Below are 113615 nucleotides of genomic sequence, written 5' to 3'. Positions count from 1 at the left end.
CCTGGTCGGCGCCGATCTGGTGCCAGCGCTGATCAAGCATGGCCGCACCCAGGTACTCGGTGGTGGCGAAGCCCTGGTTGAACTTGGCAGCGGCCAGCACCTTGTCCAGCAGTGCCTGCGGCATCGCCGAACCATTCTGGTAGTGCTTGGCGTAGTTCTTCAGGATGACCGGATTATCCGACCACATTTCGTTGACCTGCGAGGGGAACTCGACGAAGTCACGCGGCACCGAAGTGCCCGAGAAGTACGGGTACTTCACGTTGGAGAACATGCCGTGCAGGGCGTGGCCGAACTCGTGGAAGGTGGTGTTCACCTCGTCCCAGGTCAGCAGGGTCGGCTGGCCGGCCGGCGGCTTCGGGATGTTCAGGTGGTTGGCGACCACCGGCTTGAAGCCGGTCAGCTTGGACTGCGAGACGTAGGAGTTCATCCACGCACCGCCGCGCTTGGAGGCGCGTGCATACGGGTCGAAGATGAAGATCGCCAGCTGGCTGCCGTCAGCGTCGAACACGTCGTAGACGGTGACGTCATCGTGGTAGACCGGCAGGTCGGTGCGCTGCTTGAAGGTCAGGCCGAATTCCTGGCCGGCGGCGTAGAACACGCCGTTCTCCAGCACGTTCTTCATCTCGAAGTACGGCTTCAGCTGCGATTCGTCGAAGTTGTACTTGGCCTGGCGCACCTTCTCGCTGTAGAAGGCCCAGTCCCACGGTTCCAGCTGGAAGGTCGGCTTGCGCGCGGCCTTCTGTTCCTTGTCGATCATCGCCTGCAGGTCGGCGGCTTCGCGTTTGGCGTTGGCCACGGCGGCCGGAGCCAGCTTGCCGAGCATTGCGTTGACCGCTTCCGGGGTCTTGGCGGTCTGGTTGGTCAGGTTGTAGGCGGCGAAGTTCGGGAAGCCCATCAGCTTGGCCTTGTCGGCACGCAGCTGCATGATGCGCGAGACCAGCGCGGTGTTGTCGAACTCACCGCCGCGGCTGCCGCGGGTGGTCGAGGCTTCGTAGATCTTCTGGCGCAGGGCGCGGTTGGCCAGGTTGGTCAGCGGCGGCTGGCCGGTGGTGTTGAGCAGGGTGATCACGTACTTGCCTTCCAGGCCACGAGCCTTGGCGGCTTCGGCGGCGGCGGCGATCTGCTCCTTGGACAGGCCGTCCAGCTCCTTGACGTCGTCGACGGTGATCGCCGAAGCGTTCACTTCCGACTGCACGTTCTGGCTGAACTTGGTGCCCAGGTTGGCCAGCTCGGCGTTCATCGCCTTCAGCGTGGCCTTGTCAGCCTCGGACAGCTTGGCGCCGGCGCGCACGTAGTTGTCGTAGTACTTCTCGACCAGGCGCACGCCTTCGGCGTCCAGGCCCAGCTGGCTGCGGGTGTCGTACAGCGCCTGGATGCGGGCGAACAGCTTGCCGTTCAGCGCGATCGCATCGCTGTGCGCGGCGAACTTCGCCGAGTAGTCGGCCTGCAGCTTCTTGCGGGTGTCGTTGGTATCGGCGCCTACCAGGCTGAAGAACACGGTGGTCGCACGGTCGAGGATGTCACCGCTCTTTTCCAGGGCGATGATGGTGTTGTCGAAGGTCGGCTTGGCCTTGTTGTTGGCGATCGCCTCCACTTCCTTCAGCTGCTGCGCCATGCCGGAGTCGAAGGCCGGGGCGAAGTCGCTGTCCTTGATCTTGTCGAACTGCGGGAAATGCAGCGGCAGCGGGCTTTCGGCGAAGAACGGATTGGCCTGCTGGGCATGGGTGCTGGCAGCCGGGGTGGCGGCGCCGGCCGAGAAGGCGGGCAGGGCAAGGCCGAGGGACATGGCCACGGCAAGGGCAAGGCGAGTGGTCAAGGTAGGAACTCCGGTAAGGCAAACAAGGGCCCGAGGGTAACCCGGCCGGCGGCGCCCGCACTTGTGTCAAAAGGCATGTTGCCGGGGCTGGGCGCGGGTACCATGCATTCACCGCCCACGGCCCGCTGCCATGACCACTGCCTACGACTTCAGCTTCCGCGACCTCGACGGCCAGCCGCAGGCCCTGACCCGGTACCAGGGGCACCCGATGCTGCTGGTCAATGTCGCCAGCCGCTGTGGCTTCACCCCGCAGTACACCGGGCTGGAACAGCTGTGGCAGGAGTATCGCGAGCGTGGCCTGGTGGTGATCGGGTTCCCATGCAACCAGTTCGGTGCACAGGAGCCCGGCGACGCCGCGCAGATCCGCCAGTTCTGTTCGCTGGACTACCCGGTCAGCTTCCCGCTGTCGGAGAAGATCGAGGTCAACGGCGAGGGGGCTGATCCGTTGTGGGCATGGCTGTCACGCGAGAAGCGCGGCCTGCTGGGTAGCGCCCGCATCAAGTGGAATTTCAGCAAGTTCCTGGTCGACCGCCAGGGGCAGGTGGTGTCGCGGCATGCGCCTACCACCAGGCCGGAGCAGCTGCGCGGCGAGATCGAAGCGCTGCTGTGAGATGAACCCCAAAAGGGGACGGAGGGGATTAAGTCGTTTGTGCACAAACGACTTAATCCCCCTCCGTCCCCTTTTTGCTTACTTCTCGACGAACGCGCGCTCGAACACGTAGTGGCCCGGCTGGCCGATACGCGGCGAGACCTGGAAGCCACGGGCATCGAGCACGCTGCGCAGGTCGGCCAGCATCTGCGGGCTGCCGCAGATCATCGCGCGGTCGTTCTCCGGGCTCAGCTCCGGCAGGCCGAGGGTGCGCTGCATCTCGCCGCTTTCCATCAGCTGGGTCAGGCGGCCCTGGTTGGCGAACGGCTCGCGGGTGACGGCCGGGTAGTACAGCAGCTTGTCGCCGATCATCTCGCCGAGGAATTCATGCTCACGCAGTTCCTTCTCGAAGTAATCGCGGTAGGCCAGGTCCTTCTCGTAGCGCACGCCGTGGCAGAGGATCACCTTCTCGAAGCGCTCGTAGGTTTCCGGGTCCTTGATGACCGACAGCCACGGCGCCATGCCGGTGCCGGTGCCCAGCAGGTACAGGTTCTTGCCGGGGTGCAGATCGCTGATCAGCAGGGTGCCGGTGGGCTTCTTGCCGACCAGCACCTTGTCACCCGGCTTGATGTGCTGCAGGCGCGAGGTCAGCGGGCCGTCCTGCACCTTGATGCTGAAGAACTCCAGGTGCTCTTCCCAGTTGGCGCTGGCGATGGAATACGCGCGCAGCAGCGGCCGCGCCTCGGTTTCCAGGCCGATCATCACGAACTGGCCGTTCTCGAAGCGGAAACCGCTGTCGCGGGTGAGGGTGAAGCTGAAGTAGGCATCGGTCCAGTGGCGGACCTCAAGCACCGTTTCGGCGCCAAAAGCGGAGGACATGGGCGTATCTATCGGAAGTCGTCGGGGGTGATTCTATCTCAAATGAGACAGGTTCTCATTAGGCGGAACGAGAGGCGTTCTCAGCGGTAGCCGGCCGCCTGCAGCTCGAACAGCTCGGCGTAGCGGCCGCCCTGTGCCATCAGCTGCTCATGGGTGCCGCTGGCCTCGATCCGGCCATCGGCCAGCACCAGGATGCGATCGGCCATGCGTACCGAGGAGAAACGGTGGGAAATCAGCACTGCGGTGCGATTATCCGCCAGTTCCCTGAACCGCTGGAACACCTCGAACTCACTGCGCGCATCCAGCGCTGCTGTTGGCTCATCCAGGATCATCACCTGCGCATTGCGCATCCATGCGCGGGCGATGGCGATCTTCTGCCATTGGCCGCCGGACAGGTCCACGCCCTGCTTGAAGCGGCGGCCGATCAGCTGGTCGTAGCCGCCGGGCAGGTCGTCGATCACTTCCTCGGCCATGCCGCGCCGCGCGGCGTCGGCGATGCGTGCCTGATCGTCCATCGCCTCGACCTGGCCGACGCCGATGTTCTCGCCGGCGCTGAGGTTGTAGCGCACGAAGTCCTGGAAGATCACCCCGAGGTTGGCGCGCAGGTCGTCCAGGTCGTAGTCGCGCAGGTCGCGGCCATCGAGCAGGATGCGGCCCTCGTCCGGTTCGTACAGCCGCGCCAGCAGCTTCACCAGTGTGGTCTTGCCAGCGCCGTTCTCACCGACCAGCGCCAGTACTTCGCCGGCCTGCAGCTGGAAATCAAGGTGGCGCACCGCCCATTGCTCGGCATCCGGGTAGCGGAAGCCGACGTTCTCGAACACGAAGCCCTGGCGGATCGGCTGCGGCACGCGCACTGCACCTTCGCGCGAGTGGATTTCCGGCTGGATCTGGAAGAACGAGAACAGGTCATCCAGGTACAGCGCCTGGCTGGCCACCTGCGAGAACCCGATCAGCAGGCCTTCCAGCAGCTGGCGCAGGCGCAGGAAGCTGCCGGCGAGGAAGGTCAGGTCGCCGATCGAAAAATCGCCGCGCACCGTGCGCCACGCGATGTAGGCGTAGGCGGTGTAGTAACCCAGCGTGCCCAGTGCGGCCAGCAGCGTGCCCCAGAACGCACGCCGCCGGGCCAGTGCCCGGTTGGCCTGGAAGAGTGCTACAGACAACCTGCGATAGCGCTCCACCAGGAAGCGGTGCAGGTTGTAGATCTTCACTTCCTTGGCCGTTTCCACGCTGGCGCCGAGCTGGCGCAGGTAGTCGAGCTGGCGGCGCTCGGGCGTCCACTGGAAGTTGAGGCTGTAGCCGGCCGCGTTGAAGTGCGATTCGCCGATGAAGGCCGGCACCAGTGCCAGCGCCAGCAGGAGGATCAGCCACGGCGCGTAGACCAGCAGGCCGATGGCGAGGCTGGCCACGGTGATCGCGTCCTGTACCTGGCCGAACAACTGGCTCATCAGGTTCATCCGGCCCATGGTCTGGCGCCGCGCACGGTCCAGCTTGTCCTGCAGGTCCGGGTCCTCGAAGTCCTCCAGATCCAGCGTTGCCGCGTGTTCCATCAGCCGGATGCTGGTGACGTTGGCGAACAGTTCCGAGAGCAGGGCATCGGCGTAGCTGACCAGCCGGCCGAGCAGATCCGAGGCGATGGCCAGGCCGAATTCCAGCGCCAGCAGGCCCAGCAGCGAATTCAGTATGCCGCTGGACAGTGCTTCGCCCAGCGGCGGGAAGCCAGCGTCGTGCTGGCTCAGGTGCAGGGCGCTGTCGATGATCAGCTTGCCGACGTAGAGCATCGCCACCGGCAGCAGCGCACGGATCAGGCGCAGCCCCAGGCTGGCCAGGGTGAGCGCGGGGCTGGTCTGCCAGACCATGCGCAGGAACGGCGGCAGGTTGCGCATCGCCTTGAAGCGCTGGCGCAGGCTGGGTTTCTTCGCGGCGGCAGCGCCAGCGGTGGGGGAAGCAGGCATGTGCGTATTGTGCGCGCCTGATGCGTGCAGATGGGGTCAGGGCAGCCGTGTGGCCGCGCCGGGGTCAGATCCCTTTGCGGCGCAAAGGGCTCTGACCCCACAAGGGAGTGCGGCAATGGGTGGCATTAACGCGGCTGGATCAGACCATCCAGTAGCTCGGGATAGCTCGAAAACCAATAGCGCAAGGCATCGTCATTCAGCCCATCAGCGCCTGTCCAGAACGAAATGGGGTAACCCCAATCCGACGAATGGTGCTTTCGAGGTGCGGTTTCCGCATTGACGAATGCCTGAGCCAGGCCTTGATGTGCCCCGGATTGAAGAATTCCCGCATGACCCAAGGCAGTAAGCAAGCCACGTGCCTCATAGACGCTCATTTGCACCCCAGGAATTCTGCGGATGCTGCGTTGTAGTGTGTTGGGCGTGTCGTCTGCACTAGTGTTTCTGATTTCCTGGAGAATTCTTGACAACTTGGTCAGGCTACTGGGAGTACGCCTTGGTGTCCTGGAGTGTTCAATCAAGAAGTGCGTCAGGTGAGTTGGTGAATTCCCTACCATGCAGCCGGCCTGAAAGCGGATGGCGTTTATGAAGGTTGGGTCGACGGTAACCTCCCTGAACTCTCCGCAGATATTGCAGACGACGCCGTCATCGCTTGCGAAGGTGTGAGCGGGGAAGTTGATCATGAAGGAGTAGGCCGATAGACCTGCTCTGAGCGACGGTGAATTTTCAGCTACGCCCAAGATGAAGTTGTCCACAACATGATCTTTCAGGATCTTGCTGAAGACGTTCATTAAATCCCCTATTGCAGTGTCGTGATCGACCCGGAACTTGGGTGCAAAAAGGTCATGAAGCGACAGCAGGCGGAGCACGTCGTCTGGTTTGGGGTCGTCCGATTGGTAATAGTCACGCAGCGCTTTCAGCACGGGGGTGGGCAGTTTTCCCATAGCGACGTTCTTGTGGGTTCTCGGCTACGACTACCACTGTTCATTGGAATTGAGGCATGGGCAACAGTGTTGCCCATGCCTCATTCGGCTTACGGCAGCGGCGGCAGCAGCCCGGCGCCCAGCCGGTTCCAGGCATTGATCACCGCGATGCCCATGCTCAGGTCGCTGATGCCCTTCTCATCGAAGTGCGGTGCCAGTGCATCGAACGCCGCCTGTGACGGTGCACCGTCGGTCAGCCGGGTCAGTGCCTCGGCCCAGCCCAGCGCCGCACGCTCGCGTGCATCGAAGAAACGGCTTTCGTGCCAGGCCGGCAGGGTATCGAGCTTGCGCGGCTCGATGCCGCCCTTGCGCAGCGTGGTGCCGTGCATGTCCATGCAGTAGCCGCAGCCGTTGAGCTGCGACACGCGCAGGAACACCAGTTCCATCAGGGTCGGATCGATCGAGCTGTCATGCACCGCCTGGCTGGTGGCCAGCAGGCCCTTGAAGGCTTCGGCGGCCAGGCGGGTGTATGGGACGCGGGGAGAGGCGTGGTCGGACATTTTCGGCTCCACGGCGGCCACGATGGCCGCCTTTCATTACAAGGACGCCGTTCCGTCCCTGTTCGTGACATCGAATGGTTGAAAGCGAAATGCCGACGAGCCAAGTACGACTCCAGATGCGCGTGCCGACCTCCTCAAAGACTCCTGTAGTGTCATCGAGCCGTGGTGCATCTCGCTCAGGTGAGAATCTGGAACTCGGCTGCTGACGTGAGAATCAACGCTTTCAATTGGTCAGTATCGGCTTTGATGAGCACGGGTAGAGTGTCCCATTCGCCATATTTTTCAGCAGGAACAAAGTTGCCCTTGACTACCACGAGCCTGACATCCGGACGGATCGTTGATAGTTGCCTTCTTGGCGGTGCCCAAGTTGATTCTTCATTCGGAAAAGGAAAAGAGGCGATTCTGGGCCAATCACCTCCTTCAATTCCGGTGCGAGTAGTCAGTACATCCATGAAGCTCTCCAACGTGGGAAGCTCGTAGTCACGGAGCATTCTGCCCTTTGAAATGAATGGAAGGATCGCTACGTCCGGATCTTGGTAAGTGCGCAAATAGCCAAAAACAAGCTCGAATTCATTGAGCGGTACGGCAAATACATCGCCGACGTTCACCTTGATCTTCTTTCTTGGCTTCTTGGGATTCATTGCCGTCAATTTCCTTTCCATTGCGCTGACAGATTGCCCAAGCCCAAGTCCGTATGTCTAATCGGAGAGTGCGCCTTGAATACTCGGCAGCTTTTCCGGATTCAACACGCTGTACACGTTGGCGATGCGGCCATCGACCACCTCGATGGTGGTGACCGAGTGCAGGCGATCACCGACAAAGCGCAGGATCGCCGGCTCGCCGTTGACGTAGCCCAGCTGCGCCGGGTGCACCGCGCCGCGGCGCGCGATGGCCCAGAACAGGCGGCCGATGCGTTCGGCGCCCAGCAGCGGGCGCACCGCTGCGGTGACCACGCCGCCACCGTCGGAGACCAGCAGCGCGTTGGCGTGCAGCAGGGCCTGGATCGCTTCGCTGTCGCCACGCTGGGAAGCGTCCATGAAGCGCGCCAGCAGTTGCCGGTGCTGGCTGGCGTCGGCGTTGAAGCGCGGCCGCCCGGCCTGCAGGCGCTGCCGGGCACGACGCACCAGCTGCCGGCAGTTGGCCTCGCTGTGGCCGATCAGCTCGGCGATCTCACGGTAATCGTGATCAAAGGCCTCCTTCAACAGGAACGCGGCGCGCTCCTCGGGGCCTAGCTGTTCAAGCAGGGTCAGGAAGGCGACCGAGACGTCGTCGGCCAGCGCGTGCAGCTGCGCCGGGCCGGGCGCCGGGTCGGGCTCCAGGGTGACCGCCAGTGGCTCGGCCAGCCACGGGCCGACGTAGTGCACGCGCTCGCGCTTGGCTGCGCGCAACCGGTCCAGGCCGAGCCGGGTGGTGGTGGTGACCAGCCAGGCTTCGGGGTCGCGGACGGCCGCCGGGTCGGCGCCGGACCAGCGCAACCAGGCATCCTGGACCACGTCTTCGGCGTCGGCGCGACTGCCGAGCAGGCGGTAGGCCAGCGCCATCAGGCGCGGACGGTGGGTCTGGAAAGCGGTTTCAGCGTTCATGTGGGCAAGGACGCCGCAGTGGCGCGTGGCGTGACAGAGGGTGTGCGTGGATAGTGCAGGCCAGCGGCCGGCACTACCACCCTGCGGCCGGGGGAGGGGGTAAAATGGGGGGATTACCCCCGCCAGCCTCCAGCAAGCGAGCAAGTCGTGACATCGATCAAGCAGGAAGACCTCATCCAGTCCATCGCCGACGCGCTGCAGTACATCTCGTACTACCACCCGGTCGACTACATCAAGAACCTTGCCGCCGCCTACGAGCGCGAGGAGTCGCCGGCCGCGAAGGAAGCGATGGCGCAGATCCTGATCAATTCGCGCATGTGCGCCGAAGGCCACCGTCCGATCTGCCAGGACACCGGCATCGTCACCGTGTTCCTGGAAATCGGCATGGACGTGCGTTGGGACGACGCCACCATGGGCGTGGAAGACATGGCCAACGAAGGCGTGCGCCGCGCCTACATGCACCCGGACAACAAGCTGCGCGCCTCGGTGCTGGCCGACCCGGCCGGCAAGCGCACCAACACCAAGGACAACACCCCGGGCGTGGTCAACGTCAAGGTGGTGCCGGGCAACACCGTCGACGTCATCGTCGCCGCCAAGGGTGGTGGTTCGGAAGCCAAGACCAAGTTCGCCATGCTCAACCCGTCCGACTCCATCGTCGACTGGGTGCTGAAGACCGTGCCGACCATGGGCGCCGGCTGGTGCCCGCCGGGCATGCTCGGCATCGGCATCGGCGGCACCGCCGAGAAGGCGATGCTGCTGGCCAAGGAAGCGCTGATGGAGCCGATCGACATCACCGAGCTGCAGGCCCGTGGTGCCTCCAACCGCATCGAAGAGCTGCGCCTGGAGCTGTACGAGAAGGTCAACGCGCTGGGCATCGGTGCGCAGGGCCTGGGCGGCCTGACCACCGTGCTCGACATCAAGATCAACGATTACCCGACTCATGCGGCCAACCTGCCGGTGGCGATGATCCCGAACTGCGCGGCCACCCGCCATGCGCACTTCACCCTGGATGGCAGCGGCCCGGTGATGCTGGACCCGCCGTCGCTGGAGGACTGGCCGAAGCTGACCTACGATTCGTCCAAGGGCACCCGCGTGGACCTGGACACGATCACGCCGGAAGATGTGGCCAGCTGGAAGCCGGGCCAGACCCTGCTGCTGAACGGCAAGCTGCTGACCGGCCGCGACGCCGCGCACAAGCGCATGGTCGACATGCTCAACAAGGGCGAGCAGCTGCCGGTCGATCTGAAGGGCCGCTTCATCTACTACGTCGGCCCGGTCGATCCGGTGCGCGACGAAGTGGTGGGCCCGGCTGGTCCGACCACGGCGACCCGCATGGACAAGTTCACCCGTCAGGTGCTTGAACAGACCGGCCTGCTGGGCATGGTCGGCAAGGCCGAGCGCGGCCCGGCGGCCATCGAGGCGATCCGTGACAACAAGTCGGCCTACCTGATGGCCGTCGGTGGTTCGGCCTACCTGGTGTCCAAGGCGATCAAGGCGGCGAAGGTGGTTGGTTTCGCCGACCTCGGCATGGAAGCGATCTACGAGTTCACCGTGCAGGACATGCCGGTGACCGTGGCGGTCGACTCCACTGGCGAATCGGTGCACAAGACCGGCCCGCGCGAATGGCAGGCCCGCATCGGCAAGATTCCGGTGGTGGTGGAGTAATTCCTCCCGTTCCGGTCCAGACAACGGCGCCCGTGTGGCGCCGTTGTTGCATGCAGCCTGCCCGTGGATGGTGTGCTCTGCTAACGTGCGCTGTCTGACGTATTGGAAGGGAGTCCATCGTGCTGCAGTTGTCGCGTATTTTCGTGTTGCTGGTCGCTGCGCTGGCGTGCAGTGCCTGCGGGCCACGATATTTCGTCGAACCGCCAACCCACGAAGCGGGGAGGATCTGCGCGTCAGTCTGCGAGAGCCAGAAGGCGACGTGCGACTTCCACAACCGCGCCCGCGCGGAATCGGATCAGCGCAGCTGCGAAAGCGAGAAGAGCCGGATCATCAGCCGTTGCAGTGGTATCGCCGACGACAAGCAGCGGCACAACTGTGAAGGGGGCAACGGCGCCGGCACCTACTGCGGTTCCCCGGCGCTTCCTTCATGCAGTGCTCCGTACGCCCAGTGCCTGCTCTCCTGCGGCGGCACCGTGAATGAAGTCCGCACCGACACCGGGATTCCGGTGTACTGATCGGGGGCGCGCGTCGCTGCCTGCACGAGTAACCGTAGTCTGCTAGGGTCGGCACACCCCTGCACTGGATGTGCCCATGCGCCTGCATCGATCCGTCGCGGCTGTGTTCCTGCTGGTCCTGGCCGGCTGCACCACAACCTCATCCTACGAAGGTGCGGATTTTTCCGCCTCCTCGCAGTGCCGCATGCAGTGCCAGGCCGACTATCGCAGCTGCATGGCGCGGGGCAGTATCGGCAGCAACGACTTCAGCTGCGAACAACAGATGGTGCCGGCGCCGGACAAGCGCTGCAAGGACATTGCCAACCCCGAGCTGCGCCGTTCCTGTGAACTGAAGACGCACGACTGCGCGATACGCACGCCGATCATGTCCTGTAGCGAAGGCCGCGATACCTGCATGAGCCGCTGCGGCTGAGCAACGATTGCGCGCGTGGGCGCATAATCGGCTGATCCACCTGCACAGGATCTTCCGCATGAGCACCACGCTGTATGGTTCAACCAGTACCGCCGCGCTGGTGGTGCACTGGCTGCTGATCGAGCTGGGCATCGAGCACGAACTGGTGCTGCTGGATTTCGACGCGCGCGAGCACAAGTCGGCGGAGTACCTGGCGCTGAATCCGGCCGGTGTGGTGCCGACACTGCTGATCGATGGCTTGGTACTGACCGAAGCGGCGGCGATCGCACTGTATCTGGCTGACCGCCATCCGGAGGCCAACCTGCTGCCCGCACTGGGCACGCCGCAGCGCGCCGATGCCTACCGCTGGATGTTCTGGTGTGCCAATACGCTGCAGCCGGCCTATCGTGCCTGGTTCTATCCGCATGAAATGGCGGGCGAGGCAAATATCGAAGCGAGCCGCGAGATGGCCCGTCAGCGCCTTGAAGCGGCCTGGCAGCAGGTCGCCACGCACCTGCAGGCGCACGGACCGTATCTGCTGGGTGCCACGCCCTGCGTGGTCGACTACATGCTGGTGATGCTGATGCGCTGGTCGCGCAACATGCCGAAGCCCAGCGACACCTGGCCGGCGCTCAAGGTGCATGCCACGTCGATGAAGGCGCGCCCGGCGTTCGCCGAGGTATACCGCCGCGAGGGCATCACCGACTGGCGGTAACCAGAAAAGGGGACGGAGGGGATTAAGTCGTTTGTGCACAAACGACTTAATCCCCTCCGTCCCCTTTTCCGTTACAGGATCTCCAGCACCGTTTCCGGCGGGCGGCACAGCCGTGTGCCCTTGGGCGTGCGTACCACGGGGCGGTTGATCAGGCGCGGGTGTGCGGCCATCGCGGCGAGCAGCGTGGCATCGTCGGCCTCTTCCAGTCCCAGTTCGGTGAACTGTGCTTCCTTGCTGCGCACCAGCGCCTGCGCGTCCAGGCCGGATTCGGCCAGCACCTGGCGCAGTGTGGCCACATCGGGTGGATTGCCGAGGTACTCGATCACCTCCGGCTCGAAGCCGGCATCGCGGATCAGCTTCAGTGCGCCGCGCGAATTGCTGCAGGCCGGGTTGTGCCAGATCGTCACGTCCATCAGAACCACTCCAGCAGCGACACGCCCACGCCCACGTAGGTGGCTTTGTGGTTGTAGTCGATCAGGCTTTCGCCGTAGCCGTCGAAGATCTGCACGTGGCCGCGCAGCAGGTTGCTGATCGGGAAGCCGTAATCCAGCTGCAGGGCACCGTGTGAGCGGCTGCCGGTACGCAGCGAATGGCGCGCCATCAGTGAGACTTCGTGGCCGTTGCGGTTCCAGGTCAGGGTCGCATCACCGCGGCCCATGTAGTCCTCGATGTCCGGATTGTTGTCGTCGCTGCGGGTCTCGGGAATGCGGTACCACGGCCGCAGCACCAGCGCCCAGTTCTCGCGGTCCAGGCCGATGTTGAGCATGACCCGGTTCCAGCTGCGTGACAGCGGATCGGCGCGGCCGTTGGACTGGTGGTTCAGCGCGATGCCGGTCATGCGGCCGCGCCAGCCACCGATCGAGTAGCCGTTGCGGAACACCATCATCACTTCCGGCTCGTAATTGGTTTCGCGGAACGGGCGCGAATCCTCGCCGTTGTAGGCCTGCCAGCGCGAGCTCTGGGTATAGCCGGCCCAGATGTCGCCGTTGTCGCCGAACAGGTTCTCGGCGATCTTGGTCTTGAAGCTGATCTGGAACTTCAGTTCGGCGCTGTCCAGCACCTGCGGCGTGGTGACCGTGTTGGCCGGGTTCGGCGAATGCGGCGTGGTGTTGCGGTCGCTGGTCCAGAACGCCGGCAGCAGGTACACCGGCTTGTAGGCACGCAGCTGGAATGGGCCGAGCTTGGAGTCCTCGGCCAGTTCCCAGCGGCTGTCCAATAGCGAACCGCGGCCGGCATTGGCCAGCGCGCTGTCCGGCGCAGCGGGGCGGAACAGGTCGCTGACCCGCTCGCGCAGTTTCTCTTCGCCTTGGCTCACGCGTGCGGTCTGGCGTTCTTCGCGACGGGCCTGCGCGGCCGCCTCGGCAGCGGCATCGGCGGCGGCCGTGGCCTGCGGCGTATGCGCGAACAGGCGGTCATAGCAGGCCAGGCGCGCCGCGTCAGTGGTGATGGCGGCACACGCCGCGGGCGAGGTATCGGTGCTGGGCACGAATTCCTGCGCGGCCAATGGGGCACTGGCCAGGGCCAGCGCCAGCGGCGCAAGGCGGGGAAGCAGCGGGGGGAGGGTCATTCCAGCAGGCCCTTCGGTGAATACGGGAATCGCACAGTGTGGCGGCTGTACCGCATCGCGGCCAGCCCCCACGGTTTATGCACGGCCACCGCGTGCGCGCGGCGTGAAGACGGTGCGGCTTACAGGAACCAGGCGAAGGCGAACAGGCCCAGCATCGCGATCACCACAGCCAGTTTCAGCGCCAGGCCGAGCAGGATGCCGAGCCAGGTGGCCAGACCCACCTTGGTGGAGCGGCCCAGTTCACGGGTGTGCCAGTACTCGCCGGCCAAGGCGCCGATCAGGGGCCCGGCAAAGAGGCCGATCGGCATGAAGAACAGCCCGACGATGCTGCCGATGAACGTGCCCCACAGCGCCTTGCGGCTGGCACCGACCCGCTGCGCACCCACCACTGTGGCCAGTACGTCCACCAGCAGCGAGAGCAGGGTCAGTACGCCCAGCGCAACCAGGGTCGGCCAGCCGACGTGGGCGAAGCCGTCGGCCCACGCCGCCAGCAGCAGTCCGATGAACACCAGCGGGATGCCGGGGAGGGCCGGAAGGATGATTCCGGCGATGCCGACGAGGACAAAAATGACCGCTAGCAGATATAAGATGAATGAGAGTCCCATGCTGTCCCGGATGGTGGTCGTTTTGGGGTTGACAGTGAAAGATTTTGCCAGTTGCTTTTTCGTTTTGGGCGGGTTAAGTTGCAGTCGCTGAGCTTGGCAAGGTCACCGTGGATCGTGGCCTGATGAAGCAAGATCTTCCCGATCCGCTGCATCGATGCACCTCGCTTCCCCCTTGCTTGTCAGCCGCCCACCAGGCGTTTCCTACAACAAGAGAGAGTCACCAGGGAGTTAGTGAGATGTCTGATCGCGAGACCGGTACCGTCAAGTGGTTCAACGATGCAAAGGGCTTCGGCTTCATCAGCCGTGAAAACGGCGAAGACGTGTTCGTGCACTTCCGTGCCATCCAGACCCAGGGCTTCAAGAGCCTGAAGGAAGGCCAGAAGGTCACCTTCACCGTCGTGCAGGGCCAGAAGGGCCTGCAGGCCGACGCCGTTCAGCCGACCTGATCGCGCTGCATACCGTCAAATGAAAAGGCCCGCGCAAGCGGGCCTTTTCTTTGCCATCGGCCCGATGCAGGTCAGCGCAGGATGACCTTGCCGTTGACCACGCGCACGTAGGTGTTCTCGCGGATGCCGCCGAGGTCGCGCTGGTTGACCACGATGGTGCGGCCATCGTCCATGCGCACGCTGATGTCGTAGGTGTCGCTGGTCACGTTCTTCTGGATCTGGTTGCCGGCCAGTGCGCCACCGACCGCGCCCGCAGCGGCGGCGATGTTCTTGTTGCCACGGCTGCCGCCGGTGTGGTCGGAGATCTCGTGGCCGGCGACGGCGCCGACGATGCCGCCCAGGATCGCGCCGGTCGCGCTGGGCGCGGTACGGCCGGACTGCACGGTGTTGATGCGGGTCACGATGCCGCAGTCGGCGCAGCGGCCCTGGTTGTAGCCACCATTGTTGCCGTAGCCGCCATTGTTGTAGCCGTTGTTGTAACCACCACCGCCGTAGCCGGGCGAGGTGGCACAGCCAGCCAGGGCAAGGGTAGCGATGGCGCTGGCGGCGATGAGCTGGATCTTCATGGGGCGTCTCCTGGCCGTGAAGGCGGGTGTCTGGGGTGGTACTGCGTCATGCAGCAGGGTGGACGAATCGTCCCCTTTTGAACGTGAACAAGGCGCCAACCGCGCAGGCCTTGTCCGGCTGCAGGATGAATGCGGCTCAGCGGAAGTCCTGGTGGCAGGCGCGGCAGTCGGCCTGCACCGTTTCCACCACCTGGGCCAGGGCCGTGCAGTCGCTGGGCGGCGCGGCCAGAGCGGCGTTGAGGTTGCCGCGCAGCTGGCTGGCATGCTGCCGGAACTGCGCGCTGTCCTTCAGCCCGGGAAAGGCCAGGTCCAGGTCGTTGGACAGCAGGCGCATCGCCTGCAACCGCGGCACGCTGTCGGCCAGGCTGCAGCGGTTCTGCTGCTGGGCCTGCTGCAGCAGCTGCGATTGCCGTTGCATCACCTGCATCAGGCTGTCCGGGAACGGATCGCGGCGGGCCTGCAGGGCGCGGCCGACCATCACCGTGGCGATCAGGCCGATCAACAGGCCCAGGCCGAGCACGAACAGATAGCGGTAGGCGGTGGACGGGCGGCGGGGCGGGCTGGCGTTCATGGCGGGCTCTCCGGACGTGCAACGGTGGGTTCGATGCCGGCGCGCTGCAGGCGCTGGCGCCTGCACGTTAAAATAGCCGGATGAACGAACAGGTCAAACAACGCTTCGCCGGCATCGAACGGCTGTACGGCGTGGGCGCACTCGAGCGCCTGCAGGGCAGCCGCGTGGCGGTGGTGGGCATGGGTGGCGTTGGCTCGTGGGTGGTGGAGGCATTGGCCCGTTCGGCGGTCGGTCACCTGACCCTGATCGATGCCGATGACATCTGCGTGTCCAACACCAACCGGCAACTGCCGGCGATGGAAGGCAACTACGGCCGCAACAAAGCCGAGGCGATGGCCGAACGCTGCCGCGCGATCAACCCGGACATCGAGGTCGATGCCGTACAGGCGTTCCTGACGGTGTCGAACATGGCAGAACTGCTGGACCGTGGCTTTGATCTGGTGATCGATGCCTGCGACAGCTTCCGGGTCAAGGTCGAGACGATTGCCTGGTGCCGCCGCCGCAAGCTGCCGCTGCTGACCGTGGGTGCCGCCGGTGGCCGTACCGATCCCACCCTTGTGCGCATCCGCGATGTCTCGCGCACCGAGCACGACGCCATGCTGGCGTTGATCCGCAAGAAGCTGCGCAGCGAGTTCAACTTCCCGAAGAATGCCAAGCGCTACTTCGGCGTGCCGGCGGTGTATTCGCTGGAGAATGTGAAGTACCCGCAGGCCGATGGCAGCGTCTGTGGCATCCGCCCGAACCTGGGCGCTGATGCGGCACTGAAGCTGGACTGCGGCGCGGGCCTGGGTGCGGCGACCCACATCACCGGTGCGTTCGCGTTCGCGGCGGTCGGCAAGGCGCTGGAAATGCTGCTGGAGCCGAAGAAGGTGAAGGCCGAAGTGGTCGAGGATCACGCTGACGCGTGATGGTAGTGCCGGCCGCTGGCCGGCAACTCCGGAATGATTGAATCAGCGCAGATGCCGGCCAGCGGCCGGCACCTACCGTTGCATTGCGGGCAGCGCGAACAGCCGCCGCGCGTTCTCCGTCGTGGCCTGGGCCACCGCGTCCAGCTCCATCCCGCGTAGCGCCGCCACGTGGCGGGCGATGATCGCCAGCCGTGCCGGTTCGTTGCGCTGGCCGCGGATGCCGGCGTCAGGCTGGTCCGGAGCGTCGGTCTCCAGCAGCAGCTGTTCCAGCGGCATCTCGCGCACCAGCCGCTGCAGGCGTTGCGCGCGTTCGTAGGTCAACGGGCCGCCGAGCCCGAGCAGGAAGCCCTGCCTGTGCAGTTGCGCTGCCTGTTCTGGACTGCCGGAAAAGCTGTGCACCACGCCGCGCAGGCCGCCGACGCGACGGATCGCGGCGATCACCGCATCCACCGCGCGCCGTGCATGCACGATCACCGGCAGCTCGAACTCACGGGCCAGTTCCAGCTGACCGATGAAATATGCCTGTTGCGCCTCGGCATCCAGGCCTTCAACGAAAAAGTCCAGACCACATTCGCCGATCGCGCAGGGGCGTTCGCGTTCGATCCACTCGCGCAGCAGCGGCAGGTGCCCAGGCTGGTGCTCGGCCAGGAACATCGGATGCAGGCCGTAGGCCGGGTACAGCCCCGGCGCGTGCTGGCAGACCTCGCGCAGCTTCGGCCAGCTGGCTGCGGTCACCGCCGGTACCACCTGCTGGTGCACGCCAGCGGCCTGCGCACGCTCGACCACCGCGGCGCGGTCGCGGTCGAACTCGCTGGCGTCCAGATGGCAGTGGCTGTCGACCAGCAGGCTCAATGCTGCTCCAGCGGCGGAGGCGTGGTGGTGTTGCGGCGCTTCCAATTGGCCAGCAGCAGGGTGCCGAAGCCGAGCACCAGCTCATCGACGAACGGAATCGGGTCCGGGATGAACAGGGTCAGCGCGAACAGGCCCGCGGTGAGCTTGAACAGGGTGGGGTAGCGCAGCCGGCGCGCCCATTGCAGTACCGGCAGCAGCATCGGGTTGGCCATGGCGGGGGTCCTCCTGGGGAATATGCAAACGCTACCACGGGCCCAGCATTTCCCGATGCTGAATGGGTTACGGGAATGAGCAGGAAATGTGGAGATTCCGTTCAGGCAGCGCATGCTGCAATCTGGTTCGAGAACGTTGCGGATGGTCCGCAAGGAGCAGGTCATGAAAAGCACAACTACAACTGTCCTGGTCGCAGCGGGCGCGCTGCTGGTCGGTGGCATCGCCACTGCCGCCTTCATGAAGAGTGGCGACAAATCGCCCGATTCCATCAGCGCCGGAACCCCCAATGGCGAATCGCGCCTGGTCGATGGCAATGCCAGCGACGATGGCGCGCGTGGTGACACTCTCGACCCGACCGCACCGCGTGGGCTGGAATATGCCGATGTGCTGAAGGTCGACCCGATCACCGAGAAGCAGAAGGCCTACGCCACCGTGATCGGCACCGACGCGGTGCGTGAGACCTCCACCACCCAGACCCCGCATGAAGTCTGCCAGGACGTGACGGTGCAGGAGCGCCTGCCGGAACGTGACGGCAACGTCGGCGGTACCGTGGTCGGTGCTGTGGTGGGCGGCCTGCTGGGCAACCAGGTCGGCGGCGGCAATGGCAAGAAGGCCGCCACTGCGGCCGGCGCGGTGGCCGGTGGCTTCATCGGCAACCAGATCGACAAGCGCCATGTGGGTGGCCGCGTGGTCAACCGCACCGAGCGCCAGTGCCACACCGAGACCGCGACCTCCGAGTCGAGCCGCGTCACCGGCTACAACGTGACCTACCGCAACGAGGACGGCACCACCGGCACCATGCGCATGGCCAGCAAGCCGGGCAACCGCATTGCCATGGGTACCAACGACGTGGTGAAGGGGTACAACGTGACCTACCGCTATGACGGCGCCGAGAAGACGGTGCGCATGGACAACAAGCCGGCCAGCGATCGCCTGCCGGTGGTCGACGGCCAGCTGGTCACGCAGACCGCTGCTGCCGGTGCCACGGCGGCCAGCACGCGCCAGTAATCCAGATGCCGCATGCAGTACCTGACGGGCCGGCTTATGCCGGCCCGTTTCGTTGCAGCCGGCGAAATTCATCCGCGCGGGGCGTGAATCCACCATCATGGACGCTTCCTTCGACATGGAGCCGGCATGAGCATCTTCGACCTGCGCATCGAAACCGAACGGCTGATCCTGCGGCCGCTGCTGCGCGAGGACTACGAGCCGTATCTGGCGTTCTGCGCCGACGAGGAAACGATGCGCACCCTTGGTGGCGTGCAGCCGCCTTCGGTGGCCTGGCGTGGCTTCTGCAGCCTGGCTGGCGCCTGGCCGCTGTTTGGCTTCTCGATGTTCAGCGTGATCGAGAAATCCAGCGGTGACTGGATCGGGCGGATGGGGCCCTGGCAACCGCAGGACTGGCCCGGTACCGAGGTCGGCTGGGGCATCCGTCATGCCAGCTGGGGCCGGGGCTATGCGCCGGAAGCGGCGGTCGCAGCAATCGATTGGGCGTTCGACACGCTGGGTTGGGACGAAGTGATCCACACCATTGCCGAGAACAACGACAACTCGCGGGCGGTCGCGCGCAAGCTCGGCAGCACGCTGCTGCGGATGGGGGAACTGCCGCCGCCGTACAACGACAAGCCGATGCAGATCTGGGGCCAGTCGCGCGAGCAGTGGCGGCAGCGCGCGCGCTGAGCCTTGCCCGGTAGTGCCGGCCGCTGGCCGGCAATCGCGCGAATCTGCCGCAACGCGGTTGCCGGCCAGCGGCCGGCACTACCGGGTTGCCATGCTGCACCCGCGCTTGGCATTCATCGGCGCGCTTGCCAGACTGCACGCAGCTGGCCGCCGGCCGGATCCGATGGAGCAGGCGATGGTGGAAGAGCGCGTCCCGTTGACGGTGCATGGCATGTCGGTCTCGGGCAATTGCCACAAGGTGCGCCTGCTGCTGGAGCAGCTCGGCAGCCGCTACCGCTGGGTGGAGGTGGACAGCGCCCATGGCCAGACCCACACCCCCGAATTCCTGGCGTTGAATCCGAATGCCAAGGTGCCGCTGATCGTCCGCGACGATGGCCGCGTGCTGACCGAATCCAACGCGATCCTGTTCTGGCTGGCCGAGGGCACGCCGTACCTGCCCACCGATGGCTGGGAGCGCGCGCAGGCGTTGAGCTGGATGTTCTTCGAGCAGTACACGCACGAGCCGTGCGTGGCGGTGGCGCGCTTCATCCGTGGCTGGACCCCCGCTGATTCACCGCGCCGCGCCGAACTGCCGCGCCTGCACGAGCGCGCCGCCACCGCGCTGGCGGTGATGGAGCAGCACCTGCGCCAGGCGCAATGGTTCACCGGCAACGGATATGGCATCGCCGATATCGCGCTGTTTGCCTATACCCACGTGGCGGGAGAGGGCGGTATCAGCCTGGAGCCATTCCCGGAAGTGCGTGGCTGGCTGCAGCGCGTGCGTGAACAACCGCGTTTCCTGCCGATGCCGGCCGTGACTGCCGAAGTGCGCTCGCGATTCGAGGCCGCGTGACTCTCACCAGGGTGACCCCCACAGGGTAGCGCCTGGCCAACGCCGGGCGGAATGCAACAACGACACGGAGGGTGTTCGATGTTCGCTGTGGTTCCAGATCCGATTCCCGCACGCATGCGCGTGCTCAACCGCGCCGAAGTGTGCGACGTCAACTTCCTCGATGCGGTACGTGGCTGGCGCGGCACCCCGCGTCCGCGCCCGGCGCCGGATGCGCCGATCCTGCCGGGCAGTACGCTCACTGCCGCAGCGTTTGGCGAACTGTTCGATTCGCAGCTGGCCAGCCGCCAGCTGGACCTGATGGCACGCGTGCTGCGCGTGCAGAACAAGGTCTTCTACACCATCGGTTCCTCCGGCCACGAGGGCAACGCGCTGCTGGCGCGGGCCTGCCGGCATACCGATCCAGCCTTCCTGCACTATCGCTCCGGTGCCTTCATGGCCGAGCGTTCGCGCCAGGTGCCGGGCATCGATCCGCTACGCGATGCCGCGCTGTCTTTCGCCGCCAGCGCCGATGACCCGGCCAGCGGGGGCCGCCACAAGGTGTGGGGCAGCAAACCGTTGTGGGTGCTGCCGCAGACCTCGACCATCGCGTCGCACCTGCCGAAAGCGCTGGGCACCGCGCTGGCCATCGAGAGCGGCAAGCGCCTGGGGCAGCCGTTGCCGATCCCGGCCGACAGCATCGTGCTGTGCTCGTTCGGCGACGCCTCGGCCAACCATGCCACCGCGCAGACCGCGTTCAACACCGCGATGTGGTCGGCCTACCAGAAGCTGCCGGCGCCGATCCTGTTCGTCTGCGAGGACAACGGGCTGGGCATTTCAGTGAAGACGCCGGAAGGCTGGATTGCCGAGCGCTTCAGCCGCCAGCCGGGGCTCGACTATTTCTTCGCTGATGGTCTCGACCTGGCCACCGGGCACGCCCAGGTGCAGGCGGCGGTGGAGCACTGCCGGCGCACGCGGCGACCCACCTTCCTGCATCTGCGCACCACCCGCCTGATGGGCCACGCCGGCACCGACTTCGAGGTGGAATGGCGCGCGCTGCCGGAGCTGTGCGCGGCCGAGGCGCAGGATCCGCTGCTGCGCTCGGCGCAGATCGCGATGGAGTCGGGCTGGATGGATGCGGCCGCCATCGAGGTCGCCTACGAAACGATGCGCGCGCGCTGCATGGCCGCGGCGGCGGATGCCGAAGGCCGCCCGACGCTGCAGTCGCTGCAGGAGGTGATGGCGCCGCTGGCACCGTACACGCCGGCGGCGGTGCAGGCCGAAGCGCGGCGCGAGGTGCCCGCCGATGCGCGCGAAGCGCTGTATGGCGGTGCGGAGGCCCTGCCCGAGCGGCAGGCACCTCGGCACCTCGCGATCCAGATCAACCATGGGCTGCAGGAACTGCTGGCGAAGTATCCGCAGAGCCTGCTGTTCGGCGAGGACGTCGCGCAGAAGGGCGGTGTCTATACCGTCACCAAGGATCTGCTGCGCCGCTTCGGCCCACGCCGGGTGTTCAACACCCTGCTGGACGAGACCATGATCCTGGGCATGGCGCAGGGCCTGGCCAACATGGGCATGCTGCCGATCCCGGAGATCCAGTACCTGGCCTACCTGCACAACGCCATCGACCAGGTGCGCGGCGAAGCGTGCTCGCTGCAGTTCTTCTCCAATGACCAGTACCGCAACCCGATGCTGGTTCGGGTGGCCGGGCTGGGCTACCAGAAAGGCTTCGGTGGCCACTTCCACAACGACAATTCGATCACCGCGCTGCGCGACATTCCCGGCCTGGTGGTCGGCTGCCCGTCGCGCGGCGACGATGCGGTGATGATGCTGCGCACGTTGGCCGCGCTGGCGCGGGTGGACGGGAGGGTGGCGGTGTTCCTGGAGCCGATCGCGCTGTACATGAGCAAGGACCTGCATGCGCCGGGCGATGGCCAGTGGCTGTTCGACTACCCGGCCCAGGACCAGGCGCTGGTACCGGGCGAGGGCCGGGTCTATGCGCCGGAGGCGGGCGACCTGGTGGTCTACACCTATGGCAACGGCGTGCCGATGGCGCTGCGCGCGGCGCGGGCAATCGAGCAGCAGCTGGGCTGGCAGGTGCGGGTGGTCGACCTGCGCTGGCTGGTGCCGCTGGATGCCGGTTTCATCGCCGCGCAAGCCGCCAGCGCCCGGCGCGTGCTGGTTCTGGATGAGGGCCGCCACAGTGGCGGGGTGGGCGAGGGCGTGGTCACCGCCCTGGTCGAGGCCGGTTTCGGCCACCTGCCATTGCGCCGGGTCTGCGGTGCCGATACCTATACGCCGCTGGCGGGGGCAGCAATGTTCGGGCTTCCAAGCGACAATGCGGTGATTGGCGCCGCCCTTGAACTGGCGCAGGAACCTTGATGCATGTGTGGATTGGCGGGAATGTTGTTGCCGGCGCCGGTGGCGTCGGCCGAGGTGCTGCAGGCGCAGGTCCTGGCCATGGGCGAGGTGCTGCATCACCGCGGGCCGGATGATGGCGGCAGCTGGGTCGATGCCGGGGCCGGCATCGCGCTGGCGCACCGTCGGCTGAGCATTCTCGACCTGTCGCCGCTGGGCCACCAGCCGATGGCCTCGTCCGATGGTCGCTACGTGATGGCTTACAACGGCGAGGTCTACAACTTCGCCGCCCTGCGTGCCGAACTGGAGCCGCTGGGGCATGTTTTCCGTGGGCACTCCGACACCGAGGTGCTGCTGGCAGCGATCCTGCAGTGGGGCATGGAAGACACCCTGCAGCGCTGCAACGGCATGTTCGCCATTGCGCTGTGGGACCGCCAGGAGCAGTGCCTGTGGCTGGCCCGCGACCGTGTCGGCAAGAAGCCGCTGTACTACGGTTGGGCCGGCGACACGCTGGTGTTCGGTTCGGAACTGAAGGCGCTGTGGCAGCACCCGGCCTTCGACAACGACATCGACCGTGACGCCCTGACCCTGCTGCTGCGGCTGGATTACATTCCGGCGCCGCATAGCATCCACCAGCGCTGCTACAAATTGATGCCCGGGCGCGTGCTGCGCCTGGATGCGGAAGCCGTGGCGACGGGTGCGGCCGCGCACCGGCCGGAACAGGCGCAGCGCCCGTACTGGGATGCGCGTGCGCGCATGCAGGCGGCGCTGGTTGCGCCGTTCCAGGGCCGTATCGAGGAAGCCGAGGAGCAGCTGGACGGGCTGCTGCGTGACGCGGTGGCGCTGCGCATGGTGGCCGACGTGCCGGTGGGCGTGTTCCTGTCCGGCGGCACCGATTCGTCGCTGGTGGCCGCGCTGATGCAGGCACAAAGTGGCCAGCCGGTGCACAGCTTCAGTATCGGGTTCACCGGTTCGGGCCACGACGAGGCGCCGCTGGCCAAGGAACTGGCCGCGCATCTGGGCTGCGACCACACTGAACTCTACGTCAGCGGTGCCGATGCATTGGCGGTGGTGCCGCAGTTGCCGGCGATGTTCGACGAACCCTTCGCCGATGCCTCGCAGGTACCGACCGCGCTGGTCGCCCGCCTGGCGCGGCAGGGCGTGACCGTGGCGCTGTCCGGCGATGGTGGCGACGAGCTGTTCTTCGGCTATACCCGCTATGTACGCGCGCTGCGCAACTGGCAGATGCTGGGCCGTGTGCCGGGGCCGCTGCGGCGCTGGATGGGCGCGCGCTCCCAGCAGCAGGGCGAGGCCTCGCGTACCGGGGGCCTGGCCGCGCTGCTGGCCGAGTCCGGCGCGCGTGGCATCGGTGACGTGTACCGCAACCGCATCTCGCGCTGGCGCGACCCGGCGGCGGCAGTGCCCGGAGCGCAGGCCGCGGGCAGCTTCTACGACCTGGCCGACCCGTTGCACGGTGCCGGCACACCGGCCGATGCGATGATGCTGGCCGATTACGTGACCTACCTGCCGGATGACCTGCTGTGCAAGGTCGACCGCACCTCGATGGCGGTCAGCCTGGAAGCCCGCGCACCGCTGTTGGATTCTCGCGTGGCCGAGTTCGCCTGGTCGCTGCCGCTGGGCTTCAAGCGCAGTGAAACCACCAGCAAGGTGCTGCTCAAGCGCGTGCTGGGCCGCTATGTACCGCAGTCGATGGTGCACCGGCCCAAGCGTGGTTTCGGCGCGCCGGTCAGTGACTGGCTGAAGGGCGACCTGCGGCCGTGGGCCGAAGATTTGCTGCAGCCTGCGCGGCTGGAGCGGGAGGGCGTGCTGTCGGCGGCCGCGGTACAGCCGCTGTGGCAGCAGTTCCTCGGCGGCCAACGCAAGTGGCATACCCATCTGTGGAACGTGCTGATGTTCCAGGCCTGGCAGGCGCATTGGCGGCAGGTGCGCGCGGGCGTGACCGGCGGCTGATCTTCACCGGCATGCAAGGGCCCGGCGACTAGGCTGGGCCTCCCGCACCGTGAGGAGTATGTCCCGATGTCCGTCCCCACCATCGCCGTGTTCGTCGGCAGCCTGCGCAAGGATTCCTGCAACCGCAAACTGGCCCATGCGCTGGAGAAGATTGCCGGCGACCGTGCGCGCTTCCAGTACGTGCAGATCGGTGATCTGCCGCTGTACGACCAGGACTTCGATGGCCACTATCCGGCGCAGGGTACCCGGCTGAAGGACCAGGTCCGTGCCGCCGATGCGGTGCTGTTCGTGACCCCGGAATACAACCGGTCGGTGCCGGGCGTGCTGAAGAACGCCATCGATATCGGCTCGCGCCCCTACGGTGACAGCGCGTTTGCCGGCAAACCGGCGGCGGTGATCGGCGCCTCCATCGGCCAGATCGGCACCGCCGTGGCCCAGCAGCACCTGCGCAACAGCCTGGCCTTCCTGGACATGCACGTGCTCGGCCAGCCCGAGGCGTTCATTCATTTCAAGGACGGCCTGATCGATGCCGATGGCACGGTCCACAATGAAGGCACGCAGAAATTCCTGCAGGGCTACGTGGACCGGTTCCTGGCGCTGATCGCGGTTCACGTCAAGGGCGATTGACGCCAGCGGTTGCCAGCCCCATCTGCGATAATGTCCGCTCGGGTGCCGCAATGGCGCCCGTCGCAGGCAGTGCGACGCCCCCACGCCAGTCTGGCCAGGCACCGGCGGATATCCCCCGTTTCTCCACGGCTTATCCACAGGCTTGTCCATGGCCGCCGGGGTCGGCGCATGCCTACACTCGTCCGGCCCACTTTCGCAGGAAACACCGCAGCATGTCCGCTCGCCCCGGCTTCCGTTCCAACCGCAGAGAGCGCGGTGATGGCTTCGATCGCGATCGCGATCGCGACGAGTCGCGCATCGACCAGTTGCGGGTACCGCCTCATTCGGTGGAAGCCGAGCAGGCGGTGCTGGGTGGCCTGATGCTGGCCCCTGAGGCCTATGACCGGGTCAATGACCAGCTGACCGAAGGCGATTTCTACCGCCGCGACCACCAGATGATCTATCGCGCGATCCGTGAGCTGTCCGAGCGCGAGCGGCCGTTCGATGCGGTGACCCTGGGCGAGTGGTTCGAATCGCAGGGCAAGATGGAACTGGTGGGCGATGGTGCCTATCTGATCGAACTGGCCAGTACCACCCCGTCGGCGGCCAACATCGTGGCCTACGCCGAGATCGTGCGTGACAAGGCGGTGCTGCGGCAGCTGATCCAGGTGGGTACCGACATCGTCAACGACGGTTTCCAGCCCGAGGGACGCGAGAGCAGCGAGCTGCTGGCCTCGGCGGAAAAGAGCGTGTTCGCCATCGCCGAACAGGGCGCACGCGGCCGTACCGATTTCGTGGCGATGCCCGGTGCATTGAAGGATGCCTTCGAAGAGCTGCGCAGCCGCTTCGAGAACGGCGGCAACATCACCGGCTTGCCGACCGGCTACAACGATTTCGATGCGATGACCTCCGGCCTGCAGCCGACCGACCTGATCATCCTTGCCGCGCGCCCGGCCATGGGCAAGACCACCTTCGCACTGAACATCGCCGAGTACGCGGCGATCAAGTCGAAGAAGGGCGTGGCGGTGTTCTCGATGGAAATGTCGGCATCGCAGCTGGCGATGCGCCTGATTTCCTCCAACGGCCGCATCAACGCGCAGCGCCTGCGTACCGGCCAGCTGGAAGACGAGGACTGGAGCCGCGTCACCAGCGCGATCAAGATGCTGAAGGAAACCAAGATCTTCATCGACGACACGCCTGGCGTGTCGCCGGAAGTGCTGCGTTCCAAGTGCCGCCGCCTCAAGCGCGAACATGACCTGGGCCTGGTGGTGATCGACTACCTGCAGCTGATGAGCGTGCCGGGCAACAGCGAAAACCGCGCGACCGAAATCTCGGAGATCTCGCGTTCGCTGAAGGGCCTGGCCAAGGAACTGCACGTGCCGGTGATCGCGTTGTCGCAGCTCAACCGCTCGCTGGAAACGCGTACCGACAAGCGCCCGGTGATGGCCGATCTTCGCGAATCGGGCGCAATCGAGCAGGATGCGGACATGATCGTCTTCATCTACCGCGACGATTACTACAACAAGGAAAATTCGCCGGACAAGGGCCTGGCCGAGATCATCATCGGCAAGCACCGTGGCGGCCCGACCGGGTCGTGCAAGCTGAAGTTCTTCGGCGAGTACACCCGCTTCGACAACCTGGCCCACGACTCGGTCGGTTCATTCGAATAGCCGTAGTGCCGGCCGCTGGCCGGCAACCACCCCACGGCCGGCAAACCATTCGAAACGCCGAACGTCCGTATGTGGCGTGTAAATGACATGTAACGCGACGCTTCTACGATTCCGCCGCTGCTGCCCTTCGACGCCGCCCTTCGGCGTCCAGCGTGCCCAAGGAATCCGCCCCCATGCCGTCCCACGCTCCGCTCCGCCGCAATCTGCTGGCCCTGCTGGTCTGTGCTTCGCTGCCGTCGCTGGCTGCCGCTGAAATCGCCCCCGCAACCGACGCACAGTCGGCCACCACCCTCGATTCGGTCTCGGTGATCGGCCGCGGTGAAGCGCGCCAGGTGCAGCGCGTGACCGCCGAGGACATGAAGGTGCTGCCGCCGGGTGCCAATCCGCTGAAGCTGCTTGCAACCAAGCCGGGCGTGCATTTCGAATCGGCCGATGCCACCGGCGCCTACGAATGGTCCACCACCATCAGCCTGCGTGGCTTCAACCAGAACCGCCTGGGCTACACCCTTGATGGCATCCCGCTGGGCAACATGGCCTATGGCAACAGCAACGGCCTGCACATTAGCCGCGCGGTGATCAGCGAGAACCTGGGCGGTGCGGAGGTCTCCACCGGCATCGGCGCACTGGGTACACCGTCCACCAGCAACCTCGGCGGCGTGTTCCAGTTCTATTCGATCGATCCGTCCACCGAGTATGGGGTCGTGCTGGCACAGAGCTTTGGTAGTGACAGCGCACGCCGCAGCTATGCACGCCTCGATACCGGCGAGCACCAGGGCTTTGCCGCCTACCTGTCCGGCGTGTATTCGGAAGGTGACAAGTGGAAGGGCAAGGGCTCGCAGGAGCTGAAGCAGTTAAACGGCAAGGCCACCTACAACTTCGGAACGGACAGCAGGATCACCGCGCTGTTCAACGCCTCGCGCCGCGTCGAGGCCGATTACCAGGATCTGTCGCTGGAAATGATCGATCGCCTCGGCTGGGACTGGGACAACTACGCGCCGGACTGGGATCGCGCCGTCGCCGCCGCACGCGGCAAGTTCAGCGGCGGCGTCAACAGCCCGTGGGATGCGTACTACTCCGGCCACGGCCTGCGCAACGATGACCTGTCCAGCATTGCCGGCGATTTCGGCCTGAACGAGTCGATGCGCTTGAAGGTCAATGTCTACAACCACAGCAACCGTGGCCAGGGCCACTGGTTCAGCCCGTCCAATCCGTCCAACCCGGGCACCAGCCGCGAGATTCCGATCTCGATCCGCACCACCGAGTACGCGATCGACCGTACCGGCGTGACCTCGGCGTTCACCTGGAACGTCGGTGGCCACGAACTGGAAGCCGGCCTCTGGTACGAGGACAACGGCCACAGCGTGCAGCGCAACTTCTACTACATCGACGGCCCGATCACCGACGACTTCTTCCTGCGCAACCCGGACCAGCGCGTGTGGCACCAGCGCTACACCACCATCACCCGCCAGTTCTACGTGCAGGATCGCTTCCGCCTGTTCGATGACCGCCTGACCATCGACATCGGCGCGAAGTCGCCGCATACCCGCACCAGCGTGCGCACGCCGCTGGGCAGCTATGCCAACAACAGCAGCCTGACCTCGAAGAAGGGCCTGCTGCCGCAGGCCGGCTTCAACTTCAAGCTCAACGAAGGCAACGAGATCTTCGGTTCGTTCGCCAAGAACATCGCCGCCTATGCGCTGGGCGTGGGTAGCCCGTTCAATGTGCCGCAGGCCGCCTTCGATGCCAGCGCGAAGAACCTGAAGCCGGAACAGTCGCGCACCATCGAGCTGGGTTGGCGTGGCTACGGCCGCGGCTATGAAGCCTCGGTGGCGGTGTACGACGTCAAGTTCGACAACCGCCTGCTGGCCATCGCGCAGTGCGTGGGCATCCTCGGTTGCCCGGCACTGTTCTCCAACGTCGGTTCTGTGACCAGCCGCGGCGCCGAGGCGACCCTGCAGCTGAAGCCGATGCAGGACCTGACGTGGTCCAATGCGCTGTCCTGGAATGACAGCACCTACGACAACGACTACGTGAACAACGGCGTGGTGCCGACCCGCGGCAAGACGACCGTCGACACCCCGGAATGGATGTTCGCCAGCACCCTGGCGTGGACCCCGGGCCCCTGGGACCTGCGCCTGGCCGCCAACCATGTCGGCAAGCGCTACGTGACCTATACCAACGATGTGTCGGTGCCGAGCTACTGGCTGGTCAACGCCTCGGCGGCCTATGACTTCGGCAAGCTCGGCCCGGCGCAGAACCTGACCGTAGCGCTGAACCTGACCAACCTGACCGACAAGCGCTACCTGTCCTCGATCAACACCAATGGCACCTACGCCGCTGACCCGACCCGCAGCCTGGCGACCATGCAGGTCGGCGCGCCGCGCCAGGTGATGGCCACCGCTACCGTGCGCTTCTGATGCGCGGGCCTGTCGATCCGGAAAGCCGTCGTCGCCTGCTGCGCATGGCGTGGCAGGGTACGGGGGCGGCGATCGCGCTGGCGGCGATGCCGGGGTTGGCCACGGCCGGCCCACGGCCGCGGCTGGGGCGCGATCCGTTCACCCTCGGTGTCGCCGCCGGTGATCCGGATCCACAGGGGGCCGTATTGTGGACGCGGCTGGCACCGGACCCGCTCAATGGCGGCGGCATGCCGTCGCGGGCGGTGCCGGTGCGCTGGTTCGTGGCCGAGGACCCGGGCATGCGCCGGCTGGTGCAGCGGGGGACTGCGGCCGCGGTGCCCGAGCTGGCGCATTCGGTGCACGTGGAGGTCAACGGCCTGCGCCCAGGCCGCGACTACTACTACCGTTTCGCCTGCGACGGCGATGAGGAAAGCGCGGTCGGCCACTTCCGCACCGCGCCGCCGCTGGACACGCAACTGCAGCAGCTTCGGTTGGCCCTGTGCACCTGCCAGGCCTGGAACAGCGGCTACTACCCGGTCCTGCGCGATATCGCGCAGAGCGATGTCGACCTGGTGCTGCATGCCGGGGACTACCTGTACGAATACAGCCCGCTGCAGAACGCGCGTGGTCGTGCGCTGGATGCGCAACGCTTCAGTGGCGAGACCGTCAGCCTGGAGCGCTACCGTGACCAGTACGCGCTGTACAAGCTCGATCCGGATCTGCAGGCCGCGCATGCCGCACACGCGTTCGCGGTGATCTGGGACGACCATGAAGTACAGAATGATTACTCCGGCATCCACCCGGAAAAACCCGGCGTATCAACGGAGGACTTCATCATCCGCCGCGCCGCCGCCTACCGCGCGTTCTACGAGCATCTGCCGATGCGCAGCACACCTGCGGGCAACGGCGGCCTGCGCGTGCATCGGCGCCTGCGTTACGGCGATCTGGCACAGCTGACCCTGCTCGATTGCCGCCAGTTCCGCCCGGCCAATCCCTGTGGCGTGGGCGAGTCGCCACGCTGCGATGCTGCACTGGACCCGCGCGTGAGCATGCTCGGCACGGGCCAGGAGGCGTGGTTCGCGCAGTCGATGGCGGCCGCGCAGGGCACGCGCTGGAACGTGGTGGTGCAGCAGTTGCTGATGGCGCAGCTGCGGCTGGACGGTGGCACGCCACGCGAGCGCTTCTGGAATGACGCCTGGGATGGCTATCCTGCCGCACGTAACCGGCTGCTGCAGGCAATGCAGGCGGGCGGGCAGGGCAATGCCATCGTGTTGGGTGGCGACTGGCATTCCACCTTCGTCAACGATCTGAAGTTGGATTTTGACGCGGCCAGTGCGCCGGTCGTGGCCACCGAATTCATCGCTCCGGCGATCAGCAGTGGCGGCGACGACACGCCATACGGGCCGTACTACGGGCCGTCGATTCCGCAGAACCCGCATATCCGCTATTTCGACGGTGACCGCCGTGGCTGGTGGAAGCTGCAGCTGAACCGGCAGACCGTGGACGCTGAGCTGCGCTTCGCCGACAGCGTGCTGCGTGCGGACGCTGCGGTGCGCACCGCGGCGCGTTTCCAGGTGATCCACGGCCGCCCGGGCGCGGTCCCGGTGTAAATCCCTGCGGTAGTGCCGGCCGCTGGCCCGCAATCTCCTGAATCTCCGGTTTCCCCACAATCGGTTTCATCGCCCCCAGCCCGGGTTTCGTCGCAAACCGTTTGCGGGCGGCCAGGGCGGGGCGCCAAGGTGTCCGCAGGCGGCAGGGTGCCGCCACAAGGAGACCGTGATGAAGACCTTGTTCGCGCTCGGTGTGTGGTGCCTGCTGTTCGTGCTGTGCTGGCCGCTGGCGATCCTCGCCCTGATCGCTTGGCCGTTCGTGTGGCTGCTGAGCCTGCCGTTCCGCCTGGTCGGCATCACCTTCTCGGCCCTGTTCGCGTTCCTGCGCGCGCTGTTCATGCTGCCGGCGCGCCTGCTCGGTGGCCGAGCGGTGGCTGCATGAGGACGGTGCTGCTGATGGGTCTGGTCCTGCATGCGGGGCCGGTACTGGCCACACCTCCAGCGCCACCCTCGGTGTGGCTGGAACGCCAGCAGACCGCCGCGGCTGATGAGGCGAACGCTGCAGCGGTCTCTGTGCCGAAAGCCAAGGAGCGCTGCAGGGTCACGAAGGAATGGAAGGTCGGCGATACGGTTGTGCAGCACCGGGTCTGTGAGGATCCACCAAAGAAGCCGGCTGGAAAGGTGTAGCGCCGAGCCTGTGCTCGGCCCCACATCACGCGGCCTCTGCGCGTAGCGCCGCCTGCACAGCCGGTCGTGCGTTGATCCTGCGGGCATAGGCAGGCAGCGCCGGCCACGCCGCCAGATCGATGGAGAAGAAGCGGCACCAGCCCAGCACCGTGAAAAGATAGGCATCGGCGACGCTGAAGTCCGGTCCCATGAGGAAGTCCTGCGTTGCCAACGTCTCCTGCAGCAGGTCGAAACGCTTGAACAGCTTCTGCCGGAAGAAGGCCTTGGCCGCTTCCGGCAGATCCGCGTTGAACAGCGGCGCCGAGCCAGCGTGGATCTCGCTGGTCACGAAGTTCAGCCATTCCTGCAGTCGTACCCGCTCCCAGCTGCCGACCGGTGGGGCCAGCGCGCATCCGGGTTTCAGGTCGGCCAGGTACTGGACGATGGCCGGGCCTTCGGTCAGCACCTGCCCGTCATCCAGTTCCAGCGCCGCGACATAGCCTTTGCGGTTGATGGTGCGGAAATCGCGGCCATCGGCGGTCTGTTTGCTGGCGTTGTCGACCTTGACCAGCTCGAAGGGGAGGCCAAGTTCACGTAGCACGATATGGGGCGACAGCGAGCAGGTGTAGGGCGCGTAGTACAGCTTCATGGAGGGTCTCGAGGGAGAAAGGACGGCCGGGTCAGCCGGTGCGAGGCAGTCTGCTGTGCGAGCGGCATCCGGTAAAATCAATCTTCGATTTTTCTCCCATAAGCTGGGCTACTGCCTGTCATGATGAATCTTGCCCACTGGCGCTTGCTGGTTGCGGTGGCCGACGAGGGAACCATCTCGCGCGGCGCTGACCGGGTCGGCATCAGCCAGTCCGGTGCCAGCCAGGCCCTGGCCCAGCTGGAGTCCTCATTGGGGTTTGCGGTGTTCGTGCGCGAGCGGCGCCAGGTCGAGATCACTGCGCTCGGGCAGCGGGTGATCGAACACGCGCGCATCATGCTGGGCGGCCTGCAGGCGATCCGCGCGCTGGCCGATGACAGCCAGGGGTTCAGTGGTGCACGCATCCGCCTGGCGACCTTCCCGTCACTCGTTTCCAGCGTGCTGCCAGCGCTGCTGCGGGATTTCCAGCGCCGCCACCCGGGCATCGAGGTGGTGATCGTGGAGGGTACGGACGAGGAGGTCGAGCGCTGGCTCGAATCGGGCACGGTCGACGCCGGGGTGGTGATGAACCCCGCTGCAGATCGCGCCCCGTTGATGCTGGGCAGCGACGGGTGGATGGCGGTGCTTGCGCAGGCGCATCCGCTGGGGCGTCGCGCCACCGAAAGCGGGGTGGCCTTGAGCGAGCTGGCGGGCGAACCCTTCATCCTCGCAACAGGGGGCTGCGCGGTGAACGGTCAGCGCCTGATGGCGGACGCTGGCCTACAGCTGAGCGACGTACGGGTGACCGTGCGCGACTGGGCCAGCGCGTGCGTGCTGGCGCGCGAGGGACTGGGCGTCTCGCTGGTACCGGAATCGACATTGCCGGACGATCTCCACGGCCTGCGCGTGCTGCCGGTGAAGCCGGCCATCCGTCGATTGTTTGGCCTGGTCTGTTCGCCGGCGGGTTGCGCATCGCGTGCAACGCAGGTCTTCATGCGGGAGCTGGCCACGGCCGTTGCGGGCAGTGCGTCCGGATCAGCGTGAACCGGCTACCGGCGGGGAGCCGGAGCGTGCGGACGTCAATCTGCCCGGCAGGGGTGCGGGCAACAAAAAACCCCGCCGAGGCGGGGTTTTTTGTCTGCAGGCGCGTGCCGACCAACGGTCGGCACCCACCTGGATGCAGATCAGTTCGCCTTGTGGATGGCGCGCTTGCTGACCGCCATTGCTGCGTCGTGGATCACTTCCGACAGCGACGGGTGAGCGTGGCAGATGCGGGCCAGGTCATCGGCCGAGCCGCTGAACTCCATGGTCAGCACGCCTTCGTGCACCAGCTCGGAGACGTTGGCGCCGACCAGGTGCATGCCGAGGATGCGGTCGGTTTCGGCATGGGCCAGGATCTTCACGAAGCCTGCCGGCTCGATCATCGCCACGGCACGGCCGTTGGCGGCGAACGGGAAGCTGCCGGCCTTGTACGGAATGCCTTCGGCCTTCAGCTGGGCTTCGGTCTTGCCGACCCAGGCCAGTTCCGGCTCGGTGTAGATGACCCACGGGATGGTGTCGAAGTTGACGTGGCCCGGCAGGCCGGCGATCAGCTCAGCCACCGCGATGCCTTCCTCGAAGCCCTTGTGTGCCAGCATCGGGCCGCGCACGCAGTCGCCGACCGCCCACACGCCGTTGACGCCGGTGTGGCAGTGCGCGTCGACTTCGATCTGGCCGCGCTCGTTGATCTTGACGCCGGTGCCTTCGGCCAGCAGGCCCTTGGTGGCGGCGCGACGGCCAACGGCCACCAGCAGCTTGTCCACGGTCAGGGTCTTTTCGCCTTCGCTGTCGGTGTAGGTGACAACGACTTCCTTCTTCTTGCCCCTGCCGGTGATCTCGGTCTTGGAGACCTTGGCACCGAGGCGGATATCCAGGCCCTGCTTCTTGAATTCCTTGGCAGCGGTCTTGGCCACTTCGGCGTCGGCCACGGCCAGGAACTCCGGCAGTGCTTCCAGGATGGTGACTTCAGCGCCCAGGCGCTTCCACACGCTGCCCAGTTCCAGGCCGATCACGCCGGCGCCGATCACGGCCAGGCGGTTCGGCACTTCGGTGAAGTCCAGGCCGCCGACGTTGTCGACGATGGTCTCGCCGTCGAACTTGGCGAACGGCAGTTCGATCGAATCCGAACCGGCGGCGATGATGACGTTGGTGCCCTTCAGCTCGACGATGGAACCGTCATGCTGGGTGACCTTGACCACGTTGCCCGGCTGCAGTTCGCCGAAGCCGTAGTAGGCGGCGACCTTGTTGGCCTTGAACAGCATGCCGATGCCGCCGGTGAACTGCTTGACGATCTTGTCCTTGCGGCCAACCATCGCCTCGACGTCGATCTTGGCATCCTTGAAGCTGATGCCGTGGTCGCCAAAGATGTGGCCCATGTTCCAGAACTGGCGCGAGGAATCCAGCAGCGCCTTGGACGGGATGCAGCCCACGCGCAGGCAGGTGCCGCCCAGCGCCGGCTTGCCGTCCTTGCCCAGCGCTGCGTCGATGCAGGCGGTCTTCAGGCCCAGCTGGGCCGCGCGGATGGCAGCGTGGTAACCGGCCGGGCCGGCACCGATGACGACGACGTCGAATTGTTCAGCCATTGAATTATTCCTTGATGCATTACCAGAACCCCTCCGCGCAGGCGCGGAGGGGCGGGAGGTGTCTTACAGGCCGAACAGCATGCGGCCCGGGTTTTCCAGCTGGTTCTTGATGTCCACCAGGAACTGCACCGAGTCCTTGCCGTCGATGATGCGGTGGTCGTACGACAGCGCCAGGTACATCATCGGCGCGATCACGACCTGGCCGTTCTGGGCGATCGGACGCTCCTTGATGGCATGCATGCCCAGGATGGCGCTCTGCGGCGGGTTGATGATCGGGGTCGACAGCAGCGAACCGAAGGTGCCGCCGTTGGTCACGGTGAAGGTGCCGCCCTGCAGTTCTTCCAGGCTCAGCTTGCCGTCACGCGCCTTCTTGGCGTAGTCGGCGATGGTCTTCTCGATGTCGGCGAACGACATGCGCTCGACGTTGCGCAGCACCGGCGTGACCAGGCCCTTCTCGGTCGACACGGCGATCGAGATGTCCGAGTAGCCGTGGTAGATGATGTCGTCGCCGTCGATCGAGGCGTTGACCAGCGGGAAGCGCTGCAGGGCATTGGCAGCGGCCTTCACGAAGAAGCTCATGAAGCCCAGCTTGATGCCGTGTGCCTTGACGAACTCGTCCTGCAGTTCCTTGCGCGCAGCCGAGACCTTGGACAGGTCGACTTCGTTGAAGGTGGTCAGCATGGCGGTGGAGTTCTTCGACTCCATCAGGCGCTCGGCGATGCGCTTGCGGATGCGGGTCATCGGCACGCGCTCTTCCGGACGTGCGCCACCGGCCTTGCCGGCGCCGCCGTTGCGGGCGAAGTTGACGATGTCTTCCTTGGTCACTGCGCCGCGACGGCCGGTGCCGTCGACGTCGGCCGGGTTCACGCCTTCGGTGATGGCGGTGAAGCGGGCGCCCGGCGGCAGGGTGTCGGCGGCCGACTTGGCAGCCGGGGCCGGAGCAGCAGCGGCGGCCGGAGCGGCAGCGGCCGGAGCGGCCTCGGCCTTCTTCTCTTCAGCGGCCGGAGCCGGGGCAGCAGCCACGGCGCCTTCCTCGATGATCGCCACGACCTGGCTGGAGGTCACGGTCGAACCTTCGGCGAACTTGATTTCCTTGAGCACGCCGTCGACCGGCGACGGCACTTCCAGGACGACCTTGTCGGTTTCCAGGTCAAGCAGGTTTTCGTCGCGCTTGACGGCGTCGCCCACCTTCTTGTGCCAGGTGGCGATGGTGCCGTCGGCGACGGATTCGGGCAGTACCGGGGCTTTGACTTCGGTGGCCATTGCGGGAGCTTCCTGGTTTGTCTTCTAAATAGGGGGAGGATTATTCAGCGAACGTGTCGTTGAACGGGTTGACCAGTGCATCGGCGACCAGCTGCTGCTGTTCGCGGACGTGGTCAGCCATGTGACCGGCAGCCGGCGAAGCCGAACGTGCGCGACCGGCGTAGTGCAGGTTCTGGCCATCGGCCAGGCAGAACTGCAGGTGGTGGCGGATCTGGTACCACGCACCCTGGTTCTGCGGTTCTTCCTGCGTCCACACCACGTCGGTGGCCTTGCCGTACTTCTTCAGTTCGGCAGCCAGCAGCGCACGCGGGAACGGGTACAGCTGCTCCACGCGGATGATCGCCACGTCGTCCTGGCCACGCTTGGTCTGGTCTTCCAGCAGGTCGTAGTAGACCTTGCCCGAGCACAGCACCACGCGCTTGACCTTCTTGGCGTCCGCGTTGGCGTCGCCGATCAGGTGCTGGAACTCGCCGTTGGCCAGTTCGTCCAGGGTCGACACGGCCAGCTTGTGGCGCAGCAGCGACTTCGGCGACATCACCACCAGCGGCTTGCGGGTGGTCAGGTGCTGCTGGCGACGCAGCATGTGGAAGGCCTGCGCCGGGGTCGACGGCACCACCACCAGCATGTTCTCCAGTGCGCACAGCTGCAGGAAGCGCTCCAGGCGCGCCGAGCTGTGTTCCGGGCCTTGCCCTTCATAGCCATGCGGCAGCAGCAGGGTCAGGCCGGAGATGCGGCCCCACTTGGCTTCACCGGCGGCGATGAACTGGTCGATGACGACCTGGGCACCGTTGGCGAAGTCGCCGAACTGGCCTTCCCAGATGCACAGCGTGTTCGGATCGGTGGTGGAGAAGCCGTACTCGTAGGCCATCACCGCTTCTTCGCTCAGCAGCGAATCGATGACGGTGGCCTTCTCCGGCGAATCCACCAGCTGCCGCAGCGGCATGTAGTAGTTGTCGGTCTTCTGGTCGTGCAGGATCGCGTGGCGGTGCGTGAACGTACCGCGACCCACGTCCTGGCCGACCAGGCGCAGGGCACTGCCTTCGTCGAGCAGGGTGGCGTAGGCCAGGTTTTCGGCAAAGCCCCAGTCGCCCGGGATCTCGCCAGCGGCCATCTTGCGGCGGTCGTCGTAGACCTTGGCCACGCGCGAGTGCAGCTGCACTTCGTCCGGAATGGTGTTGATCAGCTTGGCCAGTTCGACCAGCTTGTTCTTCTCGACCTTGGTCGAGATCGGGTCGGACAGCTTGCCTTCCAGCAGCTTCGGCCAATCGACGAACAGCGGGCTGGTCGGCGGGGTCTTCTCGACCCTGGCCAGCTCGGTGGTCACTTCACCGGCGTCCAGCTTCTCGCGGTAGGCATCGACCATCGCCTTGCCGGCACCGGCGGCGATCACGCCCGCCTTTTCCAGCTGCTCGGCGTACATCTCGCGGGTGGTGGCGTGCTTGCGGATCACCTGGTACATCAGCGGCTGGGTGATCGCCGGTTCGTCGGCCTCGTTGTGGCCCCAGCGGCGGTAGCACATCAGGTCGATGACCACGTCCTTGGCGAACTTCTGGCGGAACTCGAAGGCCAGCTGCGCGGCGAACACAACGGCTTCCGGATCATCGCCGTTCACGTGCAGCACCGGGGCGGCGATCATCTTCGCCACGTCGGTGGCATAGCGCGTGGAACGCGTATCCAGCGGGTTGGAGGTGGTGAAGCCGACCTGGTTGTTGACCACGATGTGCACGGTGCCGCCGACGGCGAAGCCGCGGGCCTGCGACATCTGGAACAGTTCCATGACCACGCCCTGGCCGGAGAAGGCCGCGTCGCCGTGGATCAGGATGGGCATGACCTGCTTGCGCGCGGTGTCCTTGCGGCGCTCCTGGCGCGAACGCACGGAACCGGCCACGACCGGGTCGGCGATTTCCAGGTGCGACGGGTTGAACGCCAGCGCCAGGTGCACCGGGCCGCCATCGGTGGCGACGTCGGCGGAGAAGCCCATGTGGTACTTCACGTCACCGGCCGAGGCGTGCTCGTCGTGCTCGAACTTGCCTTCGAATTCGTCGAACAGCTTGCGTGGGTTCTTGCCCAGGGTGTTGACCAGCACGTTCAGGCGGCCGCGGTGGGCCATGCCGATCACCACGTCCTTGACGCCATCCTTGCCGGCGCTGCGGATGATGGTGTCCATCATCGGGATCAGCGAGTCGCCGCCTTCCAGCGAGAAGCGCTTCTGGCCGACGTACTTGGTGTGCAGGTAGCGCTCCAGGCCTTCAGCCGCGGTCAGGCGCTCCAGGGTGCGGCGCTGGGTATCAGCGTCCAGCTGGTAGTTGCCACCGGCCAGTTCCAGCTTCTTGTAGATCCACTGGCGCTGCTCGACCTCGGAGATGTGCATGAACTCCGCACCGATCGAGCCGGTGTAGGTCGCCTTCAGGCGTGCCAGCAGGTCGCGCAGCTTCATGCGCGGCTGGCCACCGACGCCGCCGGTGCTGAACTCGCTGTTGAGGTCGCCATCGGACAGGCTGTGGAACGGCAGGCCCAGGTCCGGGGTGTTGACCGGTGCGGCCAGGCCCAGCGGATCGAGGCGGGCGTCCAGGTGGCCGCGCGAACGGTAGGCGGTGATCAGACGACCGACATTGCGCTCGCGCTCGTCGCCTGCACCGTTACCGGTACCGGCCTTCAGCGCATCCTTGGCCGCGTCCGCAATGTGGGAGATGACGGCCGAGTGCGGAATGTCACCTGCTTCACGGCCCTTGAAGCCGTCGAAGTAGGTTTTCCATTTGGGATCGACACTATCCGGGGAGACCAGGTACTGCTCGTACAGGTCCTCGACATAGGAGGCGTTGCCGCCGGCGAGTTGCGAAGATTGCGCAAACTGCTTCAGTTGATTGTCCACGATGGAGGGTGTTGATTCGCTTTGTGGGGTATGGCTTCAGAAGGACCCGGCAGGAAGATGAATAGCCCTGCGCGGGCGCGTTCAAACAGCCAAATTGTACCCCCAACCGGACACGAAGGGGCAGCACCAGAGGTATCGCGCGTCCCCCGGTGCCGGTTCCAGACAGGTTGAGTCAGCCCGCTCCGCTCAGATGCCGAGCGCGCGCAGTTCGCTGCAATCACGCGAACGGTCCCAGACGCGCTGCAATTGCTGCTCGAACGGCTGCGAACGTGCCGGCAGCGCGATGCCGGCTTCGCCGTCGAGGCGATGGCCGATCAGACGAAAGTAGAAGTCGCCCGCATCGTTGAGCAGACAGGCCGAGGCCAGCGCACGGTCGACCGGGTCGGTGACCTCGCGGAACTGGATCACGCTGGGCAGGCGCTGGGCCAGCGCCAGCAGCGGCGCCCCGCTAGAGGCGATCGCGGCGGCGTCGTGCACGATCACCCGCAGCTGCTTGTCGTGGCGGGCGGTGACGAAGCGGCGCAGGGCGGCCTGTACCGGGGGCGCGTCGAGCAGCCCGGGGTCCAGCTGGCGGCTGTGCAGCCACAGCTGGCGACGGGCGCGGTGGATGATGGCCGTGGTGATGGCCACCGCCTCGGAGCGGCTGTCGATGGCGCTGGCCGTGCCCAGCCGGCGGCGCATCTGCTGGTGGCCGATGCCGGCCTCCTCGAACACCTCGCCTTCGGGCAGGAAACCCTGGCGGGCATAGAAGTCACGGGCGGGCAGCTGGGCATGCAGATACAGCTCGGCCAGGCCGAGCCGGCGCCCGGCCTCCACCAGTGCTTCCAGCAGGGCCTCGCCGACCCCGCGGCTGCGATGGCTGGCCAGCACCGCCATGCGGCCGATGCGGCCATCCGGGGCCAGCCGGCCCGTGCCGACCGGCTGGTTGTCACTGTCCAGCGCCAGCACATGGGCACTGACCGGGTCCAGCGCATCGCGTTCCAGCTCGGCGGCGATGCCCTGTTCCTGCACGAACACGCGTTGGCGTACCTCGTGGATGGCTGCGTGGGCATCGGCGTGGCTGACCTGCTGGACCCGGATCATGGCGATGGCTCAGGCCCGGCCGGCGCTGTCGTCTTCCTCGTCGTCCTCGAAGTTGACGATGACCTCGATGCCGTCGTCGTGTACGGTCACGGAGTGGACATCGTCGGACACCGCGTCGGCGTCGATCGCATCCACGCGGTCGCGGCCTTCGACGACCTCGCCGAGCACCACGGCATCCTCGCCGTCGTCCTCGTCTTCGGCCTCGTATACCTCATTCGGGTCGATCAGCTGGAACACCCCGCCGACCAGCAGCTGCTGGACCACGGCACGGCCCTTGTCGGACAGGCCGCGATAAGCGGCGGCGTCCAGCTGTTCGGTGCCAGCCAGGCGCTGCGCGTCCTTCACCGGCAGCGCGAAGTCCTGGCCGCTGACATACAGGCTGGCGCCACGCTTGGCCCGGCGCCAGGCCAGCCGGGCCCACGGGTGGCGCTGCAGCAGCAGGCCCGATGCCAGGGCCTGGACCACTTCTTCCTGTGCCGGTGCGGCCTGGTGGGCCATCACTTCGCCGGCCGCGCGGTAGGTGGTGATGAAGCGGCCGAACCAGTCGCCCAGCTTGTCCGGGTCGTTCATGCGGATGGCGTTGAGCGCGGTGATCACCCGCGCCATCGCCACCGTGTCGATTTCGTTCGGGTCGGCCGGCACCTTCAGGTCGGCATCCTGGTAGCGGATGTTCTCGTCGGCATCGGCGATCAGGGTGTCCAGGTAGTCGCTGATCAGCTCGGCCGAAGACGGCGCGCGCATGCCGAACGAGAATGTCAGGCAGGGATCTTCGGCGACGCCGTGGTGCGGCACGTTCGGCGGCAGGTACAGCATGTCGCCCGGCGCCAGCACCCAGTCGTGGGTCGGCTTGAACACCTTCAGCAGCTTCAGCTCCACGTCGGGGCGGAAGCCCAGCGGCGGCTGCTTGCCCTTGATCGATTCGCTGGCATCGATCTGCCAGCGGCGATGGCCATGGGCCTGCAGCAGGAACACGTCGTACTGGTCGACGTGGGCGCCGACCGAGCCGCCGGTGGCGGCGAAGCTGATCATCACGTCATCCATGCGCCAACGCGGCAGGAAGCTGAAGTGCTCGATCAGGGCGCGTACGTCCGGGTCCCACTTGTCCACGTCCTGTACCAGCAGGGTCCAGTCGTGGTCGGGCAGGGCGGGGAACACGTCTTCCTGGAATGGACCGGTGCGCACGCGCCAGCCGTCCTGGGTCTTGTCGTGCTCGATCAGGCGTGCCAGCACGCCTTCCTCGCAGGCCAGCCCGGCCAGGTCTTCCGGCTGCACCGGGGTCTGGAAGTTGGGGAAGGCGTTGCGGATCAGCAGCGGGCGTTTCTGCCAGAAGTCGCGCAGGAAGGTGGCCGGCGCCATGCCCAGCGGCTGGCCGGGGCGGGCGGTGACTTCGATGAGGGGGGCGGAGGACTTGCGGGCAGCCATGGGGGAATCCTTGCAGCGGAAAGCGGGAGGGGCGGCGCGGCGGGCCGCCTGAGATCTCCATTGTCCGCCGTTCGCCGGGATTGCGCACGTGCGCGGGTTTGTCGCGGGGTGTCCGGCCAACGGCGGAGCCCCTCGTGGCGGGGTGGTTCAGAATCAAAAGCCGCGCTTGGCCGGGCGGGTGGGCCATGCAGGGGACGCTGCAAGTACGTCCTTGTAAGCTCGATGGCGCCATCCATGGCGCCAACGCCCCTGCATGGCCCACCCGCCCGGCCCCTGACAGTTTCCTGCGCGGCCCGCCACGGAATGGAAGAAGAAGATCAAAGGCAAAAGCGGGTCGCGCGCTGCGCTTGCTCATGCCAAAACAACAGAGGGACGCGGCGAAGCCGCGTCCCTCTTTCAAATTCCGTCCCGACAACCCAATGCTCTTCGATCCGTCACCGGGAATCTGTCAGAGGTGGGGCGGGTTGGGTTCGCGGGACCGTTGGCGCCATGGATGGCGCCATCGAGCCCCCAAGGTGAAGTGACCCCCGGGAGTTGGACACCAGATCCAACCCCGAGGGATACATGAACAAATACGACGCGCGTTTCAAACTGCAGGTCGCCAAAGAGGCCTGCAAGACCTCCACATCGGTCAAAGCCATTGCCCGTCGCCACGGCCTGGAGTTCTCCACGGTCAGGCGCTGGGTGGCGACCTATCGGCTGCATGGCTGGCGGGGATTTCATCGCCAGGCCCGGTCCTATGACCTCCCGTTCAAGCTGGCTGTCCTGGAGAAAATGAGCCAGGACGGCATGTCCGGGCGGGAGGCCACCACCTACTTTCAAATTGGCGATGCCGGCGCGGTGGGGCGATGGCGGCGCCTGTATGCTCAAGGCGGTGCCCAAGCGTTGGCACCCCCTCCGCCGCCGCCCCGAAAGCCGATGAAAAAGACCCGTTCGTCCAAGCCACCTGAAGATATGAGCCGCGATGAGCTGCTCAAGGAAGTCGCCTATCTGCGTGCGGAGACCGACTACCTAAAAAAACTCGATGCCTTGATCCGGGAAGAGCAGGCGGCGCAGGACGCAAAGCGCAAGCCGTCCAAGGATTGAGGCAGGTTCATACGCTGTCGCTTCTGCTCGAAGCAGCTGAGCTGTCACGCAGTACGTTCTATTACCAGAACCATGTCCTGGCCCATCCGGATCAGGATGAGGCAGCCCTGTGCGAGCGCATCCGTGCAATCTACGATCAAAGCCAAGGGCGCTATGGCTATCGCACGGTGACGCTGGAATTGGCCAATCAGGGCCATCGGACCAATCACAAGCGGGTTCAGCGCCTGATGGGGGAGATGGGGCTGAAATCGCGGGTGCGTGTGAAGCGCTACCAGGCCTTCAAGGGGGCGGCCAATGTTGTGGTTGGCAATGACCTCAATCGCCAGTTCCATGCCGAGCGCCCCAACCAGAAATGGGTGACTGACGTGACCGAGTTCAAGGTGCAGGGCATGAAGCTGTACCTGTCGCCGATCATGGACCTCTACAACGGTGAAATCGTGGCTTATCAGATCAAGCGTCGGCCCGTATTTGATCTGGTGGGCCAAATGCTGGAGGAGGCCATCAAGAAGCTTTCCCCGGATGAGCGCCCGATGATCCACTCCGACCAGGGCTGGCAGTACCAGCATGAAAACTACCGGCATATGCTGGAAAAGCACTCGTTGAAGCAAAGCATGTCCCGGCGCGGCAACTGCCTGGACAATGCGGCGATGGAGAGCTTCTTTGGAACGCTGAAGTCGGAATTCTTCTACCTGAACAGCTTTGACAGCCTCGAGAGTCTGGAGGCTGGGCTGGTGGAATACATCCAGTACTACAACGAAGAACGCATCAAACTGAAACTGAAAGGTCTGAGCCCGATAAAGTACCGGGAGCAGGCCCAATCGGCCGCCTGACCCCGTCCAAGTCTCGGGGGTCACTTCAAGGACGGGTTCACGGCGTGTCCCGCGAATCCAACCCGTCCCGCCCAGCTAGCAGCAATCCAGAGCCGCTCTTGACGTTGCTGTTGCCGTTGCCGTTGCCGTTGCCGTTGCCGTAGAGCCTGCCGCAGGCAGCGCCCGCGGCCGCCGCCGCAAAGGAAACTCCTTAAATCTTCTTCGCCAGCGACTCGGCCAGGCCGGTGTAGCTACCCGGGGTCATCTCCAGCAGACGCTGTTTCGCATCCGCCGGCAGCTCCAGCCCCTGCACGAACGCGCGCATCGACTCGGCGGTGATGCCCTGGCCGCGGGTCAGCGCCTTCAGCTGCTCGTACGGGTTCGGCAGGCCATGGCGGCGCATCACCGTCTGCACGGCTTCGGCCAGCACTTCCCAGGCCGCGTCCAGATCGGCATCCAGGCGCTGCGGGTTCACTTCCAGCTTGCCCAGGCCCTTGGCCAGCGAATCCAGCGCCACCTGGCTGTGGCCGAACGCGGTGCCCAGCGCACGCAGCACGGTGGAGTCGGTCAGGTCACGCTGCCAGCGGCTGATCGGCAGCTTCGCGCTGAAGTGCTCGAACAGCGCGTTGGCAATGCCGAAGTTGCCTTCCGCATTCTCGAAGTCGATCGGGTTGACCTTGTGCGGCATCGTCGACGAGCCGACTTCGCCTTCCTTCAGGCGCTGCTTGAAGTAGCCCAGCGAAACATAGCCCCAGATGTCACGGGCCAGGTCGATCAGGATGATGTTGGCGCGGCGTGCGGCATCACCGATCTCGGCGATGTTGTCGTGCGGTTCGATCTGCGTGGTGTACGGGTTGAACACCAGGCCCAGGCCGGTCACGAAGCGCTCGGCGAAGGCCGGCCAGTCCACGTCCGGGTAGCTGGCGATGTGGGCGTTGTAGTTGCCCACCGCGCCATTGATCTTGCCGGTCAGTTCGACCGCGGCAATCTGCCTGCGCTGGCGTTCCAAGCGGGCGACCACGTTGGCCAGTTCCTTGCCCAGCGTGGTCGGCGAGGCGGTCTGGCCGTGGGTGCGCGACAGCATCGGCTGGCCGGCCTGGGCGTGGGCCAGGCTGCGCAGGGTGCCGGCGATGCCGTCCAGGGTCGGCAGCAGCACCTCGCGGCGGGCCTGTTCCAGCATCAGGCCGTAGCTGAGGTTGTTGATGTCTTCGCTGGTGCAGGCGAAATGCACGAATTCCAGCGCCGGGGCCAGCTCGGCGTCGTCCTTCAGCTGTTCCTTGATGAAGTACTCCACCGCCTTGACGTCATGGTTGGTGGTGCGTTCGATCTCCTTCACGCGCGCGGCCTGGACCGGGCTGAAGCTGGCGGCCAGGGCGCGCAGGCGAGCGACGGCGGCGTCGGAGAACGGGGCCAGTTCGACGATGCCCGGCTCGGCGGCCAGGGCCAGCAGCCACTCCACTTCGACCGTGATGCGGGCCTTGATCAGGCCGTACTCGGAGAAGATCGGGCGCAGGGCGTCGACCTTGCCGGCATAGCGGCCATCGAGCGGGGACAGGGCGAGCAGGGCGGAATCGGACATGTCGGCAGGGCTGGGGCGAGCGGCGGGGGCCATATTCTACGACGTGCCGGTGAGGTAGTGCCGGCCGCTGGCCGGCAACCACGCCCGGCCCACGATTCCATGGATTGCCGGCCAGCGGACGGCACTACCCCTTGCGCGTGCAGATCGGCCCTGCGGATGAAACGATCTGGCCCGCCCTCGTCATCCCACGCTGCGGGCAAGGGAGTATCGTTGGCGCAGCCGCCAGCCCGGGAAGCGACACCCTGCCAGCCGCCGCTTCCCTTTCCCCAACTGAAGTAGTGCGGAGTTGATGCAATGAGCAAAGCTGCAAGCAAGGGTTTCAGAATCGAACACGACAGCATGGGCGAGCTGCAGGTGCCTGCGGACGCCCTGTGGGGCGCCCAGACCCAGCGTGCCGTGCAGAACTTCCCGGTGTCGGGCCAGCGCATGCCGCGCGGTTTCATCCGTGCCCTGGGCCTGGTCAAGGGCGCCGCCGCGGGCGTCAACGCAGAACTGGGCCACCTGCCGAAGAACGTGGCCAAGGCCATCCAGACCGCTGCCGCCGAAGTGGCCGCCGGCAACTGGGACGCGCAGTTCCCGATCGATGTCTACCAGACGGGTTCTGGCACGTCGTCGAACATGAATGCCAATGAGGTCATCGCCACCCTGGCCAACCGTGCCGGCAAGGCGGGCAAGACCAGTGTGCACCCCAATGACCACGTCAACCAGGGCCAGAGCTCCAACGACGTGATTCCGACCGCGTTGCGGGTGTCGGCGGTGTTGGCGACGCATGAGCAGCTGCTGCCGGCGCTGGTGCACCTGCGCAAGACCCTGGACAAGAAGGGCCGCAGCCTGCGCAAGGTGGTCAAGACCGGCCGCACCCACCTGATGGATGCGATGCCGCTGACCTTCGAGCAGGAATTCGGCGCGTGGGCGGCGCAGCTGGCGTCGGCGCAGGAGCGTATCGAAGACAGTCTCAAGCGCGTGCGCCGGCTGCCGCTGGGTGGCACCGCCATCGGCACCGGCATCAATGCCGATCCGCGCTTCGGTGCACAGGTGGCCAAGGCACTGAAGCAGCAGACCGGTTTCAAGTTCGACAGTGCCGAGAACAAGTTCGAAGGCCTGGCCGCACAGGACGACGCGGTGGAGCTTTCCGGTCAGCTCAATGCGCTGGCGGTGGCGCTGATCAAGATCGCCAACGACCTGCGTTGGATGAACGCCGGTCCGCTGGCCGGGCTGGGCGAGATCGAACTGCCGGCGCTGCAGCCGGGCAGCTCGATCATGCCGGGCAAGGTCAACCCGGTGATTCCGGAAGCGACGGTGATGGCCTGTGCACAGGTGATCGGTCACCACACTGCGATCACCGTGGCCGGGCAGACCGGCAACTTCCAGCTCAACGTCACCCTGCCGCTGATCGCAGTGAACCTGCTCGATGGCATCGGCCTGCTGGCCAACGTGTCCACCCTGCTGGCCGACAGTGCGATTGCCGGGCTGAAGGTGCGCGAGGACCGCGTTGCCGAGGCGCTGGCGCGCAACCCGATCCTGGTTACCGCCCTCAACCCGATCATCGGCTACGAGAAGGCTGCGGCGATTGCCAAGCGTGCATACAAGGAACAGCGCCCGGTGCTGGATGTGGCGCTGGAGGACAGTGGACTGGAGGAGGCCGAGCTGCGTCGCCTGCTGGACCCGACCGCGCTGACCGCCGGTGGCATCCAGGCCGGTGGCGGCGGCGCCGGCGGTTGATCGGCCGGTTGTAGAGTCGAGCCATGCTCGACTGTTGTTCCGGAGTCGAGCATGGCTCGACTCTACAGAAAGCAGAAACGCCGCCCTTTGGGCGGCGTTTTTTTTCAGCGACGGTCGGCGACGATGTTGCCGAAGGTGTCGGTGTAATCCTTGAACTCCGGGATGCGCTGGATCAGGTCCGCCGGAATCACGTCCATGCCCTCCGGCGGTTGGATCTTCACCGGCTGCATGTTGGGATCGGCCGGTGCGGCCACCAGGGTGTTCTGGCGCAGCACCTGCAGTTTGCCGAACATGGTCTGCAGCATCTGTTTCTGCCCGTCGTCCAGCGGAATCTGGATCTCGTCCATCTTCATCGTGCCGTCGGCGAGGATGATGATGTTCGGCGCGGGCGGGCGACGCACGGTGACCATGCCTTCGCTGACGGAAATCTTGGGCTTGCCACGCTCGGCGCGGTGGTTGCGGTACTCCTGGTCACAGCCGGCCAGGCCGAGGCAGAGCAGGGCGGTCAACAGCAGAAACAGCTTCTTCATGACATTCGGTTCGGGGGCGTCCGGGGCCGCCATTGTAAGCCGGGCGGCGCACTACGGCCGGCAGCCAGACGCCGCTGCCGGCCGGGTGCGCTGATCTGTCACAGGCCTAGCGCTGGACCACGGTGTCCTTGCCGCAGTCGTCCACGTCGCCCTGGTCCATGGTCGCGTAGGGCTTGAATGCCGGCAGTTCACGTGCGAGCGCCTGCTGGCTGGCCAGCATCGCCGGAAGGCGGTCGCAGATGCGCTTGGCCTGGGCTTCGATCTTCTCGGCTTCGGCATTGATGCGCTTTTCGACACCTTCGCTGTCGCCACTGAAAATGCCCTTCAGCGCTTCGCCGGCAGCACTGGCACCCAGTTTGGCGCCGGCCAGGCCGACATCCATGCCGTCCATCGCGATGGCGACCACGTGGCCGCGGTAGTCCTGCAGATGACGGCGCTGGATATCGTTGGCGGCGATCTCCTTGCCCGCGATCAGCAGGCGGCCATCCGGCGTGATCTCCGCACGCGGCTGCTTGTCCGCCGAGATCTTGATGTTGCCCTGGGCGATATCCTTGCGGGCATCGTCCATGGCGTTCCTGACGGTCTCGCCGACGCCGCCTGTGGCTTCGGCCACACTCTTGCCAACGGTCTTGTCGGGTGCTGACGACGTGCCGCCGCAGGCGATCAGCGGCAGGGACAGCAGCACAGTGGGCAACAGGCGCAACAGGTTCATGGTGTTCCCCTGGTAGTGTCTGGAAGAGGGTTTACTTGCTGCGCGGCAGAGTGACCCGGCCGCTGACGTTGCGATGATCGACGTCACCGCTGCCGCTGTGGTCGACGGTCAGGGTGCCGCGCACGCCGTCGACGTTGATGTCGCCCGAGCCGTGGCTGCGGACATGCACATTGCCGCCGATGTCGGCCAGATCGACCCCGCCGGAGCCGACCACGCCCACTTCAACGCTGCCCTGCACGCGCTTGAACTCGATATCACCCGAGCCCACGGTATCCAGCCGCGCGTTGCCACGCACATCGCTGATCTTCAGGTCACCGGAGCCGACGGTACCGGTGCTGGCATCGCCGCTGATGTTGCGTACGGTGACGTCGCCGGAACCCAGCGACAGCAGATTCAGGGAGCTGCCGCCATCGATGTTGAGGTCGCCCGAACCCACTGCAGCGTGGATGCTGCCGCGGGTACCGCGGACCACGGCATCACCGGAACCCACGTCCACGCTCAGCGACTGTGCGTTCTCCACGCTGGCATCGCCCGAGCCGATCTTGAACTGCAGCGGCATGTTGTCCGGCACGCTGCCACGGATATCCAGCCAGGCGTAGCTGTTGCCCAGGCTGATGCCGCTTTGGCGGCCGTCGCGGCGCAGGCTCACCACCAGCTTGTCGCCGACCTTGCGCTGCTCCAGCACCAGCTGGTCCAGCCATTCCTGGCTGGACGCGCAGGCGCGGCCGTCCAGCTGGCCGCCGCCAGCGCTGGCGACCACCTTCAGGTCATGCTGATTGACCTCGAACACCACCGTCCTGGCACCAGCCACGTCCAGCTTCAGTGCGCGGGCGGCAGTGAACTTGCAGTTCGGAGCATCGGCGGCCAGCGCCGACAACGGCAACAGCAACAACGCAGAACAGGCGAGCAAAGAACGCATGGGTGGTGCCTCCGGATGGATGGGATCAGATCTCGCCGGCGCGCTTGCGCAGGCGGATGGCAAGGAAGATGAACACTGCACCGACGACGGCGCCGATCCACAGCTCCGGCATCGCCAGCGACTTCAGCTGCGAGGCGGGGGACATCAGGCTGACGACCGAGTCCAGATCGCGGCGCGATGCTTCGTCGGCGCCGAGGCGATACAGCAGGTCCATGCCGGGCACGCCGCCCAGCAGCAGGCGGCCGACGATGTTCTGCCAGAACCAGCCGGTGGTCAGGCCGAACAGCGGCATCATCTTGGTGGAGCTGACAATGATGCCGGCAAACAGCGGCAACATTACCGCCCACAGGAACGGCTTGCTCCTGGCCCATGCCGAGCACAGCAGCAGCCAGCCGGCGGTGGGCAGGGCCCACAGGGCATAGACCGGAATCCAGGCCAGGTGTCCAGCGGCCAGGGTCAGCGGGCTGGCCGGGCCCCAGATCAGGGTCATCGGGCTGCCACCGTGCAGCAGCGCGACGGCACTGATGATCAGCATGAAGCCGAACATGGTGAGGATGCCGGCGATGACCGCGAACAACGGTGCCACGATCAGTGCGCTGATCACCTTGGACAGCACGGTCTGCGTGTCCGACAGCGGCAACGACTTCCAGAACAGGATGCTGCGGTCACGGCGATCGTCGTAGAGGGCGCCCAGGCAGTAGAAGAACACGACGAAGGCCAGCACCACGAACGGCCAGCTTGAACTGAGTACCAGAGTCAGGTCCAGGCCGTTGCCAAGATCAGCAAGGTCCTTGGCACTGATGTTACGGGTGAGCAGGGCCAGGTTCAGGCCGTTGATGTTCACGTTCTCGCCATCGATGTGCAGGCCGCCGTCGCGTGCTGCACGGTTCAGCGCGAACAGGCCGAAGGCAATGCCGGCGATGCTCATCACCAGTGAGATCAGGCCCGCGATCAACGGGGCATACAGGAAGCCGCCGCGGTTCTCCCAGTACTCGCGCTTGAGCAGCCAGCGCAGGGTGCCGATCGGGCTGATGGGGTGGTTGACGGCATTCATGCGTAGGTCCCCTTCATGATGGCGACGAACAGGTCGGCCAGGCCCGGGATGCGGGTCTCGCCGAGAGAGGAAAGCTGGGTGCGCGGCACGCCATCGAACAGCATCACCGTCTTGCCGAACGCCAGGCTGCGCTCGTCGATCGGCTTCAGGGCGCGCGCGGTGTCCAGCTGGTCGGCATTGACCAGCAGCTCGGTATAGCGCTGGCCGACGTCGTCCATTTCCGCGTCGAGCACGATGCGGCCATCGCGGATGAACATCACGTCGCTGAGGATGTGCTCGATCTCCTCCACCTGGTGGGTGGTGACGATGATGGTTTTCTGTTCGTCGAAGTAGTCTTCCAGCAGGCGCTGGTAGAACTCCTTGCGGTACAGGATGTCCAGGCCGAGGGTCGGCTCGTCCAGCACCAGGATGCGGGCATCGATGGCCATCACCAGCGCCAGGTGCAGCTGCACGATCATGCCCTTGGACAGCTCGCGCACGCGCTGCTTCGGCTGCAGCTTGGTGTTGGCCAGGAAGCGCTCGCAGCGGGCGCGGTCGAAGCGCGGGTGGACGCCGGCCACGAAATCGATCGCCTCGCGCACCTTCAGCCAGCGCGGCAGCACGGCGACGTCGGCGATGAAGCAGATGTCGTTCATCAGTTCGTCGCGGTGCAGTCGCGGGTCGCGGCCGAGCACGCTCAGTTCACCCTCCACCGACGTCAGCCCAAGAATGGCCTTCAGCGCGGTGGTCTTGCCGGCGCCATTGGGCCCGATCAGGCCGACGATGCGTCCGCTTGGAATGCTGAAACTGGCGTTGTCGAGGGCGACCGTGGTCTTGTAGGCCTTGCGCAGGCCTCGGGCGGTGATGACCGACTCACTTGCAGTGCTATTCATCAGACTTTCCCCTGGGGCAGCAATTCGTCGAGGCTCAGGCCCAGGCGCTGGATGCGCTCCAGAACCGCCGGCCATTCTTCGTTGAGGAAACGGTCGCGCTCGCTGCTGCGCAGCTGCGTGGCCGCCTGCTCGGTCATGAACATGCCCAGGCCGCGGCGCTTCTCGACCAGGCCTTCGTCGGCCAGCTCCTGGTAAGCGCGCGAAACGGTGATGGGGTTGAGCTGATAGTCGGCGGCCACCTGGCGCACCGAAGGCAGGGCATCGCCCGGCTTGAGGATTCCGTCGAGCATCATGGCGATCACGCGCTCCTTCAACTGACGGTAGATGGGAGCGCCGTCGCTCCACTGGATGTCGCTCATATTCAGCTCCGTGGGGTCAGCGGCTGGGCGAACGAGAAATACGGCATGGACAGCGCGCTGTGCAGCCGACGCGGGGAAGGGGGGAGGAGGATGGGGCGTTCCCTGCGGGGGAGAGAGTCGCGTCCTGCGCACTTTCAGCAGCGGCGGAAACAGGGGCGGTGGGCGTGGCCCACCAGGCCAGCACGAGCAGGGTCGAAATAGCGACGGCCGCGGGTGCGGTGAGGTTGCGACGGATCCGGACGTTCATGGCTTCCCCCTGTCTCAGGTGACTGGTGTTGTATGCAACTATAACACCGGCACGCCTACGTGCAACCCCTTGCCGTCCCCAACTGATGGCAGGGGTGGTCAGATTGCTGAAACATCCCTTTAGTCGATTGATTTAAAAGGGAAATGAATCTTCTGCAGGGGGCTTTTCGGGGCGGCCTTCCATTCAGTGATGTCCATGCTATGTCATCACTGCGCCTTCGATGGCGCCCGGGCAGCACATTCGCCACGCCGCGCAAAGCCCGGGGTGGACCTGTGCCATCAGGGGCTGCAGAGCCCGGTGCTATAGTTCGGCCGATTCCCGGCCAGCACTGGCCGGGCCTTGTGAATGGCTACCGCGGACCGCCTCTGATGCCCCTGCCGACCGTTTCCCCGTGCCGCCTGCGCGGCCTGTCCCTGCTGGCCCTGATGGTGGCCGGCGCCGCCGGTTCCGCCAGTGCGCTGGCGGCCGACCTGCTCGATCTGGAATACCGGCCGTTGGCCAGCAAGCAGCAGGTGAATCTGCAGCAGCGCTATCACGGGCAGGTGCTGCTGGTGGTCAACACCGCCAGCAAGTGTGGCTACACGCCGCAGTACGAAGGGCTGGAGGCGCTGCAGAAGCGCTATGCAGGCCGCGGTTTTGCGGTGCTGGGCTTTCCTTCCAATGACTTCAAGGGCCAGGAACCGGGTGACGAGAAGCAGATCCAGGACTTCTGCACCCTGACCTACGGCGTCAAGTTCCCGATGTTCGAGAAGGTGCATGTGGTCGGCACGCAGGCCACGCCGCTGTACCAGCGGTTGACCGCAGCGACCGGCGTTGCGCCGGCCTGGAACTTCCACAAGTACCTCGTGGGCCGCGATGGCAAGGTCATTGCCCAGTTCGCCAGCAAGGTGACGCCGGACGATCCGCAGCTGACCGCGGCCATCGACAAGGCGCTGGCGGCAGCTGCCACGCATTGATATCCAGCACGCATGCCTCGACATCGACGGCATGCGTGCGACAATGTTTCTTTTCGCGCCGACGTCGGCGCCCAGACACTTCCAGGAATGCAGCGAATGAAGATGGGAATGCGCGGCGCCGCGGCGTCGGTTCTGATTCTGGCGATGGGCACTTCGGGTGTCGCTCTGTCGCAACAACCGGCTGCCCCCGCAGCCGCCAAGGAGACCGCAACCTTGAATTCCCCCAAGCAGAAGCTCGGCTACGCCATCGGCCTTGATGTCGCCAAGTCGTTCACCCCGATCGCCGATGAGATCGATGTGGCCGCCCTGCGCACCGCCGTTGAGCGTTCGTTCGAGGGCCTGCAGCCGCAGATCACCCAGGAACAGGCCAAGGCCACCGATGCCGCCCTGCGCCAGGTCGTGATGGCCCGCAGCGGCCAGCAGGTGCCGGGCGTGGCACCGGGCTCGCAGCCGCCGAAGGTCGACCGCGTCAAGGTGTCGCAGATGATCGGCTCCTACTCGGTGGGTCCGTCGCTGGCGCAGCTGAAGGACGATATCGATGTCGCCTCGTTGTTTGACGCAATCAGCACCGGCCTGACCAAGGGCCAGCCGAAGATGACGGAAGCTGACGCGACCGCCACCATCCAGGCCTTCATGGGTGCCAAGCAGGCTGAAATGCAGGCCAAGGCCGCCCAGGCTGCGCAGACCAACCGCACGGAAGGCAACGCATTCCTGGCCAAGAACAAGACCCAGCCGGGCGTGGTGACCACCTCGTCGGGCCTGCAGTACCAGGTGATCCGCCCGGGTAGCGGCGAGCGCCCGCTGCCGAGCAGCAAGGTGCGCGTGAACTACGAAGGCAAGCTGCTCAACGGCACCGTGTTCGACAGTTCCTACGGCCGCCAGCCGGCCGAGTTCGGTCTGGACCAGGTGATCAAGGGCTGGACCGAAGGCGTCGCGCTGATGCCGGTCGGTTCGAAGTACCGCTTCTGGATCCCGGGCGAACTCGCCTACGGTGAGAACGGCACCCCGGGCGGCCCGATCGGCCCGAACGCGACTCTGACGTTCGACGTCGAGCTGCTGGGCGTTCTGCCGTAAGTCATTCAGGAGCGAATACGGATATGCGCGTTGCGATTTTTGGTACCGGCTACGTTGGACTGGTGACCGGTACCTGCCTGGCCGATGTTGGTCATCAGGTGGTCTGTGTCGATATCGACCAGGCCAAGGTGGATGGCCTCAACCAGGGCATCATCCCGATCTATGAACCCGGCCTGGAGCCGATGGTGAAGGCCAACCATGCCGCAGCGCGGCTGGCGTTCACCACGGATGCCGCGGCCGCCATCGATCACGGCCAGGTGGTGTTCATCGCCGTTGGTACGCCGCCGGACGAGGATGGCAGTGCCGATCTTCAATACGTGCTTGCCGTAGCCCGGACCATTGGTCGGCACATGAGTGTGCCGACCGTGGTGGTGAACAAGTCGACGGTGCCGGTCGGCACCGCCGACAAGGTGCGTGCCGCCATTGCCGAAGAGCTGGCCGCGCGTGGCGCGGACATCGCCTTCGACGTGGTGTCCAACCCGGAATTCCTGAAGGAAGGCGATGCGGTTGCGGACTGCATGCGCCCGGACCGCATCATCATCGGTGCGGCGAACGAAGAGTCGGTGGCGGTGATGCGTCGCCTGTACGCGCCGTTCAACCGCAACCACGACCGCGTGGTGGAAATGGACGTGCGTTCGGCCGAACTGACCAAGTACGCCGCCAATGCGATGCTGGCGACCAAGATTTCGTTCATGAATGAAATCGCCAACATCGCTGAACGCGTCGGTGCCGATGTCGAGCAGGTCCGCCAGGGCATTGGTTCGGATCCACGCATCGGCTGGCACTTCATCTATCCGGGTGCCGGTTACGGCGGCTCGTGCTTCCCCAAAGATGTGCAGGCATTGGCCCGTACCGCCCAGCAGTATGGCCTTGAGCCGAAGCTGCTCAATGCGGTTGAAGCGGTCAACGATGCGCAGAAGGGTCATCTGTTTGCCCTCATCCAGCGTCATTACGACAAGGGCGAGGACGAGGGCGTGCGTGGAAAGACCTTCGCCGTATGGGGTCTGGCCTTCAAGCCGAACACCGACGACATGCGTGAGGCCTCCAGCCGTCGACTGCTGGCGCAGCTGTGGGAAGGCGGTGCGACGGTGCGTGCCTACGATCCGGAGGCGATGCACGAGTCGCAGCGCATCTTCGGCGAACGCGATGACCTGGTGTTCTGCAACAGTGCCGATGAAGCGCTGCAGGGTGCCGACGCGCTGGTGGTGGTCACCGAGTGGAAGCAGTTCCGCAGCCCCGACTTCCAGAAGCTGCGCGAGCAGCTGAAGGATGCGGCGGTGTTCGACGGCCGCAACCTGTATGAGCCGGGCGAAGTGGAAGCCGCAGGTCTTGCGTACTACGGCATTGGCCGGGGGCGCTCGTTGCATGTCTGATTTGCCCACTGAACGCGAGCAGGCGCTGGAAGCGCGCCTGGTCGAGCTGGAAATGCGCGTGTCCTTCCAGGAACAGGCGCTGGCCGAGCTGAGCGACGCGCTGGCTGATGCCCGCATGCAGGGCATGCGCAACGCCGATGTGCTGCGCGTGCTGCTGGAAGACCTGGGCAAGGTCCGCAACGCACTGAATTCTTCCGATCCGGCGAGCGAACCGCCGCCGCCGCACTACTGATCCGAATCCTATGAGCGATACCCTCCGCGACCAGCTGATGGGCCTGGGCTTCAAGCCCGCGCCCAAGCCCGAGCGCAAGAATGATGGCCCCCGCCGTGATGGCCGCCCGCAGGGCAAGGGTGGCAACGGCAACGGCAATGGAAAGCCGCAGGGCGCAGGCAAGGGCGAGCACAAGCCCGGTGAGCGTCGTGGCCAGGGCCATGGCGCGGGCAAGCCCGGCGGGCATGCGCGCGGTGGCCAGGGCCAGCAGGGCCCGCGCAAGCCGCGCAGCACCGAAGAGATGGACCTGGCCAAGGCCTATGCCATCCGGGCGCAGCGGGAGAAGGAAGAGCGCATCGAGACCGAGCGCCTGAAGCAGGAAGAAGCACGCGTGCGCCGCGAGGCGAAGGCCAAGCTGGAAGAACTGCTGAAGGACAAGAGCCTCAACGCCGAGGCAGCGGACATCGCCCGCCACTTCCCGTATGGCGGCAAGATCAAGCGCATCTATGTGACCGCCGAACAGCTGACCGCGCTCAATGCCGGTGAGCTGGGTGTGGTCCAGCTCAATGGCCGCTACCTGCTGGTAACGGCCGACGTGCTGGCACAGTCCGAGGCGGTGTTCGCCGCCTCGGTGGCGCTGAAGGTCGATCCGAATGCGCCGGCCGAGGAAGATCCGTATGCGGATCCGCAGTACCAGGTGCCGGACGACCTGGTCTGGTAAAGGCGCAACCACCGCGGACGGCACTGCCCCCGCGGTTGGGGGAAGGGATGACCGCTGATCCAAGCCGTGGCTACGTGCCGCACATTGACGGCCTGCGCGCGATTGCCGTGCTGGCCGTCATCGTGTTCCACCTGGACCCGGCCTGGTTGCCGGGCGGGTTCACCGGCGTAGACGTGTTCTTCGTCATTTCCGGGTTCGTGGTCAGCGCGTCGGTGCACCGGCTGCCGCCGTTGTCGCTGTGGCAGTCGATGCTGCGCTTCTATTCGCGTCGCATCCGCCGCATCGCACCTGCGCTGATCAGCTGCCTGCTGTTGACCGCCGTCGGCAGCGTGCTGTTCATTCCCGAGTCCTGGCTCAGCGAGGCCAGTGACAAGACCGGGCTGATGGCATTCTTCGGCTTCAGCAACTGGGTGCTGGCGCTGATCGGCAACGATTATTTCGCGCCCAAGGCCGAATTCAATCCCTATACCCATACCTGGTCGCTGGGCGTGGAGGAGCAGTTCTACCTGCTGTTCCCGCTGCTGTTCCTGGCCTGGGCGCGCGGCGTGCGCGGGCGTTGGATCAGCCTTGGCCTGTTTGCCATGGTCAGCGCGGCGTCGCTGCTGCATGCGGCGGTGCTGGGCCTGCGCGAGGCGCCGCCATCGTGGGCGTTCTACGCCACCACTACGCGGCTGTGGCAGCTGGGTGTTGGCGTACTGCTGTTCCAGCTGCTGCATGTTCGCCAGCCAGTGGATGCGGTGACGACGATTGCACTGAAGCGCGCTGTGCCCGTGTTCTCGCTGCTCGCGATGGTGGCGCTGGCCTTGCTGTGCTGGGCATTGTGGACCGCACGGGCCGGACGTTCGCCGTGGCCTGATGGCCTGCTGCCGACCTTTGCTGCGGCAGGCCTGCTGTGGGCGCTGCATCATCATCCCCGGTCCTGGGTGGCACGCCTGTTGGCCAGCAGGCCGATGCGCTCCATCGGCCTGCTGTCGTACTCGCTGTATCTGTGGCACTGGCCGGTACTCGTGCTGATGCGCTGGACCGTGGGCCTGCAGACACCCCTGCAGATGAGCGCTGCGATGGCGCTGGTGCTGCTGCTGTCGTGGTTGTCGTGGCGCTGGGTGGAGCAACCGTTCCGGGGCCCCTTGGCGCAGCGTCTGCGCCCGGGTCGCTGGGTGCTGGCAGGTTCGGCTGTGCTGCTGGTCGCGGCCGGCACCCAGACGCTGCTGTACCTGCAGGCACCGCGGATATCACTGAGCACGGTCAGTCGGCATCCCGGCGACTGGTATCCCAACGGCAAGAGCGTGGCAGGCGACTATCCCGACTGCAGCCTGGTGACCACCAAGCGACGCTTCGAAGGTGGCAGCATGCGGACCTATGCGCGTGGTGACTGCGATCGGCCGGTGCCTGCCGGTGCGCCGAAGCAGGTGTTCGTTGCTGGCGATTCGCATGCAATGGCCTACATCGAGCTGCTGCAGCGGCTGGCGCTTGAGAGTGGCTCGGAGGTGATTCTCTACGGTCGTGGTGGATGCCCGCAGGTGAGCCTGCAGAAGTGGCGCGGCGCGGGTGCCGGTTGCAGTGATTTCGACGCAGCGATGCTCGCCGATGTCACGCAGCGTGCGCAGCCAGGTGATGCCGTGGTGCTGGTGTCGCTGCGGATACCGCGCTTGTCCGATCAGTTCGTATTGTTCGATGCGCAGGCGCAGCTGGCGGGCGAGCTGACCCCGGAAGCCACTGCAGGACGCGAGGCCGAAGTGGCCGAGGCGATCACCCAGTGGAAACCGTTGGCCGAGCGCGGTGTACGCATCGTACTGGAAGCCCCCAAACCGGTGCTGCCGGCGCCGCCGTATCGCTGCTCTGACCGCTTCAATTCACGCAACGAGGTCTGCCGCAACGGCCTGGACAGCACGCGTGAGGCGATGGAAACGCTGCGTGCGCCGATGCTGGGCAGCCTGCAGCAGGTGGTCGATGGCCTGCCAGGGGGTGTGCTGTGGGATCCGATGCCGGTGCTGTGTGATGACGTGCTGTGCCCGGCGCAGCGCGATGGCCGGCCGTTGTTCTTCGATGGCGATCACCTCAGCGCGCATGGCAACCGTGTGCTGCTGCCGTCGCTGCAGCAGGTACTGCTGCAGCAGTAGGACCGGCGCCGGCGTCAGGCCTTGAAGCGGCTCCGGCGTGCGCGGATCAGTGGCAGGCTCGGTGCGAAGAAGCACAGCAGTGCGCCGACCAGGGCAAACGACACCGGACGAGAAACCGTCAAAGCCCAGCGCAATGATGAAGCGAAAAGGGGACGGAGGGGATTAAGTCGTTTTGGGCACAAACGACTTAATCCCCTCCGTCCCCTTTTTGTGTCATTCGGGATCGTAGTCGAGGTTGGAGGCCAGCCAGCGCTCGGCCTGGGCGCGGTCCACGCCCTTGCGGCGGGCGTAGTCGCTGATCTGCTCGCGGCTGAGGCGGCCGACCACGAAGTACTGGCTCTGCGGATGGCTGAAGTAGTAGCCCGAAACGGCCGCCGTAGGCAGCATCGCGAAGCTCTCGGTCAGTTCCATGCCGGCGTTGGCTTCGGCCTGCAGCAGGTCGAACAGGCGTCGCTTTTCGCTGTGCTCCGGGCAGGCGGGGTAACCCGGTGCCGGGCGGATGCCGCTGTACTGCTCGTCGATCAGCGCCTCGTTGTCCAGAGTCTCGGCGTGCTCATGGCCCCAGAATTCGGTACGCACGCGCTGGTGCATGCGCTCGGCCAGCGCTTCGGCGAAGCGATCGGCGAGGGCCTTCAGCAGAATCGCGTTGTAGTCATCGTGGTCGGCTTCGAAGCGCGCTACGTGCGCGTCGATGCCGATGCCGGCAGTGACGGCGAAGGCGCCGATCCAATCCTGCTTGCCGCTGTCGGCCGGGGCGATGAAATCGGCCAGGCAGAAATCCGGGCGCTCGGCCGGCTTGTCCACCTGCTGGCGCAGGAAGTGCAGGGTGGTTTCGCCCTGCGGGTGCTGCACGCGCACGTCGTCGCCGATGCTGTTGGCCGGCCACAGGCCGAACACGGCCTTGGCGGTCAGCCATTTCTCATTGACGATGCGCTCAAGCATCGCGCGGGCGTCCCTGTACAGATCGCTGGCCTGGGTGCCGACGATTTCGTCGGTGAGGATGGCCGGGAACTTGCCGGCCAGCTCCCAGGCCTGGAAGAACGGCGTCCAGTCGATGTAGTCGACCAGTTCGGCCAGCGGGTAGTCGTCAAATACGTGCAGGCCGGGCTGGTTCGGTGCCGGCGGCGTGTAGGTGTCCCAGCCCCCCTGGAATTTCTGCCCACGCGCGTGTTCCAGCGAAACCAGGCGCTTGGCATCGCCACGGTTGCGATGGCGCGCGCGGATCTCGGCATAGTCGGCCTCGTTGGCGGCTACGAAGGCCTCGCGCAGGTCACGCGAGATCAGCGACTGGGCCACGCCGACCGCGCGCGAGGCGTCCTTCACCCACACCGTGGGCGCCTTGTAATGTGGGTCGATCTTCAGCGCGGTGTGCGCGCGCGAGGTGGTCGCTCCACCGATCAGCAGCGGCAGGTCGAAGCCCTGGCGCTGCATCTCCAGGGCCACGTGGCTCATCTCTTCCAGTGATGGAGTGATCAGGCCGGACAGGCCGATCAGGTCGGCGTTGTGCTCGCGCGCGGCATCAAGGATCTTCTGCGCCGGCACCATCACGCCAAGGTCGACCACCTCGAAGTTGTTGCAGGCCAGGACTACGCCGACGATGTTCTTGCCGATGTCATGCACATCACCCTTCACCGTGGCCATGATGATCTTGCCGTTGCTCTTGGCGGTGTCGCCACTGCGCGCCTTCTCGGCCTCGATGTAGGGCAGCAGGTAGGCCACGGCCTTCTTCATCACGCGCGCGGATTTCACCACCTGCGGCAGGAACATCTTGCCGGCGCCGAACAGGTCGCCGACCACGTTCATGCCATCCATCAACGGACCTTCGATCACGTCCAGCGGGCGGCTGGACGCCTGCCGGGCCAGTTCGGTGTCTTCTTCCACGAAGGCATCCAGGCCGTGCACCAGCGCGTGCGCCAGGCGCTGCGCCACCGGCTTCTCGCGCCAAGCGAGGTCTTCGGTCTTCGCCGCGCCCTTCTTGCCCTTGTAGCGCTCGGCGATTTCCAGCAGGCGCTCGGTGGCATCGCTGCGGCGGTTGAGGATCACATCCTCCACGCGCTCGCGCAGTTCCGGTTCCAGTTCGTCGTAGATCGGCATGGCGCCGGCGTTGACGATGCCCATGTCCATGCCGGCGGCAATGGCGTGGTACAGGAACACCGAGTGGATGGCCTGGCGCACCGTTTCGTTGCCGCGGAACGAGAACGAGACGTTGGAAACACCGCCGGACACATGGCAGTGCGGCAGCGTCTGCTTGATGATGCGGGTGGCTTCGATGAAGTCCACCGCATAGTTGTCGTGCTCTTCGATGCCGGTGGCGACGGCGAAGATGTTCGGGTCGAAGATGATGTCCTGCGGTGGGAATCCGATCTCGTCGACCAGGATGCGGTAGGCGCGGGTGCAGATCTCGACCTTGCGTGCGCAGGTGTCAGCCTGGCCGCTTTCGTCGAATGCCATCACCACCGCGGCCGCGCCATAGCGCAGGACCTTGCGTGCGTGCTCGCGGAACAGCGCCTCGCCTTCCTTCAGCGAGATCGAATTGACCACGCTCTTGCCCTGCAGGCACTTCAGGCCGGCCTCGATCACGCTCCACTTGGAGGAGTCGATCATCACCGGAATACGGGCGATGTCCGGCTCGGACATGATCAGGTTGAGGTAGCGGGTCATCGCCGCTTCCGAATCGATCAGGCCCTCGTCCATGTTGACGTCGAGGATCTGCGCACCGCTGGCCACCTGCTGGCGGGCCACGTCCACCGCTTCTTCGTAGCGGCCTTCCTTGACCAGCTTGCGGAACTGCGCGCTGCCGGTAACGTTGGTGCGTTCGCCGACGTTGATGAACAGCAGGTCCGGAGTGATGACCAGAGGCTCCAGGCCGGACAGGCGGGTAGGGCGGACAGGCGTCATGGCAGGCGTCAGCTCAACAGCAATAGGGCGGGAAGTGCGGAACGGTGGCGGCGACATTCATGCGGCCTGCTCCTGGACACCGGGCAGGGCGCGCGGCGGCAGCCCGGCCACGGCCTCGGCGATTGCGCGGATGTGGTCAGGGGTGGAGCCACAGCAGCCACCGACCAGGTTCAACAGGCCATCCTCGGCGAAACCGCGCAGGGTGCTGGCCATGTCCTCGGGCGTCTCGTCGTACTCGCCGAAGGCATTGGGCAGGCCTGCGTTGGGGTGCGCGCTGACGTAGCAGTCGGCGACCTGCGAAAGGGTTTCCACGTGCGGGCGCATCGCATCGGCACCCAGTGCGCAGTTCAGGCCGATCGACAATGGGCGCGCATGCGCGAGCGACGCGTGGAAGGCCTCGGCGGTCTGCCCGGACAGCGTGCGTCCCGAGGCATCAGTGATGGTGCCGGAGATCATCACGGGCAACCTTGCGCCGCGTGCATCGAAGGCCTCCTCCAGTGCATACAGCGCGGCCTTGGCATTGAGCGTGTCGAAGATGGTCTCGACCATGATGGTGTCGGCGCCGCCGTCGATCAGGCCGTCAATGGCTTCGCGGTACGTGTCGCGAAGCTCGTCGAAGCTGGTGTTGCGAAAGCCCGGATCGTTGACATCGGGACTGATCGAGGCGGTGCGGCTGGTCGGGCCGATCACCCCGATCACGAAGCGTGGCTTGCCTGGTGTGGTTGCGGCTACTGTATCGCAGCAGGTGCGTGCCACCGCTGCGCCAGCCTTGTTCAATTCGTACACCAGGTGTTCGAGGTGGTAGTCGGCCTGGCTGACCGACGTGGCGTTGAACGTGTTGGTCTCGACCAGATCCGCGCCCGCTTCCAGGTAGGCGGTATGGATGTCGGCGACGATCTGCGGCCGGGTCAGCAGCAGCAGATCGTTGTTGCCCTTCAGGTCATGCCCTTCCTGCACGGCGTGGTCGCAAGCGGGGCCATGCACATGATCGTAGCCACCGGCGAAGCGCTCGCCGCGGTAGTCGTCTTCCTGCAGGCCATGGCGCTGGATCATGGTGCCCATCGCGCCGTCGATGATCAGGATCCGCTCGCGCAGGGCGTCGAGCAGGGCGTTGGCACGATCAGGATGCAACCAGGGCAGGGCAGGCATGGCGATCTCGGGCTCAGGGCTTGTTGGCGATCAGTGAAATCACTTCGAAGTGCGGCGGACGCTTTTCGCGGGTGACCGTCTCCAGGCTGGATACCTGCAGGCCGGCCTTGTCGACGAACCTGCGCAGCTCCTTGTCGCTGAAGCCGAGGTTGACGTGGCCGTAGGCCTCCACCGCCGCCTTGTGCTCGTGGCGGGCCAGGCTGCACAGCAGCAGGCGGCCGCCGGAGCGCAGCACGCGCGCGGCTTCGGTCACCGCCTGCGCCGGTTTGCTGGCGTAGGTGAGCGCATGCATCAGCACCACCAGGTCGAAGCTGCCGTCCTTGAACGGCAGCGCATGCATGTCGCCCTCGCGCACTTCCACATTGGGCAGGCGGCGCAGGCGCTCGCTAGCGGCGGCAACCACGCGCGCGCTGGTATCGATGCAGATGTAGCGCTTGGCATGCGGGGCGACGAGTTCGGCCAGTACACCGTCACCGGAGGCGATGTCCAGCACGTCGCCGGTCTCCAGCAGCGGCAACGCGGTACGCGCGAGGGCTTCCCAGGTGCGGCCGGGAGAATAGTGGCGCTCCATGTCGCCGGCCACGCTGTCGGCCCAGTTCTGGTCGGAGGCACGGTGGGCCAGCACGGCGGCGACACGTTCAGCGTCCTGCCGCAGCAACGGGTCGTCGCTTCCATTGCTCAAGGCATGCCACAATGCACGCTGCGCCGGGTCCAGCTGGGCCTCGTCGAAGCGGTAATAGGCCGACACGCCCGCACGGCGGTCGCGGACCAGGCCGGCTTCCTTCAGGCGCGCCAGGTGGGTGGACACCCGCGGCTGTGCCAGCCGGGTGATCGCCGACAGTTCGGCCACGGTCAGTTCCTCCTGCTCCAGCAGCGCCAGCAAGCGCACGCGGGTGGCATCGGCGAACACCTTGAGGCGGGTCGACCAGTCTTCCAGATCCATAAATATCTACCTATCGCGATATAGAGATATATTCGCTGAGAACGCCTACCGCGGTCAAGTCGCTGGCGTACGGAAACTGGCGGGCCCCGGTACAATCGAGGCACCTGGGCGCGCGGTGCGCGGCCCATAACTTCATGTACCCGGGAGGGTGTTGTGGATTTCAGCTTTACTGAAGAGCAGTTGATGCTGCAGGACGTGGCGCGGCGCATCGCGCAGGAAAAGATCGCCCCCAGCGCGGAGCACCATGACCGCACCGGCGAGTTCCCGCTGGACAACATCCGCCTGCTGGGCGAAAACGGCCTGATGGGCATCGAAGTGCCGACCGAATACGGTGGCGCGGGCATGGACCCGGTGGCGTACGTGTTGGCGATGGTGGAGGTCGCCGCCGCCGACGCAGCCCATTCGACCATCATGTCGGTCAACAACTCGCTGTTCTGCAACGGCATCCTCACCCACGGTACCGAGGAACAGAAGCAGACCTACGTGCGTGCCATCGCCGAAGGCGAGGCCATCGGCGCGTTCGCGCTGACCGAGCCGCAGTCCGGTTCGGACGCCACGGCCATGCGTTGCCGCGCAGTGAAGCAGGCCGATGGCACCTTCGTCATCAACGGCAAGAAGAGCTGGATCACCTCCGGCCCGGTGGCCAAGTACATCGTGCTGTTCGCAATGAGCGAGCCGGACAAGGGCGCGCGCGGCATCACCGCCTTCATCATCGATACCGACAAGGCGGGCTTCGGTCGCGGCAAGACCGAGCCGAAGCTCGGCATCCGCGCTTCGGCCACCTGCGAGATCGAATTCAACGACTACGTGGCGCAGGCTGAAGACGTGCTGGGCCAGGAAGGCGAGGGCTTCAAGATCGCGATGAGCGTGCTCGATGCTGGCCGCATCGGTATCGCCTCGCAGGCCATCGGCATCGCCCGTGCCGCCTATGAAGCGACCCTGGAGTACGTGAAGGAGCGCAAGGCGTTCGGCGCGGCCATCGGTACCTTCCAGATGACCCAGGCCAAGATCGCCGACATGAAGTGCAAGCTGGACGCGGCGCTGCTGCTGACCCTGCGCGCGGCATGGGTGAAGGGCCAGGGCAAGCGCTTCAGCACCGAAGCAGCGGTGGCCAAGCTGACCGCCTCGGAAGCGGCGATGTGGATCACCCACCAGGCCGTGCAGATTCATGGCGGCATGGGGTATTCGAAGGAAATGCCGCTGGAGCGCTACTTCCGTGATGCCAAGATCACCGAGATCTACGAGGGCACCTCGGAAATCCAGCGCCTGGTGATCGCCCGCAACGAGACCGGGCTGCGCTGATGGACCCGACGGGGCGGCGATTGCCGCCCCGTTTCTTTTGTACGATCAACGTGGCAATCGGCAAACAATATCCTTTCCATTCCATTCACAGACGATCTGAAGTGATTCCTGTGGCATTCCCGGATGCATGGTCACGCCATAGAGCCGGGCCGAGTCCACCCATCGTTCGAGCTCGTCGTGATCGTCGAAGCGATAGCTGCCGATGAAGTTCCGGGCCAAATCCGGATCGGTTGCCGCACCATCCGGAATCTTGTTGCCCTTGGCGTCAAGGCTTTCACCTTGCACATAGCGGGCTCTATCAACCGCAGAAGGCGTGATGACCAGCGTGGTTTTTGAACCATCGCGCCATGTGATCCGATAGATGGCGCTGTCAATGCCGATGGTCTTGCTGACGAAGCTCAGTCCGATCGACGAAAGGAACGTCGCCATGCTGTTCCAGGCGGCCGACGAAGTCGTTGCGCCTGTGAACGCCTTGCCAATATCACCTTCCAGTCTTGATCGCTCCGTGGCCATCTGAACGACATCGTAGGCGTTGAGGCTCTTGTGCTCTTCCGGAAAGCTTATGCCGTTGGCGAATTGCGGATCATCTGGATGCACCTCGTACTGGATTCCTCTTCCGGCCCACTGCCGCGGCGCGAACTGTACGCTTGGCACGTTGTTGTCGAGCATGCCCATGATTCGATTGAAGGATGCGTTGATTGGCCCGGGAATCTGCGCCCTTGTTGCGCGGTAGCGACGTAGCTCGCGATCGTACTCCACATCGAAACCATGAATCCGGCGCTGCTGGAAGTCGGCGACGATGGTGGGCCCCGTGCCCGAGGAAAGTGCCAATGCGCGCGGGTCACGACAGTTGTCGCAGACGAGGACGCCCTTGGCGCGGGCTTCCTGGATACTGCCGGCTGCAAACAACGTGCTGAGCAGCAGAGCGGTGCGGCTGAAGAATCGTAGAGCTTTTCCATCCATGATTTGTCTCCTGGGACGGCATCGGATCGATTGCCGTAGAAACATCTGGATAGCAACGATCACGACGTATCGGACCTCTGCGCAGCCAGAAATCCAACGTTGGGGTTGTCTGCGAACCCGGGAGACGCCTTGAGCGCGAGTGTGGCGTGCGATCCCATACGGTGCAGCGGTCCGGTGTTCGCAATGTGGGCTGGATGCGACCTGCCTCCGGCGCCACCATAGGCACCGTGGTTGCACTGCTGCGCTGACACGTGGCACTGCAAAGCGCCAACCAAGGTTGGCGACTACCGGGTCAGCCGCAGCATTGGCAGGTGCCAACCTGGGTTGGCGAACCATCTACCATGCGGCAAGAAAAAAGGCCCCGGATCGCTCCGGGGCCTTTTCGTTTCAACTCACCGCCGGATCAACGATCCGGGCGGTGCGCGGCTTCCGCGTCGCGCTGGCGCTCCATGAATTCCTTGGAGGACTCATCCAGCTTGTCACCCAGCATGCGGCGCACGACCACGAAGAACACCGGGATCATCAGCAGGCCGAGCAGGGTGGCGAACAGCATGCCGCCGATCACGCCGGTACCGATGGCGTGGCGGGAGTTGGCGCCGGCGCCGGCGGAGATCGCCATCGGGATCACGCCCATGATGAACGCGAACGAGGTCATCAGGATCGGTCGGAAACGCAGGCGTGCCGCCTCGATGGTGGCATCGCGCAGGGTCTTGCCTGCTGCGCGCTGCTCCACCGCGAACTCCACGATCAGGATCGCGTTCTTCGCGGCCAGGCCGATCACGGTGATCAGGCCGATCTTGAAGAACAGATCGTTCGGCAGGCCACGCAGCATCGACAGGCCGAGGGCGCCAAGCACGCCAAGCGGCACCACCAACAGCACCGCCACCGGGATCGACCAGCTTTCATACAACGCGGCCAGGCACAGGAACACCACCACGATCGACAGCACCAGCAGCAGCGTCGCCGCGTTGCCGGCCAGGATTTCCTGGTAGGACATGCCCGACCAGTCGTAGCCGAAGCCAGCCGGCAGATCGTCGTTGACGATGCCTTCCATGGTCTGCATCGCCTCACCCGAGCTGGTGCCCGGTGCCTGCGAGCCGACGATGTTGATCGCCGAGTAGCCGTTGTAGCGGCTCAGCGACGGCGGTGCCGACACCCATTCGGACTTGACCACCGTATTGAGCGGGATCATCGCATTGGTGCCGTCGGCATTCGTGGTCAGGCTGGACGGGCTGTAGAAGCTCTTCAGCGACTCCTGGCCGGTGCGGTACGGACCATCGGCCTGCATGGTCACGCGCTTGATGCGGCCTTCGTAGAAGAAGTCGTTCACGTACACCGGGGCCAGCATCAGCTGGATGGTGCTGTACACGTCCGACACCGACATGCCCATCGACTGCGCCTGCACGCGGTCGACATGCAGCTGCAGCTGCGGGGCGTTTTCCAGGCCGTTCGGGCGTACGCCCACCAGATGGTCGGGCTTCTGCGCAGCCTGGCCAAGCAGGATGTTGCGCGCCTGGGTCAGCTGCTCGTAGCCGGCACCGCTGCGGTCCTGCAGCCACATGTCGAAGCCGCCGAACTGGCCGAGGCCCTGCACGGTGGGCAGGTTGACCACGAAGATCTGCGCTTCCTTGATGCCGTAGAACGCGCCGTTCATGTTCTGGATGAACTCGGGCGCGGTGAACTTGCGTTCCTCCCATGGCTTCAGGCGGATGAAGCCCATGCCCACGTTCTCGCCGGAACCGACGAAGCTGAAACCGGCCACCTGCAGCATGCCTTCATAGCCGTCCTGCTTTTCCAGGATGCCACGCATCTGCGCGAACACTTCGTTGGTCTGGCCCTTGGTCGAGCCCGGCGGCAACTGCACGATCGCCAGCGCATAGCCCTGGTCTTCTTCCGGCAGGAAGCTGCCCGGCATGCGGGTGAACAGGAAGCCGCACAGTGCGGTCAGCACCACGAACAGGATCATCCAGCGCGGTGCATGGCGCACCGCCGAAGTGATGTGCCCCACATAGGTATGGCTGATCTTGTCGTAGTACTTGTTGAAGGTGCGGTAGATGATGTTCGGGTTGTCGTTGTGCGTCGGCTTGAGGAAGGTCGCGCACAGCGCCGGGGTGAAGCCCAGAGCCAGGAACGCCGAGAACGCCATCGAGATGGCGATGGTCAGCGCGAACTGCTTGTAGATCTCACCGGCGGCGCCGCCCTGCAGGGCGGACGGGATGAACACCGCGGCCAGTACGACGGTGATCGCCACCACCGCGCCGGTGATCTGGGTCATCGCCTTCTGCGTGGCCGGCTTCGGCGCCAGGCCTTCCTCGGTCATGATGCGTTCGACGTTCTCGATCACCACGATCGCGTCATCGACCACGATGCCGATCGCCAGCACCATCGCGAACAGGGTCAGCTGGTTGATCGTGAAGCCGATCATCCACATGCCCAGGAAGGTGCCGAGCAGGGCCACCGGGATGACCAGGGTAGGGATCAGGGTGGCGCGGAAGTTCTGCAGGAAGATCAGCATCACCAGGAACACCAGGAACACCGCTTCGAACAGTGTCTTGACCACTTCCTGGATGGAGATCTTGACGAAGGTGGTGCTGTCGTACGGCGAGAACCAGGTCACCCCGGACGGGAAGCTGGGCTGCAGCTCGTCCATCTTGGCGCGCACCGCATCGGCCACGTTCAGGGCGTTGGCGCCCGGCAGCAGCTGGATGGCGAAGGCACCGGTCGGCTTGCCGTTGTACTGGGTGTCGAAACCGTAGTTGTTGGCACCGAAGGCAACGCGGGCGATGTCCTTCAGCAGCACGCGCGAGCCGTCAGCGTTGGCGCGCAGGATGATGTTCTCGAACTCCTGCGGCGAGCTGAAGCGGCCCTCGGCCGAGACCGTGGCGGTGAAGTGCTGGCCTTCCGGCGACGGGTCCGAACCCAGCGCACCGGCAGCGAACTGCACGTTCTGCGCACGCACCGCGGCGAGCACCTGGCTGGCCGAGAGGCCATAACCCTGCATCTTTTCCGGATTCAGCCAGATGTTCATGGCGTACTCGGAACCGAACTGCTGGGTGCTGCCGACGCCGGGGATACGCGAGACCTGGTCGAGCACGCGCGAACCAACGATGTCGTTCAGCGCATCACGGTTGATGGTCGGGGTATCGGACTGCAGCGCCACCACCATCAGGAAGCCGGCGTTGGCCTTGGCCACCACCACGCCCTGCTGGGTCACCTCCGAAGGCAGTCGTGGCGTGGCCAGCGAGACCTTGTTCTGCACCTGCACCTGGGCGATGTCCGGATCGGTACCCGTCTCGAAGGTCAGGGTGATCTGCGCACGGCCGTTGGAGGCGGACGATGAGCTGAAGTACAGCAGGTGATCGATACCGGTCAGCTGCTGCTCGATCACCTGGGTGACCGATTTCTCCGTGGTGTCCGCACTGGCACCCGGATAGGTCGCCGAGACGGTGACCTGCGGCGGGGCGATGTTGGGATAGGACTCCACGCCCAGGTTGAGGATCGCGATCACGCCGCTGAGCGAGATCAGGATCGCAACCACCCAGGCGAAGACTGGATGTTCGATGAAAAATTTAGGCATGACGGAAGGTTCCCGTTACTGCTTGTTCGAATCGGTGGCGGCCGGCTTGGCCGCATCGGCCTGCTCGGGCTTGGCCGCGTCGGCCGGTGCCTTGCCTGCGGCCGGTGCTGCGCCCGCCGGAGCGGCGCCGCCTGCGGCAGGCTTGCCGTTGGCGTCCTGCCCCGGGGTCCACGGCTTGGCCACCGCCGGTGCACCTTCCTTGACCTTCTGCACGCCGGCCACGATCACCTTGTCACCGGCGGCCAGGCCGTCGCTGACCAGCCAGTTGCCGTTCTGCGCGCCATCGGTCTTCACGTTCTTGCGCACCACCTTGCCGTCGGCACCGACCACCATCACGTAGCCGCCGGTGGTGTCACGCAACAGCGCCTGCTGCGGCACCAGGTAGGCGTTGTTGCGCTCGCCCAGGTTGGCCTGGAAGCTGACGAAGGCGCCGGGCAGCAGGATCTGCTGCGGGTTCGGCAGCAGCGCACGCAGCGACACCGCGCCGGTGGCCGGGTCGACCGTGGTCGAAGAGAAGTCCAGCGTGCCCGGCTCGCTGTAGGTGCTGCCGTCGGCCAGCTTGACGTTGACCGTGGCCTTGCCGTCGCCGGACAGCGCCAGCGCGCCCTTGGCCTGCTGCGCGCGCAGCTGGGTCAACTCGTCCACGCTCAGCGAGAAGTTGACGTACAGCGGGTCGAGCTGGTCGACGGTGGTCAGCAGGGTCACATCGCCCTGGCCGACCAGTGCGCCTTCGGTGACCTGCTGCTTGTTGGCCACACCGCTGATCGGCGCGGTCACTTCGGTATAACCCAGGCTGATGCGCGAGGAGGTCACCGCCGCTTCGGCCTGCTTGACCGCGGCCAGCGCGGTGCGCTCGGCCGATTCGGCGTTGTCCAGGTCGGACTTGGAGACGAACTGCTGCGGCGCCAGCGAACGCGCGCGATCCGCGGCCACCTTGGCATTGGCGTAGGTGGCGCGGGCCGAGGCCAGCTGGGCCTCGGAGGCATTGAGCGAAGCACGCAGCGGCGCCGGGTCGATCAGGAACAGGGGCTGGCCCTGCTTGACCTGCGAGCCTTCCTGGTAGACGCGCTTGAGCAGTACGCCCGGCACGCGCGCACGCACGTCGGCGCTGCGGAACGGCGACAGGCGGCCGACCAGCTCACGCTGCAGCGGCAGGGTCTGCGGCTTGGCGTCGATCACGCCCACCTCCGGCGGCGGGGGCGTCTGCTGTTCCGGCTTCTTGCAGGCAGCCAGCGCGACAGCAACGGCGCACGTCAAGGCAAGGGTGCGGAGTGGGGCGGTCATCAGGAGGAACTCCGGGGTTGGTTTGAAGACGGGGCCGCCGACGGCTGAGGCGCGAAGGCGCGCAGGAAGCTGTCGACGGAGAACTCTGCCCAGCGCCGACGCAGCTGCGCGTCATCACGATGGGGGGTATGGAAACGCTGTTTGTCGAAATCCTGACCGGCGATCATGCTCAGCAGCAGTTCGGCCATGAAGTGCGGGTCGTCATGCCGGAGCTGGCCACGCATGCAAACGGTTTCAATCCATTCAGCAAGATGAAGCGTCAGCGCGCCGGCGCCATGCCGGTACAGCGTACGCGCCTCTTCGGGAAACTGAGCTGCGTCGGCGGCGATCAGCCGACAGGCCTGCCCTACGTGCGGTTGGTTGAAATGCTCCAGGAAGTCGGTGGCGAACTGGAGCAGGCTGGCACGCAGGTCGTCAGTGCGGAGTGCACGAACCATGGCTCCGGTAGCGTGGCCGACATGGCGCTGCATCACCCGGCGCAGCAGTTCCTGCTTGTTGCCGTAGCGCGAGTACAGGGTCTGCTTGGAGCAGCCGGCATGCTGGGCCACCGCGTCCATGCTCATCTGCATGCCCTGCTGGGCCAACAGCTCGCGCACGGCATCGAACACGCGCTCATCGCGTGCGTCGAGGGCAACGGGGAGGTAGGCCGGGTTCACGCGGTGGACTATACCGTCCAGTTCAGGATTGTGGAATCGAATCGGCGTCGCCGCGTGTGTCTTCCGGTAACACGCTTTGCCGATCCTGTCGGCAGTGCTGAAGCGCGCACCAGCACCATACCGGTGCGAACTGAATAGGCGTCTAAACCGCAGCAAACCCGAATCTGGTTATTCCGTCCTGCAGCAAGGCCTTTTCGTGCGGTAGGGCTACAATTTCATTTTCCCAACTGAGCAAGCGCATCGCTCTGCCATGAAACCGCAAAAAACCGCAGCCAAGACCGTGAAAAACAAGACCAAACCAGCAGAGTCGGAGGTCGCAGTGACCGCTGGTTTCTCCCTGGAGCCGGTGTACACGGCATTGCGCAAGCGTTACCCCGCGGCCGCACAGGCCGAAGCGGTGGCCTTCGCCACTGACTTCTACAAGCGCATGGAGTCGGACGAGTTCCCGCACCACAGCGCTGAAGAGTGGGCCGCTCTCGCGGCTGAGACGCTGGAATTCGCCCGTGCCCGCAAGGCCGGCAAGGCCAACGTCCGCGTGTTCAATCCGACCGCGAAGGCCAACGGTTGGGAATCGCCGCACACCGTGCTGCAGATCGTCAACGACGACATGCCGTTCCTGGTCGACACCGTCACCATGTCGCTGGCCGAACAGGGCGTAGGCGTCCACGTGCTGGGCCACCCGGTGCTGCGCTTCACCCGCGACAAGGCCGGCAAGCTGGTCAAGGTCGGCGAGGGTGATGCCGAGTCGGTGATGCTGCTGGAGATCGACCGCCAGCCGGCCGAAGCCATGGCGGCCATCGAGCAGGCCATCAGCAAGGCGCTGGACGAAGTGCGTGCGATCGTGCGCGACTGGCAGCCGATGAAGGACAAGGCGCTGGCGCTGGCCGACGACCTGGGCAGCCGCCAGCTGCCGGTCGACGACGCGTCGCGCAAGGAAGCACAGGAATTCCTGCGCTGGGCCGCCGACAACCACTTCACCTTCTTCGGCTACCGCGAGTACCGCGTCGAGAAGCAGGGCAAGGAAGAGGTGCTGGCGCCGCTGAACGACACCGGCCTGGGCCTGATGCGCGGCAAGGACAAGTCCGCCGCCCGTCCGGTCAAGACCCTGGCCGCGCAGGGCCTGAACACCACGTCCGGGCTGAAGGACGCGCTGATCCTGACCAAGACCAATGCCCGTTCGCGCGTGCACCGCGCCGGCTACATGGACTACATCGGCGTGCTGGAATTCGACGCCAAGGGCAAGATCATCGGCGAGCAGCGCTTCCTCGGCCTGTTCACCTCCAGCGCCTACAACCGTCGCCCGTGGGAAATTCCGCTGGTGCGCCAGCGCCACGAGCACGTGATGAAGCAGTCGGGCCTGGCCTCGGCCAGCCACAGCGGCAAGGCCCTGCGCCACATCCTGGAAACCCTGCCGCGCGAAGAACTGTTCCAGTCCAGCGAGGACGAACTGTTCCGCACTGCCATGGGCGTGCTGGGCCTGCAGGAGCGCGTGCGCAGCCGCCTGTTCCTGCGCCGTGACAAGTACAGCCGTTTCATCTCCGCGCTGGTCTACCTGCCGCGTGAGCGCTTCAACACCGACGTGCGCCTGCGCATCGAAGCGATGCTGAAGGAAGCGCTGCACGGCGAGTACGTCGACAGCTCGGTGGTGCTGGGCGAATCGCCGCTGGCCCAGGTGCACCTGATCGTGCGCCCGAAGCCGGGCGAAATGCTGGACGTCGATACCGCCGAACTGGAGCAGAAGCTGGCCCAGGTGCTGCGCAACTGGCAGGACGACCTGCGCGAAGCGCTGGTGACCCGCCACGGCGAAACCGAAGGCCTGCGCATTGCTGCCCGCATCGGCAAGGCACTGCCGGCCGGCTACATCGAAGACAACAGCACCGCCGTTGCCGCCAACGATGTCAGCCAGCTCGATGCCCTGACCGGCCCGGACGACCTGCGCCTGAGCCTGCAGGCCGTGCCGCGCGAAAGCGGCGATGGCCTGCGCCTGAAGCTGTATCGCCAGCTGGACGACATTCCGCTGTCGGACGCGCTGCCGATGATGGAAAACATGGGCCTGCGCGTGATCGCCGAGCGTCCGTACCGCCTGTCGGTCGACAACGCGCCGGTGTACGTGCAGGACTTCGAGGTCGAGTCGACCGCCGGCGCGATCGATGCCGCCAGCGTCGATGAAGCCTTCGGCGAGACCTTCGCCCGCGTCTGGCACGGCGATGCCGAGAACGACGGCTTCAACCGCCTGGTGCTGGCCGCTGGCCTGCACTGGCGCCAGGTCGCCATGCTGCGTGGCTACTGCAAGTACCTGCTGCAGACCGGCGTGCCGTTCTCGCAGGCCTACGTGGAAGGCACCTTCGCGCGCTACCCGCTGCTGGCCCGCCTGCTGGTCGAGCTGTTCGAAGCCCGCTTCGATCCGGCCACCGGCCACGAAGGCATGGACGACATCGCGGCTGGCCAGGCCCAGCTGAAGGCCCACTTCGACGTGCTGGCTGCTGGTGACGACGCCACCCTGAAGGTGCTCAAGACCGTGGTCGACGCCCGCAAGGGTGACCGCGACGCACAGATGCAGGCCGCGCGCGATGCGCTGCTGAAGCTGATGGACCGCGTGTCCAGCCTGGACGAGGACCGCATCCTGCGCTCGTTCATGGGCGTGATCGACGCGACCCTGCGTACCAGCTACTACCAGACCGATGCCAACGGCCAGCACGGCCATGTCATCAGCTTCAAGTTCGATTCGGCGCTGGTGCCGGACCTGCCGAAGCCGCGCCCGTACCGCGAAATCTTCGTCTACGGCCCGCGTGTGGAAGGTACCCATCTGCGCTTCGGCGCGGTCGCCCGTGGCGGCCTGCGCTGGTCGGACCGTCGCGAAGACTTCCGTACCGAAGTGCTGGGCCTGGTCAAGGCGCAGATGGTCAAGAACACCGTCATCGTGCCGGTCGGCGCGAAGGGCGGCTTCTTCGCCAAGACCCCGCCGGTGAACGGCGACCGCGACGCGATCTTCGCCAACGGCGTGGCCTGCTACAAGCTGTTCATCCAGGGCCTGCTGGACATCACCGACAACATCGTCAACAACAAGATCGTGCCGCCGGTGGATGTCGTGCGCCACGACATGGACGATCCGTACCTGGTGGTGGCCGCCGACAAGGGCACCGCGACCTTCTCCGACATCGCCAACGGCCTGGCCATCGCCCACGGCTTCTGGATGGGCGATGCGTTCGCCTCCGGTGGTTCGGTCGGTTACGACCACAAGGGCATGGGCATCACCGCACGCGGTGCGTGGGAGTCGGTCAAGCGCCACTTCCGTGCGCTCGGCCGCGACAGCCAGAGCCAGGACTTCACCGCGGTCGGCGTCGGCGACATGTCCGGCGACGTGTTCGGCAACGGCATGCTGCTGTCGCGCCACATCCGCCTGGTCGCTGCGTTCGACCACCGCCACATCTTCCTGGACCCGAACCCGGATGCGGCCACCACGTTCGTTGAACGTGAGCGCCTGTTCACCGTGCCGCGTTCGAGCTGGGCGGACTACGATGCCAAGCTGATCAGCAAGGGCGGCGGCGTGTACCCGCGCAGCCTGAAGTCGATCGAGATCACCCCGCAGGTGCGCGAAGCGCTGGGCCTGGACGAAAACGTCAAGGCGCTGTCGCCGAACGATCTGATGAGCGCGATCCTGAAGGCGCCGGTCGACCTGCTGTGGAACGGCGGCATCGGTACCTACGTGAAGGCCGCCAGCGAGCAGCACAGCGATGTCGGCGACCGCGCTAACAACGCGCTGCGCGTGAACGGTGGCGAGCTGCGCTGCAAGGTGGTGGGCGAGGGCGGCAACCTGGGCATGACCCAGCTGGGCCGTATCGAAGCCGCGCAGGCTGGCGTGCTGCTCAATACCGACTTCATCGACAACTCGGCCGGTGTTGATACTTCCGACCATGAAGTCAACATCAAGATCCTGCTCAATGATGTGGTGCGGGCCAAGAAGCTGACCGTCGAGCAGCGCAACAAGCTGCTGGCTTCGATGACCGATGAAGTCGCCGAGCTGGTGCTCAACGACAACTACCGCCAGAACCAGGCGCTGAGCCTGATGGAGCGGATGGCGGTCAAGCGCCTGGGTTCCAAGCAGCACTTCATCCGTACCCTGGAGCAGCAGGGCCTGCTTGATCGCCAGATCGAGTTCCTGCCGTCCGATGCCGAGCTGTCGCAGCGCAAGGCACGCGGCCAGGGCCTGACCCGTCCGGAGCTGTCGGTGCTGCTGTCCTACTCCAAGCTGGTGGCGTTCGCCCAGCTGCTGGATTCGGACATTCCGGAAGATCCGTACCTGTCCAAGGAGCTGCAGCGCTACTTCCCGACCCCGCTGCAGAAGAAGTACGCCGACGCAATGGAGCGTCACCGCCTGAAGCGCGAAATCATCGCCACGGCCGTGACCAACCAGACCATCAACCGCATGGGCGCCACCTTCCTGATGCGCATGCAGGAAGACACCGGCCGTTCCATCGCCGAGGTCGCCAAGGCCTACACCATCAGCCGTGAAACGCTGGATGCACGCGCGCTGTGGGCACAGATCGATGCCCTCGACGGCAAGGTGCCGGAGTCGGTGCAGATCGATGCACTGGAAGTGATCTGGAAGCTGCAGCGCTCGTTCGTGCGCTGGCTGCTGTCGCGCCCGGGCGCGATGCCGGGCATCACCGAAGCGGTCAACCGCTACCAGGGTCCGTTCAACGACATCCGCGTTGCTTCGGGTGTGCTGCCGGATTCGCAGCGTCCGACCTACGAAGCCCTGGTGGCCGAGTGGAAGGAAAAGGGCCTGCCGTCCGCGCTGGCGCAGCAGCTGGCCGAACTGCACTTCCTGGAGCCGGCGTTCGACATCATCGAACTGGCCCGCACCCGCAAGCTGAAACCGGTGGACGTGTCCAAGGTCCACTTCCGCCTGGGCGACGCCCTGCAGCTGCCGTGGCTGTTCGAGCAGGTCGACGCGCTGGAGGTCAATGGCCGTTGGCACGCCGTGGCACGTGGCGTGCTGCGTGACGAGCTGGCCGCCAACCACCGCAACCTGGCGGGCCAGGTGCTGGGCACCAAGGGCAGCAGTGCTGAAGCGAAGGTGGCGGCCTGGATGGGCCGCGACGACAACAGCCTGCGCTTCACCCTGGCGATGCTGGCCGAACTGGCCGAGCAGAAGACCCTGGACTACCCGACCGTCTCGGTCGCGGTCCAGCGACTGGGCCAGCTGGCTGCACATGGTGCGTAAGTGATGTAGTGCCGGGTTATGCCCGGCGTGCGTTGAACAGAACGGCCCCGCGAAAGCGGGGCCGTTCTGTTTTGCGGCGCATGCCTGGGACGGGTAGTGCCGGCCGCTGGCCGGCAACCCCATGGACCTCCCCGCAGATAGGCGGTTGCCGGCCAGCGGCCGGCACTACCGGGTATGCTCTTGCTGGCACACCCACCCGGATCCACCGATGAGCGACACCCCCCGCATCGCTTTCCTGGCCAGCACCACCGAGCCCGCGCAGATGGCCCGCGCCGCGATGGTCTCGCGCTATGGCGATCACGCGCCGGAGCAGGCGGACGTGCTGTGCCCGCTGGGCGGCGACGGCTTCATGCTGCAGACCCTGCATCGGCACGGGCACCTGGGCAAGCCGGTGTTCGGCATGAAGCTGGGCACCGTCGGCTTCCTGATGAACCAGTACCGTGGCGACGACGACGTGCAGGCCCGCATTGCCCGTGCCGAACCGGCCAACCTGCGCCCGCTGGAAATGGTGGCGCTGACCGAGTCGGGCACCAGTACCGGTTCGCTGGCCTACAACGATGTGTCGCTGCTGCGCCAGACCCGGCAGGCGGCGCATATCGGCATCGACCTCAACGGCCAGGAACGTGTGGCCGAACTGATCGGAGACGGCGTGCTGGTGGCCACCCCGGCTGGCAGTACCGCCTACAACTATTCCGCGCACGGACCGGTGCTGCCGCTGGGCTCGCATACCATCGCGCTGACGCCGCTGGCGCCTTACCGGCCGCGACGCTGGCGCGGGGCGATTCTCAAGGCCGACACCGAGGTGCGCTTCCGCGTGCTCGATCCCTACAAGCGCCCGGTCAGCGTCACTGCTGATTCGCACGAGACCCGCGACGTGGTCGAGGTGACCATCCGCGAGTCGAAGGACCGCCGCGTGACCCTGCTGTTCGACCCGGAGCACAACCTGGAAGACCGGATCCTGAGCGAACAGTTCGTTTTTTGACGACAATAGGCGGCCGGTCCCGCCGACCGCTTGAAGGACCCCCACCGATGGGCGACAACTCCCCCCGTTTGCTGACCGTCGCGGTGACCTCGCGCGCCCTGTTCGACCTCGAGGAAAGCCATGCGCTGTTCGAGAGTGATGGCGTGGCGGCCTATGCCGAATTCCAGCGCCAGCACGAGGACGACATCCTCGGCCCCGGCGTGGCCTTCCCGGTGGTGCGCAAGCTGCTGGCGCTGAATCAGGGCGCCAGCCCGGAGAACCCGCGGGTCGAGGTGATCCTGCTGTCGCGCAATTCGGCCGATACCGGCCTGCGCATCTTCAACTCGATCCAGCACTACGGCCTGGGCATCATCCGAGCGACGTTCACCGCAGGCGAGCCGACCTGGCCGTATGTGAAGCCGTTCGGTACCGACCTGTTCCTGTCGGCCAACCCGGAATCGGTGCGCAGCGCGCTGCGCCATGGCATTGCGGCGGCGACCATCCTGCCCAAGCCGCCTGGCGAGACTGCCGCTGCGGCGGCCGACCAGATCGATACCGGTCGCCCGGCCGGCCAGCTGCGCATCGCCTTCGACGGTGACGCCGTGATCTTCGGTGACGAGAGCGAGCGCATTTCGCGCGAGCAGGGCGTGGAAGCCTTTGGCCGCCACGAGCGCGAGCGCGCCCGCGAGCCGCTCAGCGGCGGTCCGTTCCGTGGCTTCCTGTCGGCGCTGCACACGCTGCAGGAAGTGTTCCCGGCCGGAGACAGTGCACCGATCCGCACCGCACTGGTGACCGCGCGTTCGGCACCTGCGCACGAACGGGTGATCCGCACCCTGCGTGAGTGGGGTGTGCGCCTGGACGAAGCGCTGTTCCTCGGTGGCCGCCACAAGGGCCCGTTCCTGCAGGCGTTCGGCGCCGACATCTTCTTCGATGATTCGCAGCACAACATCGACAGCGCCCGAGAGCATGTAGCCGCCGGCCACGTACCGCACGGCGTTGCCAACGAGGGGTGAAACCATGCCGGGTGGGTGCCAACCGTTGGTTGGCACTGCCATGCATCCGTGCCCACCAAGGTGGGCATCTACCAGAGCGCTGTACCCCGGTAGTCGCCAACCTTGGTTGGCATTGCCGTCAGGCCACGGGTCCCGTCAAGGGCTGCCCGACATCCCCAGCTGCAGGTCCACCACCTTCCAGCGCAGGCCCTGCGGTTCCAGCACCACCTTCATCGGCGGCTGGCCGGGGCCGCGATCGACATCGATCACGAAGCGGTCCAGCGCTTCGAAATGATGTTCGGCATGCTTCAGCGGCCGTGCGGGTTCGGTCGCGCCGAAGGCATCGCCGCCCTGCAGTTCATTGCGACCGCGCTTCCACAGCACGTGACCCTGCAGCATCGCGCCGATCCCGGTCGGGGTCACCATGGTGTCCACCGCGGCACCACCAAGCTGGTCGCCCAGCCCGTACAGCAGGGCACCGAACGGGCTGGCCGCCACATCCGGGCCTGCCTGGCGCACCAGATAGTCATTGAGCTGCGCGCGCAGGCTGCTGCGCACGCGCGGGAAATCGACGTAACGCTCCAGGCGCGCGGTGTCGCGTTGCTCAATGGCCTTGGACAGGCCATTGACGGTCATGTACGGGCCGCCGAACCACCAGGCGGCCAAGGCCAGGACCAGCAGCCCAACGAGTGCGGTGAGTTTCTTCATGCCGCCCAGACTGCCGCAACCGCAGCAGCATGGGGTGAAGACTCAATGACTGGGAGATCCGCGGCCATCACCGAAGGCGTCCACCAGCTGCTGGCGTTCGGCTGCGGTCAGTGCCTCAAGCCGCGTCGCCAGTACTTCGTCCAGGCTGCCGGTGCGGGTGGTGCCCAGGATGCCACTGGCCACGCCGGGATGGCCCAGGGCGTAGGCAAACGCGGTCTGGGCCGGGCGCTGGCTGCGGATGGCGGCGAGTGCCTTCCGCATGTTGCGTGCGCTGCGCATCAGTTGACGGCTGCTCGGTTTGAGCCAGGCCCTGGCCAGGTACCAGGCATCCGCCGGTCGTGGCAGGCGCGGGCGTGGTGGCAGCAGATGGCCCTGCGCCAGCACGGTGCCGGCCAGTACGCCGATGCCCACCGCGTGCAACTGGTCGATGAGGGGTTCACGGTCCTGCTGCAGGGCGTTGTAATCGAGCAGCACCACGTCGAACAGCGTGGGATGGTCGATCATCCAGCGCAGGGTCGATGCCGTGTGCGTATTGATGCCGGTGTGCCGGATCAGCCCGCGTTCGCGCAGGCGTTGCAGCGCGGCCAGCAGGTCATCGTTGATGTCGTGCTGGCTGGCACCGTGCAGCTGGTAGATATCCAGGTAATCCAGGCCGAGGTTGCGCAGCGAGGCCTCGCAGCTGGCAGTGATGGCTGCCGGCGAGAAATTGCGTTGCTCGGCGCCGCTGACGCCGGCCTGGCCGGTCAGTGTGCCGCCCTTGCTGGAAATCACCAGCGACTCGCGCGGGTATCGCTTCAGCAACGGGCGCAGGATGCGGCCCAGTCGCGGCTCGGCGTGGAAACCGGAATAGTTGTGGCCGGTGTCCAACAGGTTCACGCCCTGTGCCAGTGCATGCTCGACCACGTGCGCGGCCGACTGTTCCGGGAAGCGGCGATGCCCCCAGAAGCCGGAGCAGCCCAGGCCCACCGGCGAAACCGCCAGGCCGGTGCGGCCCAGCGTGCGGCGTTGCTGTGCCAACGGCATCAGAATTCCAGGTCCAGCGCCGCGCACAGGTAGTCGACGAACGGGCCGAGCGCGGCCAGGTCCTTGCCCAGCGTGGACAGCAGGCGCGGGCCGGTCATGGTGGCGTCGTCCAGCGAGCGCCACATCACCCAGTTGCGGTGCTTGAGGTCATCGATGAATTCGAAGTCGGCCGGGAAGCCGCGCGGCGGACGCACCAGCTTCTCGCTCTCTTCGAAGTCGAAGCGCTTGCGCAGGGCCGGTGCATGCGCTGCGGCCTTCCAGCTGCCCGGGTTGTCGAGGATGAAGTGGCGCACGCGGCGCTGGGTCTCCGGTTCCGGATGCCACAGGCCGGCACCGACGAAGCTCTCGCCCGGCTGCAGGTGCACGTAGAACGAGGGCGCGGCCACCTCGCGGCGGCGCTCATGGAACAGGCGTGCACCCTGCCAGGTCTTGTACGGGGATTTGTCGTTGGAGAAGCGCGCGTCGCGATGGATGCGGAACAGCGAGCCGCCGACGCCGCGGGTATCGGCGCGGAAGTGGTCGCTGACCTCGGCCAGCGCCGGCTGCAGGTCACCCAGCAGGCGCAGGAATGGCTGCCGCACGTGGTCTTCATACTGCTGGCGGTGGTCGTTGAACCACGCCTTGTCGTTATGCCGCGCCAGGCTGCGCAGGAACTTGAAGCTGGCGTCCGAGAAATAGGTACTCACAAGGTCTCCTGCAGGTGCTGGCCCCAGTCGCGCAGCGATTGCAGCAGGGCCTGGCGCCGTGCATCGTCGGGCGCTTCAGCGGCCAGTGCATCGAGCTGCTGCTGGTACTGGGGCAGGTTGAGTTCGCCCAGCCCGCCGTCCCCGAGCAGGCGCTGGCGGCGGTAATCCTGCCAGCGCTGGCGTTCAGCCGGCGCGAGGCTGTCGGGATGATTGCGCGCGCGGTAGCGGAACAGCAGCTCCGGCAGGCGCGGGTCGCGGAAGCGGCCTTCCAGCGCGGCCAGCTGCTCCGGCGCGGTGGTGCGTGCCAGCGCAAGCAGCGGCTTGTCGCCATTGCCGAGGAAGCCGTCGTAGAGCGAGGCATCGACATCGGCCACGGTGGCGGCGCGGGGCTGGTTGTAGACCTGCCGGGCCTTCTCGGCCAGCTGCGGGGCGAACGCGCGCAGGCGTTCCACCTTGGCCTCGATCGCGGCCACGTCCAGGCCGAGGCGCGCGTGGTCATCGGCGCGCAGGTGGTTCCAGGCGATCAGCGCGGGCACCTTGTTCAGGTGCACTTCCTTCAGCGGCACCCGCGCCACGCCTTCGGGCAGCTCGCTGGCGCGCATGTACAGGCGCTGTGCGATCACCTCGGCCGGCAGTTCCAGCAGATCGTCGATCTCGCCTTCCAGGTCGAACACGATCACCCGGTTGTTGATGGTCGGGTGCGCGGCCAGCGGCAGCACCGGGGCCGCGCACAGGCGACTGGCCGGGTAGCGCATGGAAATGTGCAGTACCGGCTTCATCGCGGCCACGTCCAGCAGGCTGCCGACGAAGCGTTTGTCGCGCAGCTTCAGCGCGTACTCCCACAGCCGTGGCTGCGACTGCTTGAACAGGCGTGCCATGCCGATGGTGGCGCGTACGTCGGACAGCGCTTCGTGCGCATCGCCTTCGCGCACGTTGTTGGCCTCGGCCAGGTGCTCGAGCTTGAACGAGGTGGCGCCATCCTCGCGCAGCGGCCACTGGATGCCGTCCGGGCGCATCGCGCGCATCAGCCGCAGCATGTCCAGCAGGTCCCAGCGCGAATTGCCGTTGCGCCACTCGCGTTCGTACGGGTCGTGGAAGTTGCGGAACAGGCCGTAGCGGACGAATTCATCGTCGAAGCGCAGCGTGTTGTAGCCCAGCGCACAGGTGCCGGGGCGCGACAGCTGCTCGTTGATGCGATCGAAGGCCTCGGCTTCGCTGATGCCCTCGGCCAGTGCCTGCTGCGGGGTGATGCCGGTGACCAGGGTGGCCATCGGCGAGGGCAGCAGGTCATCGGCCGGGCGCACGAAGAAGCTGACCGGCGTGTCGATTTCGTTGAGATCGGCGTCGGTACGGATCGCGGCGTACTGCGAGATGCGCGTGCGCCGCGGGTCCTGGCCGAAGGTTTCCAGGTCGTAGAACAGGAAGCTGTCAGCCATCAGTGCGCGCCCTCCAGGACCGGTAGCTGGGCGTGGATCTGTGCTTCCAGTGCGGTCCAGTCGATGTTGTCCAGTGAATCGTGACCGGCGGTGGCGGCCACCAGCATGTCGCGCTGCAGTTCGGTGCGGCGCAGCGCCTCGGCGTACGGCGTGTGCAGGAAAGTGACCATCGTGTAGTGCGGTACGAAGCGGGTCGGCCAGCGCCGCTGCAGTTCCTGTTCCAGCTCGCGCTGCAGCAGGAAGGCGGGATCGGCCACGCGGTCACGCATCTCCAGGTAGTTCTCCAGTGCCATCTGCTGGATGGCACGTGCATTCGGCTTGCGCTCGGCTTCGAACGCGGCGAACGCGCCTTCCAGATCATCCGCCTCCATCAGGTGGCGGGCCAGCGCAACGCAGTCCTCGAACGCGCAGTTCATGCCCTGGCCGTGGAACGGCACCATCGCATGCGCGGCGTCGCCGATCAGCACCGCGCGGCCCTGCTGGTGCCAGCGTTCCAGGGTGAGCGTGCCAAGCAGGCCCGGTGGATGCTGCTCCCAGTCCGCGCGCAGGTTCGGGATCAACGGCAGGGTGTCGGCGAACTCGCGCGCGAACAGCGCCTCGGCCTGCGCCCCGGTATTGACCGTGGCGAAGCTGGGGTCGCCCTGGTTGGGCAGGAACAGGGTGACGGTGAAGGTGCCTTCGTGGTTGGGCAGGGCGATGCACATGTAGTGGCCGCGCGGCCAGATGTGCAGCGCATTGCGCTCGATGCGGAAGCTGCCATCGGCAGCCGGCGGGATCTCCAGCTCCTTGTAGGAGTGGTCGAGGAAGGCGATGTCCTCGCCCAGCGGCGCGCGTCGGTTCATCGCCGCACGCAGTGCCGAACCGGCACCGTCGGCACCGATCAGGGTGTCGAAACGGATGTCGTGCGGGCTGTCGTCACGGTCATCGATGAAGCGTGCGTAACCCGCATCGAAATCGACGGTGTGCAGGCGGCGATGGAAGTGCACGGTGGCGCCGGCCTGTTCGGCCAGCTCCAGCAGCGTGGTATTCAGATCACTGCGGTGGATCGACCAGATCACTTCGCTGTCGTCGCGACCGTAGCGCTGCAGCTGCGGCTCGCCGTCGCGTGGATGCACCATGCGGCCGCGCATCATCACCGCGCGCGCCATCACTTCGTCCTCGACGCCCGCCTGGCGCAGCGCATTGCGCCCGCGCTCGGCCAACGCCAGGTTGATCGAGCGGCCACTCTCGTAGTCGGCCACGCGCGGATCGCCGCGGCGTTCGTACAGGGTGATGCGCCAGCCCTGGCGTGACAGCAGGATGGCCAGCAGGGACCCGGCAAGGCCGGCACCGATAATGCTCAACGAGCGGGAAGCGTGTGCGATCAACGAACTGTCCAGCAGTAGGGGAGGGGCCGGCTTAGAGGCCGGCCCAGGCTTCCACTTCCTCGACGAAGTGGTGCACGTCCAGGTAGCGGTTGTAGAGCGGGGTGGGCGAGATGCGGATCACGTCGGGTTCGCGCCAGTCGCCGAGCACGCCGATGCCGCGCAGATGCTCGAACAGCGCACGGCCGCGCTCGCGGCCACCGATCACGCGCAGCGACAACTGGCAGCCACGGCGCTGCGGCTCGGCCGGGGTGATGATGTCCAGCACGCCGGACAGGCGCGCACGGACCAGTGCTTCGAGCATGCCGGTCAGTGCCAGCGACTTGCTGCGCAGCGCCTCCATGCCGGCGCGCTCGAACAGGTCCAGCGAGGCGCGCAGCGGCGCCAGGCCGAGGATTGGCGGATTGCTCAGCTGCCAGCCTTCGGCACCGATGGCCGGCGTGAACTGCGGTGCCATCTGGAAGCGGGTGGATTCCTCATGGCCCCACCAGCCGGCAAAGCGCGGCAGGCTGGTGTCGCGGTGATGGCGCTCGTGGACGAAGGCGCCGGCAACCGCGCCCGGGCCGCTGTTGAGGTACTTGTAGTGGCACCACACGGCGAAATCAGGGGCCACGTCATGCAGGCGCAGCGGCAGGTTGCCGACCGAGTGTGCCAGGTCGAAGCCGATACGCGCGCCCTGCAGACGTGCGGCGCGGGTGATCGCATCGAGGTCGAAGGCCTGGCCGGTGCGGTACTGCACGCCAGGCCACAGCACCAGCGCCAGGCGTGAACCGTGCTCGGCGATGGCATGCTCGATCGCGGTCAGTGAAATCGTGCCGTTGGCCTCGTCCGGCTGCACTTCCACCAGGCACTCGGCCGGGTCGAAACCATGGAAGCGGATCTGTGCTTCCACCGCGTGGCGATCGGTCGGGAATGCGCCGGCTTCCATCAGGATCACCGGACGCTCGGCCGTGGGCCGGTAGAAGCTGACCATCATCAGGTGCAGGTTCACGCTCAGCGTGTTCATTGCAACCACCTCGCTGGGCAGCGCACCGACCACGCGGGCCAGCTGCGCGCTCACCAGGCGGTGGTAGGACAGCCACTGCGTCGGGCCGGTGAAGTGGCCTTCCACCGCCAGCTCGCCCCACTGCTTCATCACTTCCTGCACGGCCGCCTGCGCGCCACGCGGCTGCAGGCCCAGCGAGTTGCCGACGAAGTAGGTCTGCTCGCCGCCGCCATGGCGCGGAATCAGGAATTCATTGCGCAGCGGGCGCAGCGGATCGGCGGCGTCCAGGGCAATGGCGTGGGTGCGGCTGAGCAGGTCGGACATGGTCGGGCAACAGGCTGCAACGGGACCGCCAGTGTAGCGCCTGGGGCATGGCCCGGTAGCTGCCAACCCAACGCCAGCGCCGCATGACCCGGTAGTCGCCCACCTTGGTTGGCGCACGTACAAGCAAGCGCCCACCAAGGTGGGCAACTACCAGAGCGGGGGCAAGCGCCCACCAAGGTGGGCAACTACCAGAGCGGGGGCAAGCGCCCACCAAGGTGGGCAACTACCAGAGCGGGGGCAAGCGCCCACCAAGGTGGGCATCTACCAGAGCGGGGGCGAGCATGCGCCCACCGAGGTGGGGAACTACCGTTCGATGGCTCAGCCCGCCGCTGGCGCCGGCAGCGGGTCCACGTGCCCGCACTCGCTGCAGGTACGCAGTTCCAGGCTGGCGTGATAGCGCGCGAACACTTTGGGCAGGTCGGTCTCGATGTTCTGCAGCGGGAAATACTCTTCGTGCAGCTTGTGGTTGCAGCGCTCGCAGTGCCAGATCACGCCGTCCATCTCGTGCGGCAGGCGCTTGCGCTCGACCACCAGACCGATACCACCGGGCGGGCGCCGCGGCGAGTGCGGAACCTTTGCCGGCAGCAGGAAGATCTCGCCGGCGCGGATCGGAATGTCGCGCACCGCGCCGTCTTCCTGCACCTTCAGCACCATCTCGCCTTCGAGCTGGTAGAACCACTCCGGGCCTTCGTCGTAGTGGAAGTCGGTACGCGAGTTCGGCCCGCCCACTACCATCACGATGAAGTCGCCGTTGTCGATCATCTTGTTGCCCACCGGCGGCTTCAGCAGGTGGCGGTTTTCTTCGATCCAGGCGTGCAGGTTGATCGGCGAAGCGAGCATGGTGGTCATCCGTAAGGGATCAGTCGCGCTTGCCCTTGCGCGGGACGTAGGACAGGGCCTTTTCATAGGCGGGCTGCAGTTCTTCCTGCGAACCGACGTCGATGCCCATCTCGCGCACGCGTCCGTCCTTCAGGCTGTAGACCCAGCCGTGCACCATCAGCTTCTGGCCGCGGGCCCAGGCGTCCTGCACGATGGTCGAGCGGCACAGGTTGGCCACCTGCTCGATCACGTTCAGTTCGCACAGGCGTGCGTGCTTGAGCTCGTCGGTCTCGATCGCATCAAGGATGCCGGTGTGCTTCTGCATCACGTCGCCAACGTGGCGCAGCCAGTTGTCGGCCAGGCCGACGCGGGTGTTGTGCAGACAGGCATGCACGCCGCCGCAGCCGTAGTGGCCGACGATCAGGATGTGCTTCACCTTCAGCTGGTCCACCGCGTACTGCACCACGCTCAGGCAGTTCAGGTCGGTGTGGGCGACCACGTTGGCGACGTTGCGGTGCACGAACACTTCGCCCGGGGCCATGCCGATGATCTGGTTGGCCGGCACGCGCGAATCGGAACAGCCGATCCACAGGTATTCGGGGTGCTGCTGCTTGGCCAGCTGGTGGAAGAACTCGGGGTCTTCCTTCTCGATGCGGTCGGCCCAGTCGCGGTTGTTCTGCAGCAGTTTGTGGATGTCTTTCATGTATGGGTCCCTGGCGTCGGGTGGGGGCTCGCCGCAGCCGTCCGGCTGCGTCGTCGCGGGAATCTGGGGCGTTCAGTCGCTGCGGGCGGCCTGTTCGCGGTGCCAGCGCATCCACTGCGCCAACTCGGTGGAAGCGGGGGTGCCCAACTGTTCCAGTTCGGCGATCACCGCGCGCTGGTTCGCATCGGGATGGTTCTGGCTCAGCTTGAGCTTCAGCTGCACCTGTTCGACCTGGAAGCGGAAGCCGACGATGGCGCGCAGCTCCGGGCCATGTTCGGCACGCGTGGCATCGAACTGCCAGGCCTGGCCGACACTCGCTTCGAAGCGGTCGCTGATCGCGCCGACCAGTTCGGCCAGCGCCTCGGTATCGTCGAAGGTCTGCAGCTGGCCACGCAGCTCGGCAGCGGCGTAGTTCCAGGTGGGTACCCGCGCAGCGGGCTCCTTGTCCGGATACCAGCTGGCCGAGACGTAGCCATGCGGACCATCGATCAGTACCTTGGCCGCGCCGCGGTGGCGCGACTGCGGGTTGGCGCGCGCCCAGTGGCCGCGCAGTTCGATCTGGTCGCCGTCACGCCGGTACAGCACCGGCATCCGGGTCAGCTCCGGCAGGCCATCGCTGCCGGGCGTGAGCACGGTAACGAACGGGTCGCGCGCCAGCAGGCGGTCCAGCCAGAGCAGGTCGGTCTCGGCGAAGGCGCGCGGGGTGAACATGCAGGGGTCAGGCGCGCCCGCCCAGCGACTGGATCATGCGGCCGCGCAGGCCCTCATCGCTGTCGGCCTGCGGCGGCTGCACTTCGTGCAGGCTGAAGCCGCGCACCAGCGCGTCTTCCTCGTCCAGGCCGTCGTACTCGACGAATTCGGCGTCGAACAGCTGCGAACGCGCGGTGTCTTCGCTGTCATAGCTCAGCGTGTTGCCATCGCTGTCGAGCACTTCGGCGGTGCCGGCCGGGCGCACGCGCAGGCGCGCCCAGATCAGGGTGTTGCCGAGGCTGGCCAGCCACCAGCTGTCGCGCGAGGCGGTGATGTCATTCATGGATGTGTTACCAGAGCGAGGCCAGCCAGAGCAGGGCGGCCATGCCCAGTCCGGCCAGCAGGGTCAGCAGCGATACCCAGGCCGGCGTCGCCAGCCCGGACAGCGAGCGGTCCGGCTGCTGGCGATAGTCACGGCGCAGCAGCCAGGCCAGGGCATCGGGCTTGAGGAAGGCACCGCTGCCGAAGCGCTCGGCGAGCGCCGGATGGCGATCGCGTACGTGCACCAGGGTCAGCGGCCAGAAGATCACGAAGGCACTGAACCCGGCCACTGCAACGCCGACGAAACAGAGGGCGAAGAACAGGGTCATGGGAGCGGTACCTCCGTGGTCGTGTGGGGCTTAGAAGTCCGCGCTGCCCGGGGCGCGCGGGTAGGGGATCGCATCGCGGATGTTGGACAGCCCGCAGACGTACACCACCAGGCGTTCGAAGCCCAGGCCGAAGCCGGCGTGCGGCACCGAACCATAGCGGCGGAAATCGCGATACCAGCTGTAGTGCTCACGATCCAGGCCGAACTGGGCCATGCGCGCGTCCAGCACTTCCAGGCGCTCTTCGCGCTGGCTGCCGCCGATGATCTCGCCGATGCCCGGGGCCAGCACGTCCATCGCGGCAACGGTCTTGCCGTCGTCGTTCAGGCGCATGTAGAAGGCCTTGATGTGCTCCGGATAGTTGGTCACCACCACCGGGCGGCCGACGTGTTCTTCGGTCAGCCAGCGCTCGTGCTCGGTCTGCAGGTCCAGGCCCCATTCGACCGGGAAGTCGAACTTCTTGCCGGACTTCTGCAGCAGGCTGACCGCATCGGTGTAGTCGATGCGCTCGAACGGTGCGTTGATGAAGTCTTCCAGCTTGGTGATCGCGTTCTTGTCCACGCGCTCGGCGATGAAGGCCAGGTCGTCGCTGCGCTCGTTCAGCACCGCACGGAACAGGTACTTCAGGAACTCTTCGGCCAGGCGTGCGTCTTCGGCCAGGTCGGCGAAGGCGATTTCCGGCTCGATCATCCAGAACTCCGCCAGGTGGCGGGTGGTGTGGCTGTTCTCGGCGCGGAAGGTCGGGCCGAAGGTGTAGACCTTGCTCAGCGCCAGGCAGTAGGCCTCGACGTTCAGCTGGCCGGACACGGTCAGGAAGGTTTCCTTGCCGAAGAAGTCGCGGCTGAAATCGATCGCGCCCTTCTCATCGCGCGGCAGGTTCACCATGTCCAGGGTGGACACGCGGAACATCTGGCCGGCGCCTTCGGCGTCGGAGGTGGTGATGATCGGGGTGCTGATCCAGTTGAAGCCGTTTTCGTGGAAGAAACGGTGCACGGCCTGGGCCAGGCAGTTGCGGATGCGGGTGACCGCGCCGAACAGGTTGGTGCGCGGGCGCAGGTGGGCCACTTCGCGCAGGAACTCCGGCGACATCGGCTTGGGCTGGATCGGGTAGGTGAGCGGGTCTTCGACCCAGCCGACCACTTCCAGCGTGCTGGCCTGGATCTCGAACGACTGGCCCTTGCCCTGCGACTTCACCAGGGTGCCGGTGGCGATGACCGAGCAGCCGCTGGTCAGGCGCTTGATCTCGTCGAAGTTGGCCAGGCTGTCGCCGGCCACGACCTGGATCGGCGCGAAGCAGGAGCCGTCGCTCACATTCACGAAGGCCAGATTCGCTGAACCGCGCACCGTGCGCACCCATCCGCGTACCGTGACTTCGCCGCCTTCCGGGATCTTCCCGGCAAGCGCATGTTCAACGCTGACCACCGTCATGACTTGAATCCTCTGCTGATCGACTCGATCTGTGAACACGGGAGTTTACCGGTTGCAGCGTTCTGCTTGCGAGGCATTTTTCGTGGCAACGGCTCCTTATAATGTCCCCGTACCTCTGGAGTAGCCCCATGGCCGTCAGCCTGACCCCCATTGCCTTCGAGCGCGTGCAGCGCTTTGTCGCCCAGACCCCCGGCGCGCTGGGCCTGCGTTTCGGCGTGACCAAGACCGGTTGCTCGGGCTGGGGTCACATCACCGACCTGGCCCGCGACGAGCGCGAGGGCGATACCGTGTTCGACCAGGACGGCGTGAAGATCTACGTCGATGCCAAGAGCCTGGCGCTGGTGGACGGCACCGTGATCGACTTCGGCAAGCACGGCCTGAGCGAAACGTTCACGTTCAGCAACCCGAACGCCACCGCCGAGTGTGGCTGCGGTGAAAGCTTCACCACCGACGCCGACAAGGCCTGAGGGCTGGTTCTGGCGTCCGCCGGGCATGGCCGGGCGCTGGTAGATGCCGACCTTGGTCGGCAGGGAAGGGATCCACGGATGGAACGACCGCTTTTCATTTATCACCCCAACGCCTACGCCCTCTCCTTCGAAGAGGTCGACGGAATCTGTGACTGCTGCGGCCAGCCGCGCACACTGCGCTACCGCGGGCCGTTCTACACCCGTCTGCGTCCGGATTACCTTTGCCCTTGGTGTATCGCCGACGGCAGGGCGGCGGCCAGCTACGAGGGTGAATTCACCGGCTGGAGTGATATCGAAGGGGTCTCGCCAGACCCGGCCGACCCGCCACCGAGCATCGCCCGTGAGCTGCTGCTGGAGATCTGCGAGCGCACCCCGGGCTACCCGTCCTGGCAGCAGTCGGTCTGGCTCAGCCATTGTGAGCGGCCCTGCGCCTTCCTCGGTTACGCCGGTAGCGAGGACCTCCAGCCCATCCTCGACGAAGTCCGGCCCGACGTGGTCGAGGTCAATCCGCGCGACGCCGACTGGGTGCTTGAACACCTGAGCCGGGACGGGGAGATGATTGGCTGCCTGTTCCAGTGCCTGGAATGCGGCCAGCACCGCCTTCATGTGGATCTGGGGTAGCCCGGTTCAGGTTGCCCTGTGACCCGCCGGTTGCCCGGCACCCCCATCTGCGCCATAATGCGCGGCTTCCTGCCTCCCCGGCGGGAATCCTTGCCCCACCGCGGTCTCAACGGCGGGGGGCTGTCCGGCCGCAAGGCCACATCCGAAAGGTAGAAAAAAACATGAGTCGTCATTACGAAATCGTGTTCATGGTCCACCCGGACCAGAGCGAGCAGGTCCCGGCCATGATCGAGCGCTACAAGTCGCTGGTCGAGAACGGCAACGGCACCATCCACCGTCTGGAAGACTGGGGCCGCCGCCAGCTGGCGTACCCGATCCAGAACCTGGTGAAGGCCCACTACGTGCTGATGAACATCGAAGCCGACCAGGCCGTTCTGAACGAACTGACCGAAAGCTTCCGCTTCAACGACGCCGTGCTGCGCAACCTGGTCATCAAGCGTGACGAGGCTGACACCGAGCAGTCGCTGATCATGAAGAGCAAGGACGAGAAGGGTGACAAGCCGGAGCGCGGTGAGCGCCGTCGTCGTGACGACGAAGAAGGCGAGTCCAACAACACCGCTGACAACGAAGCCGGCGACGACGCCGCTTCCGCCGCCTAAGGAGCCTTCCCATGTCCAAGTTCTTCCGTCGCCGCAAGTTCTGCAAGTTCACTGCTGAAGGTGTGAAGGAGATCGACTACAAGGATCTCAACACCCTGCGCCAGTACCTGACCGAGAACGGCAAGATCGTGCCGAGCCGCGTCACCGGTACCAAGTCGAAGTACCAGCGCCAGCTGGCGACCGCCGTCAAGCGCGCTCGCTTCCTGGCCCTGATCCCGTACACCGACAACCACGACGTCTGATGCCAGCGGGGCGGCCCGGCGCCGCCCCCGCTGTGCCAGCTATTCGGACAGCCTTTGTTGCGGGGCATCGCCTCGCTAACGAATAACTTATCTGGAGCAATACCATGCAGCTGATCCTCCTGCAGAAAGTCACCAACCTCGGCAACCTGGGCGACCTGGTCGACGTGAAGCCGGGCTACGGCCGTAACTTCCTCGTGCCGCAGGGCAAGGCCGTGCCGGCCACCGAGAGCAACAAGGCCGAGTTCGAAGCCAAGCGCGCCGAATACGAAGCCAAGGCCCAGGCCATCCACGCCGACGCTGAAGGCCGCAAGGCCAAGCTGGAAGGCGCGAGCGTGACCATCGCCGCCAACGCTTCGACCGAAGGCAAGCTGTACGGCTCGGTTGGCCCGCGCGACATCGCCGAGGCCTTCACCGCCGCCGGCCTGCCGCTGGAAAAGAGCGAAGTCATCCTGGGCGAAGGCGCCTTCCGCAACATCGGCGAATACGACGTGCTGGTCCACCTGCACGCTGACGTCGAGACCACCGTCAAGGTCGTCGTCGTCGCCGAAGCCTGATCCCACGCCGCAAGGCCTGGCATCACCGCAGAACGGGCGCCCGCAAGGGTGCCCGTTTTGTTTTATGGCTCCGTTTCGTGGCGTCGGGCCACGTCCGGCCGACGGGGTGGGGCTGGACAATGTTCCACGCCCATTCGTAGAACACGGCCACATCGGTATACTCAGGGCGTCACACCCGTTCCACGGGCATCGATCCCAGCAGGATCAATGACTTGGAGGGTAAACGCAGGCCGCTTGCCGGCCCCAGTCCGGAACCCCTATGCGTCTTTCCACGATCAAGCTGTCCGGCTTCAAGTCGTTCGTCGATCCGACCACCCTGCACCTGCCGACCAACATGACCGGCGTGGTGGGGCCCAATGGCTGCGGCAAGTCGAACATCATCGACGCCGTGCGCTGGGTCATGGGCGAGAGCTCGGCCAGCCGCCTGCGCGGCGACTCGCTGACCGACGTGATCTTCTCCGGTTCCAATGCCCGCAAGCCGGTTTCGCAGGCCACCGTCGAGCTGATCTTCGACAACTCCGACCACACGATTTCCGGCGAGTACGCCTCGTTCAACGAGATCTCGGTCAAGCGCACGGTCAGCCGCGACGGCACCAGCAACTATTACCTCAACGGCACCAAGTGCCGTCGCCGCGACATCACCGACCTGTTCCTCGGCACCGGCCTGGGCCCGCGCAGTTACTCGATCATCGAGCAGGGCATGATCAGCCAGATCATCGAGGCGCGCCCGGAAGACCTGCGCGTGTACCTGGAAGAGGCAGCCGGCATCTCCAAGTACAAGGAGCGCCGCAAGGAGACCGAGACCCGCATCCGCCACACCCGCGAGAACCTGGACCGGCTGGGCGACCTGCGCGACGAGATCAGCAAGCAGCTCGAACACCTCAAGCGCCAGGCCAAGCAGGCCGAGCAGTACCAGGTGCTGCAGGAAGAGCGCCGGGTCAAGGATGCCGAGTGGAAGGCCCTGGAGTTCCGCGGGTTGGACGGTCGCCTGTCCAAGCTGCGCGAAGGGCTGTCGCAGGAAGAGACCAAGCTGCAGCAGCTGATCGCCGACCAGCGTGACGCCGAGGCCCGCATCGAGACCTCGCGCGTGCGCCGCGAAGAGGCCGCCGATGCGCTGAACACCGCGCAGGCCGCGGTCTACCAGGTCGGCAGCACGCTGGCGCGCGTGGAACAGCAGATCCAGCACCAGCGCGAACTGTCGCAGCGCCTGCACAAGGCGCGCGACGAGACGCGCCAGGCGTTGGCCGAACTGGGCCAGCACATCAGCGGCGACGAGGCCAAACTGCTGGTGCTGCGCGAAGCGGTGGAGGCCGCCACCCCGCAGCTGGAAGAGCTGCAGGAAGAGAACGAGATCAAGCAGGAAAGCCTGCGCGAGGCCGAGGACCGGCTGGCCAGCTGGCAGCAGCGCTGGGAGCAGCACACCTCGCAGAGTTCGGAGGCGTCGCGCGCCGGCGATGTCGAGCGCACGCGCGTGGACTACCTGGACAAGCAGATCCTCGACGCTGACCGGCGTCGCGAGGCCCTGGCCGCCGAGCGCGCCGGGCTGGACGTGGACGCGCTGGAAGAAGCCTTCGAGCAGCTGCACCTGCAGCACGACACGCAGAAGACCGCGCTGGATGAACTGAGCGAAGACGTCGAGCTGCGCAAGCAGGGCGTGGCGACGGTGCAGGAACAGCAGCGCAATGGCCAGAACGAACTGGCCGAACTGCGCAAGCAGGCCAACGGCCTGCGCGGTCGCCTGGCTTCGCTGGAAACCCTGCAGCAGGCTGCGCTGGGCCAGGAGCAGGGCGCTGCCGTGGCGTGGCTGAAGGCGCGCGGGCTGGATTCGGCGGCGCGTGTCGGCGAACGTCTGGACGTCGATGCCGGCTGGGAAAATGCGGTGGAAAGCGCGCTTGGCCAGTTGATCGAAGGCGTGCTGGTCGATGACCCGGGCAGCCTGGTTGATGCCCTCGGCGAACTCGGCGATGGCCACATTGCGCTGGTTGCCAGCGCGGGTGCCGACGTCAAGGCTGCACCGACTTCGCTGGCGGCACGCGTGCGCGGCCCGGCGGCGATCCGTCGCCTGCTTGCTCACCTGCATGCTGCCAAGGACCTGTCCGAGGCGAAGGCCCTGCAGGCCAGCCTTCCGGAAGGCGATTCGATCATCACCCAGAGTGGCGAGCGCCTGGGCCAGGGCTGGCTGCGCGTGTCGCGCTCCGGTGCAGCCCAGCAGGGCGCGCTGCTGCGCGAACGCGAGATCAACGAGCTGCGCGAGCAGATCGAACAGCTGCAGGATCGCGAGGCCGAGCTGGAAGAACAGCTGAGTGGTTTCCGCGAGCAGTTGCAGGCGGCTGAACAGCAGCGCGAAGACGCGCAGCGTGCGCTGTACCAGGCCCACCGTGCGGTGTCCGAGCTGGCTGGCCAGCTGCAGGGCCAGCAGGGCAAGGTGGAAGCGGCGCGTACCCGCATCGACCGCATCGAAGGCGAACTGAAGCAGCTGCAGGAAACGCTGGAAGCCAACAACGAGCAGGCGCGTGAAGCGCGCTCGCGGTTGGAAAACGCGGTCAGCAGCATGGGTGACCTGGAATCGACCCGGCAGCGGCTGGAGGGCGAGCGCCGCCAGCTGACCGAAGCCCGCGACCTGGCCAGAGACGCCGCGCGAGCGGTGCGCGAGCGCTCGCACTCGTTGGCCCTGACCCTGGAATCGCAGCGTGCGCAGCTGGCTTCACTGAGCCAGGCGTTGGAGCGCATGGGTACCCAGCGCGGGCAGTTGGATTCGCGACTGGGCGAACTGCATTCGCAGCTTGACGAAGGTGATTCGCCGGTCGAATCGCTGCAGGCCGAGCACCAGAATGCACTGGAAGAGCGCGTGCGGGCTGATCGCGTGCTGACCGAAGCGCGCACGTTGCTGGACGGCATCGACGCCGAGCTGCGCAATTACGAGCAGACCCGTCACCAGCGTGACGAACAGGCGCTGGCCCAGCGCGAGCGTATTTCGCAGCGCAAGCTGGACCAGCAGGCGCTGGTGCTCAGCGCGGACACCCTGCAGGGCGCGGTGGAGAAGGCCGGGTTCGTGCTGCAGGACGTGCTCAACGCACTGCCCGAGGACGCCCGCCTGGGTGACTGGGAGCAGGCCGTGCACCAGATCGATGGCCGCATGCGCCGGCTGGAGCCGGTCAACCTGGCCGCCATCCACGAGTACGGCGAGGCTTCGCAGCGTTCGGACTACCTGGATTCGCAGCACACCGACCTGACCACGGCGCTGGAAACCCTTGAGGATGCCATCCGCAAGATCGACCGCGAGACCCGCGGTCGTTTCAAGGACACCTTCGATCGTGTCAACGCTGGCGTGCAGGCGCTGTACCCGCGCCTGTTCGGTGGCGGCCACGCCTACCTGGAACTGACCGGTGAAGACCTGCTCGACACCGGTGTGACCATCATGGCGCGTCCACCGGGCAAGCGCGTGTCCAGCATCTCGCTGCTGTCCGGCGGCGAGAAGGCGATGACCGCGGTGGCGCTGGTGTTCGCCATCTTCCAGCTGAACCCCGCGCCGTTCTGCCTGCTGGACGAGGTGGACGCGCCGCTGGACGAAGCCAACGTCGGCCGCCTGGCCAACATGGTCAAGGAAATGAGCGAAAAGGTGCAGTTCCTGTTCGTCAGCCACAACAAAGCGACGATGGAGGCCGCGCACCAGCTGTCGGGCGTGACCATGCGCGAGCCGGGCGTCAGCCGCCTGGTCAGCGTGGACCTGGAAGAAGCCGCGCGATTGGCGGGCGCGGCCTGACGTGCCATCCTAGTTACCTGAATGAACTAGCCGGAGAACCTATCGAATGTCCGACACGGCACTGTTGCGCATCGGCATCCTGGCCGCCGGCCTGCTGTTGATCGCCGCGATCTTCCTGTTTGGCCGTCCGAAAAAGAAGCCCCAGGGGCGCCGCGTGGAAGGCGCGGAACCGGCCAGCGGCGAGCGCCGCGAACCGGTACTGGGCGAAGACGGCGTCGCCGTGGCCGATGGCCGCGTCGAACCGGGCATGGGCACGGAAGGCGAGCAGGCCGAACTTGGTCTGGGCGAAACCGACCCGGGCGCCAGTGATCTCGGCAAGCGCGCCACCCAGGATTTCGACAAGATCGTCTCCTTGTTCGTGGCTGCCCGGGCCGGCGAGCAGCTGCGTGGCGAAGACATCGTGGTGGCGGCCGAGAAGACCGGCCTGGTGTTCGGCCACATGAACGTGTTCCACCGCCTGGTGGAAGGTCACCCCGAGCGCGGCCCGATTTTCTCGATGGCCAGCATCATGAAGCCGGGCAGCTTCGACATGGCCAACATCCGTGCCATGGAAACCCCGGCCATCGCCTTCTTCCTGACCCTGCCGGCGCCGCTGACCGCGCTGGACGCCTGGGAGAAGATGCTGCCGACCGTGCAGCGCATGGCTGAACTGCTGGATGGCGTGGTGCTGGATGACAGCCGCAATGCCCTGGGCCGCCAGCGCATCGCACACATCCGTGACGAGCTGCGCGCCTACGACCGCCAGCACCAGGCCCCGCCGCTGACCAAGACCCCGCGCTGGTAAGCGCTATGGCGTGCCGACCAACGGTCGGCACCCACCCGACCAACGGTCGGCACCCACAACAGTAGATCCACGCCATGCGTGGATGGGGCGAACCAAGGTTCGCCCCCACCAACAGGATCAGGCCGGCACGCCGGCCACCTTCGCGAACGCATGGCGGAACGCGGCCATTTCTTCTTCGGTGCCGACGGTCACGCGCACGCGCTGTGGCCAGATCGGCCAGCTGCGTCCGATCACCACGCCGTTGTCCGCCATCGCCTTGGCGAACGCGCTGCCATCGCGTTGCACGTCGACCACGAAGCAGTTTGCTTCCGACGGCACGCAGCGGAAACCACGCTTGCCCAGCCACGCGATGGTGGCCTGGCGCACCTTGGCATTCTGCAGGCGGCGCTGTGGAATCAACTGCGGATCGCGCAGGCTGGCCAGTGCCGCCGCCAGCGCCGGCACCGGCAGCGGGTTGTCGCCGAGGCTGGCCAGTTCGCGCAGGCGGTCGGGATGTGCGGTCGCCACGCCCAGGCGCAGGCCGGCCATGCCATATAGCTTGGAGAACGTGCGCAACACGATCAGGTCATCGCGCTGCGCCACCTGCGCGATCAGGCTCGGCTGTTCGCTGTACTGCAGATACGCCTCGTCCAACAGCACGCGGGTGGAAGCGGGCTTGTGGGCCAGCAGCCAAGCGAGCTCATCCGGTGGGCTGATCGAGCCGGTCGGGTTGTTCGGATTGCACACGTAGAGCAGCCCGGTCGGGCGCGCGTGCGCGGCTGCGACCATCGCACGCAGGTCGTGTGCGCCGTCATTGCGCAGCGGCACCTTCTGCACGTGCGCCCCATGCGCGGCAGCGACCTCGCCCAGCGTCTCGAAGGTCGGGTCGGCCACCACCAGCCCCGCCTGCGGGCCGGTCCACAGCGTGGCAGCGCGGTTCAGTGGTTCGCTGGAGCCCGGATAGAGGCGCATATGGTCGGCCGGAATGCCGGCCTGCTCGATGAACGCATCGCGCACCTGGCCCGCCAGTTCGAAGCGGTAGCGGCCGCAGCTGGTGATGCTGTCGCGCGCCGCCTGCTGGGCGGCGGGCGAGGGGCCGTACGGGCATTCGTTGAAGTTCAGTAGTACGGCGCCTTCGGCAGGGGCTGGGGCGGCGGCTGTCGCGGGTTGGGCATGGCCGAGCTGCGGCAGCCCGGTGCCGGCGACGGCGAGGCCAGCACCAGCCAGTTGCAGGAAGCGTCGACGGGAAGCGGGCAGGGTCACGGGCGGGATTCCGAAGGGAAGACCGTCGCACGCTAGCGCCGGTGGGGATGGGCGGCAAGCTGCTTTTTGTGGAGTCGAACCATGCTTGACTGCAGATGTGCCAACCAAGGTTGGCACCTACCAGAGCGGGAGGGTGGTTGGCACGTACCAGAGCTGGGGAGTGGTTGGCACGTACCAGGATGGGGGAGTGGTTGGCACCTGCCAGAGCGAGGGAGCACCAGTCGAGCAAGCTCGACGCTACAAAGGCGGGAGCGTTACAGGGCCTGACGGTCGGGCGCGGTAGAATCCCCGGCCATCCCAGAACCACCGGATCCCGATGAGCCCCAGCCCCGCCGAACGCGCCGAAGACCTTCGCCGGCAGATCGCCCAGGCCAACCGCGCCTACCATGAGCTGGACGCGCCGGAGATCCCCGACGTCGACTACGACCGGATGGTGCGCGAGCTGGAAGCGCTGGAGCGCGAGCACCCGGAGCTGGCCCGTGCCGACAGCCCGACCCAGCAGGTCGGTGCGCGCCCCTCCGGCCGCTTCCCGGAAGTGCGCCACGCGGTGCCGATGCTGTCGCTGTCCAATGCCTTCAGCGACGAGGAAGTGGCGGATTTCGTACGCCGCATCGACGAGCGCCTGGGCCGCCGCAGCCTGCGGTTCTCGGCCGAGCCGAAGATGGACGGCCTGGCGATCAGCCTGCGCTACGAGGACGGTCATTTCGTACTCGGCGCGACCCGCGGCGATGGCAGTACCGGCGAGGACGTTACCGCCAACCTGCGCGAGATCGGTGATATTCCCAAGCGGCTGCACGGCAAGGACTGGCCGGATGTGCTGGAGGTGCGTGGCGAGGTCTACATGGCCCGCGCCGACTTCGAGTCCTACAACGAACGTGCGCGCCTGCAGGGCGGCAAGGTGCTGGCCAACCCGCGCAACGCGGCGGCCGGTTCGCTGCGCCAGCTCGACCCGAAGATCAGTGCGCAGCGCCGGCTGAGTTTCTTTGCCTACGGCACCGGCGAAGTGCAGGGCGGCGAGCTGCCAGACACCCATTCGGGCACGCTGGCCCAGCTCGGTGCCTGGGGCTTCCCGGTCAGCGAGTTGTGCAAGGTGGTGGAAGGCACCGACGGCCTGCTCGGCTACTACCGCGATATCGGTGAGCGCCGCGATGGCCTGCCGTTCGATATCGATGGCGTGGTCTACAAGCTGGATGACCGCGCCGGCCAGCAGGCCATGGGCTTCGTTTCGCGTGCGCCGCGCTGGGCCATCGCGCACAAGTTCCCCGCGCAGGAACAGAGCACTACGTTAGAGGCGATCGAGATCCAGATCGGCCGCACCGGTGCTGCCACACCGGTCGCGCGGCTGGCACCGGTGGCGGTGGCCGGCGTGATCGTGTCCAACGCCACGTTGCACAACGCCGACCAGATCGCACGCCTGGATGTGCGCGTGGGTGACAGCGTGATCGTGCGCCGCGCCGGTGATGTAATTCCGGAAGTGGTCAGCGTCATCCTTGATCGCCGCCCGCCGGGCACCATGCCGTGGCAGATGCCGACGCGCTGCCCGGTGTGCGGCTCGGAAATCGTGCGCGAGGAAGGTGCTGCCGCATGGCGCTGCTCGGGCGAACTGTCCTGCCCGGCGCAGCGCAAGGAAGCCATCGCCCATTTCGCCTCGCGTCGCGCGATGGATATCGATGGCCTGGGTGACAAGTACATCGAAACCCTGGTCGACGCCGGCATCGTCAGAAGCGTGGCCGATCTGTACCGGCTCAACCGTGACCAGCTGCTGCATCTGAAGCTGGTGCTGGATGCCGAGGACCCTTCCGCACTGGCGGCTGCGCTGAAGCTGCACCTGCCCGCCGAAGGCAGTGGTGCGGTGCTCAATGCGGTGCTCAAGCTGGATGGCAACGATCCGGGCTGGCGCGCACAGGCGCTGGCACAGCCGGCCAGCTTCGAATGGAACACGAAGAAGATCGCCACCAAGTGGGCCGACAACCTGATCGCGGCAATCGACGCCAGCCGCGCGGCCACGCTGGAGCGCCTGCTGTTTGCGCTTGGCATCGAGCACGTGGGTGAGAGCACGGCCAAGGCGCTGGCGCAGTGGTTCGGTGACCTGGAGCTGATCCGCCACCTGCCATGGCCGTTGTTCAAGCGCGTGCCGGACATCGGTGGCGAAGTGGCGCGTTCGCTGGGTCATTTCTTCGAGCAGCAGGGCAACCAGCAGGCCATCGATGACCTGCTGCAGGTCGGGCAGGTGCGCATCAGCGATGTGCACGCGCCCAGCGCCAAGCTGCGCGAAGGGCTGGATCTGGCGCAGCTGCTGGTCGAATCGGAGATCCCTGGCATCACCCGCCTGCGCGCCGAAAAACTGGTCGCTGCGCTTTCCGGCGCGCAAGCAGTGCTCGACGCCGAGCATGGCCAGTTCGTCAACGCCGGCCTGCCCGATGACACTGCACGCGGCGTGGCTGCGTGGCTCGATGCAGATGGCCATGGCGCGATGCTGCTGGCGGCCGAGAAGGCGATGCAGCAGATCCTGGCCAAGGCGCCGGCGCTGGCCGAGATCGTGGCCGGCCCGCTGGATGGGCAGACCGTGGTGCTGACCGGCACCCTGGCCCAGCTCACCCGCGATGCCGCCAAGGAACGCCTGGAAGCGCTGGGTGCCAAGGTCTCCGGCAGCGTGTCGAAGAAGACCAGCTTCGTGGTGGCCGGTACCGAGGCCGGCTCCAAGCTGGACAAGGCGCAGTCGCTGGGCGTGCCGGTATGGGACGAAGACCGCCTGCTGGCCTACCTCGCCGAACACGAATGATGACCCCGCCGGGTGCCTGGCGCCCGGCATGAAACACAAAGGAACACCGATGCAGACCGCTCCGCTGGATTTCCGCCTGGCCACCCGTGCCGACGAAGAACTGTTGATCGCGTTGATGCGCGAGTTCTATGCCGAAGACAAGATCGACTTCGACGACGCGCGCGTGCGTCGCGGCGTGGACGCGCTGCTGGCCGATCCGCGCAATGGCGAGGTGCTGCTGTGGCTGGACGAGGCCGCCGAGGTGGTGGGCTACGCAGTGATCGCGATGGGTTTCAGCCTGGAGCAGGGCGGCCACTTCATGTTGCTGGACGAGCTGTACCTGAGCCACCGCGCGCGCGGCCGCGGCCGCGGCAAGCAGGCGCTGGCCATCTGCGAACAGCGCGCTCGCGGGCGTGGCGTCAGCCGCCTGCGGCTGGAAGTGAACCACCACAACGAACTGGCCCGGCGCCTGTACCTGGCCAGTGGCTACATCGATGACACCCGCGATCTGCTGACCCTGCCGCTGGATCATCCGCGCCCGGAGGGCATCCTGTGAGCGAGGCCCTGCTGCGCGCGCTGCAGCAGCGTGCCGCGCTCAACGCGCTGGTGCGCCGCTTCTTCGCCGATCGAGATGTGCTGGAGGTGGAGACGCCGATCCTGTCGGTGGCCGGCAACACCGAGCCGAACATCGACAGCTTCCACACCGATTTCACCGGCCATGTCGATGCCGGTGGCCGCCGCCGCTGGCTGCGCACCTCGCCGGAGTATCCGCTCAAGCGCCTGCTGGCGGCGGGCGTGGGTGACTGTTACGAACTGGGCCGGGTGTTCCGCAACGGCGAGGCGGGCGGCCGCCACAATCCGGAATTCACCATGCTGGAGTGGTACCGGGTCGGTTGGGACCACCATCGCCTGGTGCAGGAAACCGCCGAGCTGGTCGGCCAGGCGCTGGCCCTGGTCGGGCGCAGTGCGACGCTGCGTGTGCTCAGTTACCGCGAGCTGTTCCAGCAGTACGTGGGTGTGGATCCGTTCGATGCCGATGAGGCCGCGTTGCGTGCCGCGCTGGGCGAGGTACATATCGACCCGGTCGGGCTGACCCGCGATGACTGGCTGGATCTGCTGATGACCCATCATATCCAGCCGCATTTCGATGACGCGGTGATGACTGTGGTCCATGATTGGCCTGCCAGCCAGGCCGCACTGGCACGCATTCGAGCCGGCACGCCGCCGCTGGCCGAGCGTTTCGAGCTTTATCTGGGGGCCGTGGAACTGGCCAACGGCTATCACGAACTGAACGACGCGCACGAACAGCGTGCGCGATTCCAGCGTGACCTGCAGCGCCGCCATGAGCGGGGCCAGGTGCAACCGTCCGTGGATGAGGCGCTGCTGTCGGCGTTGCCATCGATGCCTGCCTGCGCTGGCGTGGCGGTGGGTGTCGATCGGTTGTTGATGGCGATGAACCGCACGCCGCGTATCGCCGATGTGCTGGCCTACGACTTCGCCCACGCGTGAGCGCGGTGCGCACGTTCCTGAACATCGAAGACTGAACGGAATTCCGCGTTTCCGCGCTTGCTTCGGTAAGCAGGATGATGCTCTTATCACGGCAGATGCCGGACACTGGCACGCAGTTCATCCATTCCTGCTGGGGAAGGCTTTGGTCAAGTGGTTTGCGGTTGTCGCGGCACCGGTGTACTCCATCGCGCTCTGGGGTGCCTGGCTGTCGTCATCGGCGTCGGCCCAGCAGGCGGGCTATGACGGCGAAGTGGTGACCTGCGAATCGCGCGACATGGGCTGGGTGCATTGCGATATCGACGTCAGCAATGGCATCGACCTTGTGCGCCAGTTGTCCAGCAACAGTTGCATCCGTGGCAGCGAATGGGGCACCGACCGCAGTGGCGTGTGGGTCACCCTTGGCTGCCGCGCAGAGTTCCGTGCGCGTCGTGCGGAAGGTGCAGCGCCTGCGGCAACGGAAGGCAAGCGCCTGGTCCGCCGTGTGGTGCGCTGCGAATCCAATGGCCGCCCGCAGAGTTGCCCGGTGCGCCTGGACGGGGCGCCGGTGCGCCTGCTGCGCCAGCTGTCGGTGCTGCCGTGCCGCGAAGGGCAGGGCTGGGGCTACAAGCGCAATGAAGTCTGGACCAGCCGTGGTTGCCAGGGCGATTTCGAAGTGGCTGACGAGGACGGCCGTTTTGTCGACGTGCCACGCCGCCTGACCTGCGAGTCGAAGTCGAAGAAGCGCCGCTTCTGTGGGGCGAGCATTTCGGTCGGCGCGGTCGTTACCGAGCAGTTGTCCAGCACCCCGTGCGAGGAAGGCAACACCTGGGGCTGGAACCGCAACGGGATCTGGGTGGACGGCGGCTGCCGCGCCGAATTCTCGGTGAATTGAGCCCGGGCAGGCTCCAACCACGCGGGGCGTGGCCCTACAATGGGCCCATGAACACTGCCTCCGACATCGACTACGCCCGTTATGACCACATCCGCCCGATCCTCTGGACCGGCGATGCCCTGCAACTGCTGGACCAGCGCAAGCTGCCGTTCGTGGTCGAGCACGTGGTCTGCCATGACAGTGACGAAGTTGCCAGCGCCATCCACGCGCTGACCGTGCGTGGCGCGCCCGCGATCGGCATTGCCGCAGCGTGGGGTGTGGTGCTGGCGGCGCGGGACGTGCAGGCCGCTGATGGCGCGCATGCGCTTCAGCAGTTGGAGCCGGCGCTGCAGCGTCTGAACGCATCGCGCCCGACCGCCGTCAATCTGGCCTGGGCGCTGGCGCGCATGCGTCGCTGCCTGAACGTCGCCGGCGCCGACTGGAAGGCTCTGCTGGAAGCCGAAGCGCAGGCCATTGCCGAGGAGGACCTGGCCGCCAACCGCCACATGGGCGCGCTGGGCGCGGGCCTGATCGAGGCCGGCAGCGGCGTGCTGACCCACTGCAACACCGGCTCGCTGGCCACCGCCGGCTTCGGCACGGCACTGGGCGTGATCCGTGCCGGTATGGCCCAGCACCGCATCGCCCGCGTGTTCGCCGGCGAGACCCGTCCGTGGCTGCAGGGCGCACGCCTGACCGTGTGGGAACTGCAGCAGGATGGCATCGACGCCACCCTGATCGCCGATTCGGCGGCCTCGCACCTGATGAAGACCGGCGCCGTGCAATGGGTGATCGTCGGCGCCGACCGCATCTGCGCCAACGGCGATACCGCCAACAAGATCGGTACCTATCAGCTGGCCATCGCCGCTCGCCACCACGGGGTCAAGTTCATGGTGGTGGCGCCGTCCTCGACCGTGGACATGGAGACCGTGGATGGCAGCCAGATCGAGATCGAGCAGCGCGACCCGGGCGAGCTGTACGGCGTGGGCGGTACCCGCACCGTGGCCGAAGGCATCGCCGCCTGGAACCCGGTGTTCGACGTCACCCCGGGTGAACTGATCGATGCCCTCGTGACCGAGCGCGGGGTGATCCTGAACCCGACCATCGAGAACATGCGCGCCGCCTTCGGCGGGTGAGGCACAGGGGAGGGGGCAGCGTGACCTCCGCCCCCGGTAGTGCCGGCCGTTGGCCGGCACCCCCCCCTAAGTTCCTGATTTGTGCCGGTAAAATCCCCGTAAATGGAGGCAGGGAACGGCCTGTTGTGGTAGTATCCACAGGTTGAATCGAGGTTCCGGCACGACCCCCTCCCGCAGAGGGCTGCGCCGGACTGGACCGCTACCAGACAACGGAACCCGAATGGCAGAAAACGCCAAGGAAATCATCCAGGTCAACCTGGAAGACGAGATGCGCAAGAGCTACCTCGATTACGCCATGAGCGTGATCGTGGGCCGCGCGCTCCCGGATGCGCGCGATGGCCTCAAGCCGGTGCATCGCCGCGTGCTGTTCGCGATGAACGAACTCAACGCGCACAGCAACAAGCCCTACTTCAAGTCGGCGCGTATCGTCGGTGACGTCATCGGTAAGTACCACCCGCATGGCGATCAATCGGTGTACGACACGCTGGTGCGCCTGGCACAGCCGTTCTCGCTGCGTTACATGCTGGTCGATGGCCAGGGTAACTTCGGCTCGATCGATGGCGACTCCGCCGCGGCGATGCGATACACCGAAGCGCGCATGTCGCGCCTCGCGCATGAGCTGATGGCGGACATCGACAAGGAAACCGTCGATTTCCAGCCCAACTACGACGAGAAGGAACTGGAGCCGACGGTCATGCCGACCCGGTTCCCGAACCTGCTGGTCAACGGTTCGGCCGGTATCGCAGTGGGCATGGCGACCAACATCCCGCCGCACAACCTGAGCGAATCGATCAACGCCTGCATCGCGCTGATTGATAATCCGGAAATCGATGTCGACGGCCTGATGGAGTACATCCCGGGCCCGGATTTCCCGACTGCCGGCATCATCAATGGCACTGCCGGCATCGTCGCCGGCTATCGCACCGGCCGCGGCCGTGTGCGCATCCGTGCCAAGGCCGATATCGAAGTGGCCGACAACGGCCGCGAATCGATCATCGTCACCGAAATTCCTTACCAGGTGAACAAGGCGCGTCTGATCGAGAAGATCGCCGAGCTGGTCAAGGAAAAGAAGATCGAAGGCATCAGCGAGCTGCGCGATGAGTCCGACAAGGACGGCATGCGCATCTACATCGAGATCAAGCGCGGTGAATCTGCCGAGGTTGTGCTGAACAACCTGTACCAGCAGACCCAGATGGAATCGGTGTTCGGCATCAACATGGTGGCGCTGGTCGATGGCCGCCCGCAGTTGATGAACCTCAAGCAGATGCTGGAGGCGTTCGTCCGCCACCGTCGCGAAGTGGTCACCCGTCGCACCGTGTTCGAGCTGCGCAAGGCGCGCGCCCGTGCCCACGTGCTGGAAGGCCTGACCGTTGCGCTGGCCAACATCGACGAGATGATCGAGCTGATCAAGACCTCGCCGAACCCGAATGAAGCACGCGAGCGCATGCTGGCGCGCGTGTGGGAGCCGGGCCTGGTCGGTGCGATGCTGGGTGCCGCCGGTGCCGAAGCCTCGCGTCCGGAAGACCTGCCCAAGGGCGTGGGCCTGATCGAGGGCGGCTACCAGCTGACCGAGATCCAGGCCACCCAGATCCTGGAAATGCGCCTGCACCGCCTGACCGGGCTGGAGCAGGACCGCCTGACCGACGAGTACAAGCAGCTGCTGGAAGTGATCGCCGGGCTGATCCACATCCTGGAAGATCCCGACCGCCTGCTGCAGGTGATCCGCGAGGAGCTGGTCAACGTCAAGGCCGAGTTCGGCGACGAGCGTCGTACCGAAATCCGCCACAGCGAAGAAGACCTGGACATCCTCGACCTGATCGCGCCGGAAGACGTGGTGGTCACCGTGTCGCATGCCGGTTACGTGAAGCGGCAGCCGGTGAGCGTGTACCGCGCACAGCGCCGAGGCGGCCGCGGCCGCAGTGCGGCAGCGACCAAGGAAGAGGATTTCATCGAACAGCTGTGGCTGGTCAACACGCACGATACGCTGCTGACCTTCACCAGCTCGGGCAAGGTGTTCTGGCTGCCGGTCTACCAGCTGCCCGAAGCCGGTTCCAACGCCCGCGGCCGTCCGATCATCAACTGGATCCCGCTGGAGCCGGGCGAACGCGTGCAGGCCGTGCTGCCGGTGCGCGAATACGCCGATGGCCAGTTCGTGTTCTTCGCCACCAAGAACGGTACGGTCAAGAAGACCCCGCTGGGCGAGTTCGCCTTCCGCCTGGCGCGCGGCAAGATCGCGATCAACCTCGACGAGGGCGATGCCCTGGTCGGCGTCGGCCTGACCGACGGCGAGCGCGACATCCTGCTGTTCGCCTCCAACGGCAAGACCGTGCGCTTCGGTGAAGACAAGGTCCGCTCGATGGGCCGTACCGCAACCGGCGTGCGTGGCATCAAGATGCCGGCCGGCGAGGAAGTGGTCAGCCTGATCGTGGCCGAGAGTGCCGGTGGCAGCGAGGACGAGAACGAGGACGACAACGGTGTCGAGGAAACCGCAGCCAATGGCGATGCGGTGATCGACGGCGCCGATGACGCCAGCGTGCAGTACATCCTCACCGCCACCGAGAACGGCTACGGCAAGCGCACCCCGCTGCCCGACTACCCGCGCAAGGGCCGTGGCACGCAGGGCGTGATCGGCATCCAGACCACCGAGCGCAACGGCAAGCTGGTCGCCGCGGTGCTGATGGGCTCCAGCGACGAAGTGCTGCTGATCTCCGATGGTGGCACCCTGGTGCGTACGCGTGGCTCGGAAATCAGCCGCGTCGGCCGCAACACCCAGGGCGTGACCCTGATCCGCCTGTCCAAGGACGAGAAGCTGCAGGCGGTGGAGCGCATGGATGCCTCGATCGACGAGGACGAGGACGAGGTCGCCGTCGCCGCCCCGGCCGCGACCGACGGCGCCCCGGCTGCTGCCAGCAGCGAGGACGCCGCGCAGGAGTGATCCTGCCGCGAGCCTGATGTGCCCGACGACGCCGGCCCTGTGCCGGCGTCGTCGTATCCGGATGCCGCACATACGCGCGCGCTTCACGCAGGCGGTGGGATAACGGCGCATGCTGCCCCCGGAGATCGACGATGTCCGCCACGCCGCAGTCCGCTCCTGCGCCTGTTCGCGCCTCCCGGCACCCCCTTGTCACCGTGCTGTCGCTGCTGCTGGTCGTGCTCGGCCTGGTCATCGGCGGGCTCGGTGCGTGGCTGCTCAGCCTTGGCGGCTCGGCGTACTACGCCATCGCCGGGCTCGGCCTGCTGGCCAGCGGCATCCTGTTGTTCGGCAACCGCCGCAGCGGTGCATTGCTGTACGCGCTGGTGTTCATCGGCACGCTGCTGTGGACCTGGTGGGAGTCAGGCAGCGACTACTGGCGCTGGGTGCCCCGGCTGGGCCTGGTGACCGCACTCGGCATCGTGCTGGCCTTGCTGGCGCCCACCTTGCACGAGCCGGTCTCCAAACGCCTGTCGCGCAGCGTGGCGGGTGTGCTGATGCTGGTGTTCGTAGCCGCCTTCGGCCTGGCTTTTGCGCCGCATGGTGAAGTGGATGGGCATCAGCCGTTCCCGGAAGGCGCGGTCAGCGCCGGACTGGAACCTACGCGTGATACCACGGGCCTGCAGCCGGCTGACCAGCCCGCCGAGGGCGACTGGCCGGCGTGGGGCCGCAGCAACGCCGCCACCCGCTATTCGCCGCTGCAGCAGATCACCCCGGCCAATGTGGTCACGTTGCAGCCAGCCTGGCAGTTCCGTACCGGCGATATGCCCAAGAATCGCTGGGGCGCGGAAACCACGCCGCTGAAGATCGGCGATCGCCTTTACCTGTGCACCGCGCGCAACCGCCTGATCGCACTCGATGCCGCCAGCGGCAAGGAACTGTGGCGCTTCGACCCCAAGGTGAAGGACGCTTCGATCCCGTACACCGCCGCCTGCCGTGGGGTGAGCTACTACGAGCAGCCCCGCACGCCGGTCCTTGCCGATGCCACGCTGGCCGATGCCGCGGCCGATCTGGCGTTGCCGGAACCGCCGCCCAGCGTCGCCCGCAGTGCTGCGCCGGGCACCCGTCCGGCCTGCTGGGCGCGCATCATCGAAGGCACGCTGGACGGCCGCATCATCGCGGTGGACGCGGACAGCGGCCGTCCCTGCGCCAACTTTGGCAACAACGGCCAGGTCGACATCACCCTGGGCATGGGGGAGGTGCCACCGGGTTACGTGTCGATCACCTCGCCACCGGCCATCGTGCGTGGCGTGATCGTGACCGGTCACCAGGTGCTGGACGGGCAGCGCCGTGACGCGCCGTCGGGTGTGATCCAGGCCTACGATGCCATCACCGGCAAGCTGCGCTGGGCGTGGGACATGGACCAGCCCGAGCGCAGCGGTCTGCCACCGCGCGAGCAGACCTATACGCGCGGCACGCCCAACATGTGGACCACCGCCACCGGTGATGAGGCGCTGGGCCTGGTCTACCTGCCGCTGGGCAACTCCGCAGGCGACTACTGGAGCGGCTCGCGCACGGAAAACCAGAATCGCTACTCGACCTCACTGGTGGCGATCGACGTGGCCACCGGCAAGCCGGCCTGGCATTTCCAGGCGGTGCGCAAGGACGTGTGGGATTACGACCTGGGTTCGCAGGCCAGCCTGATCGATTACCCGACCGCTGCCGGCAAAGTGCCGGCGATCCTGTTGCCGACCAAGCAGGGCGACATCTACATCCTCGACCGCCGCAACGGCCAGCTTCTGACCGCGGCCGAAGAGCGCAAGGTGCCGGTGGGCGGCGTCGAACCCGAGCAGCGTTCACCCACGCAGTTGTTCTCGCTGTACCACACGCTGCGTCGCGAGCATGAGCTGACCGAACGTGACATGTGGGGCATCACCCCGATCGACCAGCTGGTCTGCCGCATCCAGTTCCGCAAGGCCTACTACGAAGGGTTCTACACGCCGCCGAGCAGTGACCGCCATTCCATCGAGTACCCCGGCTACAACGGCGGCTCGGACTGGGGCAGCGTGTCCATCGATACGCGCCGCGGCGTGATCGTGGCCAACTACAACGACATGCCGAACTACAACCGGCTGGTGCCACGCGCGGAGGCCGACCGGCTGGGCTGGCTGCCGCGCGAAAAGATCCGGTTCGACAAGGGCGGAGCAGAAGGCGCGGGTGACCCGCAGGTGGGCACGCCCTACGCCATCCAGGTCAATGCCGGTTGGCGCCTGCCGTTCACCGGTCTGCTGTGCAAGCAGCCGCCCTATGGCGGCATCCGTGCCATCGACCTGCGCACCGGCAAGCTGCTGTGGGACCGTCCGTTCGGCAGTGCGCGCGGCAACGGACCCTTCGGCATCCGCTCCGGCCTGCCGATCGAGATCGGCACACCGAACAATGGCGGTTCGGTGGTGACCGCCAGCGGCCTGATCTTCATCGCCGCCGCCACCGATGACCTGCTGCGCGCCATCGACCTGAGGACCGGCAAGGAGTTGTGGCATGCCAAGCTGCCCGCGGGAGGCCAAGCCAATCCGATGGTGTACGAGCAGGGCGGGCGCCAGTACGTGGTGATCATGGCCGGCGGCCACCATTTCATGGAAACCCCGAACGGCGATTACGTGATGGCGTTTGCGTTGCCGAGGTAACCGCAACGGGGGCGGTGGGCCGCCCCCGTTGCATGACGCTGGATCACACCGTCACTACCACCTTGCCGATCTGCTCGTTCGATTCCAGGTAACGGTGTGCGTCCTGGATCTGCGCGAACGGGAACACCCTGGCGATCTTCGGTGCCAGCGTGCCCTTGTCCAGGCCATCCACGATGAATGCCTTCGCGCGGGCCAGCGCGGCATCGTCGGAAACGATCTCCGAGTACAGGTAGCCTTTCAACGTCAGCGACTTGCCCAGCACGTTGAACAACGGGAACGGCGTGGGTTCGCTGCTCAGCGCGCCGTATTCCAGCAGGATGCCGCCACGCGCCATCGCTTCGGTCAGCGGCACGAACTGCGGGCCACCGATCGGATCGAACACCACGCGGGCACCTGCGCCGCCGGTGATGCGCGCCACTTCGGCCACCAGATCCTGTTCCTGGGTGGCGATGACATGGGCGGCACCGGCGTCGAGCAGGGCCTGGCGCTTGCCCGGGCCGCGCGTTACCGCGATCGGCGTGGCGCCGACTGCATTGGCGATCTGGATGGCGGCCAGGCCGACGCTGCTGCTGGCGGCGGTGATGATGACGAAATCCCCGGCGGACAAGTGCGCCTGCTCCAACAGCGCCCCCCAGGCGGTGACGTACTGCATCCACACCGCGGCGGCCGTTTCAAAGTCCAGTGCCTGCGGATGCTTGACTACCAGTCGTGCCGGCACGTTGGCCAGTTCGCCGTAGGTGCCCCAGCGCGCGATATCCAGCGGCGGCACCACGCTGACCGCATCGCCCGCGGTGAATCCGCTCACTGCACTGCCGACGGCTTCAACCACGCCGGCCGCTTCGTAGCCCAGGCGGCTGGGGAACTGCGCTTCCTGCAGGTAGGCGCCGTTACGGAACATCACCTCGGCGCGGTTCAGGCCGATCGCCTTCACCCGGATCTGGACTTCGTCAGGGGCGGGGGCGGGAACGTCGATATCGTCGATGCGCAGTACATCGGCAGTGCCATATTCGTGGATGCGGACAACCTGGCTCATGGGGGGCTCCGAGGAAGGGCCGGCGAGGGCGCCGGCGAAAGGGTGAGCGCTACTGTGCGCGTAGTCTGCATCCAGAATAAGGGGTAATCTGGCGTTTCATTGAAAAACAATTGTTTGCAATGGACCTGATCGTTCCCCTGCGGACCTTCGCCAAGGTGGCCGAGGTCGGCTCCTTCGCCGCCGCTGCCGAGGCACTGGACCTGTCGCCGCAGCTGGTCGGCAAGCACATCCAGGCGCTGGAGCAGCATCTGGGGGTGCGCCTGCTCAACCGCACCACGCGCAAGCAGAGCCTGACCGACTTCGGCCAGGCCTATCTGGCGCGGGCGCGGGTGATCCTGGAGGAAGTGGAGGGGGCCGAGCAGCTGGCCGAAGTGGCGCGCGGGCGGCCGATGGGGCGCCTGCGCATCAGTGCGCCGGTCACCTTCGGCGTGCACGCGCTGGGCCCTGCGGTGGTGGCCTACATGCAGCAGTACCCGGACGTGCAGGTCGATCTGAACCTGTCCAACAGTCTGGTGAACATCGTTGAAGACGGCTACGACCTGGTGTTCCGCACTGGCGATCTGGCCGACAGTGGGCTGGTGGCGCGGCGGTTGGGGCCGTATCCGCTGGTCCTGTGTGCCTCGCCGGACTATCTGGCTTCGCGCCCGGCCATTGCCCATCCCAATGACCTGAGCCGCCACGAGTGCCTGGGCTTCGCTCATTCGATCATCCGCACCCGCTGGAGCTTTCGCGATACCGATGGCGGCGTGCTGACCGTGCCGGTGTCCAGCCGCTTCATGGTCAACCAGGCCGAGCCGCTGCTGACCGCCGCCATCGGAGGGCTGGGGCTGATCCTGCAACCGCACGAAATGCTGGCCGGAGCATTGGCGCGTGGTGAGCTGGTGGAAGTGCTGCCGGACTACGTACCGGTGTCGACCTGGATCAACCTGGTGTATCCGCGCGATCGCCAGCTGACGCCCAAGCTGCGCAGCTTCCTGGACTTCTGCGTGGCGAGATTCAGCGAACAGACGATGGCAAGGCGATAGCGGGGCCAGCGGGTAGCAGGGTTTCCATCAACTGCGAAGGATCTCGCACTCACGTTGCATCCGGGGCTGTGCGCATTCCACCACGCGCGCGGAGTGGATGGCAGCGCATCGATGCATTCAGCGTCACCGTTGAGGTGTTGCAGCAGAGTCCCTGGTGTCGATGCGGCGGCCGCATCCTTGGTCTAGGATGCGTCCAGGAATCCCCGCAAAGGAACTGCCATGAGGGTTGTTGGACGCCTGTTTCTCTGCAGTGCACTGGCCTGTTCGGTTCTACTGGTTACCCCGGTTTTTCCAGCAATCGGCGCCACATCTTCCGAGCGTGCACATCCACGTGCGCAGGACGCCATCGATGACTGGCTGGCGGCCTTCAACGCTGGCAGCCTCGAGCAACTGCAGGCGTTCGCTGATACCTACGCGAAGAAGGAAGGCAGCAGCCCCAAGGACTATCTCGAGTTCCGCGAGAGCACCGGCCCCCTGCGTGTGCTGGAAACACGCCAGAGCGCGCCCGGTCACGCGAAGGTGCTGGTGATGGGCCAGCTGAGCGAGCGCGCGATGTGGGTGACGGTCGTCATGGATCCGGCCAGCCCGGCGCATGTGAAGCAGTTCCAGATCGAAGGCACTGAAACGCCGGACAAGTACAGACCGGAGAGGGTTGCTTTGCCTGCCCTGATGGCCGATGCCACAGCAAGGCTGGAGGCGCTGCGGGCCCAGGACGCGCTGTCGGGTGCGTTGCAGGTGGCACGGAACGGCAAGGTGCTGCTGGACTGGCGCGGTGGCAATGCCGATCGCACCGCTGGCATTCCAGTGGGCGTGGATACGCAGTTCCGCCTTGCGTCCTCCAACAAGATGTTCACCGCAGTGGCCATACTGCAGCGGGTGCAGGAGGGCAAACTCAGTCTCGATGACACGATCGGCAAGCACCTGCCGGACTATCCGAACAAGGCCGTTGCCAACAGCGTGACGGTTCGCCAGCTGCTGACCCATACCAGTGGCCTGGGTGATTTCTTCGGCGACGATTTCGAGCAGTATTCCGCGTCGCTGAAGACGCTGGATGACTATGTGCAGCGCTTTGCCAAGGATGCACCGCAGTTCACGCCCGGCAGCCAGGACAGCTACTCGAACTATGGCTTCATCGTGCTTGGGCGGATCATCGAGGCCGTCTCCGGGCAGTCGTACTATGCCTATGTGGAGCAACACATCCTGCGCCCTGCAGGCATGACCGGCACCGGCTTCGAACCGGAAACAGTGACGGTGCCACAGCGTGCCGTCGCCTATACGAAGCAGGATCGGCAATGGGTCCGTGAAACGAAGTCGCTGCCCTGGCGCGGCATGTCAGCCGGTGGTGGCTACAGCACGGTGAGCGACATGGTGAAGTTCGCCGAGGCGCTGCGCAGCGGAAAGCTGGTCTCACCTGCATTGCTGCAGCAGGCCACCACGGCGCAGAACCACAAGGGCTGGTACGGGTTCGGCTTCGTGGTGCAGGGCGAGGGCAGGGAGCATCAGTACGGCCACGAAGGCGGTGCGCCCGGATCGAACAGTGCCATCGTGGTGCTACCCGCGCAGGGCTATGTGATCGTTGGGCTGGCCAATGTCGATCCGGATGCGATCGGCAATGTGGTCAACTACATCGCGCGAAGAGTGCCGCTGTAGTCCCGAGCGACTATGCCGCAGCGATGTTGACGCTGGGGCAGGTGGCGGACCAGAATCGGGCCATGAGCCGACTCCTTCCCGTGGTGTGTCTGGTCGCCAGCATGGTGCTGCTGCTGCGTGGGGTGCACGTGATACTCAAGGGTGTTCCGGCCATGGCCAGCGAAGGTGCCAGTGCTGCGTATGCACAAGGCTACCTGCATGGACAAGCGGCAGCCGGGTGGGTGTTGATTGCCGCTGCAGCAGCCTGTGCGCTCATTGCCTGGCACAGGGCGCGCGCCAGGAAGTGAGAGACGGGCGCGTCAGCGCGGCACCCGCACCATCTTCGTCATCAAGTGTTCCACCACACCCGCCGGATCGGCCGTGCGGCCCACATGCGTGCTCGACATCTGCACCACCGAGCTACGCTTGGCGGTGAGGAAATGGAAGCGTGCGCGCGCTGGCAGCTGCGCGATCGGCCCGGCGCTGGCATCGCCGCGGCAGATCGCCACGATCGCATCCAGCCATGGCTGCAGCGCCTCCTGGTCCAGCGCTGGCGCGAAGGCGTGCAGGCGTGCCGGATCGATCTCGATGGCCGCTTCCAGATGACGCGCGCCGGGACAGGAGACGATCACCCCGACGTTGATGAATTCCTCGCGCTCCACCCGCGGTACCACGCGGATGACGGCGTAGTCATACGTGTGCAGCGTAGGCACGGATGGCCTCCTGCACGAACACCGCACGCACTTTCAGGCGGTGCTTGAGATAACTGATGTAGCCCTGGCGATAGGCCTGCGGGCTGTCGAACGCGGGCTCATTCACCAGCCAGCTGTCCGGCACCAGGCCGACGATGCGCTCGATCTCGGCATCGGTCAGGCGCGCGGCCAGCTCGGCGTCCACTTCGGCGATGCGGCTGGCGAACGACAGCAGCACATGGTCGCGGATCAGCACGAAGGGCTTCTCGCAGGCATCGCCGGCGTTGGCCCAGTCGTGATGGAAGTACATCGCCGCGCCGTGATCGATCAGGTACAGCTTGCGGTGCCACACCATCAGGTTGGGGTTGCGCGTGGTGCGATCGACATTGCTGGTGAACGCATCGAACCAGACGATGCGCGAGGCCAGGTCGGCATCCACCGGCATCGCTGCCGGGTCGTAGTTGATCGCGCCGGGCAGGTAGTCCAGGCCCAGGTTCAGGCCCTCGCTGGCGCGGATCAGCTCCTGGATCTCCGGGTCGGGCTCGGTGCGGGCGAACTCGCGGTCCAGCTCCACGAACAGGATCTCCGGAATCGGCAGGCCCAGCGTGCGCGCCATTTCGCCGGCGATCAGCTCCGCGATCAAAGCCTTCGGGCCCTGGCCGGCGCCACGGAACTTCAGCACGGCCATGCCGTCGTCGTCGGTCTCGACCACGGCCGGCAGGGAGCCACCTTCCCGCAAGGGGGTGATGTAGCGGAGGGCATGTACGGTGCGCATGCACGCATTCTAGCGTGATCGCAATCTGTATGAGAGATAGGCCCCTGCACTTACTTCAGTGAGTAGAAGTGCTTGAGTTCACCTGAGAGAGCTTCTATGTCGTTGATCAGGATTGCGACGGGTCTGGTCTTGTTCGAATAGTACTTCGTGATTGGAAGTAGTTCGTTGCGTGGACCGACCGGGTGCAAAGCAATTAATTCCTGCATCGAGATCACCAGGTGACGGAGATCCCTGGTGGACGACTCAACGATGCTGCCCTCTACTCGTGCTGTGCTCAGGAATGAGAAGTAGCTGTCGCTTGGTCCTGATGCTCGGTCCTTCTTCCCCGCCT

Annotated in this window: 99 protein-coding genes (2 of these 99 only partly in view); 48 read left to right on the top strand and 51 right to left on the bottom strand. The window is 66.0% G+C overall.

The annotated features are described in order from the left end of the window. Window positions 1–1816, bottom strand: the 5' portion of a protein-coding gene (locus tag ACZK33_RS15485; RefSeq protein ID WP_423175027.1) for a M3 family metallopeptidase. Its footprint begins 353 nt before the window's first position; only the first 1816 of its 2169 coding nucleotides appear in the window; it begins with the start codon at window positions 1814–1816; its stop codon lies off the left edge, out of view. 130 nt (window positions 1817–1946) lie between these two features. Between ACZK33_RS15485 and ACZK33_RS15480 the strand changes: the two genes are divergently transcribed. Then, on the top strand, window positions 1947–2426 hold the full coding sequence (locus ACZK33_RS15480) for a glutathione peroxidase (RefSeq protein WP_423175028.1): 480 nt from the start codon (window positions 1947–1949) through the stop codon (window positions 2424–2426). A gap of 78 nt (window positions 2427–2504) precedes the next feature. On the opposite strand, the gene ACZK33_RS15475 is transcribed toward ACZK33_RS15480, so the two are convergent. The 6 genes from ACZK33_RS15475 to ACZK33_RS15450 form a co-directional block, all read right to left on the bottom strand. Beyond that, window positions 2505–3284 (bottom strand): ferredoxin--NADP reductase, encoded by a 780-nt coding sequence (locus ACZK33_RS15475; protein ID WP_046984352.1) that lies wholly within the window; start codon window positions 3282–3284, stop codon window positions 2505–2507. Between the two features lie 80 nt (window positions 3285–3364). Beyond that, a complete protein-coding gene (locus ACZK33_RS15470) occupies window positions 3365–5236 on the bottom strand; it encodes an ABC transporter ATP-binding protein (RefSeq protein WP_423175029.1) in 1872 nt (623 codons plus the stop codon). Window positions 5237–5361: 125 nt separating this feature from the next. Continuing rightward, window positions 5362–6177, bottom strand: coding sequence for a hypothetical protein (locus ACZK33_RS15465; protein WP_368850385.1), 816 nt, complete (start codon window positions 6175–6177; stop codon window positions 5362–5364). An 89-nt stretch (window positions 6178–6266) separates the two neighbouring features. Further along, window positions 6267–6716, bottom strand: a complete 450-nt coding sequence (locus tag ACZK33_RS15460; RefSeq protein ID WP_423175030.1) for a carboxymuconolactone decarboxylase family protein — start codon at window positions 6714–6716, stop codon at window positions 6267–6269. A gap of 176 nt (window positions 6717–6892) precedes the next feature. After that, window positions 6893–7357 carry a hypothetical protein gene (locus ACZK33_RS15455; protein ID WP_423175031.1) on the bottom strand — a complete coding sequence of 155 codons (465 nt, stop codon included), beginning with the start codon at window positions 7355–7357 and terminating at the stop codon, window positions 6893–6895. Between the two features lie 57 nt (window positions 7358–7414). Continuing rightward, window positions 7415–8299, bottom strand: a complete 885-nt coding sequence (locus tag ACZK33_RS15450; RefSeq protein WP_423175032.1) for an RNA polymerase sigma-70 factor — start codon at window positions 8297–8299, stop codon at window positions 7415–7417. Between the two features lie 147 nt (window positions 8300–8446). On the opposite strand from ACZK33_RS15450, the gene ACZK33_RS15445 reads away from it, so the two are divergent. The 4 genes from ACZK33_RS15445 to ACZK33_RS15430 all read left to right on the top strand — a co-directional run bounded on the left by ACZK33_RS15445 (window position 8447) and on the right by ACZK33_RS15430 (window position 11585). Further along, entirely contained in the window at window positions 8447–9964 is a 1518-nt protein-coding gene (locus ACZK33_RS15445) for a fumarate hydratase (protein ID WP_423175033.1), read from the top strand. A gap of 119 nt (window positions 9965–10083) precedes the next feature. Further along, window positions 10084–10479 (top strand): hypothetical protein, encoded by a 396-nt coding sequence (locus ACZK33_RS15440; RefSeq protein WP_423175034.1) that lies wholly within the window; start codon window positions 10084–10086, stop codon window positions 10477–10479. Between the two features lie 76 nt (window positions 10480–10555). Beyond that, window positions 10556–10891 (top strand): hypothetical protein, encoded by a 336-nt coding sequence (locus tag ACZK33_RS15435; RefSeq protein WP_423175035.1) that lies wholly within the window; start codon window positions 10556–10558, stop codon window positions 10889–10891. 58 nt (window positions 10892–10949) lie between these two features. Beyond that, entirely contained in the window at window positions 10950–11585 is a 636-nt protein-coding gene (locus tag ACZK33_RS15430) for a glutathione S-transferase family protein (RefSeq protein ID WP_423175036.1), read from the top strand. 71 nt (window positions 11586–11656) lie between these two features. On the opposite strand, the gene arsC is transcribed toward ACZK33_RS15430, so the two are convergent. The 3 genes from arsC to ACZK33_RS15415 all read right to left on the bottom strand — a co-directional run bounded on the left by arsC (window position 11657) and on the right by ACZK33_RS15415 (window position 13757). Next, window positions 11657–11998 (bottom strand): arsenate reductase (glutaredoxin), encoded by a 342-nt coding sequence (arsC, locus tag ACZK33_RS15425; protein WP_285301827.1) that lies wholly within the window; start codon window positions 11996–11998, stop codon window positions 11657–11659. Continuing rightward, window positions 11998–13152, bottom strand: a complete 1155-nt coding sequence (locus ACZK33_RS15420; RefSeq protein ID WP_019337376.1) for a phospholipase A — start codon at window positions 13150–13152, stop codon at window positions 11998–12000. Before ACZK33_RS15420 ends, arsC begins: the two co-directional genes overlap by 1 nt. A 119-nt stretch (window positions 13153–13271) precedes the next feature. Continuing rightward, window positions 13272–13757 (bottom strand): DUF456 domain-containing protein, encoded by a 486-nt coding sequence (locus ACZK33_RS15415; RefSeq protein ID WP_423175037.1) that lies wholly within the window; start codon window positions 13755–13757, stop codon window positions 13272–13274. A 236-nt stretch (window positions 13758–13993) separates the two neighbouring features. Here ACZK33_RS15415 and ACZK33_RS15410 point away from each other — a divergent pair, with 236 nt between their 5' ends. Further along, window positions 13994–14203 carry a cold-shock protein gene (locus ACZK33_RS15410; protein WP_005410290.1) on the top strand — a complete coding sequence of 70 codons (210 nt, stop codon included), beginning with the start codon at window positions 13994–13996 and terminating at the stop codon, window positions 14201–14203. A gap of 71 nt (window positions 14204–14274) precedes the next feature. On the opposite strand, the gene ACZK33_RS15405 is transcribed toward ACZK33_RS15410, so the two are convergent. Next, on the bottom strand, window positions 14275–14769 hold the full coding sequence (locus ACZK33_RS15405; protein WP_010486804.1) for a glycine zipper 2TM domain-containing protein: 495 nt from the start codon (window positions 14767–14769) through the stop codon (window positions 14275–14277). Between the two features lie 136 nt (window positions 14770–14905). Further along, a complete protein-coding gene (locus ACZK33_RS15400) occupies window positions 14906–15340 on the bottom strand; it encodes a hypothetical protein (RefSeq protein WP_423175038.1) in 435 nt (144 codons plus the stop codon). 80 nt (window positions 15341–15420) lie between these two features. Between ACZK33_RS15400 and ACZK33_RS15395 the strand changes: the two genes are divergently transcribed. Next, window positions 15421–16248: a tRNA threonylcarbamoyladenosine dehydratase gene (locus ACZK33_RS15395; protein ID WP_033835434.1), complete on the top strand. Its 828-nt coding sequence runs from the start codon at window positions 15421–15423 to the stop codon at window positions 16246–16248. A 72-nt stretch (window positions 16249–16320) separates the two neighbouring features. On the opposite strand, the gene ACZK33_RS15390 is transcribed toward ACZK33_RS15395, so the two are convergent. Next, window positions 16321–17100, bottom strand: a complete 780-nt coding sequence (locus tag ACZK33_RS15390; protein WP_423175039.1) for a TatD family hydrolase — start codon at window positions 17098–17100, stop codon at window positions 16321–16323. Continuing rightward, on the bottom strand, window positions 17097–17312 hold the full coding sequence (locus ACZK33_RS15385) for a DUF6116 family protein (protein ID WP_049398753.1): 216 nt from the start codon (window positions 17310–17312) through the stop codon (window positions 17097–17099). Before ACZK33_RS15385 ends, ACZK33_RS15390 begins: the two co-directional genes overlap by 4 nt. 163 nt (window positions 17313–17475) lie before the next feature. Between ACZK33_RS15385 and ACZK33_RS15380 the strand changes: the two genes are divergently transcribed. The 11 genes from ACZK33_RS15380 (at window position 17476) to ACZK33_RS15330 (ending at window position 31036) form a co-directional block, all read left to right on the top strand. Beyond that, on the top strand, window positions 17476–18321 hold the full coding sequence (locus ACZK33_RS15380) for a glycine zipper 2TM domain-containing protein (RefSeq protein WP_423175040.1): 846 nt from the start codon (window positions 17476–17478) through the stop codon (window positions 18319–18321). Window positions 18322–18447: 126 nt separating this feature from the next. Further along, on the top strand, window positions 18448–18990 hold the full coding sequence (locus ACZK33_RS15375; protein WP_423175041.1) for a GNAT family N-acetyltransferase: 543 nt from the start codon (window positions 18448–18450) through the stop codon (window positions 18988–18990). Between the two features lie 175 nt (window positions 18991–19165). Beyond that, a complete protein-coding gene (locus tag ACZK33_RS15370) occupies window positions 19166–19822 on the top strand; it encodes a glutathione S-transferase family protein (protein WP_164080947.1) in 657 nt (218 codons plus the stop codon). A 78-nt stretch (window positions 19823–19900) separates the two neighbouring features. Next, window positions 19901–22180, top strand: coding sequence for a thiamine pyrophosphate-dependent enzyme (locus ACZK33_RS15365; RefSeq protein ID WP_423175627.1), 2280 nt, complete (start codon window positions 19901–19903; stop codon window positions 22178–22180). A 3-nt stretch (window positions 22181–22183) separates the two neighbouring features. Further along, on the top strand, window positions 22184–24127 hold the full coding sequence (gene asnB, locus ACZK33_RS15360) for an asparagine synthase (glutamine-hydrolyzing) (protein WP_423175628.1): 1944 nt from the start codon (window positions 22184–22186) through the stop codon (window positions 24125–24127). A 66-nt stretch (window positions 24128–24193) separates the two neighbouring features. Continuing rightward, entirely contained in the window at window positions 24194–24754 is a 561-nt protein-coding gene (locus tag ACZK33_RS15355) for an NADPH-dependent FMN reductase (RefSeq protein WP_032129634.1), read from the top strand. Between the two features lie 212 nt (window positions 24755–24966). Continuing rightward, window positions 24967–26403, top strand: a complete 1437-nt coding sequence (locus ACZK33_RS15350; RefSeq protein WP_032129633.1) for a replicative DNA helicase — start codon at window positions 24967–24969, stop codon at window positions 26401–26403. A gap of 173 nt (window positions 26404–26576) precedes the next feature. Next, window positions 26577–28820, top strand: coding sequence for a TonB-dependent receptor family protein (locus tag ACZK33_RS15345; protein ID WP_423175629.1), 2244 nt, complete (start codon window positions 26577–26579; stop codon window positions 28818–28820). Next, window positions 28820–30409: an alkaline phosphatase D family protein gene (locus tag ACZK33_RS15340; RefSeq protein ID WP_423175631.1), complete on the top strand. Its 1590-nt coding sequence runs from the start codon at window positions 28820–28822 to the stop codon at window positions 30407–30409. Before ACZK33_RS15345 ends, ACZK33_RS15340 begins: the two co-directional genes overlap by 1 nt. 169 nt (window positions 30410–30578) lie before the next feature. Further along, a complete protein-coding gene (locus ACZK33_RS15335) occupies window positions 30579–30791 on the top strand; it encodes a hypothetical protein (protein ID WP_010486834.1) in 213 nt (70 codons plus the stop codon). Then, window positions 30788–31036: a hypothetical protein gene (locus ACZK33_RS15330; RefSeq protein ID WP_423175633.1), complete on the top strand. Its 249-nt coding sequence runs from the start codon at window positions 30788–30790 to the stop codon at window positions 31034–31036. The genes ACZK33_RS15335 and ACZK33_RS15330 overlap by 4 nt, the downstream gene beginning before the upstream one ends. Before the next feature lie 25 nt (window positions 31037–31061). Here the strand turns inward: ACZK33_RS15330 and gstA are convergent, their stop codons facing one another. Further along, window positions 31062–31664, bottom strand: a complete 603-nt coding sequence (gstA, locus tag ACZK33_RS15325) for a glutathione transferase GstA (RefSeq protein ID WP_164162682.1) — start codon at window positions 31662–31664, stop codon at window positions 31062–31064. Window positions 31665–31784: 120 nt separating this feature from the next. Between gstA and ACZK33_RS15320 the strand changes: the two genes are divergently transcribed. After that, entirely contained in the window at window positions 31785–32684 is a 900-nt protein-coding gene (locus ACZK33_RS15320) for a LysR family transcriptional regulator (protein ID WP_032129629.1), read from the top strand. Window positions 32685–32824: 140 nt separating this feature from the next. Here ACZK33_RS15320 and lpdA read toward each other — a convergent pair whose 3' ends face one another. The 5 genes from lpdA to ACZK33_RS15295 form a co-directional block, all read right to left on the bottom strand. Beyond that, on the bottom strand, window positions 32825–34261 hold the full coding sequence (gene lpdA, locus ACZK33_RS15315) for a dihydrolipoyl dehydrogenase (RefSeq protein ID WP_182266398.1): 1437 nt from the start codon (window positions 34259–34261) through the stop codon (window positions 32825–32827). A 63-nt stretch (window positions 34262–34324) separates the two neighbouring features. Further along, entirely contained in the window at window positions 34325–35524 is a 1200-nt protein-coding gene (gene sucB / locus ACZK33_RS15310) for a dihydrolipoyllysine-residue succinyltransferase (RefSeq protein WP_032129627.1), read from the bottom strand. A 40-nt stretch (window positions 35525–35564) separates the two neighbouring features. Continuing rightward, complete coding sequence (locus ACZK33_RS15305) at window positions 35565–38396, bottom strand: 2-oxoglutarate dehydrogenase E1 component (RefSeq protein WP_369352617.1); 2832 nt, start codon at window positions 38394–38396, stop codon at window positions 35565–35567. 186 nt (window positions 38397–38582) lie between these two features. Further along, window positions 38583–39479 carry a GNAT family N-acetyltransferase gene (locus ACZK33_RS15300; protein WP_423175636.1) on the bottom strand — a complete coding sequence of 299 codons (897 nt, stop codon included), beginning with the start codon at window positions 39477–39479 and terminating at the stop codon, window positions 38583–38585. A 9-nt stretch (window positions 39480–39488) separates the two neighbouring features. Next, entirely contained in the window at window positions 39489–40901 is a 1413-nt protein-coding gene (locus ACZK33_RS15295) for a ribosomal protein uL16 3-hydroxylase (protein WP_032129624.1), read from the bottom strand. Window positions 40902–41465: 564 nt separating this feature from the next. Between ACZK33_RS15295 and ACZK33_RS15290 the strand changes: the two genes are divergently transcribed. Continuing rightward, a protein-coding gene (locus tag ACZK33_RS15290) for an IS3-like element ISStma2 family transposase (RefSeq protein WP_423174462.1) occupies window positions 41466–42817 on the top strand; the annotation gives its coding sequence in 2 pieces (ribosomal slippage) (window positions 41466–41913 and window positions 41913–42817; 1353 coding nt in all). A 190-nt stretch (window positions 42818–43007) separates the two neighbouring features. Here ACZK33_RS15290 and purB read toward each other — a convergent pair. Further along, window positions 43008–44375, bottom strand: coding sequence for an adenylosuccinate lyase (gene purB, locus ACZK33_RS15285; RefSeq protein WP_423174804.1), 1368 nt, complete (start codon window positions 44373–44375; stop codon window positions 43008–43010). Between the two features lie 294 nt (window positions 44376–44669). On the opposite strand from purB, the gene ACZK33_RS15280 reads away from it, so the two are divergent. Next, window positions 44670–46097, top strand: coding sequence for a class II fumarate hydratase (locus tag ACZK33_RS15280; protein WP_049422057.1), 1428 nt, complete (start codon window positions 44670–44672; stop codon window positions 46095–46097). Window positions 46098–46201: 104 nt separating this feature from the next. Here ACZK33_RS15280 and ACZK33_RS15275 read toward each other — a convergent pair whose 3' ends face one another. The 6 genes from ACZK33_RS15275 to ACZK33_RS15250 form a co-directional block, all read right to left on the bottom strand. Beyond that, a complete protein-coding gene (locus tag ACZK33_RS15275; RefSeq protein WP_125892130.1) occupies window positions 46202–46627 on the bottom strand; it encodes a hypothetical protein in 426 nt (141 codons plus the stop codon). A gap of 106 nt (window positions 46628–46733) precedes the next feature. After that, window positions 46734–47339, bottom strand: a complete 606-nt coding sequence (locus ACZK33_RS15270; protein WP_189720891.1) for a YggN family protein — start codon at window positions 47337–47339, stop codon at window positions 46734–46736. A gap of 31 nt (window positions 47340–47370) precedes the next feature. Further along, a complete protein-coding gene (locus ACZK33_RS15265; protein WP_032130457.1) occupies window positions 47371–48258 on the bottom strand; it encodes a DUF4097 family beta strand repeat-containing protein in 888 nt (295 codons plus the stop codon). 25 nt (window positions 48259–48283) lie between these two features. Next, complete coding sequence (locus ACZK33_RS15260; protein WP_423174805.1) at window positions 48284–49312, bottom strand: ABC-2 transporter permease; 1029 nt, start codon at window positions 49310–49312, stop codon at window positions 48284–48286. Then, window positions 49309–50184: an ABC transporter ATP-binding protein gene (locus ACZK33_RS15255; RefSeq protein ID WP_032130455.1), complete on the bottom strand. Its 876-nt coding sequence runs from the start codon at window positions 50182–50184 to the stop codon at window positions 49309–49311. Before ACZK33_RS15255 ends, ACZK33_RS15260 begins: the two co-directional genes overlap by 4 nt. Continuing rightward, window positions 50184–50543 (bottom strand): GntR family transcriptional regulator, encoded by a 360-nt coding sequence (locus ACZK33_RS15250; protein ID WP_006453095.1) that lies wholly within the window; start codon window positions 50541–50543, stop codon window positions 50184–50186. The genes ACZK33_RS15255 and ACZK33_RS15250 overlap by 1 nt, the downstream gene beginning before the upstream one ends. A 615-nt stretch (window positions 50544–51158) precedes the next feature. On the opposite strand from ACZK33_RS15250, the gene ACZK33_RS15245 reads away from it, so the two are divergent. The 6 genes from ACZK33_RS15245 (at window position 51159) to ACZK33_RS15220 (ending at window position 57245) form a co-directional block, all read left to right on the top strand. Then, window positions 51159–51746: a glutathione peroxidase gene (locus tag ACZK33_RS15245; protein ID WP_019337359.1), complete on the top strand. Its 588-nt coding sequence runs from the start codon at window positions 51159–51161 to the stop codon at window positions 51744–51746. Window positions 51747–51842: 96 nt separating this feature from the next. Continuing rightward, window positions 51843–52820, top strand: coding sequence for an FKBP-type peptidyl-prolyl cis-trans isomerase N-terminal domain-containing protein (locus ACZK33_RS15240; protein WP_019337358.1), 978 nt, complete (start codon window positions 51843–51845; stop codon window positions 52818–52820). Window positions 52821–52843: 23 nt separating this feature from the next. Then, complete coding sequence (locus tag ACZK33_RS15235; protein WP_032127659.1) at window positions 52844–54193, top strand: UDP-glucose dehydrogenase family protein; 1350 nt, start codon at window positions 52844–52846, stop codon at window positions 54191–54193. Then, a complete protein-coding gene (locus tag ACZK33_RS15230; protein WP_019660397.1) occupies window positions 54186–54425 on the top strand; it encodes a SlyX family protein in 240 nt (79 codons plus the stop codon). Before ACZK33_RS15235 ends, ACZK33_RS15230 begins: the two co-directional genes overlap by 8 nt. 10 nt (window positions 54426–54435) lie before the next feature. Continuing rightward, window positions 54436–55125, top strand: a complete 690-nt coding sequence (locus tag ACZK33_RS15225) for a DUF2058 domain-containing protein (RefSeq protein ID WP_032127660.1) — start codon at window positions 54436–54438, stop codon at window positions 55123–55125. Between the two features lie 47 nt (window positions 55126–55172). Further along, window positions 55173–57245 carry an acyltransferase family protein gene (locus ACZK33_RS15220; RefSeq protein ID WP_423174806.1) on the top strand — a complete coding sequence of 691 codons (2073 nt, stop codon included), beginning with the start codon at window positions 55173–55175 and terminating at the stop codon, window positions 57243–57245. A gap of 213 nt (window positions 57246–57458) precedes the next feature. Here ACZK33_RS15220 and metH read toward each other — a convergent pair whose 3' ends face one another. From metH to ACZK33_RS15205, 3 genes are read right to left on the bottom strand one after another with little or no spacing between them, the layout of a single operon-like run. Then, a complete protein-coding gene (gene metH / locus ACZK33_RS15215) occupies window positions 57459–60143 on the bottom strand; it encodes a methionine synthase (protein WP_478453553.1) in 2685 nt (894 codons plus the stop codon). Between the two features lie 57 nt (window positions 60144–60200). After that, window positions 60201–61292, bottom strand: coding sequence for a homocysteine S-methyltransferase family protein (locus ACZK33_RS15210; RefSeq protein ID WP_049422067.1), 1092 nt, complete (start codon window positions 61290–61292; stop codon window positions 60201–60203). A gap of 13 nt (window positions 61293–61305) precedes the next feature. Next, entirely contained in the window at window positions 61306–62235 is a 930-nt protein-coding gene (locus ACZK33_RS15205) for an ArsR/SmtB family transcription factor (protein ID WP_032127664.1), read from the bottom strand. Window positions 62236–62388: 153 nt separating this feature from the next. Between ACZK33_RS15205 and ACZK33_RS15200 the strand changes: the two genes are divergently transcribed. Further along, entirely contained in the window at window positions 62389–63537 is a 1149-nt protein-coding gene (locus ACZK33_RS15200) for an acyl-CoA dehydrogenase family protein (RefSeq protein WP_049422068.1), read from the top strand. Between the two features lie 45 nt (window positions 63538–63582). Here the strand turns inward: ACZK33_RS15200 and ACZK33_RS15195 are convergent, their stop codons facing one another. The 4 genes from ACZK33_RS15195 to ACZK33_RS15180 all read right to left on the bottom strand — a co-directional run bounded on the left by ACZK33_RS15195 (window position 63583) and on the right by ACZK33_RS15180 (window position 70017). After that, complete coding sequence (locus tag ACZK33_RS15195) at window positions 63583–64500, bottom strand: hypothetical protein (protein ID WP_121505192.1); 918 nt, start codon at window positions 64498–64500, stop codon at window positions 63583–63585. A 403-nt stretch (window positions 64501–64903) separates the two neighbouring features. Then, a complete protein-coding gene (locus tag ACZK33_RS15190; protein WP_423174808.1) occupies window positions 64904–68077 on the bottom strand; it encodes a multidrug efflux RND transporter permease subunit in 3174 nt (1057 codons plus the stop codon). 15 nt (window positions 68078–68092) lie between these two features. Further along, window positions 68093–69361 (bottom strand): efflux RND transporter periplasmic adaptor subunit, encoded by a 1269-nt coding sequence (locus ACZK33_RS15185; RefSeq protein WP_049422071.1) that lies wholly within the window; start codon window positions 69359–69361, stop codon window positions 68093–68095. Beyond that, window positions 69361–70017 carry a TetR/AcrR family transcriptional regulator gene (locus ACZK33_RS15180; RefSeq protein WP_032127669.1) on the bottom strand — a complete coding sequence of 219 codons (657 nt, stop codon included), beginning with the start codon at window positions 70015–70017 and terminating at the stop codon, window positions 69361–69363. Before ACZK33_RS15180 ends, ACZK33_RS15185 begins: the two co-directional genes overlap by 1 nt. A gap of 250 nt (window positions 70018–70267) precedes the next feature. On the opposite strand from ACZK33_RS15180, the gene ACZK33_RS15175 reads away from it, so the two are divergent. The 3 genes from ACZK33_RS15175 to ACZK33_RS15165 all read left to right on the top strand — a co-directional run bounded on the left by ACZK33_RS15175 (window position 70268) and on the right by ACZK33_RS15165 (window position 77218). Further along, entirely contained in the window at window positions 70268–75244 is a 4977-nt protein-coding gene (locus ACZK33_RS15175; RefSeq protein ID WP_423174809.1) for an NAD-glutamate dehydrogenase, read from the top strand. A 208-nt stretch (window positions 75245–75452) separates the two neighbouring features. Further along, a complete protein-coding gene (locus ACZK33_RS15170) occupies window positions 75453–76226 on the top strand; it encodes an NAD kinase (protein WP_006376667.1) in 774 nt (257 codons plus the stop codon). Between the two features lie 47 nt (window positions 76227–76273). Further along, window positions 76274–77218: a 5'-nucleotidase gene (locus tag ACZK33_RS15165; protein WP_005417414.1), complete on the top strand. Its 945-nt coding sequence runs from the start codon at window positions 76274–76276 to the stop codon at window positions 77216–77218. Window positions 77219–77353: 135 nt separating this feature from the next. Here the strand turns inward: ACZK33_RS15165 and ACZK33_RS15160 are convergent, their stop codons facing one another. From ACZK33_RS15160 to asnS, 12 genes are all read right to left on the bottom strand, one after another. Further along, on the bottom strand, window positions 77354–77905 hold the full coding sequence (locus ACZK33_RS15160) for a DUF2939 domain-containing protein (RefSeq protein WP_071227460.1): 552 nt from the start codon (window positions 77903–77905) through the stop codon (window positions 77354–77356). A 42-nt stretch (window positions 77906–77947) separates the two neighbouring features. After that, on the bottom strand, window positions 77948–78928 hold the full coding sequence (locus ACZK33_RS15155; protein WP_049463159.1) for an aldo/keto reductase: 981 nt from the start codon (window positions 78926–78928) through the stop codon (window positions 77948–77950). Then, complete coding sequence (locus ACZK33_RS15150) at window positions 78928–79614, bottom strand: DUF2461 domain-containing protein (RefSeq protein ID WP_032127674.1); 687 nt, start codon at window positions 79612–79614, stop codon at window positions 78928–78930. The genes ACZK33_RS15155 and ACZK33_RS15150 overlap by 1 nt, the downstream gene beginning before the upstream one ends. Further along, a complete protein-coding gene (sbcB, locus tag ACZK33_RS15145; protein ID WP_182266389.1) occupies window positions 79611–81050 on the bottom strand; it encodes an exodeoxyribonuclease I in 1440 nt (479 codons plus the stop codon). Before sbcB ends, ACZK33_RS15150 begins: the two co-directional genes overlap by 4 nt. Further along, a complete protein-coding gene (locus tag ACZK33_RS15140; protein WP_478453548.1) occupies window positions 81050–82417 on the bottom strand; it encodes an FAD-dependent oxidoreductase in 1368 nt (455 codons plus the stop codon). The genes sbcB and ACZK33_RS15140 overlap by 1 nt, the downstream gene beginning before the upstream one ends. Window positions 82418–82448: 31 nt before the next feature. Next, window positions 82449–83723, bottom strand: coding sequence for a kynureninase (kynU, locus tag ACZK33_RS15135; RefSeq protein WP_032127677.1), 1275 nt, complete (start codon window positions 83721–83723; stop codon window positions 82449–82451). Between the two features lie 318 nt (window positions 83724–84041). Then, window positions 84042–84563 (bottom strand): 3-hydroxyanthranilate 3,4-dioxygenase, encoded by a 522-nt coding sequence (locus tag ACZK33_RS15130; RefSeq protein WP_049422134.1) that lies wholly within the window; start codon window positions 84561–84563, stop codon window positions 84042–84044. Between the two features lie 19 nt (window positions 84564–84582). Beyond that, window positions 84583–85245, bottom strand: coding sequence for a carbonate dehydratase (can, locus tag ACZK33_RS15125; protein ID WP_014037740.1), 663 nt, complete (start codon window positions 85243–85245; stop codon window positions 84583–84585). Window positions 85246–85317: 72 nt separating this feature from the next. Then, window positions 85318–85956: an FMN-binding negative transcriptional regulator gene (locus ACZK33_RS15120; protein WP_049400205.1), complete on the bottom strand. Its 639-nt coding sequence runs from the start codon at window positions 85954–85956 to the stop codon at window positions 85318–85320. A 7-nt stretch (window positions 85957–85963) separates the two neighbouring features. Then, entirely contained in the window at window positions 85964–86278 is a 315-nt protein-coding gene (locus tag ACZK33_RS15115) for a hypothetical protein (protein ID WP_006453002.1), read from the bottom strand. A gap of 7 nt (window positions 86279–86285) precedes the next feature. Beyond that, on the bottom strand, window positions 86286–86585 hold the full coding sequence (locus tag ACZK33_RS15110) for a hypothetical protein (RefSeq protein ID WP_005417403.1): 300 nt from the start codon (window positions 86583–86585) through the stop codon (window positions 86286–86288). Between the two features lie 30 nt (window positions 86586–86615). After that, the gene (gene asnS / locus ACZK33_RS15105; RefSeq protein ID WP_197573221.1) at window positions 86616–88010 is read right to left on the bottom strand and encodes an asparagine--tRNA ligase; all 1395 of its coding nucleotides are present in this window, start codon (window positions 88008–88010) and stop codon (window positions 86616–86618) included. Window positions 88011–88138: 128 nt separating this feature from the next. On the opposite strand from asnS, the gene ACZK33_RS15100 reads away from it, so the two are divergent. From ACZK33_RS15100 to zipA, 7 genes are all read left to right on the top strand, one after another. Beyond that, a complete protein-coding gene (locus tag ACZK33_RS15100; protein ID WP_006376495.1) occupies window positions 88139–88477 on the top strand; it encodes a HesB/IscA family protein in 339 nt (112 codons plus the stop codon). A 78-nt stretch (window positions 88478–88555) separates the two neighbouring features. Then, on the top strand, window positions 88556–89098 hold the full coding sequence (locus ACZK33_RS15095) for a CbrC family protein (RefSeq protein ID WP_189720903.1): 543 nt from the start codon (window positions 88556–88558) through the stop codon (window positions 89096–89098). A gap of 161 nt (window positions 89099–89259) precedes the next feature. After that, window positions 89260–89697, top strand: a complete 438-nt coding sequence (rpsF, locus tag ACZK33_RS15090) for a 30S ribosomal protein S6 (protein ID WP_005410228.1) — start codon at window positions 89260–89262, stop codon at window positions 89695–89697. 11 nt (window positions 89698–89708) lie between these two features. Next, complete coding sequence (gene rpsR, locus ACZK33_RS15085) at window positions 89709–89939, top strand: 30S ribosomal protein S18 (protein WP_002804494.1); 231 nt, start codon at window positions 89709–89711, stop codon at window positions 89937–89939. A 104-nt stretch (window positions 89940–90043) separates the two neighbouring features. After that, window positions 90044–90493, top strand: coding sequence for a 50S ribosomal protein L9 (gene rplI, locus ACZK33_RS15080; protein WP_005410227.1), 450 nt, complete (start codon window positions 90044–90046; stop codon window positions 90491–90493). Window positions 90494–90752: 259 nt separating this feature from the next. Then, the gene (gene smc / locus ACZK33_RS15075; protein WP_423174811.1) at window positions 90753–94256 is read left to right on the top strand and encodes a chromosome segregation protein SMC; all 3504 of its coding nucleotides are present in this window, start codon (window positions 90753–90755) and stop codon (window positions 94254–94256) included. Window positions 94257–94302: 46 nt separating this feature from the next. Beyond that, a complete protein-coding gene (zipA, locus tag ACZK33_RS15070; RefSeq protein ID WP_423174812.1) occupies window positions 94303–95040 on the top strand; it encodes a cell division protein ZipA in 738 nt (245 codons plus the stop codon). 117 nt (window positions 95041–95157) lie between these two features. On the opposite strand, the gene ACZK33_RS15065 is transcribed toward zipA, so the two are convergent. Next, complete coding sequence (locus ACZK33_RS15065) at window positions 95158–96282, bottom strand: pyridoxal phosphate-dependent aminotransferase (protein WP_423174813.1); 1125 nt, start codon at window positions 96280–96282, stop codon at window positions 95158–95160. 310 nt (window positions 96283–96592) lie between these two features. Between ACZK33_RS15065 and ligA the strand changes: the two genes are divergently transcribed. The 7 genes from ligA to ACZK33_RS15030 all read left to right on the top strand — a co-directional run bounded on the left by ligA (window position 96593) and on the right by ACZK33_RS15030 (window position 108130). Continuing rightward, a complete protein-coding gene (gene ligA / locus ACZK33_RS15060; protein WP_423174829.1) occupies window positions 96593–99064 on the top strand; it encodes an NAD-dependent DNA ligase LigA in 2472 nt (823 codons plus the stop codon). A gap of 49 nt (window positions 99065–99113) precedes the next feature. Next, window positions 99114–99599 carry a GNAT family N-acetyltransferase gene (locus ACZK33_RS15055; protein ID WP_032127684.1) on the top strand — a complete coding sequence of 162 codons (486 nt, stop codon included), beginning with the start codon at window positions 99114–99116 and terminating at the stop codon, window positions 99597–99599. Next, on the top strand, window positions 99596–100552 hold the full coding sequence (epmA, locus tag ACZK33_RS15050; RefSeq protein WP_032127685.1) for an EF-P lysine aminoacylase EpmA: 957 nt from the start codon (window positions 99596–99598) through the stop codon (window positions 100550–100552). Before ACZK33_RS15055 ends, epmA begins: the two co-directional genes overlap by 4 nt. A 142-nt stretch (window positions 100553–100694) precedes the next feature. Then, window positions 100695–101423: a DUF3011 domain-containing protein gene (locus ACZK33_RS15045; RefSeq protein WP_423174814.1), complete on the top strand. Its 729-nt coding sequence runs from the start codon at window positions 100695–100697 to the stop codon at window positions 101421–101423. 47 nt (window positions 101424–101470) lie between these two features. Then, entirely contained in the window at window positions 101471–102535 is a 1065-nt protein-coding gene (gene mtnA / locus ACZK33_RS15040) for an S-methyl-5-thioribose-1-phosphate isomerase (protein ID WP_423174815.1), read from the top strand. A gap of 220 nt (window positions 102536–102755) precedes the next feature. Continuing rightward, the gene (gene gyrA / locus ACZK33_RS15035; RefSeq protein ID WP_049400193.1) at window positions 102756–105470 is read left to right on the top strand and encodes a DNA gyrase subunit A; all 2715 of its coding nucleotides are present in this window, start codon (window positions 102756–102758) and stop codon (window positions 105468–105470) included. Window positions 105471–105601: 131 nt separating this feature from the next. Further along, window positions 105602–108130 (top strand): membrane-bound PQQ-dependent dehydrogenase, glucose/quinate/shikimate family, encoded by a 2529-nt coding sequence (locus ACZK33_RS15030; protein WP_423174816.1) that lies wholly within the window; start codon window positions 105602–105604, stop codon window positions 108128–108130. A gap of 43 nt (window positions 108131–108173) precedes the next feature. Here ACZK33_RS15030 and ACZK33_RS15025 read toward each other — a convergent pair whose 3' ends face one another. Then, a complete protein-coding gene (locus ACZK33_RS15025) occupies window positions 108174–109163 on the bottom strand; it encodes a zinc-dependent alcohol dehydrogenase family protein (protein WP_032127690.1) in 990 nt (329 codons plus the stop codon). A 119-nt stretch (window positions 109164–109282) separates the two neighbouring features. On the opposite strand from ACZK33_RS15025, the gene ACZK33_RS15020 reads away from it, so the two are divergent. The 3 genes from ACZK33_RS15020 (at window position 109283) to ACZK33_RS15010 (ending at window position 112125) form a co-directional block, all read left to right on the top strand. Further along, window positions 109283–110188: a LysR family transcriptional regulator gene (locus ACZK33_RS15020; protein ID WP_197615077.1), complete on the top strand. Its 906-nt coding sequence runs from the start codon at window positions 109283–109285 to the stop codon at window positions 110186–110188. A gap of 219 nt (window positions 110189–110407) precedes the next feature. Further along, window positions 110408–111838, top strand: a complete 1431-nt coding sequence (locus tag ACZK33_RS15015; RefSeq protein WP_423174817.1) for a serine hydrolase domain-containing protein — start codon at window positions 110408–110410, stop codon at window positions 111836–111838. 62 nt (window positions 111839–111900) lie between these two features. Continuing rightward, window positions 111901–112125: a hypothetical protein gene (locus ACZK33_RS15010; RefSeq protein ID WP_125892069.1), complete on the top strand. Its 225-nt coding sequence runs from the start codon at window positions 111901–111903 to the stop codon at window positions 112123–112125. A gap of 12 nt (window positions 112126–112137) precedes the next feature. Here the strand turns inward: ACZK33_RS15010 and ACZK33_RS15005 are convergent, their stop codons facing one another. The 3 genes in view from ACZK33_RS15005 to ACZK33_RS14995 are tightly spaced (at most 50 nt apart) and all read right to left on the bottom strand, a layout consistent with a single transcriptional unit that may run on beyond the window. Continuing rightward, the gene (locus tag ACZK33_RS15005) at window positions 112138–112530 is read right to left on the bottom strand and encodes a DUF3037 domain-containing protein (protein WP_049400180.1); all 393 of its coding nucleotides are present in this window, start codon (window positions 112528–112530) and stop codon (window positions 112138–112140) included. After that, window positions 112508–113284 (bottom strand): HipA family kinase, encoded by a 777-nt coding sequence (locus ACZK33_RS15000; RefSeq protein WP_423174818.1) that lies wholly within the window; start codon window positions 113282–113284, stop codon window positions 112508–112510. The genes ACZK33_RS15005 and ACZK33_RS15000 overlap by 23 nt, the downstream gene beginning before the upstream one ends. Window positions 113285–113334: 50 nt before the next feature. Then, window positions 113335–113615, bottom strand: the 3' portion of a protein-coding gene (locus ACZK33_RS14995; RefSeq protein WP_164161269.1) for a hypothetical protein. The gene runs 370 nt beyond the window's last position; only the last 281 of its 651 coding nucleotides appear in the window; the start codon falls outside the window, past its right edge; its stop codon occupies window positions 113335–113337.

Source organism: Stenotrophomonas sp. 86156_Sma (genome assembly GCF_056481625.1).
This window is presented reverse-complemented; position numbering and strand designations above follow the sequence as displayed.

Excerpts from the sequence above, each read along its gene's own strand:
- ACZK33_RS15480 (WP_423175028.1), top strand. The coding sequence starts at position 1,947 with ATGACCACTGCCTACGACTTCAGCTTCCGCGACCTCGACGGCCAGCCG.
- ACZK33_RS15475 (WP_046984352.1), bottom strand. The coding sequence starts at position 3,284 with ATGTCCTCCGCTTTTGGCGCCGAAACGGTGCTTGAGGTCCGCCACTGG.
- ACZK33_RS15470 (WP_423175029.1), bottom strand. The coding sequence starts at position 5,236 with ATGCCTGCTTCCCCCACCGCTGGCGCTGCCGCCGCGAAGAAACCCAGC.
- ACZK33_RS15465 (WP_368850385.1), bottom strand. The coding sequence starts at position 6,177 with ATGGGAAAACTGCCCACCCCCGTGCTGAAAGCGCTGCGTGACTATTAC.
- ACZK33_RS15460 (WP_423175030.1), bottom strand. The coding sequence starts at position 6,716 with ATGTCCGACCACGCCTCTCCCCGCGTCCCATACACCCGCCTGGCCGCC.
- ACZK33_RS15455 (WP_423175031.1), bottom strand. The coding sequence starts at position 7,357 with ATGAATCCCAAGAAGCCAAGAAAGAAGATCAAGGTGAACGTCGGCGAT.
- ACZK33_RS15450 (WP_423175032.1), bottom strand. The coding sequence starts at position 8,299 with ATGAACGCTGAAACCGCTTTCCAGACCCACCGTCCGCGCCTGATGGCG.
- ACZK33_RS15435 (WP_423175035.1), top strand. The coding sequence starts at position 10,556 with ATGCGCCTGCATCGATCCGTCGCGGCTGTGTTCCTGCTGGTCCTGGCC.
- ACZK33_RS15430 (WP_423175036.1), top strand. The coding sequence starts at position 10,950 with ATGAGCACCACGCTGTATGGTTCAACCAGTACCGCCGCGCTGGTGGTG.
- arsC (WP_285301827.1), bottom strand. The coding sequence starts at position 11,998 with ATGGACGTGACGATCTGGCACAACCCGGCCTGCAGCAATTCGCGCGGC.
- ACZK33_RS15420 (WP_019337376.1), bottom strand. The coding sequence starts at position 13,152 with ATGACCCTCCCCCCGCTGCTTCCCCGCCTTGCGCCGCTGGCGCTGGCC.
- ACZK33_RS15415 (WP_423175037.1), bottom strand. The coding sequence starts at position 13,757 with ATGGGACTCTCATTCATCTTATATCTGCTAGCGGTCATTTTTGTCCTC.
- ACZK33_RS15410 (WP_005410290.1), top strand. The coding sequence starts at position 13,994 with ATGTCTGATCGCGAGACCGGTACCGTCAAGTGGTTCAACGATGCAAAG.
- ACZK33_RS15405 (WP_010486804.1), bottom strand. The coding sequence starts at position 14,769 with ATGAAGATCCAGCTCATCGCCGCCAGCGCCATCGCTACCCTTGCCCTG.
- ACZK33_RS15400 (WP_423175038.1), bottom strand. The coding sequence starts at position 15,340 with ATGAACGCCAGCCCGCCCCGCCGCCCGTCCACCGCCTACCGCTATCTG.
- ACZK33_RS15395 (WP_033835434.1), top strand. The coding sequence starts at position 15,421 with ATGAACGAACAGGTCAAACAACGCTTCGCCGGCATCGAACGGCTGTAC.
- ACZK33_RS15385 (WP_049398753.1), bottom strand. The coding sequence starts at position 17,312 with ATGGCCAACCCGATGCTGCTGCCGGTACTGCAATGGGCGCGCCGGCTG.
- ACZK33_RS15380 (WP_423175040.1), top strand. The coding sequence starts at position 17,476 with ATGAAAAGCACAACTACAACTGTCCTGGTCGCAGCGGGCGCGCTGCTG.
- ACZK33_RS15375 (WP_423175041.1), top strand. The coding sequence starts at position 18,448 with ATGAGCATCTTCGACCTGCGCATCGAAACCGAACGGCTGATCCTGCGG.
- ACZK33_RS15370 (WP_164080947.1), top strand. The coding sequence starts at position 19,166 with ATGGTGGAAGAGCGCGTCCCGTTGACGGTGCATGGCATGTCGGTCTCG.
- ACZK33_RS15365 (WP_423175627.1), top strand. The coding sequence starts at position 19,901 with ATGTTCGCTGTGGTTCCAGATCCGATTCCCGCACGCATGCGCGTGCTC.
- asnB (WP_423175628.1), top strand. The coding sequence starts at position 22,184 with ATGTGTGGATTGGCGGGAATGTTGTTGCCGGCGCCGGTGGCGTCGGCC.
- ACZK33_RS15355 (WP_032129634.1), top strand. The coding sequence starts at position 24,194 with ATGTCCGTCCCCACCATCGCCGTGTTCGTCGGCAGCCTGCGCAAGGAT.
- ACZK33_RS15350 (WP_032129633.1), top strand. The coding sequence starts at position 24,967 with ATGTCCGCTCGCCCCGGCTTCCGTTCCAACCGCAGAGAGCGCGGTGAT.
- ACZK33_RS15345 (WP_423175629.1), top strand. The coding sequence starts at position 26,577 with ATGCCGTCCCACGCTCCGCTCCGCCGCAATCTGCTGGCCCTGCTGGTC.
- ACZK33_RS15340 (WP_423175631.1), top strand. The coding sequence starts at position 28,820 with ATGCGCGGGCCTGTCGATCCGGAAAGCCGTCGTCGCCTGCTGCGCATG.
- ACZK33_RS15335 (WP_010486834.1), top strand. The coding sequence starts at position 30,579 with ATGAAGACCTTGTTCGCGCTCGGTGTGTGGTGCCTGCTGTTCGTGCTG.
- ACZK33_RS15330 (WP_423175633.1), top strand. The coding sequence starts at position 30,788 with ATGAGGACGGTGCTGCTGATGGGTCTGGTCCTGCATGCGGGGCCGGTA.
- gstA (WP_164162682.1), bottom strand. The coding sequence starts at position 31,664 with ATGAAGCTGTACTACGCGCCCTACACCTGCTCGCTGTCGCCCCATATC.
- ACZK33_RS15320 (WP_032129629.1), top strand. The coding sequence starts at position 31,785 with ATGATGAATCTTGCCCACTGGCGCTTGCTGGTTGCGGTGGCCGACGAG.
- lpdA (WP_182266398.1), bottom strand. The coding sequence starts at position 34,261 with ATGGCTGAACAATTCGACGTCGTCGTCATCGGTGCCGGCCCGGCCGGT.
- sucB (WP_032129627.1), bottom strand. The coding sequence starts at position 35,524 with ATGGCCACCGAAGTCAAAGCCCCGGTACTGCCCGAATCCGTCGCCGAC.
- ACZK33_RS15300 (WP_423175636.1), bottom strand. The coding sequence starts at position 39,479 with ATGATCCGGGTCCAGCAGGTCAGCCACGCCGATGCCCACGCAGCCATC.
- ACZK33_RS15295 (WP_032129624.1), bottom strand. The coding sequence starts at position 40,901 with ATGGCTGCCCGCAAGTCCTCCGCCCCCCTCATCGAAGTCACCGCCCGC.
- purB (WP_423174804.1), bottom strand. The coding sequence starts at position 44,375 with ATGTCCGATTCCGCCCTGCTCGCCCTGTCCCCGCTCGATGGCCGCTAT.
- ACZK33_RS15280 (WP_049422057.1), top strand. The coding sequence starts at position 44,670 with ATGAGCAAAGCTGCAAGCAAGGGTTTCAGAATCGAACACGACAGCATG.
- ACZK33_RS15275 (WP_125892130.1), bottom strand. The coding sequence starts at position 46,627 with ATGAAGAAGCTGTTTCTGCTGTTGACCGCCCTGCTCTGCCTCGGCCTG.
- ACZK33_RS15270 (WP_189720891.1), bottom strand. The coding sequence starts at position 47,339 with ATGAACCTGTTGCGCCTGTTGCCCACTGTGCTGCTGTCCCTGCCGCTG.
- ACZK33_RS15265 (WP_032130457.1), bottom strand. The coding sequence starts at position 48,258 with ATGCGTTCTTTGCTCGCCTGTTCTGCGTTGTTGCTGTTGCCGTTGTCG.
- ACZK33_RS15260 (WP_423174805.1), bottom strand. The coding sequence starts at position 49,312 with ATGAATGCCGTCAACCACCCCATCAGCCCGATCGGCACCCTGCGCTGG.
- ACZK33_RS15255 (WP_032130455.1), bottom strand. The coding sequence starts at position 50,184 with ATGAATAGCACTGCAAGTGAGTCGGTCATCACCGCCCGAGGCCTGCGC.
- ACZK33_RS15250 (WP_006453095.1), bottom strand. The coding sequence starts at position 50,543 with ATGAGCGACATCCAGTGGAGCGACGGCGCTCCCATCTACCGTCAGTTG.
- ACZK33_RS15245 (WP_019337359.1), top strand. The coding sequence starts at position 51,159 with ATGCCCCTGCCGACCGTTTCCCCGTGCCGCCTGCGCGGCCTGTCCCTG.
- ACZK33_RS15240 (WP_019337358.1), top strand. The coding sequence starts at position 51,843 with ATGAAGATGGGAATGCGCGGCGCCGCGGCGTCGGTTCTGATTCTGGCG.
- ACZK33_RS15235 (WP_032127659.1), top strand. The coding sequence starts at position 52,844 with ATGCGCGTTGCGATTTTTGGTACCGGCTACGTTGGACTGGTGACCGGT.
- ACZK33_RS15230 (WP_019660397.1), top strand. The coding sequence starts at position 54,186 with ATGTCTGATTTGCCCACTGAACGCGAGCAGGCGCTGGAAGCGCGCCTG.
- ACZK33_RS15225 (WP_032127660.1), top strand. The coding sequence starts at position 54,436 with ATGAGCGATACCCTCCGCGACCAGCTGATGGGCCTGGGCTTCAAGCCC.
- ACZK33_RS15220 (WP_423174806.1), top strand. The coding sequence starts at position 55,173 with ATGACCGCTGATCCAAGCCGTGGCTACGTGCCGCACATTGACGGCCTG.
- metH (WP_478453553.1), bottom strand. The coding sequence starts at position 60,143 with ATGACGCCTGTCCGCCCTACCCGCCTGTCCGGCCTGGAGCCTCTGGTC.
- ACZK33_RS15210 (WP_049422067.1), bottom strand. The coding sequence starts at position 61,292 with ATGCCTGCCCTGCCCTGGTTGCATCCTGATCGTGCCAACGCCCTGCTC.
- ACZK33_RS15205 (WP_032127664.1), bottom strand. The coding sequence starts at position 62,235 with ATGGATCTGGAAGACTGGTCGACCCGCCTCAAGGTGTTCGCCGATGCC.
- ACZK33_RS15195 (WP_121505192.1), bottom strand. The coding sequence starts at position 64,500 with ATGGATGGAAAAGCTCTACGATTCTTCAGCCGCACCGCTCTGCTGCTC.
- ACZK33_RS15190 (WP_423174808.1), bottom strand. The coding sequence starts at position 68,077 with ATGCCTAAATTTTTCATCGAACATCCAGTCTTCGCCTGGGTGGTTGCG.
- ACZK33_RS15185 (WP_049422071.1), bottom strand. The coding sequence starts at position 69,361 with ATGACCGCCCCACTCCGCACCCTTGCCTTGACGTGCGCCGTTGCTGTC.
- ACZK33_RS15175 (WP_423174809.1), top strand. The coding sequence starts at position 70,268 with ATGAAACCGCAAAAAACCGCAGCCAAGACCGTGAAAAACAAGACCAAA.
- ACZK33_RS15170 (WP_006376667.1), top strand. The coding sequence starts at position 75,453 with ATGAGCGACACCCCCCGCATCGCTTTCCTGGCCAGCACCACCGAGCCC.
- ACZK33_RS15165 (WP_005417414.1), top strand. The coding sequence starts at position 76,274 with ATGGGCGACAACTCCCCCCGTTTGCTGACCGTCGCGGTGACCTCGCGC.
- ACZK33_RS15160 (WP_071227460.1), bottom strand. The coding sequence starts at position 77,905 with ATGAAGAAACTCACCGCACTCGTTGGGCTGCTGGTCCTGGCCTTGGCC.
- ACZK33_RS15155 (WP_049463159.1), bottom strand. The coding sequence starts at position 78,928 with ATGCCGTTGGCACAGCAACGCCGCACGCTGGGCCGCACCGGCCTGGCG.
- sbcB (WP_182266389.1), bottom strand. The coding sequence starts at position 81,050 with ATGGCTGACAGCTTCCTGTTCTACGACCTGGAAACCTTCGGCCAGGAC.
- kynU (WP_032127677.1), bottom strand. The coding sequence starts at position 83,723 with ATGTCCGACCTGCTCAGCCGCACCCACGCCATTGCCCTGGACGCCGCC.
- ACZK33_RS15130 (WP_049422134.1), bottom strand. The coding sequence starts at position 84,563 with ATGCTCGCTTCGCCGATCAACCTGCACGCCTGGATCGAAGAAAACCGC.
- can (WP_014037740.1), bottom strand. The coding sequence starts at position 85,245 with ATGAAAGACATCCACAAACTGCTGCAGAACAACCGCGACTGGGCCGAC.
- ACZK33_RS15120 (WP_049400205.1), bottom strand. The coding sequence starts at position 85,956 with ATGTTCACCCCGCGCGCCTTCGCCGAGACCGACCTGCTCTGGCTGGAC.
- ACZK33_RS15115 (WP_006453002.1), bottom strand. The coding sequence starts at position 86,278 with ATGAATGACATCACCGCCTCGCGCGACAGCTGGTGGCTGGCCAGCCTC.
- ACZK33_RS15110 (WP_005417403.1), bottom strand. The coding sequence starts at position 86,585 with ATGACCCTGTTCTTCGCCCTCTGTTTCGTCGGCGTTGCAGTGGCCGGG.
- asnS (WP_197573221.1), bottom strand. The coding sequence starts at position 88,010 with ATGACGGTGGTCAGCGTTGAACATGCGCTTGCCGGGAAGATCCCGGAA.
- ACZK33_RS15100 (WP_006376495.1), top strand. The coding sequence starts at position 88,139 with ATGGCCGTCAGCCTGACCCCCATTGCCTTCGAGCGCGTGCAGCGCTTT.
- ACZK33_RS15095 (WP_189720903.1), top strand. The coding sequence starts at position 88,556 with ATGGAACGACCGCTTTTCATTTATCACCCCAACGCCTACGCCCTCTCC.
- rpsF (WP_005410228.1), top strand. The coding sequence starts at position 89,260 with ATGAGTCGTCATTACGAAATCGTGTTCATGGTCCACCCGGACCAGAGC.
- rpsR (WP_002804494.1), top strand. The coding sequence starts at position 89,709 with ATGTCCAAGTTCTTCCGTCGCCGCAAGTTCTGCAAGTTCACTGCTGAA.
- rplI (WP_005410227.1), top strand. The coding sequence starts at position 90,044 with ATGCAGCTGATCCTCCTGCAGAAAGTCACCAACCTCGGCAACCTGGGC.
- smc (WP_423174811.1), top strand. The coding sequence starts at position 90,753 with ATGCGTCTTTCCACGATCAAGCTGTCCGGCTTCAAGTCGTTCGTCGAT.
- zipA (WP_423174812.1), top strand. The coding sequence starts at position 94,303 with ATGTCCGACACGGCACTGTTGCGCATCGGCATCCTGGCCGCCGGCCTG.
- ACZK33_RS15055 (WP_032127684.1), top strand. The coding sequence starts at position 99,114 with ATGCAGACCGCTCCGCTGGATTTCCGCCTGGCCACCCGTGCCGACGAA.
- mtnA (WP_423174815.1), top strand. The coding sequence starts at position 101,471 with ATGAACACTGCCTCCGACATCGACTACGCCCGTTATGACCACATCCGC.
- gyrA (WP_049400193.1), top strand. The coding sequence starts at position 102,756 with ATGGCAGAAAACGCCAAGGAAATCATCCAGGTCAACCTGGAAGACGAG.
- ACZK33_RS15030 (WP_423174816.1), top strand. The coding sequence starts at position 105,602 with ATGTCCGCCACGCCGCAGTCCGCTCCTGCGCCTGTTCGCGCCTCCCGG.
- ACZK33_RS15025 (WP_032127690.1), bottom strand. The coding sequence starts at position 109,163 with ATGAGCCAGGTTGTCCGCATCCACGAATATGGCACTGCCGATGTACTG.
- ACZK33_RS15020 (WP_197615077.1), top strand. The coding sequence starts at position 109,283 with ATGGACCTGATCGTTCCCCTGCGGACCTTCGCCAAGGTGGCCGAGGTC.
- ACZK33_RS15015 (WP_423174817.1), top strand. The coding sequence starts at position 110,408 with ATGAGGGTTGTTGGACGCCTGTTTCTCTGCAGTGCACTGGCCTGTTCG.
- ACZK33_RS15010 (WP_125892069.1), top strand. The coding sequence starts at position 111,901 with ATGAGCCGACTCCTTCCCGTGGTGTGTCTGGTCGCCAGCATGGTGCTG.
- ACZK33_RS15000 (WP_423174818.1), bottom strand. The coding sequence starts at position 113,284 with ATGCGCACCGTACATGCCCTCCGCTACATCACCCCCTTGCGGGAAGGT.